The 112,587-nt window shown below is 71.7% G+C and carries 110 protein-coding genes and 1 riboswitch (2 of these 111 running past the window's edge); of the genes, 24 read left to right on the plus strand and 86 right to left on the minus strand.

Going from position 1 to position 112,587, the window contains the following annotated elements; all coding sequences use genetic code 11:
* The 9 genes from ACIQU4_RS36930 to ribD all read right to left on the minus strand — a co-directional run.
* Positions 1–611: the beginning of a hemolysin family protein gene (locus ACIQU4_RS36930; RefSeq protein ID WP_403740557.1), read on the minus strand. 859 nt of this gene lie to the left of the window's left edge; the window shows 611 of its 1,470 coding nt (coding positions 1–611); the start codon lies at positions 609–611; its stop codon lies beyond the left edge, outside the window.
* A gap of 328 nt (positions 612–939) precedes the next feature.
* Positions 940–1,404 (minus strand): PH domain-containing protein, encoded by a 465-nt coding sequence (locus tag ACIQU4_RS36935; protein ID WP_403740560.1) that lies wholly within the window; start codon positions 1,402–1,404, stop codon positions 940–942.
* A 52-nt stretch (positions 1,405–1,456) separates the two neighbouring features.
* Complete coding sequence (gene hisG / locus ACIQU4_RS36940; protein WP_030157592.1) at positions 1,457–2,305, minus strand: ATP phosphoribosyltransferase; 849 nt, start codon at positions 2,303–2,305, stop codon at positions 1,457–1,459.
* A gap of 77 nt (positions 2,306–2,382) precedes the next feature.
* A complete protein-coding gene (locus tag ACIQU4_RS36945) occupies positions 2,383–2,664 on the minus strand; it encodes a phosphoribosyl-ATP diphosphatase (RefSeq protein WP_403740563.1) in 282 nt (93 codons plus the stop codon).
* A 35-nt stretch (positions 2,665–2,699) separates the two neighbouring features.
* Entirely contained in the window at positions 2,700–3,185 is a 486-nt protein-coding gene (gene ribH / locus ACIQU4_RS36950; RefSeq protein ID WP_048475497.1) for a 6,7-dimethyl-8-ribityllumazine synthase, read from the minus strand.
* A 68-nt stretch (positions 3,186–3,253) separates the two neighbouring features.
* Positions 3,254–4,552, minus strand: a complete 1,299-nt coding sequence (locus ACIQU4_RS36955) for a bifunctional 3,4-dihydroxy-2-butanone-4-phosphate synthase/GTP cyclohydrolase II (protein ID WP_403740566.1) — start codon at positions 4,550–4,552, stop codon at positions 3,254–3,256.
* Positions 4,549–5,202 (minus strand): nicotinamide riboside transporter PnuC, encoded by a 654-nt coding sequence (locus ACIQU4_RS36960; protein WP_403740571.1) that lies wholly within the window; start codon positions 5,200–5,202, stop codon positions 4,549–4,551. Before ACIQU4_RS36960 ends, ACIQU4_RS36955 begins: the two co-directional genes overlap by 4 nt.
* Positions 5,199–5,822: a riboflavin synthase gene (locus ACIQU4_RS36965; protein ID WP_403740574.1), complete on the minus strand. Its 624-nt coding sequence runs from the start codon at positions 5,820–5,822 to the stop codon at positions 5,199–5,201. The genes ACIQU4_RS36960 and ACIQU4_RS36965 overlap by 4 nt, the downstream gene beginning before the upstream one ends.
* Positions 5,823–6,908, minus strand: a complete 1,086-nt coding sequence (gene ribD, locus ACIQU4_RS36970) for a bifunctional diaminohydroxyphosphoribosylaminopyrimidine deaminase/5-amino-6-(5-phosphoribosylamino)uracil reductase RibD (RefSeq protein ID WP_403740837.1) — start codon at positions 6,906–6,908, stop codon at positions 5,823–5,825. It lies immediately after the preceding gene.
* A 252-nt stretch (positions 6,909–7,160) separates the two neighbouring features.
* A riboswitch (FMN riboswitch) is annotated at positions 7,161–7,290 on the minus strand.
* Between the two features lie 278 nt (positions 7,291–7,568).
* Here ribD and ACIQU4_RS36975 point away from each other — a divergent pair.
* The 4 genes from ACIQU4_RS36975 to ACIQU4_RS36990 all read left to right on the plus strand — a co-directional run bounded on the left by ACIQU4_RS36975 (position 7,569) and on the right by ACIQU4_RS36990 (position 12,750).
* The gene (locus tag ACIQU4_RS36975; protein ID WP_403740577.1) at positions 7,569–9,938 is read left to right on the plus strand and encodes a chitinase C-terminal domain-containing protein; all 2,370 of its coding nucleotides are present in this window, start codon (positions 7,569–7,571) and stop codon (positions 9,936–9,938) included.
* 102 nt (positions 9,939–10,040) lie between these two features.
* Positions 10,041–10,982, plus strand: a complete 942-nt coding sequence (gene sigJ / locus ACIQU4_RS36980) for an RNA polymerase sigma factor SigJ (RefSeq protein ID WP_403740580.1) — start codon at positions 10,041–10,043, stop codon at positions 10,980–10,982.
* 29 nt (positions 10,983–11,011) lie between these two features.
* The gene (locus ACIQU4_RS36985; protein ID WP_403740582.1) at positions 11,012–11,761 is read left to right on the plus strand and encodes an SDR family oxidoreductase; all 750 of its coding nucleotides are present in this window, start codon (positions 11,012–11,014) and stop codon (positions 11,759–11,761) included.
* A gap of 17 nt (positions 11,762–11,778) precedes the next feature.
* On the plus strand, positions 11,779–12,750 hold the full coding sequence (locus ACIQU4_RS36990) for a CorA family divalent cation transporter (protein WP_403740840.1): 972 nt from the start codon (positions 11,779–11,781) through the stop codon (positions 12,748–12,750).
* A 20-nt stretch (positions 12,751–12,770) separates the two neighbouring features.
* On the opposite strand, the gene ACIQU4_RS36995 is transcribed toward ACIQU4_RS36990, so the two are convergent.
* Positions 12,771–13,928, minus strand: a complete 1,158-nt coding sequence (locus tag ACIQU4_RS36995; RefSeq protein WP_403740585.1) for an ROK family transcriptional regulator — start codon at positions 13,926–13,928, stop codon at positions 12,771–12,773.
* Positions 13,929–13,983: 55 nt separating this feature from the next.
* Between ACIQU4_RS36995 and ACIQU4_RS37000 the strand changes: the two genes are divergently transcribed.
* From ACIQU4_RS37000 to ACIQU4_RS37010, 3 genes are all read left to right on the plus strand, one after another.
* Positions 13,984–15,198, plus strand: a complete 1,215-nt coding sequence (locus ACIQU4_RS37000; RefSeq protein ID WP_403740588.1) for an MFS transporter — start codon at positions 13,984–13,986, stop codon at positions 15,196–15,198.
* 85 nt (positions 15,199–15,283) lie between these two features.
* The gene (locus ACIQU4_RS37005; protein ID WP_403740590.1) at positions 15,284–16,726 is read left to right on the plus strand and encodes a uracil-xanthine permease family protein; all 1,443 of its coding nucleotides are present in this window, start codon (positions 15,284–15,286) and stop codon (positions 16,724–16,726) included.
* A 92-nt stretch (positions 16,727–16,818) separates the two neighbouring features.
* Positions 16,819–17,460, plus strand: a complete 642-nt coding sequence (locus ACIQU4_RS37010; RefSeq protein ID WP_053693960.1) for a DUF5995 family protein — start codon at positions 16,819–16,821, stop codon at positions 17,458–17,460.
* A gap of 81 nt (positions 17,461–17,541) precedes the next feature.
* Here the strand turns inward: ACIQU4_RS37010 and ACIQU4_RS37015 are convergent, their stop codons facing one another.
* Together ACIQU4_RS37015 and ACIQU4_RS37020 are read right to left on the minus strand one after the other, a co-directional pair.
* Positions 17,542–19,254, minus strand: coding sequence for a flavin monoamine oxidase family protein (locus ACIQU4_RS37015; RefSeq protein WP_403740593.1), 1,713 nt, complete (start codon positions 19,252–19,254; stop codon positions 17,542–17,544).
* Between the two features lie 51 nt (positions 19,255–19,305).
* On the minus strand, positions 19,306–20,106 hold the full coding sequence (locus ACIQU4_RS37020) for a carbon-nitrogen hydrolase family protein (protein ID WP_403740596.1): 801 nt from the start codon (positions 20,104–20,106) through the stop codon (positions 19,306–19,308).
* Between the two features lie 289 nt (positions 20,107–20,395).
* Between ACIQU4_RS37020 and ACIQU4_RS37025 the strand changes: the two genes are divergently transcribed.
* Both ACIQU4_RS37025 and ACIQU4_RS37030 read left to right on the plus strand, forming a co-directional pair.
* Positions 20,396–21,112, plus strand: a complete 717-nt coding sequence (locus ACIQU4_RS37025; RefSeq protein WP_403740598.1) for a GNAT family N-acetyltransferase — start codon at positions 20,396–20,398, stop codon at positions 21,110–21,112.
* Positions 21,113–21,205: 93 nt separating this feature from the next.
* Positions 21,206–21,508 (plus strand): WhiB family transcriptional regulator, encoded by a 303-nt coding sequence (locus ACIQU4_RS37030; RefSeq protein ID WP_403740600.1) that lies wholly within the window; start codon positions 21,206–21,208, stop codon positions 21,506–21,508.
* A gap of 18 nt (positions 21,509–21,526) precedes the next feature.
* On the opposite strand, the gene ACIQU4_RS37035 is transcribed toward ACIQU4_RS37030, so the two are convergent.
* Both ACIQU4_RS37035 and ACIQU4_RS37040 read right to left on the minus strand, forming a co-directional pair.
* Entirely contained in the window at positions 21,527–21,982 is a 456-nt protein-coding gene (locus tag ACIQU4_RS37035; protein ID WP_007262967.1) for an Lrp/AsnC family transcriptional regulator, read from the minus strand.
* Between the two features lie 10 nt (positions 21,983–21,992).
* Positions 21,993–23,465 carry an amino acid transporter gene (locus ACIQU4_RS37040; protein WP_403740603.1) on the minus strand — a complete coding sequence of 491 codons (1,473 nt, stop codon included), beginning with the start codon at positions 23,463–23,465 and terminating at the stop codon, positions 21,993–21,995.
* Positions 23,466–23,798: 333 nt separating this feature from the next.
* Here ACIQU4_RS37040 and ACIQU4_RS37045 point away from each other — a divergent pair, with 333 nt between their 5' ends.
* The 7 genes from ACIQU4_RS37045 to ACIQU4_RS37075 all read left to right on the plus strand — a co-directional run bounded on the left by ACIQU4_RS37045 (position 23,799) and on the right by ACIQU4_RS37075 (position 33,332).
* Complete coding sequence (locus ACIQU4_RS37045) at positions 23,799–24,821, plus strand: GDSL-type esterase/lipase family protein (RefSeq protein ID WP_403740606.1); 1,023 nt, start codon at positions 23,799–23,801, stop codon at positions 24,819–24,821.
* A gap of 126 nt (positions 24,822–24,947) precedes the next feature.
* Positions 24,948–25,913: an SCO0930 family lipoprotein gene (locus ACIQU4_RS37050; protein WP_403740843.1), complete on the plus strand. Its 966-nt coding sequence runs from the start codon at positions 24,948–24,950 to the stop codon at positions 25,911–25,913.
* A gap of 122 nt (positions 25,914–26,035) precedes the next feature.
* Positions 26,036–26,893 (plus strand): LytR/AlgR family response regulator transcription factor, encoded by an 858-nt coding sequence (locus ACIQU4_RS37055; protein ID WP_403740609.1) that lies wholly within the window; start codon positions 26,036–26,038, stop codon positions 26,891–26,893.
* A 167-nt stretch (positions 26,894–27,060) separates the two neighbouring features.
* Positions 27,061–27,336 carry a hypothetical protein gene (locus tag ACIQU4_RS37060; protein WP_385582009.1) on the plus strand — a complete coding sequence of 92 codons (276 nt, stop codon included), beginning with the start codon at positions 27,061–27,063 and terminating at the stop codon, positions 27,334–27,336.
* 115 nt (positions 27,337–27,451) lie between these two features.
* Positions 27,452–29,182: a cation acetate symporter gene (locus ACIQU4_RS37065; RefSeq protein ID WP_403740612.1), complete on the plus strand. Its 1,731-nt coding sequence runs from the start codon at positions 27,452–27,454 to the stop codon at positions 29,180–29,182.
* The gene (locus ACIQU4_RS37070; RefSeq protein ID WP_403740614.1) at positions 29,179–30,414 is read left to right on the plus strand and encodes a histidine kinase; all 1,236 of its coding nucleotides are present in this window, start codon (positions 29,179–29,181) and stop codon (positions 30,412–30,414) included. Before ACIQU4_RS37065 ends, ACIQU4_RS37070 begins: the two co-directional genes overlap by 4 nt.
* A 95-nt stretch (positions 30,415–30,509) precedes the next feature.
* Complete coding sequence (locus ACIQU4_RS37075) at positions 30,510–33,332, plus strand: ATP-binding protein (RefSeq protein ID WP_403740615.1); 2,823 nt, start codon at positions 30,510–30,512, stop codon at positions 33,330–33,332.
* Here the strand turns inward: ACIQU4_RS37075 and ACIQU4_RS37080 are convergent.
* The 29 genes from ACIQU4_RS37080 to ACIQU4_RS37220 form a co-directional block, all read right to left on the minus strand.
* Positions 33,266–33,847, minus strand: coding sequence for a sigma-70 family RNA polymerase sigma factor (locus tag ACIQU4_RS37080; RefSeq protein ID WP_403740617.1), 582 nt, complete (start codon positions 33,845–33,847; stop codon positions 33,266–33,268). The two genes, ACIQU4_RS37075 and ACIQU4_RS37080, sit on opposite strands and share 67 nt — an antisense overlap.
* Positions 33,848–34,056: 209 nt before the next feature.
* A complete protein-coding gene (locus tag ACIQU4_RS37085; RefSeq protein ID WP_403740619.1) occupies positions 34,057–35,499 on the minus strand; it encodes a GuaB1 family IMP dehydrogenase-related protein in 1,443 nt (480 codons plus the stop codon).
* A gap of 166 nt (positions 35,500–35,665) precedes the next feature.
* The gene (locus ACIQU4_RS37090) at positions 35,666–36,805 is read right to left on the minus strand and encodes an XdhC family protein (protein ID WP_403740622.1); all 1,140 of its coding nucleotides are present in this window, start codon (positions 36,803–36,805) and stop codon (positions 35,666–35,668) included.
* The gene (locus tag ACIQU4_RS37095) at positions 36,805–38,130 is read right to left on the minus strand and encodes an IS701 family transposase (protein WP_403740625.1); all 1,326 of its coding nucleotides are present in this window, start codon (positions 38,128–38,130) and stop codon (positions 36,805–36,807) included. Before ACIQU4_RS37095 ends, ACIQU4_RS37090 begins: the two co-directional genes overlap by 1 nt.
* Before the next feature lie 71 nt (positions 38,131–38,201).
* A complete protein-coding gene (locus tag ACIQU4_RS37100) occupies positions 38,202–38,849 on the minus strand; it encodes a TMEM175 family protein (protein WP_403740627.1) in 648 nt (215 codons plus the stop codon).
* A 137-nt stretch (positions 38,850–38,986) separates the two neighbouring features.
* On the minus strand, positions 38,987–39,328 hold the full coding sequence (locus ACIQU4_RS37105) for a nuclear transport factor 2 family protein (protein ID WP_383512019.1): 342 nt from the start codon (positions 39,326–39,328) through the stop codon (positions 38,987–38,989).
* A gap of 15 nt (positions 39,329–39,343) precedes the next feature.
* The gene (locus ACIQU4_RS37110; protein ID WP_403740631.1) at positions 39,344–40,858 is read right to left on the minus strand and encodes an ATP-binding protein; all 1,515 of its coding nucleotides are present in this window, start codon (positions 40,856–40,858) and stop codon (positions 39,344–39,346) included.
* Entirely contained in the window at positions 40,855–42,126 is a 1,272-nt protein-coding gene (locus tag ACIQU4_RS37115) for an MFS transporter (protein ID WP_403740634.1), read from the minus strand. The genes ACIQU4_RS37110 and ACIQU4_RS37115 overlap by 4 nt, the downstream gene beginning before the upstream one ends.
* Positions 42,127–42,151: 25 nt before the next feature.
* Positions 42,152–42,976, minus strand: a complete 825-nt coding sequence (locus ACIQU4_RS37120; RefSeq protein WP_403740637.1) for an FAD binding domain-containing protein — start codon at positions 42,974–42,976, stop codon at positions 42,152–42,154.
* Positions 42,973–45,378, minus strand: coding sequence for a xanthine dehydrogenase family protein molybdopterin-binding subunit (locus ACIQU4_RS37125; RefSeq protein WP_403740639.1), 2,406 nt, complete (start codon positions 45,376–45,378; stop codon positions 42,973–42,975). The genes ACIQU4_RS37120 and ACIQU4_RS37125 overlap by 4 nt, the downstream gene beginning before the upstream one ends.
* Before the next feature lie 5 nt (positions 45,379–45,383).
* Positions 45,384–45,962, minus strand: a complete 579-nt coding sequence (locus ACIQU4_RS37130; protein ID WP_403740641.1) for a (2Fe-2S)-binding protein — start codon at positions 45,960–45,962, stop codon at positions 45,384–45,386.
* Positions 45,947–46,561 (minus strand): NADPH-dependent F420 reductase, encoded by a 615-nt coding sequence (locus ACIQU4_RS37135; RefSeq protein WP_403740644.1) that lies wholly within the window; start codon positions 46,559–46,561, stop codon positions 45,947–45,949. The genes ACIQU4_RS37130 and ACIQU4_RS37135 overlap by 16 nt, the downstream gene beginning before the upstream one ends.
* A gap of 63 nt (positions 46,562–46,624) precedes the next feature.
* Positions 46,625–48,109, minus strand: a complete 1,485-nt coding sequence (locus ACIQU4_RS37140; protein ID WP_403740645.1) for an aldehyde dehydrogenase family protein — start codon at positions 48,107–48,109, stop codon at positions 46,625–46,627.
* 34 nt (positions 48,110–48,143) lie between these two features.
* A complete protein-coding gene (locus ACIQU4_RS37145; protein WP_403740648.1) occupies positions 48,144–48,884 on the minus strand; it encodes a type 1 glutamine amidotransferase domain-containing protein in 741 nt (246 codons plus the stop codon).
* Positions 48,885–48,955: 71 nt separating this feature from the next.
* The gene (locus tag ACIQU4_RS37150) at positions 48,956–49,699 is read right to left on the minus strand and encodes a MinD/ParA family protein (RefSeq protein ID WP_403740651.1); all 744 of its coding nucleotides are present in this window, start codon (positions 49,697–49,699) and stop codon (positions 48,956–48,958) included.
* Complete coding sequence (locus ACIQU4_RS37155; protein ID WP_403740654.1) at positions 49,699–50,967, minus strand: PP2C family protein-serine/threonine phosphatase; 1,269 nt, start codon at positions 50,965–50,967, stop codon at positions 49,699–49,701. Before ACIQU4_RS37155 ends, ACIQU4_RS37150 begins: the two co-directional genes overlap by 1 nt.
* On the minus strand, positions 50,949–51,413 hold the full coding sequence (locus ACIQU4_RS37160) for an ATP-binding protein (RefSeq protein ID WP_403740656.1): 465 nt from the start codon (positions 51,411–51,413) through the stop codon (positions 50,949–50,951). The genes ACIQU4_RS37155 and ACIQU4_RS37160 overlap by 19 nt, the downstream gene beginning before the upstream one ends.
* 5 nt (positions 51,414–51,418) lie before the next feature.
* Positions 51,419–51,730: an STAS domain-containing protein gene (locus ACIQU4_RS37165; protein WP_134074624.1), complete on the minus strand. Its 312-nt coding sequence runs from the start codon at positions 51,728–51,730 to the stop codon at positions 51,419–51,421.
* Between the two features lie 59 nt (positions 51,731–51,789).
* Positions 51,790–53,925: a glycogen debranching protein GlgX gene (gene glgX, locus ACIQU4_RS37170; RefSeq protein WP_403740660.1), complete on the minus strand. Its 2,136-nt coding sequence runs from the start codon at positions 53,923–53,925 to the stop codon at positions 51,790–51,792.
* Positions 53,922–54,266, minus strand: a complete 345-nt coding sequence (locus tag ACIQU4_RS37175) for an STAS domain-containing protein (RefSeq protein ID WP_385581958.1) — start codon at positions 54,264–54,266, stop codon at positions 53,922–53,924. Before ACIQU4_RS37175 ends, glgX begins: the two co-directional genes overlap by 4 nt.
* Positions 54,267–54,304: 38 nt before the next feature.
* Complete coding sequence (locus ACIQU4_RS37180; RefSeq protein WP_403740662.1) at positions 54,305–56,134, minus strand: AGE family epimerase/isomerase; 1,830 nt, start codon at positions 56,132–56,134, stop codon at positions 54,305–54,307.
* A gap of 1 nt (position 56,135) precedes the next feature.
* Positions 56,136–56,582 carry a VOC family protein gene (locus tag ACIQU4_RS37185; RefSeq protein WP_403740665.1) on the minus strand — a complete coding sequence of 149 codons (447 nt, stop codon included), beginning with the start codon at positions 56,580–56,582 and terminating at the stop codon, positions 56,136–56,138.
* Positions 56,582–57,193, minus strand: a complete 612-nt coding sequence (locus ACIQU4_RS37190) for a DJ-1/PfpI family protein (protein WP_385581951.1) — start codon at positions 57,191–57,193, stop codon at positions 56,582–56,584. The genes ACIQU4_RS37185 and ACIQU4_RS37190 overlap by 1 nt, the downstream gene beginning before the upstream one ends.
* Complete coding sequence (locus tag ACIQU4_RS37195) at positions 57,186–58,799, minus strand: GMC family oxidoreductase (RefSeq protein WP_403740668.1); 1,614 nt, start codon at positions 58,797–58,799, stop codon at positions 57,186–57,188. The genes ACIQU4_RS37190 and ACIQU4_RS37195 overlap by 8 nt, the downstream gene beginning before the upstream one ends.
* A 12-nt stretch (positions 58,800–58,811) precedes the next feature.
* Positions 58,812–59,192 carry a nuclear transport factor 2 family protein gene (locus ACIQU4_RS37200; protein ID WP_403740671.1) on the minus strand — a complete coding sequence of 127 codons (381 nt, stop codon included), beginning with the start codon at positions 59,190–59,192 and terminating at the stop codon, positions 58,812–58,814.
* 13 nt (positions 59,193–59,205) lie between these two features.
* The gene (locus ACIQU4_RS37205) at positions 59,206–59,661 is read right to left on the minus strand and encodes a nuclear transport factor 2 family protein (RefSeq protein WP_385581942.1); all 456 of its coding nucleotides are present in this window, start codon (positions 59,659–59,661) and stop codon (positions 59,206–59,208) included.
* Positions 59,662–59,696: 35 nt separating this feature from the next.
* Complete coding sequence (locus ACIQU4_RS37210; RefSeq protein ID WP_403740674.1) at positions 59,697–60,128, minus strand: nuclear transport factor 2 family protein; 432 nt, start codon at positions 60,126–60,128, stop codon at positions 59,697–59,699.
* Positions 60,129–60,211: 83 nt separating this feature from the next.
* Positions 60,212–61,855: a thiamine pyrophosphate-binding protein gene (locus ACIQU4_RS37215; protein WP_403740676.1), complete on the minus strand. Its 1,644-nt coding sequence runs from the start codon at positions 61,853–61,855 to the stop codon at positions 60,212–60,214.
* Between the two features lie 8 nt (positions 61,856–61,863).
* Complete coding sequence (locus ACIQU4_RS37220; RefSeq protein WP_053693989.1) at positions 61,864–62,688, minus strand: type 1 glutamine amidotransferase domain-containing protein; 825 nt, start codon at positions 62,686–62,688, stop codon at positions 61,864–61,866.
* A 267-nt stretch (positions 62,689–62,955) separates the two neighbouring features.
* On the opposite strand from ACIQU4_RS37220, the gene ACIQU4_RS37225 reads away from it, so the two are divergent.
* The 5 genes from ACIQU4_RS37225 to ACIQU4_RS37245 all read left to right on the plus strand — a co-directional run bounded on the left by ACIQU4_RS37225 (position 62,956) and on the right by ACIQU4_RS37245 (position 66,414).
* Positions 62,956–63,228 carry a UBP-type zinc finger domain-containing protein gene (locus ACIQU4_RS37225; RefSeq protein WP_385581934.1) on the plus strand — a complete coding sequence of 91 codons (273 nt, stop codon included), beginning with the start codon at positions 62,956–62,958 and terminating at the stop codon, positions 63,226–63,228.
* Positions 63,225–64,946 carry an FAD-dependent oxidoreductase gene (locus tag ACIQU4_RS37230; RefSeq protein ID WP_403740679.1) on the plus strand — a complete coding sequence of 574 codons (1,722 nt, stop codon included), beginning with the start codon at positions 63,225–63,227 and terminating at the stop codon, positions 64,944–64,946. Before ACIQU4_RS37225 ends, ACIQU4_RS37230 begins: the two co-directional genes overlap by 4 nt.
* Positions 64,947–65,000: 54 nt before the next feature.
* Positions 65,001–65,519: a hypothetical protein gene (locus tag ACIQU4_RS37235; RefSeq protein ID WP_403740680.1), complete on the plus strand. Its 519-nt coding sequence runs from the start codon at positions 65,001–65,003 to the stop codon at positions 65,517–65,519.
* An 83-nt stretch (positions 65,520–65,602) separates the two neighbouring features.
* Complete coding sequence (locus ACIQU4_RS37240) at positions 65,603–65,938, plus strand: putative quinol monooxygenase (RefSeq protein WP_030157498.1); 336 nt, start codon at positions 65,603–65,605, stop codon at positions 65,936–65,938.
* A complete protein-coding gene (locus tag ACIQU4_RS37245; protein WP_403740683.1) occupies positions 65,935–66,414 on the plus strand; it encodes a group II truncated hemoglobin in 480 nt (159 codons plus the stop codon). The genes ACIQU4_RS37240 and ACIQU4_RS37245 overlap by 4 nt, the downstream gene beginning before the upstream one ends.
* A gap of 63 nt (positions 66,415–66,477) precedes the next feature.
* Here ACIQU4_RS37245 and ACIQU4_RS37250 read toward each other — a convergent pair whose 3' ends face one another.
* From ACIQU4_RS37250 to fmt, 9 genes are all read right to left on the minus strand, one after another.
* On the minus strand, positions 66,478–66,894 hold the full coding sequence (locus ACIQU4_RS37250; protein WP_403740686.1) for a barstar family protein: 417 nt from the start codon (positions 66,892–66,894) through the stop codon (positions 66,478–66,480).
* Positions 66,891–67,349: a ribonuclease domain-containing protein gene (locus tag ACIQU4_RS37255; RefSeq protein WP_403740688.1), complete on the minus strand. Its 459-nt coding sequence runs from the start codon at positions 67,347–67,349 to the stop codon at positions 66,891–66,893. The genes ACIQU4_RS37250 and ACIQU4_RS37255 overlap by 4 nt, the downstream gene beginning before the upstream one ends.
* Positions 67,350–67,419: 70 nt before the next feature.
* Positions 67,420–67,641: a CarD family transcriptional regulator gene (locus ACIQU4_RS37260; protein ID WP_030157491.1), complete on the minus strand. Its 222-nt coding sequence runs from the start codon at positions 67,639–67,641 to the stop codon at positions 67,420–67,422.
* A 158-nt stretch (positions 67,642–67,799) separates the two neighbouring features.
* Positions 67,800–68,813, minus strand: coding sequence for a sugar-binding transcriptional regulator (locus ACIQU4_RS37265; protein ID WP_385582103.1), 1,014 nt, complete (start codon positions 68,811–68,813; stop codon positions 67,800–67,802).
* A 124-nt stretch (positions 68,814–68,937) separates the two neighbouring features.
* Entirely contained in the window at positions 68,938–69,624 is a 687-nt protein-coding gene (gene rpe, locus ACIQU4_RS37270; RefSeq protein WP_387290687.1) for a ribulose-phosphate 3-epimerase, read from the minus strand.
* Positions 69,625–70,027: 403 nt separating this feature from the next.
* Complete coding sequence (locus ACIQU4_RS37275; protein ID WP_403740691.1) at positions 70,028–70,570, minus strand: hypothetical protein; 543 nt, start codon at positions 70,568–70,570, stop codon at positions 70,028–70,030.
* A complete protein-coding gene (locus ACIQU4_RS37280) occupies positions 70,567–70,968 on the minus strand; it encodes a hypothetical protein (RefSeq protein WP_403740694.1) in 402 nt (133 codons plus the stop codon). Before ACIQU4_RS37280 ends, ACIQU4_RS37275 begins: the two co-directional genes overlap by 4 nt.
* Positions 70,908–72,368, minus strand: a complete 1,461-nt coding sequence (locus ACIQU4_RS37285; RefSeq protein ID WP_403740697.1) for an RsmB/NOP family class I SAM-dependent RNA methyltransferase — start codon at positions 72,366–72,368, stop codon at positions 70,908–70,910. The genes ACIQU4_RS37280 and ACIQU4_RS37285 overlap by 61 nt, the downstream gene beginning before the upstream one ends.
* A gap of 101 nt (positions 72,369–72,469) precedes the next feature.
* Entirely contained in the window at positions 72,470–73,414 is a 945-nt protein-coding gene (gene fmt, locus ACIQU4_RS37290) for a methionyl-tRNA formyltransferase (RefSeq protein ID WP_403740700.1), read from the minus strand.
* A gap of 311 nt (positions 73,415–73,725) precedes the next feature.
* On the opposite strand from fmt, the gene ACIQU4_RS37295 reads away from it, so the two are divergent.
* The gene (locus tag ACIQU4_RS37295) at positions 73,726–74,247 is read left to right on the plus strand and encodes a hypothetical protein (protein ID WP_403740702.1); all 522 of its coding nucleotides are present in this window, start codon (positions 73,726–73,728) and stop codon (positions 74,245–74,247) included.
* 267 nt (positions 74,248–74,514) lie between these two features.
* Here ACIQU4_RS37295 and ACIQU4_RS37300 read toward each other — a convergent pair whose 3' ends face one another.
* The 14 genes from ACIQU4_RS37300 to pyrR all read right to left on the minus strand — a co-directional run bounded on the left by ACIQU4_RS37300 (position 74,515) and on the right by pyrR (position 91,188).
* Positions 74,515–76,647, minus strand: coding sequence for a primosomal protein N' (locus ACIQU4_RS37300; protein WP_403740704.1), 2,133 nt, complete (start codon positions 76,645–76,647; stop codon positions 74,515–74,517).
* A 107-nt stretch (positions 76,648–76,754) separates the two neighbouring features.
* Complete coding sequence (metK, locus tag ACIQU4_RS37305; RefSeq protein ID WP_030873691.1) at positions 76,755–77,963, minus strand: methionine adenosyltransferase; 1,209 nt, start codon at positions 77,961–77,963, stop codon at positions 76,755–76,757.
* A 197-nt stretch (positions 77,964–78,160) separates the two neighbouring features.
* Positions 78,161–79,375, minus strand: a complete 1,215-nt coding sequence (gene coaBC / locus ACIQU4_RS37310; protein WP_403740708.1) for a bifunctional phosphopantothenoylcysteine decarboxylase/phosphopantothenate--cysteine ligase CoaBC — start codon at positions 79,373–79,375, stop codon at positions 78,161–78,163.
* Between the two features lie 99 nt (positions 79,376–79,474).
* On the minus strand, positions 79,475–79,747 hold the full coding sequence (gene rpoZ / locus ACIQU4_RS37315) for a DNA-directed RNA polymerase subunit omega (RefSeq protein WP_004948662.1): 273 nt from the start codon (positions 79,745–79,747) through the stop codon (positions 79,475–79,477).
* Between the two features lie 63 nt (positions 79,748–79,810).
* The gene (gene gmk, locus ACIQU4_RS37320) at positions 79,811–80,374 is read right to left on the minus strand and encodes a guanylate kinase (protein WP_403740711.1); all 564 of its coding nucleotides are present in this window, start codon (positions 80,372–80,374) and stop codon (positions 79,811–79,813) included.
* Between the two features lie 61 nt (positions 80,375–80,435).
* The gene (locus ACIQU4_RS37325; protein ID WP_008740406.1) at positions 80,436–80,759 is read right to left on the minus strand and encodes an integration host factor; all 324 of its coding nucleotides are present in this window, start codon (positions 80,757–80,759) and stop codon (positions 80,436–80,438) included.
* 300 nt (positions 80,760–81,059) lie between these two features.
* Positions 81,060–81,908 carry an orotidine-5'-phosphate decarboxylase gene (gene pyrF / locus ACIQU4_RS37330; RefSeq protein WP_403740714.1) on the minus strand — a complete coding sequence of 283 codons (849 nt, stop codon included), beginning with the start codon at positions 81,906–81,908 and terminating at the stop codon, positions 81,060–81,062.
* Positions 81,905–83,014 (minus strand): quinone-dependent dihydroorotate dehydrogenase, encoded by a 1,110-nt coding sequence (locus ACIQU4_RS37335; RefSeq protein ID WP_403740717.1) that lies wholly within the window; start codon positions 83,012–83,014, stop codon positions 81,905–81,907. Before ACIQU4_RS37335 ends, pyrF begins: the two co-directional genes overlap by 4 nt.
* A gap of 156 nt (positions 83,015–83,170) precedes the next feature.
* Positions 83,171–86,479, minus strand: coding sequence for a carbamoyl-phosphate synthase large subunit (gene carB, locus ACIQU4_RS37340; protein WP_403740720.1), 3,309 nt, complete (start codon positions 86,477–86,479; stop codon positions 83,171–83,173).
* Positions 86,472–87,614 (minus strand): glutamine-hydrolyzing carbamoyl-phosphate synthase small subunit, encoded by a 1,143-nt coding sequence (gene carA / locus ACIQU4_RS37345; RefSeq protein WP_403740722.1) that lies wholly within the window; start codon positions 87,612–87,614, stop codon positions 86,472–86,474. The genes carB and carA overlap by 8 nt, the downstream gene beginning before the upstream one ends.
* The gene (locus ACIQU4_RS37350; RefSeq protein ID WP_403740724.1) at positions 87,611–88,192 is read right to left on the minus strand and encodes a hypothetical protein; all 582 of its coding nucleotides are present in this window, start codon (positions 88,190–88,192) and stop codon (positions 87,611–87,613) included. Before ACIQU4_RS37350 ends, carA begins: the two co-directional genes overlap by 4 nt.
* Positions 88,189–89,475 carry a dihydroorotase gene (locus ACIQU4_RS37355; protein WP_403740727.1) on the minus strand — a complete coding sequence of 429 codons (1,287 nt, stop codon included), beginning with the start codon at positions 89,473–89,475 and terminating at the stop codon, positions 88,189–88,191. The genes ACIQU4_RS37350 and ACIQU4_RS37355 overlap by 4 nt, the downstream gene beginning before the upstream one ends.
* Positions 89,476–89,477: 2 nt before the next feature.
* Positions 89,478–90,467 (minus strand): aspartate carbamoyltransferase catalytic subunit, encoded by a 990-nt coding sequence (locus tag ACIQU4_RS37360; RefSeq protein ID WP_030157459.1) that lies wholly within the window; start codon positions 90,465–90,467, stop codon positions 89,478–89,480.
* 145 nt (positions 90,468–90,612) lie between these two features.
* On the minus strand, positions 90,613–91,188 hold the full coding sequence (gene pyrR, locus ACIQU4_RS37365; protein WP_403740730.1) for a bifunctional pyr operon transcriptional regulator/uracil phosphoribosyltransferase PyrR: 576 nt from the start codon (positions 91,186–91,188) through the stop codon (positions 90,613–90,615).
* Between the two features lie 240 nt (positions 91,189–91,428).
* On the opposite strand from pyrR, the gene bldD reads away from it, so the two are divergent.
* Positions 91,429–91,929: a transcriptional regulator BldD gene (gene bldD, locus ACIQU4_RS37370; RefSeq protein ID WP_007263032.1), complete on the plus strand. Its 501-nt coding sequence runs from the start codon at positions 91,429–91,431 to the stop codon at positions 91,927–91,929.
* Positions 91,930–92,287: 358 nt separating this feature from the next.
* Here the strand turns inward: bldD and nusB are convergent, their stop codons facing one another.
* The 17 genes from nusB to rpsD form a co-directional block, all read right to left on the minus strand.
* Entirely contained in the window at positions 92,288–92,719 is a 432-nt protein-coding gene (gene nusB / locus ACIQU4_RS37375; RefSeq protein WP_403740733.1) for a transcription antitermination factor NusB, read from the minus strand.
* Between the two features lie 2 nt (positions 92,720–92,721).
* Positions 92,722–93,288 (minus strand): elongation factor P, encoded by a 567-nt coding sequence (gene efp / locus ACIQU4_RS37380; protein ID WP_403740737.1) that lies wholly within the window; start codon positions 93,286–93,288, stop codon positions 92,722–92,724.
* 59 nt (positions 93,289–93,347) lie between these two features.
* A complete protein-coding gene (locus tag ACIQU4_RS37385; RefSeq protein WP_403740740.1) occupies positions 93,348–94,457 on the minus strand; it encodes an aminopeptidase P family protein in 1,110 nt (369 codons plus the stop codon).
* Positions 94,458–94,566: 109 nt separating this feature from the next.
* On the minus strand, positions 94,567–96,954 hold the full coding sequence (locus ACIQU4_RS37390; protein ID WP_403740743.1) for an ATP-binding cassette domain-containing protein: 2,388 nt from the start codon (positions 96,952–96,954) through the stop codon (positions 94,567–94,569).
* A 61-nt stretch (positions 96,955–97,015) separates the two neighbouring features.
* On the minus strand, positions 97,016–97,372 hold the full coding sequence (locus tag ACIQU4_RS37395; protein ID WP_403740745.1) for a VOC family protein: 357 nt from the start codon (positions 97,370–97,372) through the stop codon (positions 97,016–97,018).
* An 82-nt stretch (positions 97,373–97,454) separates the two neighbouring features.
* Positions 97,455–98,234, minus strand: a complete 780-nt coding sequence (locus ACIQU4_RS37400; protein ID WP_403740747.1) for an AAA family ATPase — start codon at positions 98,232–98,234, stop codon at positions 97,455–97,457.
* A gap of 80 nt (positions 98,235–98,314) precedes the next feature.
* Complete coding sequence (aroQ, locus tag ACIQU4_RS37405; RefSeq protein ID WP_053694012.1) at positions 98,315–98,755, minus strand: type II 3-dehydroquinate dehydratase; 441 nt, start codon at positions 98,753–98,755, stop codon at positions 98,315–98,317.
* Positions 98,752–99,897, minus strand: a complete 1,146-nt coding sequence (gene aroB / locus ACIQU4_RS37410; RefSeq protein ID WP_403740750.1) for a 3-dehydroquinate synthase — start codon at positions 99,895–99,897, stop codon at positions 98,752–98,754. The genes aroQ and aroB overlap by 4 nt, the downstream gene beginning before the upstream one ends.
* Positions 99,894–100,412 (minus strand): shikimate kinase, encoded by a 519-nt coding sequence (locus ACIQU4_RS37415; RefSeq protein WP_030157436.1) that lies wholly within the window; start codon positions 100,410–100,412, stop codon positions 99,894–99,896. Before ACIQU4_RS37415 ends, aroB begins: the two co-directional genes overlap by 4 nt.
* On the minus strand, positions 100,409–101,593 hold the full coding sequence (gene aroC, locus ACIQU4_RS37420) for a chorismate synthase (protein ID WP_403740754.1): 1,185 nt from the start codon (positions 101,591–101,593) through the stop codon (positions 100,409–100,411). Before aroC ends, ACIQU4_RS37415 begins: the two co-directional genes overlap by 4 nt.
* A gap of 239 nt (positions 101,594–101,832) precedes the next feature.
* Positions 101,833–102,654 (minus strand): shikimate dehydrogenase, encoded by an 822-nt coding sequence (locus ACIQU4_RS37425; RefSeq protein WP_403740757.1) that lies wholly within the window; start codon positions 102,652–102,654, stop codon positions 101,833–101,835.
* A complete protein-coding gene (gene mltG, locus ACIQU4_RS37430) occupies positions 102,651–104,405 on the minus strand; it encodes an endolytic transglycosylase MltG (RefSeq protein ID WP_403740759.1) in 1,755 nt (584 codons plus the stop codon). The genes ACIQU4_RS37425 and mltG overlap by 4 nt, the downstream gene beginning before the upstream one ends.
* A gap of 128 nt (positions 104,406–104,533) precedes the next feature.
* Positions 104,534–105,004, minus strand: coding sequence for a Holliday junction resolvase RuvX (ruvX, locus tag ACIQU4_RS37435; protein ID WP_403740763.1), 471 nt, complete (start codon positions 105,002–105,004; stop codon positions 104,534–104,536).
* A 2-nt stretch (positions 105,005–105,006) separates the two neighbouring features.
* Entirely contained in the window at positions 105,007–107,676 is a 2,670-nt protein-coding gene (alaS, locus tag ACIQU4_RS37440) for an alanine--tRNA ligase (RefSeq protein ID WP_403740766.1), read from the minus strand.
* Positions 107,676–108,014 carry a DUF6167 family protein gene (locus ACIQU4_RS37445; protein ID WP_403740769.1) on the minus strand — a complete coding sequence of 113 codons (339 nt, stop codon included), beginning with the start codon at positions 108,012–108,014 and terminating at the stop codon, positions 107,676–107,678. Before ACIQU4_RS37445 ends, alaS begins: the two co-directional genes overlap by 1 nt.
* 8 nt (positions 108,015–108,022) lie before the next feature.
* Positions 108,023–108,454 carry a DUF948 domain-containing protein gene (locus ACIQU4_RS37450; protein WP_078622116.1) on the minus strand — a complete coding sequence of 144 codons (432 nt, stop codon included), beginning with the start codon at positions 108,452–108,454 and terminating at the stop codon, positions 108,023–108,025.
* 179 nt (positions 108,455–108,633) lie between these two features.
* On the minus strand, positions 108,634–109,245 hold the full coding sequence (rpsD, locus tag ACIQU4_RS37455; RefSeq protein WP_008740451.1) for a 30S ribosomal protein S4: 612 nt from the start codon (positions 109,243–109,245) through the stop codon (positions 108,634–108,636).
* A gap of 235 nt (positions 109,246–109,480) precedes the next feature.
* On the opposite strand from rpsD, the gene ACIQU4_RS37460 reads away from it, so the two are divergent.
* Complete coding sequence (locus ACIQU4_RS37460) at positions 109,481–110,191, plus strand: DUF2470 domain-containing protein (RefSeq protein ID WP_403740774.1); 711 nt, start codon at positions 109,481–109,483, stop codon at positions 110,189–110,191.
* Between the two features lie 21 nt (positions 110,192–110,212).
* Here the strand turns inward: ACIQU4_RS37460 and ACIQU4_RS37465 are convergent, their stop codons facing one another.
* The 3 genes from ACIQU4_RS37465 to ACIQU4_RS37475 all read right to left on the minus strand — a co-directional run.
* The gene (locus ACIQU4_RS37465; protein ID WP_403740776.1) at positions 110,213–110,932 is read right to left on the minus strand and encodes an HNH endonuclease family protein; all 720 of its coding nucleotides are present in this window, start codon (positions 110,930–110,932) and stop codon (positions 110,213–110,215) included.
* 69 nt (positions 110,933–111,001) lie between these two features.
* A complete protein-coding gene (locus ACIQU4_RS37470; protein WP_403740778.1) occupies positions 111,002–112,372 on the minus strand; it encodes a replication-associated recombination protein A in 1,371 nt (456 codons plus the stop codon).
* Between the two features lie 41 nt (positions 112,373–112,413).
* On the minus strand, positions 112,414–112,587 hold the final stretch of the coding sequence (locus ACIQU4_RS37475; RefSeq protein ID WP_385590386.1) for a vitamin K epoxide reductase family protein. 441 nt of this gene lie beyond the right edge of the window; only the last 174 of its 615 coding nucleotides appear in the window; the start codon falls outside the window, past its right edge; the stop codon is at positions 112,414–112,416.

Here is a 112,587-nt window from a genome sequence, read left to right on the forward strand (position 1 = left end):
GCGGTGTCCTGTTCGAGGGCGCCGGCCTGGGCCGAATGGCGGACCAGGGAGACCAGTTCGCCGGGGGTGCGGGCGGAGGCCATCTCCTCGGCCGGCTCCACGCCGAGCGCCCGTACGAGACGGTTGGCGACGGCGTTGAGGCCGGCGATGACCGGCCGGAAGGCGCGGGAGAAGACCTGCTGCGGGCCGGCCACGAACCGGGCCACCTGCAGCGGCCGGGAGACCGCCCAGTTCTTCGGGACGAGCTCGCCGACGACCATCTGGACGGCGGAGGCGAGCAGCATGCCGATGAAGACGGCGACGCCGGAGACGGCTCCCGCGGGCAGGCCGGTGGCCGCGAGCGGCCCGGCCAGCAGCCCGGCGAGGGCCGGTTCGGCGAGCATGCCGACCACGAGGGAGGTGATGGTGATGCCGAGCTGGGTGCCGGAGAGCTGGAAGGACAGCTCCCGCAGGGCCTCGACCACCGTGCGGGCACGGCGGTCGCCGTCGGCTGCGGCGCGTTCGGCCTCGGGCCGTTCCACGGTGACGAGGCCGAACTCGGCCGCCACGAAGAAGCCGTTGGCGAGGATCAGGGCGAATGCCGCCACGAGCAGGAGTAGCGGGATGGTCATGCCGCCGCCTCCGTGGGGAGGGCGGCGCGGGTACTACCGGACGATCCGTCCATTGCTGGAGGGAGTCACTCCTCAAGTCGCAGGTGCCCGCGGGCCTCGGGGTCCCGGGGCCGGTGGGAGGGCGTTGGGGTGCGCCCCGCCACCAGGGTAGTCACTGAGATCGCCGCCGCAATGGGACGCCGCCGTCGGCTGTGGCTCCGGTGCTTCGTCCGAGAGCCGCTCAAGGCCTGTTCGAGGCCCGTTCCACGACTGTTCGCCGAGTGTTCGAGCTCCGCTGTGCGGGCGTGCGTCCGCGGGACGTCCGTGGGACGTCCGTGCGGCGGACGGGTCAGTGGTGGTGCGGCCCGGTTCCCCGGGCCTCGGCGAGCGCGCGCAGCGCGCGGGCGTCGCCGATGGCCTGCTGCTTGGCCACGCCGGGCTGGATGCCGAGGGCGGGCAGGCTCGTACCGTCGCTCAGGTCCAGGAACACCCACGGATCGCCCGGGCGGAGGTTGACGCGCAGGATCTGCGCCCACTCCAGGCGGCGGGTGTTGGTCAGGTTCACGACGGTGACGCCCGCCTCGTCCGCGACCACCTTGGGGCGGCTGAGCAGGACGAGTACGGACGACAGCAGGACGGCGGTGAAGATGAAGCTGATCCGCTCCCCCGGGCCGAGGCTCTCCAGCAGGAGGGCGATCGCCGTGATGGTGGCGAACATGGCGAGCCCGACGCCCAGCAGGACGGCCCGGGTACGGGTCGGCCGGAAGGTGACCGGCAGGTCGGGCAGTGCGGGCTGGGCGGCGGACTCGGCCATGATGCGGGAGATGCCTTCGGGAGGGGGCGTACGGATCGGAAGGACGTACGGGTCAGAGACGGCAGGCGTGGATCGAGGTGGTGAGGATCGCGCGCGCACCGAGCTCGTACAGGTCGTCCATGATCCGCTGCGCTTCCTTGGCCGGGACCATCGCGCGGACGGCGACCCAGCCCTCGTTGTGCAGCGGGGAGATGGTCGGCGACTCCAGGCCCGGGGTGAGGGCGACGGCCCGCTCCAGGTGCTCGGCGCGGCAGTCGTAGTCCATCATCACGTAGCTGCGGGCCACCAGGACGCCCTGGAGGCGCCGCAGGAACTGCTGGGCCTGCGGGTTCTCGGCGTCGGCCCCGTTGCGGCGGATGACCACGGCCTCGGAGGTGAGGATCGGCTCGCCGATGACCTCCAGGCCGGCGTTGCGCAGGCTGGTGCCGGTCTCGACGACGTCCGCGATGATCTGGGCGACGCCGAGCTGGATGGCGGTCTCGACCGCGCCGTCCAGGTGTACGACGGAGGCGTCGATGCCCTGCTCGGCGAGGTGCTTGGCGACGATTCCCTCGTACGAGGTCGCGATCGTCATCCCCGTGAAGTCCTCGGGGCCCTTCGCGGTGCCGGGCTTGGTGGCGTAGCGGAAGGTGGAGCGGCCGAAGTTCAGCGGGAGGATCTCCTCCGCGCTGGCGCCGGAGTCGAGCAGCAGGTCACGGCCGGTGATGCCGATGTCGAGCTTGCCCGAGGCGACGTAGATCGCGATGTCCTTGGGGCGGAGGTAGAAGAACTCCACCCCGTTCTCGGGGTCGAGGACCACGAGCTCCTTGGACTCCTTGCGCTGGCGGTAGCCGGCCTCATGGAGCATCGCCGACGCCGCTCCGGAGAGTGAACCCTTGTTGGGGACGGCGATGCGCAGCATGGGTCTTCCTTCAGTGCGTGGATTGCGAAAGATGTGGGCTGATCGGCGGGCGGGGGACCCGCGGGACGGGCTCCGGCCTAGAGGTGCGCGTAGACGTCGTCGAGGGAGATCCCGCGCGCGACCATCATCACCTGGACGTGGTACAGCAGCTGGGAGATCTCCTCGGCGGCGGCTTCCTTGCCCTCGTGCTCGGCGGCCATCCAGACCTCGGCGGCCTCCTCGACGATCTTCTTGCCGATGGCATGGACGCCCTTGCCGACGAGCTCGGCGGTGCGGGAGGAGCCGGGGTCGCCGGTGGCGGCCTTGAGCTGGAGCTCGGTGAAGAGCTCTTCGAAACTCTTGGAGGGTGTGTTCGCCATGATGGTCCTCAGAATACGGGGTCCCCCGCCGCCACTCAGCGCCAGGGTTCGCTGACGGACCGCAGGGTCGCAGCAGTCGAGACGGCGGCGATGACCGCTTCGTGTCCCTTGTCCTCGTTCGACCCCTCGAGCCCGGCGCGGTCCAGCGCCTGCTCGTCGTTGTCGCAGGTCAGTACGCCGAAGCCGACGGGGACTCCGGTGTCGATCGACACCTGCACCAGGCCTTGGGTGACGCCCTGGCAGACGTATTCGAAGTGCGGGGTGCCGCCGCGGATGACGACTCCGAGGGCGACGATGGCATCGTAACCGCGACCGGCCAGTACCTTCGCCACGACCGGGAGCTCGAAGCTGCCCGGGACGCGGAGCAGGGTGGGCTCGTCGATGCCCAGTTCGTGCAGGGCGCGCAGGGCACCGTCGACGAGCCCGTCCATGACCTTCTCGTGCCACTGGGCCGCGATGACCGCGACCCGGAGGTCTCCGCAGTTCCTGACACTCAGTTCGGGTGCGCCCTTGCCGCTCACAGCTGTGCTCCTCGGTTCTTCGTGGTTCGTGGTGTGTGCTGGTGCTGGTGCTGGTGGTTCGTACGTGCTTACTGGTTGCCGCAGGCGGAGGTGGTCACGGCCTGGTCCAGCCAGGGCAGGTCGTGGCCCATCCGGTCCCGCTTCGTGCGCAGGTACCGCAGATTGTGCTCGCCCGCCTCCGTGGGCATGGCCACCCGGTCGTTGACCGCGATGCCGTGCCGTACGAGGGCGGCGGACTTGTCGGGGTTGTTGGTCAGCAGCCGGACGCTCTTGACGCCGAGGTCGGCGAGGATCTGCGCGCCGGCGCCGTAGTCGCGGGCGTCGGCCGGCAGGCCGAGTTCCAGGTTGGCGTCCAGGGTGTCGCGGCCGCGCTCCTGGAGCTCGTACGCGCGCAGCTTGGACACCAGTCCGATGCCGCGGCCCTCGTGGCCGCGCAGGTAGACGACCACGCCGCGGCCCTCGTCCTTGATGCGGGCCATGGAGGCGTGCAGCTGGGGGCCGCAGTCGCAGCGCAGGGAGTGGAAGATGTCGCCGGTCAGGCACTCGGAGTGGACTCTGACCACGATGTCCTGGCCGTCGCCGATCTCGCCGTGGACGAGGGCCACGTGCTCCACGCCGTCGGAGATGGAGCGGTATCCGTACGCCGTGAAGTCGCCGTGGGCGGTCGGCAGGGCCACCGTGGCCTCGCGGCGGACGGTCGGCTCGGCGGAGCGGCGGTAGGCGATCAGGTCCTCGATGGAGATGATCGTCAGACCGTGCTTGCGGGCGAACGGGATCAGCTCGGGCAGGCGCAGCATGACGCCGTCCTCGCCGGCGATCTCCACGATCGCGCCGACGGGGCGCAGGCCCGCGAGGCGGGCGAGGTCGACGGCGGCCTCGGTGTGGCCGTTGCGGACCAGGACGCCGCCGGGCTTGGCGCGCAGCGGGAAGACGTGGCCGGGGCGCACGAAGTCGGAGGGCTCGCAGACCCCGTCGGCGAGCATCCGCAGGGTGGTGGAGCGGTCGGCGGCCGAGATGCCGGTGGTGACGCCGTGGGCGGCACTGGCGTCGACGGAGACGGTGAAGGCGGTCTGCATCGACTCGGTGTTCTTCTGGACCATCTGGGGCAGTTCGAGCCGCTCCAGCTCGGAGCCCTCCATGGGGGCGCAGATCAGGCCGCGGCACTCGCTCATCATGAACGCGACGATCTCGGGGGTGGCCTTCTCGGCGGCGATGACGAGGTCGCCCTCGTTCTCGCGGTCCTCGTCGTCCACGACGACGACCGGCCGGCCGGCCGCGATGTCGCGGATGGCCTGCTCGACGGGGTCGAGCCGGAAGACGGCCTCGAGGACGGCGTCGATGTCGGGCACGGGCTTGAGGGTGGTCATGCCGTTGCTCCTTCCAGGGCCGGGGCGGGGGTGGTGCGCGAACGCTGGTACCAGTCGTGGGCGCCCCACAGGACGAGCGCGAAGTAGACGACGTAGACGAGGCCGGAGAAGGCCAGTCCGTTGGTGAAGGCGAGCGGGACGCCGACCAGGTCGACGAGGAGCCAGGCGAACCAGAACTCGACGAGGCCGCGGGCCTGGGCGACCATCGCGACGATCGTGCCGACGAAGATGTAGGCGTCGGCCCACGGGCTCCACGACAGGTTCGGGAAGAGCGTGAACAGGCCGCCGACGGCCAGGGTGCCGAGGGCCGCCCCGGCGAGGAGCAGCCCGCGTTCCGTCCAGGTGGCGGTGCGCACCGCGAGGGTGCCGTCCTGGGCCTGCCGGCGGCCGCGCTGCCAGGCGCGCCAGCCCCAGGCGGCCACGCCGATGACGAGGAGCTGCTTGCCGACGCCGCCGGTGAGGTGGGCGGAGGCGTACGCGGCTATGAGGATCAGGCCGGACAGGAGCTGGGCGGGCCAGGTCCAAATGGAGCGCCGCCAGCCGAGGGCGAGGGCCGCCAGGCCCATCAGGTTGCCGATCATGTCGGACCAGATGACCTTCTGGCCGAAGACCGCGAAGGCCTCCGCGTTGAGCCAGGTCAGGGCGGTCACTGCTGGTCCTCCTTGGCGGTCAGCGGGTCCACGCCCGAAGCCAGCAGGCGCTCGACGTACTTCGCGAGGACGTCGACCTCCAGGTTGACCGGGTCGCCGGGCTGCTTGAGGCCGAGGGTGGTCAGCGCGAGGGTGGTGGGGATGAGGCTGATGGTGAACCAGTCCGCGGCGGCCTCGACCACGGTCAGGCTGACGCCGTCCACCGTGATGGAGCCCTTCTCCACGACGTACCGGGACAGGTTCTCCGGGAGCGAGACCTTGACGATCTCCCAGTGCTCGGAGGGCGTCCTGGACAGGATCTCGCCGGTGCCGTCCACGTGCCCCTGGACGAGGTGTCCGCCGAGCCGTCCGCCGAGGGCCATCGGGCGCTCCAGGTTGACCCGGGAGCCCGCATGGAGGGCGCCGAGGCTGGAGCGCTTCAGGGTCTCCTGCATGACGTCCGCGGTGAACTCGCCGCCGCCGGTCTCCACGACGGTCAGGCAGACGCCGTTGACGGCGATGGAGTCGCCGTGCTTGGCGCCGTCGGTGACGACGGGTCCGCGCAGGCGGAAGCGGGAGGCCTCCGAGAGCTGCTCGACGGCGGTGACCTCGCCCAGTTCTTCGACGATTCCGGTGAACACTCAGTGCTCCTTGGGGGCGGTGGGGGTGGGGACGGCTTCGGATACGGGTACGGCGGTGATGCGGAGATCGGTGCCGACGCGGACGGCCTCGGTGATGTCGAGGCGCACCGCGCGGGCGATGTTGGTGATGCCGGCGTCGGCGAGGGCGGTGGGGCCGGAGCCGAGGAGGGCCGGGGCGAGGTAGCCGACGACACGGTCGACGGCTCCGGCTTCGAGGAAGGCGCCCGCGAGGGTGGGGCCGCCTTCCAGGAAGACGGAGCGCACACCGCGGGCGTACAGCCGGCCGAGCAGGTCGTGGACGGCGATGCGGCCGTCATGCAGGGGGAGCCGGAGCAGGTCGACGCCCGGCAGGTGCCGGGTGTCGGCGTCCTCGCCGACGACGAGCAGCGTGGGCGCGGCGTCGTCGAGGATGCGGGCGGTCGGCAGCACGCCGGCGCGGGTGTCGAGGGCGATGCGCAGGGGCTGGGTGGCGCCTTCGATGCCGCGTACGGCCAGGTGCGGGTCGTCGGCGCGCAGGGTGCCGCCGCCCACGAGGACGGCGTCGGCCTCGGCGCGCAGCCGGTGGACGTCGGCGCGGGACTCCGGGCCGGTGATCCAGCGGCTGCTGCCGTCCGCGGCGGCGCTGCGGCCGTCGAGGGTGGCGGCGTACTTCCAGGTCACGTGCGGGCGGCCCCGTCGTACGGAGGTGAGCCAGGCGGCGTTGCCGGCCGCGGCCTCGGCCTCCAGGAAACCGCCCTCGGCCTTGATCCCGGCGGCGCGCAGGGTGCTGGCGCCACCGCTGGCCTGCGGGTTCGGGTCCGGGACGGCGTAGACCACGCGGGTGACGCCGGCCTCGATGAGCGCCTGGGCGCAGGGCCCCGTACGACCGGTGTGGTTGCAGGGTTCGAGGGTGACGTACGCGGTGGCGCCGCGGGCCGCTTCGCCCGCGGCACGCAGGGCGTGGACCTCGGCGTGCGGGCCGCCGGCCCGCTCGTGCCAGCCCTCGCCGACGATGGTGCCCGCGGCGTCCGTGATGACGCAGCCGACGACCGGGTTGGGGCTGGTGGAGCCGAGACCGCGGGCGGCGAGCTCGACGGCGCGGCGCATGGCCTGCGCGTCGGCGACGGCGCCGGCGTCGACAACGGGCTCGCCGAAGGCGTCGTGCGGTGCATGCGCGGCGTGGTTCGCCACCGGGTCCTCCTGCCTCGTCGGGCACGGACTCCGGGGCCTGTCGGGATACGACAGATGAAGCGGTACAGCACACGCGGGGACGCCGAGGCCGAAAAAACGGTCCGCCCGGACGCATCCGCAGGGATACGCCGATGAACCGCCGACGGCGGCGTACCGGTGACTGGCCCGCCGCGCACTGCCTCCCATCCGGACTTTCACCGTCGGTCCAGGAATTTCACCTGATCAACCGGCCGCTGGCTGCGGACGGGTCGCGGACTATACCGCCGGTTCGGAATTACACCGACCCCGGAGTGCGCTGCTTACTGGTACTGCTGCCAGTTTGCCACGGGTGATCGGCGGCCATGCGAGTGAGGGACTGTGGCCTGGGTCACAGGGGGCCCGTCGCGCGGGAGTCCGTCAGGTTGGGTCGCGATTGGTCCAGACCTATTGACGGGGTGGTCTAGTCCTCTTAACGTTCCCTTCATCTTCCCCGGGAGTCAGCCCGTCAGATGTGCGCACGTCACGGGCCAACACGCACCACTTCTCCGCCTGTTGTGTCCTTCGTGTCCTGCCATCCTCCCCTCCCCAGGAGGCACCATGCTGTCCCCCACACGTACGAGAGCGATGCTCCTGGCATCCGGCGCGGCGATCGCCGGACTGCTGGTGGGCGGGCTCTCGGCGGGCGTTTCGCACGCGGCCGACAACGAGAGCTGTCGCCCGGACGGGCTGTACAAGACGGCCGGCGTCGACGTCCCGTACTGCTCCGTCTACGACTCCGAGGGCCGCGAGAAGATGGGCGCCGACCACCAGCGGCGCGTCATCGGATACTTCACCGGCTGGCGGACGGGCAAGGACGGCGCCCCCGCCTACCTCGCCAACAACGTCCCGTGGTCCAAGGTCACCCACCTGAACTACGCCTTCGCCCATGTCGGCTCCGACAACAAGATCTCGGTCGGCACCGACAACGCGAACAACGCCGCCACCGGGATGACCTGGCCGGGCGTGGCGGGCGCCGAGATGGACCCGGCCCTCCCGTACAAGGGCCACTTCAACCTGCTGAACAAATTCAAGAAGCAGTACCCGAACGTCAAGACGCTGATCTCGGTCGGCGGCTGGGCCGAGACCGGCGGCTACTTCGGCGACGACGGCAACCGCGTCGCGTCGGGCGGCTTCTACTCGATGGCCACCAACGCCGACGGCTCCGTCAACCAGGCCGGCATCGACACCTTCGCGGACTCCTCCGTCGAGTTCATCCGGAAGTACGGTTTCAACGGCGTCGACATCGACTACGAGTACCCGACCACCATGAAGGACGCGGGCAACCCGCTGGACTGGCAGCTCTCCAACGCCCGCCGGGCCGGCCTCGTCCAGGGCTACGCCGCCCTGATGAAGTCGCTGCGCGAGAAGCTCGACCGCGCGGGCGCCGCCGACGGCAAGCACTACCTGCTCTCCGTGGCCGCCCCCTCCTCCGGCTACCTGCTGCGGGGCATGGAGACCTTCCAGATGCAGAAGTACCTGGACTACGTCAACATCATGTCCTACGACCTGCACGGCGCCTGGAACGAGTACGTCGGCCCGAACGCCTCGCTCTTCGACGACGGAAAGGACGGCGAACTGGCCGCCGCCGGCGTCTACTCCACCTCCCAGTACGGCGGCATCGGCTACCTGAACTCCGACTGGGCCTACCACTACTTCCGCGGCTCCATGCCGGCCGGCCGCATCAACATGGGCCTGCCGTACTACACCCGCGGCTTCAAGAACGTGCAGGGCGGCACCGACGGCCTGTGGGGCAAGGCCCCGGCGACCACCTGCCCGGCCGGCGCGGGGCTGACCAAGTGCGGTGACGGCGCGGTCGGCATCGACAACCTGTGGCACGACCTGGACACCAACGGGGTCGAGTCCCCGGCGGGCTCCAACCCGATGTGGCACGCCAAGAACCTGGAGAAGGGCGTCGTCGGCGACTACGTCACCACGTACGGCTTCCCCGCGAACACCACGCTGACCGGCACCTACGTCCGCAAGTACGACTCCACGCTGGTGGCGCCGTGGCTGTGGAACGCCCAGAAGAAGGTCTTCCTGTCGACGGAGGACGAGCAGTCCGTCGCCGCCAAGGCCGACTACGTGGTGGCCAAGGGCATCGGCGGCACGATGGTCTGGGAGCTGGCGGGCGACTACGGGTACAACGCCGCCAAGGGCCAGTACGAGATGGGTGACACCCTCACCTCCCTGATGTACGAGAAGTTCAAGTCGGCCGCGCCCTACGGCGCGCGGAAGGCGGGTGCGGCCCTGCCCGCCCAGGCCGTGGACATCAAGACGGAGTTCACCGAGTTCAAGCTGGGCGACTCCAACTATCCGATCACCCCGAAGCTCAAGATCACCAACAACACGAGGACCACGCTGCCCGGCGGCACCGAGTTCCAGTTCGACTACGGGACCTCGGCCCCGAACAACGCCTCCGACCAGTCCGGCTTCGGCACGAAGGTGATCGCGAGCGGCCACACCGGCACCAACGTCGGCGGCCTGAAGGGCGACTTCCAGCGGGTCTCGCTGAAGCTCCCGGCCTGGCAGACGCTGGCTCCCGGCGCCTCGGTCGACCTGGCGTTCAACTACTACCTGCCGGTCTCCACGCCCTCCAACTGGACGGTGAACATCTCCGGCACCACCTACGCCCTCGCCGGGGACCTGGCGCGCGGCACGACGGTGACGGAGCCGGGCGGCACCACGCCCCCGACCACCCCGCCCACGACCCCGCCGACCACTCCCCCGACCACTCCCCCGACGACGCCTCCGACCACGCCTCCGGGCGGTACGTGCACCAGCCCGGCGTACGTCGCGGGCACGGTCTACAACAGCGGGAACCTCGTCTCGCACAAGGGCCACACCTGGAAGGCCCAGTGGTGGACGCAGAACGAGGAGCCCGGCACCACCGGCGAGTGGGGCGTCTGGAAGGACCAGGGCGCCTGCTGACACCGCGCAGGTGGCGCAGGTGAAGAGACGTGAGGACCCGGTGGCCCGGCGGCCACCGGGTCCTCGCACGTCCGGCCGCGGGTGTCCTCGTAGGCTGCTGCGGTGATCACACAGGACCCTGCGGCGCTCGCGGACTTCGAGGAGCACCGGCCCCGTATGTTCGGGATCGCGTACCGCATGCTCGGCTCCGCCGCGGAGGCGCAGGACATGGTCCAGGACGCCTGGCTGCGGTGGAGTTCCGCCGGGCGCGAGGGCGTCGAGCACCCCGGGGCCTGGCTCGCCAGGGCCGTCACGCACCTGTGCCTGAACCGGCTCACCTCGGCGCGGGCCCGGCGCGAGGAGTACGTCGGCCCCTGGCTCCCGGAGCCGGTGCTCACCGGCGGCGGGGCGCTGGGTCCGCTGAAGTCGGCCGAGCAGCGGGACGGCGTCTCGATTGCGCTGCTGGTGCTGCTGGAGCGGCTGACGCCGGTGGAGCGGGCGGTCTACGTGCTGCGCGAGGCCTTCGCGTACGGCCACCGGGAGATCGCCGGGCTCCTCGACCTGACCGAGCCCAACTGCCGTCAGCTCTACCGGCGGGCCGCGGGCAGGGTCGAGGCGGGCCGGGCGGAGGCGGCCCGGGCGGCCGCGCCGCGCCCCCGCTTCGAACCGGATCGGGCGCAGTGGCAGAGCCTGGTGGAGACGTTCCTGACGGCGGCGCGCGAGGGGGACATGGCCCGGCTGGAGTCCATGCTGACCGCCGACGTGCGGTACGTGGCGGACGGCGGCGGGATCGTGAGCACGGCCCGGCGGCCGATCCTGGGCCGGGACGAGGTGGCGCGGTTCCTGGCGGGCGCTCTGCGCAAGTACGGGGCCGGCCTGCCGATCTCCCTCGCGGAGGTCAACGGCGAACCCGCGCTGCTCGTCGGCGCGGCGGCGGTGGTGGTGCAGGTGGAGATCGAGGACGGTCTGGTCCGCGGGGTGCGGAGCGTGGTGAATCCGGAGAAGCTGGAATTCCTTCAGCGGCAGCTGTCACATTCCCGGGGGCTGTCCGGTCCCAGCTGGTGAACGGAACCCTGCGGGAAGGAACGGACACCATGAGCACGATTCTCGTCACCGGAGGCACCGGAAACCTCGGCCGGCCGGTCGTCACCCGGCTGCGGGCGGCGGGCCACGACGTACGGGTCCTGAGCCGCCGCGCGAAGGACTACCCGGTGGATCTGCGGGACGGCAGCGGGCTGGACGCGGCGATGGCCGGCGCGGAGGTGGTCGTGCACTGCGCGAGCACCCCGCGCGGCGGCGACGACGTGGCCGCCGGGCACCTGATCGAGGCGGCCCGGCGGGCCGGGACGGTCACGAACATCGTCTACATCTCGATCGTCGGGGTGGACGCGGTCCCGTTCGGCTACTACACGATCAAGTACGAGGTCGAGCGGATGCTGGAGGCGTCCGGGCTGGGTGTCACGATCCTGCGGACGACGCAGTTCCACGACCTGGTGACGATGCTGGTGGACGCGCTGGCGAAGGTGCCGGTGGTGCCGGTGCCGGTGCCGAAGGGGGTCCGGGTGCAGCCGATCGCCGTCGAGGAGGTCGCGGACCGGCTGGCGGAACTGGCCGTCCCGGCCCCGGCGGGCCGGGTCACGGACATGGGCGGCCCGGAGATCCACACGCTGGCGGAGCTGGGCCGGGCGTACCTGGCGGCGACGGGGCGCAGGCGCAAGGTGTTCGCGCTGCCGCTGGCGGGGAAGGCGTACGCGGCCTTTCGCCGCGGCGGCAACCTGGCCCCGTCCCACGCGGTCGGCAAGATCACCTTCTCCGAGTTCCTGACGGCCCGGGCCACGCGGTGATCGTTTCGGTGGTGTCCATGCCGGAGGGCATCGTGCGGCGCACCTCGGTGTCGGAGGCCCGTGAGCGTCTCGCGGAATCCCGTTTCCTGTTCGTGGACGCGGAGCTGCCCGAGGTGGCCCCGCCCGGGGAAGAGCCGGTCGCCCACCTGCTCGGCCTGGAGGCCGACGACCTTGCGTGGCTCGGCCGGGAGGATGAAGCCGCCCGCGCCGAGTTCCTCGGGGACGCCGCCGTGTTCGTCGTCCCCGCGATCGAGGCGGGCGAGATCACCCACCTCCACGTCTTGGCCACCGAGCGGTACCTGGTCACGGTGCACCGGGGACCGGCCGGGCTGGTGGAGAGCCTCGTCGCCCGCTTCAAGCACGAAAGGCCGCCCGACGCCGTGGCCACGCTGTTCCTGTTGCTCGGCGAGGCTCTGGAGACCTATCGGCGGTCCGCCGTCCGGGCCCTTCTGGAGGTGGAGGACCTGGAGGACGAAATGTTCCGGCAGCGGGAGGCGGAGCAGCTCTACCGCCTGGCGCGGCTGCGCCGGACCGCGGCGCTCCTGCACCAGACCCTGCTCCCCTACCGCCAGGCGGCGGAGGAGGCCATCACGCGCCGGGTGCTGAACCGCGACTTCCCGGAGGAGCGCAAGCGGCTCGCTCGTGAGTTCCAGCGCACGTCGGGGCTGGTACTCACGGACATCGAGGCACTCCAGGAGGCCGCCCGGCGGGGCTTCAGCACCTACTCCTCGCTGGTGTCCGGCGAACAGAACGGCGTGATCAACCGGCTGGCGATCGTTTCCACGATCTTTCTGCCGCTGAGCTTCGTGACGGGGTTCTTCGGCATGAACTTCACCTACCTGTCGGACGAGCTGGAGAGCCGGGCCATCTTCTGGGTGCTCGCCGTGGGCCTCCAGGTGGTCTTCCTGGCCGGCGCGCTCTACCTGCTGCACCGCACCCGCATCTGGCGCAGGCTCCGCGACGACGAACGCATCGACGACGACGGTTAGGCCGTCCGGCCCGGTGCGGTTCAGGGGGCGAAGAGGTCCGCCTGGGCGGCTTCGCGGGCGGCCAGGCGGGCGCCCGTGAGGACCGCCGGGTCGCCGAGTGCGGTGGCGCGAACCTCCATCGGCACGGGGGTCAGCTCGGCCAGCCGGCGGGCGACCGCGGCGGCCAGGCCTGCGCCGCCCGCGTGGCCGAGTTCACCCGCCAGGACCAGGCATCCCGGGTCCAGGACGGCCGCGACGGCGGCCGCGCCCAGGGCGAGCCGCTGGGCCAGGGCCTCCAGGAAGGCCTCGCCCGCGGCGCCCGCCACCGCCTCCTCGACCGGCCCTGCGTAGCCGTGCTCCGCGGCGAGCGCGGCCACGGCGTCCCTGCCGACCAGCGCGTGGAAGCCGCCGCCGCAATCCGTGGCGGAGGGCAGCCGGCCCGTGCCCGGCACCGGGAGGAAGCCGATCTCGCCCGCGCCGCCGGAGGCTCCGCGGCGCAGGCGCCCGTCCAGCACGACCGCCGCGCCGACGCCCGCGCCGAGCCACAGCAGTACGAAGGAGTCCAGGTCCCGGGCCGCGCCGACCCGCTGTTCGGCGAGGGCCGCCAGGTTGGTCTCGTTCTCCACGGCGACCGTGGCCGGCAGCCGCCGCTGGAGGGCCGTCACCAGGTCCCGGTGCCAGGCGGGCAGTCCGGCGGTGCTGTGCAGCTCCCCGGCCGGGGCCACCAGACCCGGGGCGCCGACCACCACCGTGTGCAGCCGGTCCGCGCCGGCCTCCCGGGCGAGGTCCTCCAGCCGGGTCACGGCCTCGTCGACGGCGTCCACCGGGAGCGCGGCCCGGGCCAGCGGGCGGCCGAGCAGGTCCGCGACCACCGCCGTCGCGCTGTCCGTCCGTACGTCCAGGGCCGCCAGGTACGCGCGGCGGGCGACGATCCCGTACAGCCGGGCGTTGGGACCGCGGCGCTGCTCGCCCGACTCCCCCACCACCTCGATCAGCCCGGCGTCGGTGAGCCGCTCGACGAGATCGGCGACCGAGGGGCGGGACAGGCCGGTCATGGCCTTGAGCTGAGTGGCGGTCAGCGGCCCTTCTTCCTGTAGGAGTCCCAGGGCCAGACGGTCGTTGATGGCCCGGGCCGTGCTCGGCGACGCGGGCGACGGGGCGGCGGGGGTCAGGGCCTTGGCAGGAGTCACGGCGCCCATCCTAGGTAGCTTCGGCACACTAACTATCAGGCAGGGTCCCTGATAGTTTAAATCCATGACAGGGGAAACAGACCTCAGCCCGGCGCGCCTGCGCCATGCCCGCTTCGCCATCGCCGCCGTCTTCTGCACCCACGGGGCCGTCACCGGCTCCTTCGCCACCCGTATCCCCTGGATCCAGGACCACGCCCAGCTCAGCGCGGGCACCCTGGGCCTCGCCCTCGCCTTCCCCGCCCTGGGCGCGGCGGTCGCGATGCCGCTGGCCGGCCGGATCAACCACCGCTTCGGGGCCCGCGCCGCGCTGCGCGCGCTGCTGGTGCTGTGGACCCTGTCCCTGATCCTGCCGAGCCTCGCCCCGAACCTGGCCACCCTGTGCTTCGCCCTGTTGGTCTACGGAGCGACCGCCGGGATGGCGGACGTGGCGATGAACGCGCTGGGCGTGGAGACCGAGAACCGGCTCGGCCGCTCGATAATGTCCTCGCTGCACGGCATGTGGAGCGTGGGCGCGCTGATCGGCTCGGCGGCCGGCACGGTCGCCGCGCACGCCGGGGCCGACGCCCGGCTGCACCACCTGGTCGCCGCCCTCGCCCTGACCGCGGCCGGGCTGGTCGCCGTACGAGGGGTGCTCGATCTGCACAGTGCCGCGGGGGCACAGGCCCCGCCGCACTTCGCGCTGCCCCCGAAGTCCGCGCTGCTGATCGGCGCGATCGGGTTCTGCGCGGTCTTCGCGGAGGGCGCGAGCATGGACTGGTCCGCGGTCTACCTGCGGGACGTGCTCGACACGAACGCCGGTCTCGCGGCCGCCTGCACCACCGCGTTCGCGCTCACCATGGCGCTCGCCCGGCTCGTCGGGGACCGGGTGGTGGACCGGTTCGGGGCGGTGCGCACCGTCCGGGCCGGCGGGGTGCTGGCCACCGCCGGCGGGGTGCTCGTGGTGACGGCCGGGGATCCGGCCGTGGCGATCGCGGGCTTCGGGCTGATCGGTCTCGGCATCGCGGTGGTGGTCCCGCTGGCCTTCGCGGCCGCCGCGCGCAGCGGGCCGGCCCCGGCACAGGCCATCGCGGGCGTCGCGACGATCACGTACACCTCGGGGCTGATCGCGCCGTCGGCGATCGGCGCGGTGGCGGACGCGACCTCGCTCGTGGTGTCCTTCGGGCTGGTCACGCTGCTCGCGTTCGCGCTGGTCGCGGGGGCTGCCGTACTGCGGCAGAAGCCGGTGGCGGCCGGGTCCGCGCCCGTGGATCGGGACGAACCGGCAGGCATCCGACCTTAAAATGGCGCCGGCCGCCGGGGCATGCCCCGGCGGCCGGCATGCGTGATCAATCGGTGTCGTTCGGTTCGACGGAAGTGGTGGAAACATGGGCCTCGGCGTGCGCTGGACCCTGCACGGAGACGGGCGGACCCCCGCCCCCGGCGCGGTGGTGCGGCCGGACGAGCGGCTGTCGTGGCCGAGGACCGCCGGGCTCGGTGCCCAGCACGTCGTGGCGATGTTCGGGGCGAGCTTCGTCGCGCCGGTCCTGATGGGCCTGGACCCGAACCTGGCGATCATGATGTCGGGTGTCGCGACGGCCATCTTCCTGCTGGCCACGCGCGGGCGGGTGCCCTCGTACCTGGGCTGCTCCCTCGCCTTCGTGGGCGTCGCGGCGGCGATCCGGGCGGGCGGCGGGGACAGCGCTGTCGTCACGGGCGCGGTGTTCGTGGTCGGCGTGGCGCTGTTCCTGGCGGGGCTCGCCGTGCAGCGCTTCGGGGCGCGGATCATCCACGCGGCGATGCCGCCGGTGGTGACGGGCGCGGTGGTGATGCTGATCGGCTTCAACCTGGCGCCGGTGACGGCCTCGACGTACTGGCCGCAGGACCAGTGGACGGCTCTGCTGACCATGCTGTTCACGGGGATGGCCCTGGTCTGCCTGCGGGGTTTCTGGTCGCGGATCGCGATCTTCCTCGGGCTGATCTTCGGGTACGCCATCTCCTGGGTCTTCGACCTGCTCTTCGGCAAGATCCACTCGACGGTGGGCGGGGCGGAGGCCGTCGATCACTGGCGGCTCGACCTCTCCGGGGTCGGCAAGGCGGACTGGATCGGGCTGCCGAGCTTCCACGCGCCGCAGTTCGAGTGGTGGGCGATCCTGATCGCGCTGCCGGTGGTGATCGCCCTGATCGCCGAGAACACCGGGCACATCAAGGCGGTCGGCGAGATGACCGGCGACCCGCTCGACGACCGGCTCGGCACCGCGATCGCGGCCGACGGCGCCGCGTCGATGCTGTCCACGGCGGTGGGCGGCCCGCCGAACACCACGTACTCCGAGAACATCGGCGTGATGGCGGCCACCCGCGTCTACTCGACCGCGGCCTACTGGGCGGCGGCCGGCTTCGCGCTGCTCTTCGGCCTGTGCCCGAAGTTCGGCGCGGTCGTCGCCGCGATCCCCGGCGGGGTGCTCGGCGGGATCACCGTCATCCTGTACGGGATGATCGGCCTGCTCGGCGCGCAGATCTGGATCAACGGCGGGGTGGACCTGCGCAATCCGCTGAACCTGGTGCCGGCCGCGGCGGGCATCATCATCGGCATCGGCGGGGTGAAGCTGCAGTTCACGGACAGCTTCGAGCTGGGCGGTATCGCCCTCGGCACGATCGTGGTGATCACGGGCTACCACGCGCTGCGGTACTTCGCGCCCGCGCACCTGAAGCAGCAGGGGCCGCTGCTCGACTCGGGCACGTCGGCGTACGACACCGGCGACGCGGACGCGGACCTGGACGAGGGCGAGGGCGAGGACGCGGACGACGCCGCCCGGGGCACCCGCCCCTGAGCGAGCCGGCGAACGGTCCGGGTTCGCCCGAACCGGCGAAGCACACGGCCAAGTTCCCCGGATCCGCACCGCCGGCTGCGACGCTGCCACCCATGGAAGCGGTACTCGCGCGGATGCGCGCCCTGGACGAGCGGCTCCCCGCGCAGGACGGTGTCGCCGTCTTCAACCGGGTGTACCTGACGGTGACGGAGACGCTGCACGCGCGCATCTCCCACGGGGAGTTCCCGGCGCCGCGGCGGGCGGAGGCGCTGAGCGTACGGTTCGCGGAGCGGTACCTGACGGCGGTGGAGGCGGACCGGGCCCCGGCCTGCTGGCGCCCGCTGCTCCAGTACCGCCGCCACCCCGGGGTCCGGCCGCTGCAGCACGCGCTGGCCGGGATCAACGCGCACATCGGGCACGACCTGGCGCTGGCGGTGGTGGCCACCTGCCGGGCCCTGGACTGCGAACCCCGGGCCCTGGAGGCGGACTTCGACCGGGTCGGCGACACCCTGGTCTCCCTGGAGGAGCACATCCGGGAGGACCTGATGCCCGGCCCGGACCTGCTGGAGATCGCGGACCCGCTGACCCATCTGCTCGGCTCCTGGAGCCTGGACCGCGCCCGCGGCGCCGCCTGGTCGGCGGCCCGCCTCCTGTGGACCCTGCGCCGCTCCCCGGACCTGGCCGAGGAGTTCACGGACTCCCTGGACGCCGGCGTGGGCCTGGTGGGCCGCTGCCTCCTGACCCCGACCTCCTGAGCGCGCGCATGAAGACGGGCCGCCGCCGCGCTCGTGGCGCGGGGGCGGCCCGTGGTCATGGGGCCGGAGGGACCTGGTGGGTCAGTCCTCCGGGAGTTCGACCGGGGCTATCTCGTCGTAGAGGTCGCCCGGGCCGGGGTTGATGGCGTCCGTGGAGCCGCCGAGGTGGTGCATGACGCCCCAGACCGCGTTCAGCGCCGTCTGGACCGCGCCCTCGGCCCAGCCCGCCGTCCAGGAGATGTCGTCGCCCGCGAGGAAGATGCCGCGCTTGTCCTCGGGGAGGCGGTCCTGCATGAAGTGGGTGAACAGGCGCCGCTGGTAGCGGTAGTGGCCCGGCAGGTTGGCCTTGAACGCGCCCATGAAGTAGGGCTCGTTCTCCCAGGACACGGTCACCGGGTTGCCGATGATGTGGCGGCGGATGTCGACCTTCGGGTAGATCTCGCCGAGGGACTTCAGCATGACCTCCATCCGCTCGTTCGCGGACAGCGGCAGCCACTTCAGGCTGTCGTCGCACCACGTGTACGAGAGGCAGATGACGGCCGGCTGGTCCGGGCCGTTGTCCAGGAGGTACGTACCGCGCGTCATGCGGTCCGTCAGGGTCATCGACATGACGTCGCGGCCGGTCGGGTTCCCCGCGTCGTCGACGGCCTTGTCCAGCCAGAACGGCCGGTCCACGGGGATGAAGAGCTTGCTGGACTCCATGTAGTGGGTGCGCTCGATCGCCGTCCAGTGGTCGATCGGGAAGAGCGTGTCGTCGCACTCGATCTTGGACAGGAGCATCCAGGACTGGGCGGTGAAGATCGCGGCACGGTACGTACGGATGTCGCCGGAGGCGTCGGTGACCGTGATGCGGTTGCCGGCCGTGCGGTGCAGGCGGGTCACCGCCGGGCGCGGGGCGCCCTCGTGCAGGGAGGACAGCGAGGTGCCCTGTGCCCAGTGGACGATCTTCTCGGGCTCGCGCTCCCACAGCCGCACCGGCAGCTGCTGCGAGCCGCCCACGATGCCGCGGTGGTGGTCGTCCGCCTCGGTGTAGACGACGCGCAGGATCTCCAGGATGGAGTTCGGGAAGTCGGTGTCCCAGCCGCCCGTGCCGAAGCCGACCTGGCCGAAGATCTCGCGCTTGCGGAAGGACTGGAAGGCCTCGGACTTGCAGAGGAAGCCGTAGAAGGTCTCGTCGTCGAGCTTCTCGACGAGCTTGGCCCAGATCTCGCGGATGCGCGGGACATCCCGCTCGCGCATCGCCTGGTTCATGTCGGAGAAGTCGGCGCCCTCGTCGAGGCAGGCGTTCCACGCGGCCGACACGTCGCGGTAGACCTGCGGCAGGTCGGCGATGGTCTCGGCGTAGTGGGTCTCGCCCTTGAGGTCCACGACCGTCGAGGGGGTGGACTCGGCGAGCGGGTTCGGGAAGGGCTCGGTGACCAGGCCGACCAGGTCGATGTAGTGCTGGAGCGCGGTGGAGGACGGCGGGAAGCGCATGGCGCCCATCTCCGCCGTCAGACCCTCGGTGCCGGCTCCCTCGAAGCCGACGGTGCGCAGCCGGCCGCCGATCTGGTCCGCCTCGTAGACGACGGGCTTGAGGCCCATCTTCATCAGCTCGTACGCGGAGATGATGCCCGACAGCCCGCCGCCGATGACGGCGACCTCGGTGCCGAACTCGGTCGCCGGGATCTGGCCCAGGCCCGCGGGGTGGGCGAGGAAGTCGTCGTACGCGTACGGGAAGTCCGGGCCGAACATGGTGATCGGCGGCTGTCCGTCGCTGTGCGGGACGGCGGTGGTGGGCACCGTGGACGTCATGGGGTACGGCTCCTTGCGGGGGTGGGGCAGGGGGGAGGGCGCTGGCGGGGCTCAGACGAGGGAGGCGTAGAGCCCGGGGCGGCGGTCGCGCAGGTACGGGTTGGTCTCGCGCGACGCGCGCAGCAGCTCGGGATCGGCCTCGCCGATCACCAGCTCCTCGCCGCGCCCGGCCCGGGTGCGGGTCACCCCGTCGGGGCTCGCCAGGCAGCTGAGTCCGACGAACTCGAACTCGCCTTCCGGACCGGTGCGGTTGACGTACGCGATGTACATCTGGTTCTCGAAGGCCCGTACGGGGACGAGCTGTTCGGCGACGAACTGGAACGGGTGCATCTGCGCGGTCGGCACCAGGAGGAGGTCGGTGCCGGCCAGGGCGTGGGCCCGGACGTTCTCCGGGAACTCCACGTCGTAGCAGATCATGATGCCGATGCGCAGGCCGTTCAGCTCCGCCTGGACGACGGGGGTGTCGCCGGGGGTGAAGGCGTCCTGCTCGAAGCAGCCGAAGAGGTGGGTCTTGCGGTAGTTCGCGAGCCGGACCCCGTCGGGGCCGATGAGCTGGGCCGCGTTGTAGACGGTGTCGCCCTCGCGCTCGGGGTAGCCGTACAGGACGGCGACGCCGTGGCGGCGGGCTATCTCACCGATGGCGCGGGCCGACATGCCGTCGGCGGCCTCGGCGAGGGCGGCGACGTCCTGGACCTCCAGCGCGTAGCCGGTCAGGAACATCTCCGAGGTCACGAGGAGCCCGGCACCCGCCTGTGCGGCGCGTTCCGCGGCCCCGTCGAGCGCCTTCAGGTTCTCGGCGGTGTCGCCGAGCCGTCCGGAGCTCTGGAGGAGGGCGGTGCGCAGCGGGGGCATGGGCGTACCTCTGTGGCAGGAGGGGAGTGGGTCCTATTGAAGGTACGTTCACCCGTTCGACGTCGACAAGCCATGACTGTTGCGCTCCGCGCATCGATTCGTTGCGTGTTTCACGGCTCGGACGGAGATTCGTTGCGCGGGGCCGTTCATTCCCTGTCGACGGGCGCGTAGCGATTGCCGGGGCGTGAGGGGCATAAACCCGGCCGCGCCGGATGCTGACCTTCTTGACCGTCCTCATGACCGTCGTCACCAGCAGAAGTCGTCACCAGCAGAAGGAGTCTCCCACCTCATGGCGCCCGACATCGACGCGGCCACCCCGCTCCACGTACTCGACAATCCGGTCTGGGCCGCCCTGAGCGGCCCGAGCAGCGCCTTCACCGAGACCGGGCCCCGGGGGCTCGCGGCCCGGTACGTCGCCGACACCTCGCCGTTCGTCGCGCTCGCGGACCCCGAGGACCCTGAGGCCTGGGCCGATCTGGCCGCGCTGGCCGGGCCGGGCCAGACGGTCTGGATCACCGGCCTGCCGACGCCGCCCGCGGGGTGGACGACGCAGGACTCGATACCGGGCGTACAGCTCGACGGCGGGGCGGTACGGGCAGAGGCCGCGCCCGAGGCGGTCCTGCTGGGGCCGGCCGACGTACCGGAGATGCTGGAGCTGGTCCGGCTCACGAAGCCGGGGCCGTTCGCGCGGCGCACCGTCGAGTTGGGCACGTACCTCGGGATCCGGCACGAGGGCCGGCTCGTCGCGATGGCGGGGGAACGGATGCGCCCGCCGGGCTGGTCGGAGATCAGCGCGGTGTGCACGCACCCGGACCACCGGGGCAAGGGGCTCGCGGGCCGGCTGATCCGTGCGGTGGCGGCGGCGATCGTGGAACGCGGCGACCGCCCGTTCCTGCACGCGGCGGCGGACAACACGGGAGCCATCGCCCTCTACGAGTCGATGGGCTTCACCCTGCGCCGCCGCCCGCTCTTCATGGGGGTCCGCACCCCGGACGCGACGGCCTGACGCAGGGCCTCGTACCGCCGGAGGAACCCGGTGGCGGGTTTCGCGGAGCGGAGAGCGGTCAGACGCGTCGGTAATCCATGGAAAGGAACTGCCATGACCGACGTCTCAAGGCTCCCCGGCTCCGCGCACCATCACTGGCAGTGGCAGCTGCGCGCGGCCTGCCGGAACCTGGGCCCCGGGCGCTTCTACCACCCGGCGGGTGAGCGGGGCGAGGAGCGCGAGGGCCGCGACGAGGCCGCGAAGCGGGTCTGCGCGGTCTGCCCGGTGCGTGCCGCGTGCCTGGAGCACGCGCTGCGCACCCGGGAGCCGTTCGGGGTGTGGGGCGGGCTGACGGAAGAGGAACGCCGCACCCTGCGGGGCCCCGCGCACGCCTCGGCGGCCCGCACGACAGCGTAGGACCTGTTGCCTTGCGGATCAGGCCGGGGCGCCCGAGGTGAAGCGGCGCAGGAGCGGGGAGAGGACCAGCACCGACTTGGTGCGCTCCACGAACGGTTCGCCCGCGATGCGCTCCAGTACGCGCTCGAAGTGGCGCATGTCGGAGGCGAAGACCTGGACGAGGGCGTCCGCGTCGCCGGTGACGGTCGACGCGGACACCACCTCGGGGTACCGCTCCAGCCCTCGCCGGATGTCGTCCGGCGAGGTGTTGTGGCGGCAGTAGATCTCTATGAAGCCCTCGGTCTCCCAGCCCATGGCGGCGGGGTCGACGCGGACGGTGAAGCCCGTGATGGCTCCCTCGGCCCGCAGCCGGTCCACGCGACGCTTCACGGCCGGGGCCGAGAGTCCGACCTCGGAGCCGATGTCGGCGTAGGAGCGGCGGGCGTCCTCGGCGAGGGCGTGCACGATGCGTTCGTCGAGATCGTTCAGTCGCACTGCGGGTGGATCACTTTTCTGCTGTGGCCACTTCTGCCGTGGCCAGTCGGGAGCGGCGGATGCCGTACAGGAAGTAGACCACGAGGCCGACGGCCATCCAGACACCGAAAGCGAGCCACGTCGCGGTCGGCAGGCTGTACATCATGTAGCCGCAGGCGAGGAAACCGAGGATCGGCGTGACCGGGAAGAGCGCCACCTTGAAGGTGCGCGGCATGTCCGGCTTGGTACGGCGCAGGATCACGACGGCGATGTTGACGAGCGCGAAGGCGAAGAGGGTGCCGATGCTGGTCGCGTTGGCCAGCTCACCCAGGGGGATGAACGCCGCGAGCGCGCCGCAGAAGAGGGAGACGATCACCACGTTGGCGCGGGGGGCGCCGCTCTTCTCGTCGACCTTGGCGAAGACCTTGGGGACGAGGCCGTCGCGGGACATCGCGAAGAGGATGCGGGTCTGGCCGTAGAGGACGGCGAAGACGACGGAGGCGATGGCGACGACCGCGCCGGCGGCGAGGACGACGCCCCAGAAGGAGTCACCGGTGACGTTGGTCATGATCTGCGCCAGCGCGGCCTCGGTGCCCTCGAAGTCCTGCCACGGCATGGCGCCGACGGCGACGAAGGCGACGAGGCAGTACAGGACGGTGACGATGCCGAGCGACAGCATGATCGCGCGGGGCAGGTCCTTCTTCGGGTTCTTGGCTTCCTCACCGGCGGTGGAGGCGGCGTCGAAGCCGATGTACGAGAAGAAGAGCGTGGAGGCGGCGGCGCTGATGCCGGTGACGCCGAGCGGGGCCAGCGGGGCGTAGTTGCCGGACTTGATGCCCATGACGCCGATGCCGATGAAGAGCACCAGGGTGACGATCTTCACGACGACCATGATCGTGTTGATCCGGGCGCTCTCCTTGGCGCCGCGGAGCAGGAAGACCATGGCGAGCAGGACGACGACCAGGGACGGCAGGTTGATGATGCCGCCGTCGCCCAGCGGGGCGGCGGAGAGCTTCTCGGGGAGCGTGACGCCTATGGTCCCGTCGAGGAGCTCGTTGAGGTACTGGCCCCAGCCGACGGCGACGGCCGAGACCGAGACGGCGTACTCCAGGACCAGGCACCAGCCGCAGACCCAGGCGACGAACTCGCCCATGGTGGCGTACGAGTACGAGTACGAGGAGCCGGAGACCGGCACCGATCCGGCCAGCTCCGCGTAGGAGAGGGCCGAGAAGAGGGCGGTCAGGCCCGCGATGATGAAGGAGATCGTGACGGCCGGGCCGGCCTTGGGGGCCGCCTCGCCGAGGACGACGAAGATGCCGGTGCCCAGGGTGGCGCCGATGCTGATCATGGTCAGCTGCCACATGGTGAGCGAGCGGCGCAGGTTTCCGCCCTCGCCCTGGCCGCCCTCGGCGACCATCTGCTCGACCGGCTTGCGGCGCAGCAGAGGGTTCACAGGCTTGCGGGGCTCGGAGGTGAGCGGTGGCGCCTGGCCGGTTTCGAGCACGAGGGGACTCCTTTGACACTGCGGATGGGGACTGAGGCATCGACCGCAGCGGTCCGGAGCAGGACACAGACAAGGAGCCTGGGCATGGGGGGACCGCCGAGCAGGCGGTCCGCGCCACTCCACGTACAGCGAGTGAGCCTACGAGCTGAGTGATACCGCCCGTAATGCACCATCCTTGCACATTGCCGCACGATCGTTGCGCGGATCTGTCCTGGATGGTCCTTTGTTGCGCACGGATGATCGATCAATGCGTACGCCCCCTTTGTCCCTTCCGTTGACACCTCGTCAGATCTGCCGCAGCATGCCGCCGGGACCGACGACCGGAGGCGCGCCGTGAACGCCGAGAACGCCGAGAGCACCGCCACGCACTGGCTGGACCCGGGGCCCTTCCTGCGCGGGGTCGCCTGGCTGGACAAGGGGCGCCCGGTCCGGGCCGACCCGGAGGACGGCATGCGGCTGCCGTGGGACACCGGGGAGCGGGCCACCCTGCCGATAGGGGTGCGTCTGGAGTTCATGGCGCACGCGGCGCACGCCATGGAGATCCGCTACCGGGCGACCGTGCCCGGCCCCACCGACGCGCTGCGCGACCTCGCGCACTGCTTCGCCCTGTGGGACCGGCACGGGGTGGTCCGCGAGGTCTGGACCGACCCGGCCGCGGAGGCCGTCGTACGGATCGAACTGCCCGGCGGGAGCGGCCCGTTCACCCTCCACCCGCCGGAGGGGCAGTCCCCGCTGATCCTCGGCCTGCGCGGGATCGGCGGCGCCGTGGCCCCGGCCCCGGCCGGCCCGCGCTGGGTGGTGCACGGCGATTCGATCACCGAGGGCTGGTGGTCGACCCGGCCGGCCCACGGCTGGCCCGCGGTCGCCGGGCGGGCGCTGGGCTGGGACACGGTCAACCTCGGGTACGCGGGCGCCGCCCGCGGGGAGCTCGCCACCGCCGAACAGATCGCCGGCCTGCCCGCCGATGTCCTCACCCTCGCGTTCGGCACCAACTGCTGGTCCCGCGTGCCCTTTTCGGCGCCCCTGCTGTACGAGACCACCCGCGCGTTCCTCGACCTGGTCCGCCAGGGGCATCCGCGGACCCCGCTGCTGCTGGTCTCCCCCGTACTGCGGCCCGACGCCGAGCGCACCCCGAACCGGCTCGGCGCCACCCTGGGCGCCCTGCGCGATGCGATGGAGCGGGCCGCCCGCGACCGGATCTCCGCCGGGGACGACCGCCTCGCCCTGCTGCCGGGCCGTGACCTGCTGGGACCGGAGCACCTGGCGGACGGACTGCACCCCAACGACTCCGGACACCAGGTCCTCGGCCTCGCTGTGGTCACGGCTCTGCGGCGCTCCGGGTTCGGTCCCGGGTAAGTGAAACAGCACACAGGAATCCGCTTGAACAGATCGACCCCAACAGGGCGTGTCCTGAGCACAGTTGCCGACGCACCGCAGAAACGGGCGGCGGACACGGAGACACCACACGTGGGAGAGATCAAGATGGGCATCAAGCGCGGAACCACCCTGGCCGCCGTCGCAGTCGTCGTCGCCCTGACGGCGACCGCCTGCGGCGGGGACGACAAGGCGGGCGATGCGAAGCCGGCCGGGGCCGCGTCCCAGGCTCCCGCGTCCGGCGCCGGCGACTACGGCTCCGACTACGGCGCGGGCACCGCCGCCGGTGCGGGAACCGCCGCCGGCGCGGATTCCAAGGGTGCCGGGCAGCTGGCGGTCGCCCAGAACGAGCAGCTCGGCTCCATCCTGGCCGACAGCGCCGGCTTCACCCTCTACCGCTTCGACAAGGACACCGCCAAGCCGCCGAAGTCCAACTGCGAGGGGGACTGCGCGAAGACCTGGCCCGTCGTCCCGGCCGGTGACGCCACCGCCGCCGCGGGCATGGACCCGGCACTGCTGGGCGAGGTCGTGCGCACCGACGGCAGCAAGCAGCTGACGGTGGCCGGCTGGCCGGTGTACCGGTTCAGCAAGGACACCAAGGCGGGCGAGACCAACGGACAGGGCGTCGGCGGGACCTGGTTCGCCTTCGCCCCCGACGGCAAGAAGGCCGCGAAGGCGGCCCCGGCCCCGGCGCCGGCCGGTGCGGGCCAGGCCTCGGGCGCACTGACCGTGGCCAAGGACCCCAAGCTGGGCGAGCACATCGTCGACGGCAACGGGATGACCGTCTACCGGTTCAAGAAGGACACCGCCTGGCCGATGGCCTCCAACTGCACCGGCGACTGCGTGGCCAAGTGGCCGGTCGTGCCCCCGGTGGACAAGGCCAACGCCAAGGGCATCGTGGAGAAGGGCTACTCGGTCCTGGACCGCCCCGACGGCAAGAAGCAGCAGGCCATCGACTGCTGGCCCGTCTACACCTTCACGGGTGACAAGAAGGCCGGCGACATCAACGGCCAGGGCGTCGGCGGCACCTGGTACGCGGTGTCCCCCGACGGCAAGCTGATCACCACCTCCTGATCCACCGCCCCTCCCCCGCATCCCCCCACACCCAAAACCGCGCGGCCCCCTGCCCCTCTCCCCCCGGGCAGGCGGGCCGCGCACCGTTCCGCCCTGGCGCGCTCGTCCATACACTCCACCGCATGCTGCGCGTACTGGCCGTCGACGACGAGAAGCCGCTCCTCGAGGAGCTCCTCTACCTCCTGAGCTCCGACCCCCGGGTGCTGAGCGCCGAGGGCGCCTCGGACGCCACGGAGGCCTTGCGGCGGATCACCCGGGCCCTGGAGAGCGGCCCCGAGGGCCCCGACGGCATCGACGTCGTCTTCCTCGACATCCACATGGCGGGGCTGACCGGCCTCGACATCGCCCGGCTGCTGGCCGGGTTCGCGCGGCCGCCGCTGATCGTGTTCGTCACCGCCCACGAGGGGTTCGCCGTCCAGGCCTTCGACCTCAAGGCCGTGGACTACGTGCTCAAGCCCGTCCGCCCGGAGCGGCTCGGCGAGGCCGTCCGGCGGGCCTGCGCCCAGCTGGGCCGGGCCTCCGCGCAGCCGCCCGGGCCCGTGGAACGGGCCGGGACCGCCGGTCGGTCCGGTCCGGCGGTTCCCCCCGGTCCCTCCGTCCCTCCGCAGCGCCGCCCCTCCCCCGAGCTCACCGTCGCCGACCGTACCGCGGACCAGATCGCCGTCGAGCTGGGCGGCGTCACCCGGTTCGTGGCGATCGCCGACATCGCGTACGTCGAGGCCCAGGGCGACTACGCCCGGCTGCACACCGACGAGGGCAGCCACCTGGTCCGCATCCCGCTCTCCACTCTGGAGGAGCGCTGGGCGGCCCGCGGGTTCGTCCGCATCCACCGCCGCCACCTCGTGGCCCTCGGCCGGATCGACGAGCTGCGGATGGACGCCGGCACCACCAGCGTCCGCGTCGGAGCGGCCGAGCTCCAGGTCAGCCGGCGCCACGCCCGCCAGCTGCGGGACCTGCTGATGCGCCAGGCGACCGGCTAGGCCCTGGCGGTCGCCGACCGTCCGGCGTGCCCGGGTGCCGTTCGTCGCGCCGAACGGGACGTACGGCGCCCCGCGCCCGCCGTCGGTCGCAGGGCGGCCGCCGCCGCCCGCAGCCGACCGGCCCCGGACCTATGGTGGAGCCGCCGGGAACGAGCTGGGGGGTGCGGATGGCCGAGATCCAGGCGCTGCTCGACGCGCTGGCCGTACTGCCCCGGACCCCGCCCGCCGGCCCCGCCGAGGCCGAGCTGCTGCTCGCCCGGCTGCGCAGCGCCGCCGCCCGCTGGGCCGACGTCCTGTACGAGGCCAACGAGGGCGTCCGCCAGCAGCTCCCGCCCCGCGCGGAGGCGGCGCTGACCCTGGCCTTCCGCCGCGCCGAAGACTCATACGTGGAACTGGAGATCGCCCTGCGCGACTGCGCCGAACACCGCGACCCCGCCCGCTGACACCCGTTTTCGGCCGGTGGGAGGGGGTGGGATCGGCCCGGTTCGCGCCTGTTGCGGGGTCCGGGGCCGTGCGTAGACTCCGGTACCCCCTCCCCCGGGCGATGAGGACCGAGCCTTGAACCAGACGTACGCGCTGACCGCGGTCACCGTCGTCGTCCTGGTCACGGTGCTGGTCGGCGCGCTGGGGCTGCGGATATCGCGGACCACCTCCGACTTCTACGTCGCCTCGCGGACGGTGGGGCCCCGGCTCAACGCGGCGGCGATCAGCGGGGAGTACCTCTCCGCGGCCTCCTTCCTCGGAGTGGCCGGGCTGGTGCTGCTGCAGGGGCCCGAGATGCTCTGGTACCCGGTCGGCTACACCGCCGGATACCTGGTGCTGCTGGCGCTGGTGGCGGCCCCGCTGCGGCGCTCGGGGGCGTACACGCTGCCCGACTTCGCCGAGGCCCGGCTGGAGTCGCAGGCGGTGCGCCGGGTCGCGGTCCTGTTCGTGGTGGGGGTGGGCTGGCTGTACCTGCTGCCGCAGCTCCAAGGCGCCGGGCTGACCCTGGAGATCCTGACCGGGGCCCCGCACTGGGTGGGCGGGATGGTCGTCGCGTTCGTGGTGACCGCAGCCGTCGCGGCCGGCGGGATGCGGAGCATCACCTTCGTGCAGGCCTTCCAGTACTGGCTCAAGCTCACCGCACTGCTGGTGCCCGCCTTCTTCCTGCTCGCCGCCTGGGCCGGGGACGGGGCGCCGCGCGCCTCCTTCGACGCCCCGGCGGTCTTCCGCGAGCACACTGCCGTCACGCTCGCCGAGGACGTACGGCTGTCGCTGGACGTGCCGCTGGCGGTGAAGGCCACCGGGCAGGTCGACGGGCGCGGCTACACGGCGGCCCCGCTGACGCTGGAGCCCGGGGAGCACTCCGTACGGGCCGGGGCGCGGCTGGAGTTCGCCCCGGACACCCGGGTTCCGCAGACCCGGGCGAAATCCGGGCGGGACACCGCCCGCTGGTCCGAGCCGATGGACGGGGGCCGGCCGGCGCTCGGCCTGTACGCGACGTACGGGCTGGTGCTGGCCACCTTCCTCGGCACGATGGGCCTGCCCCATGTGGCGGTGCGCTTCTACACGAGCCCGAACGGCCGCGACGCGCGGCGCACCACGCTGGTGGTGCTCGGGCTGCTCGGCTTCTTCTACCTGCTGCCGCCGGTGTACGGGGTGCTCGGCCGGACCTACGCCCCAGAACTCGCCCTCACCGGGGACGCGGACGCGGCGGTGCTGGTGCTGCCGGAGCGGGTGCTGGGCGGGGTGCTCGGCGATCTGCTGGGGGCGCTGGTGGCCGGGGGCGCGTTCGCGGCGTTCCTGTCGACGGCTTCGGGGCTGACCATGGCGGTGGCCGGGGTGCTGCACCAGGACATCCTGGCGACGCGCGGGGTGCGGACGTTCCGGCTCGCGGTGCTGGTGGCGATGCTGGTGCCGCTGGGCGGGAGCGTGCTGCTGACGGACGTGCCGGTGGCGGACGCGGTGGGGCTGGCCTTCGCGGTGTCGGCCTCGTCCTTCTGCCCGCTGCTGGTGCTGGGCATCTGGTGGCGCGGGCTGACCCCGCCGGGCGCCGTGGCCGGGCTGGTCACCGGGGGCGGGGCGGCGCTGGGCGCGGTGCTGGCGACCCGCGCGGGGCTGCCCCCGGCGGGGTGGTTGCACACGCTGATGGCGTGGCCGGCGGCGTGGTCGGTGCCGCTGGGGTTCCTGACGATGGTGCTCGTATCGCTGGCCACCCGGTCGCGGATACCGGCCGGGACGGCGGCGACGCTGGCCCGGCTGCACCTTCCGGAGAGCGTGACCGGGGCCGGTGCGGGCGGTGCTCCATGACCGGAGCGGTGCTCTCGGCCCTCGCGGTGGCGGGCGCGGCCCTGCTGCTGGGCCTGGGCTGGGCCGGCGGCCGGTGGCACGCCCGGCGCGGTGAACGGGCGACCGGCCTGGCCCTCGGCACCCCCGTGGAGCGGGCCACCTTCCACACCCTGCACACCGCCTCGCTGGCCGCTCCCCCGCTGCGCGCCGGGCTCACCGAGGACGCCGCCCGCAAGGCCGCGAAGCGGCTGCGCTCGCTGCTGGGCACGGAGGCGCTGTGCCTCACCGACCGGCAGTCCGTGCTGGCCTGGGACGGGCCGGGCGCCGACCACCACGAGCGGCGGGCGATGGCCCGGGTCGCCGTCATGCTGGACTCCGGCCGCAGCATGAGCGTACGGACGGAGTGCACCCGCCCCGACTGCCCGCTGAAGTGGGCGGTGTTCGCCCCGCTCACCGGTGAGGACGGGGTGCTCGGCGCCCTCGTGGCCTACGGTTCGCGGGAGTCGGCGGTGCTGGTGCGGGCCGCCACGGAGCTGGCCCGCTGGGTCTCCGTCCAGCTGGAGCTCTCCGAGCTGGACCGTTCGCGCACCCGCCTGATGGAGGCGGAGATCAAGGCGCTGCGCGCGCAGATCTCCCCGCACTTCATCTTCAACTCCCTCGCCGCGATCGCCTCGTTCGTCCGCACCGACCCGGAGCGGGCGCGGGACCTGCTGCTGGAGTTCGCCGACTTCACGCGCTACTCCTTCCGGCGGCACGGCGAGTTCACCACGCTCGCCGAGGAGCTGCGGTCCATCGAGCAGTACCTGGCCCTGGCCGGGGCCCGGTTCGGGGACCGGCTGAAGGTGACCCTCCAGGTGGCGCCCGAGGTGCTGCCGGTGGCGCTGCCGTTCCTGTGCCTGCAGCCGCTGGTGGAGAACGCCGTCAAACACGGGCTGGAGGACTCCACCGGGGAGTGCCTGATCACCATCGCCGCCCGGGACTCGGGCGCGGAGGCGGTGATCACCATCGAGGACAACGGGGTCGGCATGGATCCGGCCGTGCTGCGCCGGATCCTGGCCGGTGAGCGCGGCGGCCCCTCGGCGGGCATCGGGCTGACGAACGTGGACGAGCGGATCCGGCAGGTGTACGGGAACGCGTACGGCCCGGTCATCGAGACGGAGGTCGGCGCGGGCATGAAGATCTCCCTGCGGATACCCAAATACCGTGCGGGCGTGCACAGTTCGGGTCCGGGGCAGCAGCAGCCCCGGTATTGACCGGGCCCCGGGCATGCCATCGTGGCCCAGGCGCGGACCGACTGCCGGGGCTTTCCCCGGCGGCAGCCGGGGGACAGTCTGGGAGGTTCGCCGAGGTGCGGGTCGGGCGGGAACAGCAGCGCGAGGAGTTACGGGACTGGGTGCGCGGCGGTGCGCGGGGCCCCGGTGGCCGCCTGGTCGTGGAGGGCGAGCCCGGCGCGGGCCGGACGGCGCACGTGCGCGAGGCGCTGGCCGAGGCGGCCGCGCTGGGCTGCCGGGTGCGCTACGGGGCCGCCGCCCCCTTCACGGCGGAGCTGCCGCTCCGGTCCGCACTGGACTGCCTGCACCCCGAGGGCCCCGACCGGGCGGCCGTGGTCGCCCTGCTCCGGGAGGCCCGGGAGGCGGAGCAGCCCGGCGGGGCGTGGCTCGCCGCCATGGACCTGCTGGTGTCCGGGGTCGAGGGGTGGTGTGCGCGGGGCCCGCTGCTGCTGGTGCTGGACGACGTGCACTGGGCGGACCCGGCCAGCCTGCTGCTGTGGCGGCGCCTGGGCCGGGCGGCGGACCGGCTTCCGCTGCTGTTGGCGGCGACCCGAAGACCGCTGCCCCGGCGTCCCGAGGTGGAACAGCTGTGCGCCGAGCTGGGCGCGGGCCCGGGCGGGCACACCGTACGGCTGGAGCCGCTGACCGGGCCGGAGTCGGCCGAGCTCCTCCACGGGCTGCTGGGCGCACCCCCCGGCCCGCGCCTGCGCCGGGCCGCCGACCAGGCGGGCGGCAATCCCCGCCTCCTGCACGAGCTGGCGGCGCACTGGTCCCGGGCCATCGAGATCACCGCCACCACCGCCGAACTGACCGTCACGGAGGAGGAGTTGCCCGAACCGCCCGGCTCCCTTCCCCGGGGCCTCGGCCACCTCTCCCGCGCCGCCTACACCACCCTGCGGCACGCGGCGCTGCTCGGGCCCGCCTTTACCCCGCGCGAGCTGGCCCTCGTACAGGCCAGGCCCGCCCGCGAGGTGCTGGCCGAGCTGGAGGAGCCGCTGCTCGCCGGGCTGTTGGAGGACACCGGCGAGCAGCTGCGCTTCCGGCATCCCGCGCTGCGCCGGGCCCTGTACGCCGAACTGCCCCGGCCCGCCCGCTCCGCCCTGCACCAGGAGGCGGCCGTGGCCCTCGCCGAGGCCGGGCACGATCCGGCCCGGACCGCCGAACAGCTGCTGGCCGGGGGCGCCTTGGACCGCTGGGCGGTGCACTGGCTGGCGGACTCGGCGCGGGCCCTGATCGCGGCGGCGCCCGGAGCCGCCGCCGAACTGCTGGAGCGGGCCGTGGGCCAGGCCGACCGCGCGGACCGGGACGCCCTGGAGGGGAGCCTGGCGGACGCCGCCCTGATGCTGCGCCGCCCCGAGTCGGCGGAGCTGCTGACCACCCTGCACCGGCGGGCGGCGGATCCCGGGGCCCGGGCGGCGCTGGCCTTCAAGCTGGTGTCGGCGCTGATGATCGAGGGGGACATCGGCCGGGCGCTGGCCGTCACCGAGGACGCGCTGGCGCAGCCGGTCCCCTCCCCCTCGCTCCGGCTGCGGCTGGAGGCCTGCCGGGTCCTGGCCCTGGCCGAACGGGGCTGCCCGGCGCAGGCCCACGTCCTGGCCGTCCCGGTGGTCGCGGAGGCGGCCCGGCTGGGCGATCCGCTGTGCGGGGCGGAGGCCCACCACGCGATGGCCTTCGCCCTGTTCCACCTGGGCCGCGGCCGGGAGTCGCTGCGCCATGTCGCCGAGGGGATCGCCTGGGCCCGGCGGGACCCCGAGGCCAACGACATGCGGCTGCTGCTCCTGGCCAACCAGGCCGAGGGACACGGGCAGTTCGACGAGCCGGAGCCCGTCGCGGCGGCGCTGCGCGAGGCGCGGGAGCTGGCGCTGGCCACCCGCTCGACGGGGCGGCTGGTGGTGACCGAGGCGCTGCACGCCGAGTTCCACTACAGGCTCGGCGACTGGGACGCCGCGCTCGCCGGGGTGGCCCGGGCGGACGGACTGCCCGTCTCGGACGGCTGGCTTCCGGTGGTGGTGCACGGGCTGCGGGCGCTCGTGCGGGGCCACCGGGACGAGCGCGAGGCGGCGCAGGCCGAGCTCGCACTGCTCCCGCCGGCCGCGTTCGCGGCCCCGGCGGCCCGCCGCTACAGCGGGCACGTACTGCTGGCCCGGGCCCTGCTGGCGGAGCGGGCGGGCCGACCGGGCGACGCGGTGCGCGAGCTGCTGCCGGCGCTGGCGGAGGGCCCGGACGAGGCGAGGACGTACGAACGCCCCTGGATGCTGTCGGAGATCGTCCGGCTGTCCCTGGAGTGCGGGGACACGGCCACGGCCCGGGCGGCGGTGGCGGCCTGCGGGCGGACGGCGGCGGCGCTGGCCGAGTACCCGGGCCCGGCTCTGGCGCTGCTGCGCTGCGAGGGCCTGTTCGCGCAGGACCCGCAGTTGCTGGCGCGGGCGCTGGAGCGGGCGGAGCGCAGCGGTCGGCCGCTGGTGCTGGGCCACGCGTGGGAGGACCTGGCGGTGGCCCGGGCCTGGCACGGCGATCTGGCGGCGGCGCGGTCGGCGCTGACGCGTGCGGTGGCCGCGTACGAGGAGCTGGGCGCGCGGTGGGACATCGCGCGGGCCGACGCCCGGCTGCGGAGCCTGGGGGTGCGGCGCGGCAGCCGCTCGGCGCGGCGGCGGGCGGCCAGCGGGTGGGAGGCGCTGACTCCGGCGGAGCTGAAGGTGGCCCTGCTCGTCGCGCAGGGCCGCTCGAACCCGGAGATCGCGAGCGCCCTGTTCCTGTCCGCGCGGACGGTCCAGACGCACGTCTCGCACATCCTGGCGAAGCTCCAGGTCCGCTCGCGGGCGGCGGTGGCGGCTCAGGCGGCGACGCGGCGGTCGGGGCCGGGGCCGGCGCCGGGCCCGACGCCGGGGCCCGGGCCGTAGCCGGGCATGGCATCCCTCAGCGCCCGCAGGGCGTAGTACGTACGGGACTTGACGGTCCCGGCGGGGACGCCGAGCGCTTCGGCCGCCTCGCAGACCGATGCCCCGAGGAAGTAGATCTGTACGAGCACCGCGCGGTGCTCCGGGCTGAGTAATCTCAGCGCGTCGCGCACGTCGAGGACGGTGACGGCCTGTTCGGTGCCGTCGTCGGCGACGGGCGCGTGGGTGTCGAGCGCGTCCGGCCCGACCTCGGCGGGCCGTACCTGGCGGGCCCGCCGGGCGTCGATGGCGAGGCGCCGGCCGACGGTGTAGAGCCAGGGCCGCATGGAGGCGTGGTCGCTCTCCAGCACCTCGGGGTGTTTCCAGGCGCGGAAGAGGGTCTCCTGGAGGAGGTCCTCGGCGCGGTGCCGGTCGCCGAAGGTGAGACCGAGGAGGAAGCCGTAGAGGGCTTTGCCGTGTTCGCTGTGCAGTCGCGCGAGGGCGTGGGCGTCGGTGCGGCGGCAGAGGGTCGTGGTCACGGGGTGCCCCTTCCGGGTCGGATGACCTGAGCGTGACGGACCCGGCGCCCGGAGTTATCCGCCGCATGGCGTATCCGCCCGCCACCTGCGCCGACCGGTCGAACGGCTCGCCGAACGGTTCCCGCCGAACGCCGGTGGCCCCGGGCCACGTCCGCGGAGGACGGGCCCGGGGCCACCGGGAAAGCGGGGAAAGCAGGGAAAAGCGGGGACTAGCTCCAGCTGGCGTGCAGCGGCTTGCCCTCGGCGTAGCCCGCCGCCGACTGGACGCCGACCACGGACTTCTCCTCGAACTCCGCGAGGGAACCCGCGCCCGCGTAGGTGCAGGACGAGCGCACGCCCGCGATGATCGAGTCGATCAGGTCCTCGACGCCCGGGCGGGCCGGGTCCAGGAACATCCGCGAGGTCGAGATGCCCTCCTCGAACAGGCCCTTGCGGGCCCGGTCGTACGCCGACTCCTCGGAGGTGCGGTTCTGCACGGCACGCGCCGACGCCATGCCGAACGACTCCTTGTAGAAGCGCCCGTCGGCGGCCTGCTGGAGGTCGCCCGGGGACTCGTACGTCCCGGCGAACCAGGAGCCGATCATCACGTTGGACGCGCCGGCGGCCAGCGCCATCGCCACGTCGCGCGGGTGGCGGACGCCGCCGTCGGCCCACACGTGCTTGCCGTACTTCTTCGCCTCCGCCGCGCACTCCAGCACCGCGGAGAACTGCGGGCGGCCCACGCCGGTCATCATGCGGGTGGTGCACATGGCGCCGGGGCCCACACCGACCTTGATGATGTCGGCGCCGGCCTCGATGAGGTCCTTGACGCCCTCGGCGGCCACGATGTTGCCCGCCACGATCGGGACCTGCGGGTCCAGCGCGCGCACGGCCTTGATCGCGTTGATCATCGACTCCTGGTGGCCGTGGGCCGTGTCGATGACGAGCGTGTCCACGCCCGCGTCGAGCAGCTGCTTGGCCTTCTGCACGAAGTCGCCGTTGATGCCGACGGCCGCCGCGATGCGCAGCTTGCCGTTCGCGTCGGTGGCCGGGGTGTAAAGGGTCGCGCGCAGCGCGCCCTTGCGGGTGAGGAGGCCGACGAGCCTGCCGTCCTTGTCGACGGCCGGGGCCAGCTTGCGGTGGCCGGCGTCGAGCTTGTTGAAGGCCTCGCGGGGGTCGATGTCGGCGTCGATGAGCAGGAGCTCCCTCGACATGACCTCGGAGAGCTGGGTGAAGCGGTCCACGCCGGTCAGGTCGTGGTCGGTGACCACGCCGACCGGGCGGCCGTCGGCGTCGACGACGACACCGGCGCCGTGCGCCCGCTTCGGCAGCAGGGACAGCGCGTCGGCGACGGTCTGGGTGGGCGCCAGGGTGATCGGGGTGTCGAGCACGTGGTGGCGGGTCTTCACCCAGGAGATGACGTCGGTGACGACATCGATGGGGATGTCCTGCGGGATGACCACGATGCCGCCGCGGCGGGCGACCGTCTCGGCCATGCGGCGGCCCGCGATGGCGGTCATGTTCGCCACGACGAGCGGAATGGTGGTGCCGGTGCCGTCCGGCGAGGACAGGTCCACGCCCTGGCGGGAACCGACCGCGGAGCGGCTCGGCACCATGAACACATCGTCGTACGTCAGGTCGTACGGCGGCTTCTGGTCATTGAGGAAACGCACGTGCTGAACATCCCAGTCGATCGAAGGATCCGGCTGCGGCCCCGGCGGGCGGCCGAGGAAACGCACGTACTTCATTCTCCCATGGCCCGGGATTAATGCCGCCCGGGCCGATCGTCCAGGACATACCGGGCCCGGTGGTCTGTTCCTACGGGACCGTCGGCCGTTCCTACGGGACTTTGGTCCTCTCCCGGTGCACCGGACCGGGCCGGTGCGCCAGGGGCAGGATCGATCCTCCGTACCGGGCCGCCGTGAACTCGGCGGCGATCGACAGGGCCGTCTCCTCGGGCGTGGCGCCGCCGAGGTCCAGTCCGATGGGCGAGCGCAGGCGGGCGAGCGCCGACCGCGGCACCCCCTCCTCGCGCAGCCGCTGCTCGCGCGCGGCGTGGGTGCGCCGCGATCCCATGGCTCCGACGTAGCCGAGCGGCAGCCGCAGGGCGAGGGCCAGCAGGGGTACGTCGAATTTGGCGTCGTGGGTGAGGACGCAGACCGCCGTACGGGAGTCCACCCGGCCCGCCTCCCACTCCGCGGCCAGGTGCCGGTACGGCCAGTCCACGACCACCTCGTCGGCGTCGGGGAAGCGGGCCGGCGTCGCGAAGACGGGCCGGGCGTCGCAGACGGTGACCCGGTGCCCCAGGAAGGCGCCGATCCGGGCGAGGGCGGCGGCGAAGTCGATGGCACCGTAGACGATCAGCCGGGGCGGTTCGGCGGCCGATTCGACGAGCAGTGTCAGCGGCTGCCCGCACAGCCCGCCGGCGGTGCCGAGTTCGGCCGTCCCGGTGCGCCCGGCCAGCAGCAGGTCCCGTACGTGCACGGCGGCGGCCCGGTCCAGGGCCGCGCCCCCGCCCAGGCAGCCCTCGTACGATCCGTCGGGGTGGACGGCGAGCGCCCGGCCGAGCTGCGGCGGCGGGCCGGAGACCACCCGGGCCAGCGCGGCCCGGGCCCCGCCTGCGGCGGCCTCCAGCACGGAGCCGAGGACGGGCCGCACCGGATCGTGCCCGCGCACCGGGGTGACCAGCACGTCCAGGACTCCACCGCAGGTCAGGCCGACGGCGAAGGCGTCGTCGTCGCTGTATCCGAAGCGGTGCACGCCGCCTTCGCCGGAGGCGATGGCGGCGAGGCACAGCTCGTGCACGGCGGATTCCACGCAGCCGCCCGAGATGGAGCCGAGCGCGGTGCCGCCGGCGTCGACGGCGAGCGAGGCGCCCGGGCCGCGCGGCGCGCTCCCGGTCACGGCGACCACGGTGGCCAGGGCGAATTCCCGGTGCGCGGAACACCACGCGCGTAGTTCCTCGGCGATGTCGAGCATCAGCGGATGTACTCGCGTCTCGCGCTCTGGCCGGGGATCAGCGGCCGCGGCGGCAGCACCGGCGGGCCGGTCCGCGGCACGGCTCCGGGCGCCCCGGTGCGCAGCCGGGGCGCCGGCGCCCCGCCGATCGCGGGCCGGCCGGGCGGGGGGAATCCGTCGGGGACCCGGCCCCGGGCGCTGAGCAGCTTCGACGCGTGGGCGACGCTCGCGAGCGTGGCGTGGTGGTGCCAGCCACGGAAGGAGCGGCCCTCGAAATCACGGATGCCTACGGGTTCGCAGGTCTCGGTGAAATCGAGGGATACCCGGTCGGTGAGTTTGGCGAGCAGGAAGAGCTGGGCCAGCGGCCGGTCCCCGATGTTGGTGATCCAGAACTCGGAGGGCAGCAGGGCGGCTTCGGTCCAGGCGCCGACGAGCAGCAGCGGGGTGGGCGGCATCGGTACGGGGCGGTCCTCGCCGGGGGTCGCGAGGATGGCGGCCGAGGTCAGCAGGGTCACTGCCCCTTCGGCGCGGCCGTGCCGGGTCCATTCCACGACGCGCCGCTGGGAGCGCAGGGAGTCGATGAGTTCGCGGGCGGGAGCGGTGTGCGGTCCGGGCTTGTGCCGGCCGGCGCCGCCGAAGGAGACGGGCAGCGAGCCGTCGACCTTGAAGACGAAGGGGATGTCCTGCAGGGCGAAGGACTCGATGCTCTGCGGGATGTCGGTGTTGGCGACCTCCATCACCACGGGCCGGCGCTGGAGCTGCCAGGTGGCGGCCATCCGCTGGACGGCGTGTACGGCGTCCTGGGCGGGGGTGAGCGAGCGGGCGGTGTCGGGGATGCCGGCCCGCCGGCGGCGCATCAGCTCGTTCGTCCAGGGCCCCGGGAGGGTGAGGGTCCATTCGACGGGGAAGCTGGCCTCGCTGGAGGCGAGCCAGATGCCGCTGGCCTGCTGACAGTTGGCGGTGCGGCCGAGCTGGGGGACGAACTGCCGGCCGACCCCGACGGAGCGGTCGCCGGCCTTCTCTATGACCATGGGCTGGACCACCCAGGCCAGCGGGCGCTGGGCGGTGCGTTCGAGGTACTGGGCGAGGGAGCGGCGCACCGGTGTCCAGTCCCACGGCGACTTGCTGATGAACTGCTGGAGGCTCTGCTCGACGGAACTGGCCCCGGTTCCGGCGATGTTACGGATTGTTTTCTTCCCGTTGGTCCGCACGAGGCCGTTGAGATAAACGCGGGCCCAGTTTCGCTGGTCCCGCCGGGGTAAGGATTCGAAGAAAAGAGAGATCAGGACATCGATCAATTCGGAGATTTCCTTGGTGGATTCCTCCGGCAGGACTGCGCGAGCCATCTGGGCCTCCCCCGCGACCACTAGATCCAATACCCTACTTGACCGTACTGAGCGGCCGTAGGCCCCCGCGGCTACTTCCTGAGGTCGCTCGCAGATTCGAGCCGCTCTTCCTCTACCACGAGGGGGATGGGGATCTGGTTCGCCGCATAGTAGAGCGCGATCAGGAAGTGTGTGGCGAGAGTGAGGGGAGCGGAGAAGAAGGACAGGAGAACGGTCAAGGGGTAGGCCACGGCGCCGAGGCCGAAGCGCACGCGGGTGGCCCGGGCGCCTTCCTTGTCCACCCGCTCGTGGAACAGGTGGCCGACCCGCGTGACGTACCACCAGAAGGCCAGGAACGCCAGCGCGTAGGCGACGGTGACCGAACTGTAGAGGACCGCGGCGGCGTTGGCGGAGCCGCCCTCCTCGACGAGGTGCTCGGCGAGCACGGTGGTGGTGTAGGGAATCACCGATACCACCATCAGCACCAGGAGATTCAGGAACAACAGCGGCCGGTCCACCCGCTTCAGGTGACTGAAGATGGTGTGGTGATTCACCCACATCACGCCGATGATGAGGAAACTCACCACGTATGCGGCATAGTGCGGCCACTGTTCCGACACCCCGTGCCAGAAGTCCGATCCCTTTTCCTCCGGAACCTTGAGTTCCAGGACCAGAATCGTGATGACGATGGCGAATACACCGTCACTGAATGCCTCGACACGTCCGGTTTCGCGTTCCATGACCTCCCCTTTGCCATTTCACAAGCCGAGCCGAGCCGAGCCGGGCCGAGCCCGGGTCCCGGTCACCGGAAGGGCTTGTACGTGCGGGGAGGGCGCTGCCTCCGCCCTCCCCGCACACGCTACCCAGATATCGTTGGTCAGCCGCCGAAACCGGCGGTCTGGCGCCAGATCCGGCCATCGCGGACCACGAGTGTCCCGAACGCGTGCTCCGGTTCGCCGTTCAGGTTCATGATCGCGCGGTAGAAGATCGTGTCCTCGGTCTCGATGTACTCCTGGAGCTCCACCAGGGTCGGCTTCACCGTCAGGTAGCCCGTGAACGTCTCGCGCACGGCGTCGATGCCGACGGAGACCCCCTCGAAGCGCAGCAGCACCGCGTCGTCGGTGTAGTTCTTCATGACCGCCTCGATGTCCAGGGCGGCCAGCGCCTCCATCTGGCGGACGAACACCGGGTGGAGCTTGGAGATGTCGTACTTGGCCATGTCGACTCCGTTCTTTCAACTGGTGGTGGAGTGGTTGGAGCTGGCTTCATCAGGTGTTTCGGCGCAGGCGGCGGCCGCGGTGAGCGGCAGCCGGACGACCATCCGGGTCTCGCCGGGACGCGAGCGGGCGGTGATCGAGCCGTGGTGGCGCTGGGTCACGATGCGATAGCTGAGGTGCAGTCCGAGGCCCGTGCCCTTGCCCACGTCCTTGGTCGTGTAGAAGGGTTCGAAGATCCGCGGCAGGGAGCCCTCGGGGATGCCCCGCCCGGTGTCGGCGATCTCCACGACCAGGCACACGCCTTCGGCGCGCACCCGCAGGGTGAGGGTGCCGGCGCCCTCCATGGCCTCGGCGGAGTTGTCGACCAGGTTGGTCCACACCTGGTTCAACTCGCTGGGATAGCCCGTCAGTTCGGGCAGATCCGGTTCGTACTCACGCACGACGGTGATCCCGGAGAGCTTGGCACGCAGGACGACCAGCGTGTTCTCGATCCCGTCGGCCACCGCGAAGCGCTGTTCGGGCGCCCGGTCGAGATTGGCGTAATCCCGGGTGGCGGCGACGAGTTGGGAGATCCTGGGGCCGGCCGCCCGCAGCTCCGCGGCGAGCGAGCGGATCTCCAGCAGGGCCGCCAGGTGGTCGAGGGCGGCGGGCAGGGCCGGCTCCCCGACCCCTTCCAGACGCTCCAGCAGCCAGCCCAGTTCCAGTCCGAGGTCCGAGATCCCCGAGCCGAGCAGCCCGGGCCGCTCGGTGCCCGCCTCCTCGGCCCAGTCGGCGATCTCCTCCTCGGCGTCGGCCTGGGCGAACGGATCGGTGGTGACCGGCGGCGGCAGCTTGTCGAGCTCCTCGGCCAGCCGGTCGAATACGGAGCGCTCCGCGCCCGTCGCCGCGGCACCCCAGGCCTGGGCGGTCCGCGTGAGGCCCTCCAGGGCCGGCGTCAGCTCCTGCGCGGCCCGGGCCACGGCGGCCGCCGGGTTGTTCAGCTCGTGCGCGAGGCCGGCGGCAAGGGTGCCGAGCGCCTCGACGGTGGCCCGCTTGCGGGCCTGCACCTCCGAGGACTTGATCCGCCAGGCCAGCACCGGGATCAGGACGGCCGCCACCCCGTGGCAGCGGGTCAGCATCTCGAAGAACACCGGCTTCGGGTAGGCGACGACGGTGGTCGCCGGCCCGCTCGCGGCGGCGGTGGCCACGTACGCGCCGTCCGTCAGCAGCGGCAGCTCGCCGGTGAAGCGGTGCGCGGCGGAGGGCTTGCCGTCGTGCTCCTCGGCGGCGGCGCTCTCCTCCTCCGTGGAGTGCCGGGTCAGCACCTCCTCGCGGCCGTCGACGACCTTGGTGACCACCAGCCCGCCCGCGAGCAGGACGTGGAAGCCGGTGGCCTCCTCGCCGTCCCGGAACAGGACCTCCCCGTCGCCGAGGACCCGCGGCTCGGATACGGAGACCAGCCAGTCCAGCTGGTCCTCCGTGAGTCCGGCGAAGATCTCCAGCCCGAGCAGGGCCGACCGCAGCTCCGCGGTGCTCATGTCGGCAGCCTTCATGTCGTGCTCCCTTCGGCCCGGGTGCGGGCGGCCAGCCGCAGTGTGACGAACAGGGCCAGCGCGCACACCCCGGCGACGGCGGCCATGAAGCCGACCGAGGTGCGGTGCAGACCGTGGATGTTGGTGAGCATTCCGGCGAGGACCGCCGGCACGCTCATCGCGAGGTACGCGAAGACGTAGACGGCGGCGGTCAGTTCGCCGCGGTGCGCCGGGTCGGCGAGCGCGCTCAGCGCCCGGAAGGAGCCGAGGAACGCCGCGCCCCAGCCGCCGCCGAGGACGGCGGTGCCCACGAGGAACACGGGGGCCGAGCGGAGGCCCAGCGCGAGCAGGACCAGGCCCAGCCCGGCCAGCAGCCCGCACAGGCCCAGGACGGCGGTGCGCAGGGCCTCGACGCGGCCCAGCAGCAGTTGGGCCGCGGTGGCGGCGCCCGCGAGCAGGGCCACCGTGGCCCCGCCGACCAGGTAGTTGGAGCTGTCGAGCAGCGAGAGGGCCAGGTGCGGCCCGAGCGAGAGGTAGAAGCCGCCGACGGACCAGACGGCGACGATGGTCAGGACCAGGACCGCGAACCGGCCCCGTACGGCGGCCGGTACGTGGATCCGGCGGGCGCTGATCCGCACCCGGCCGCCGGAACGTGCCTCGGGAGCGCTCTCACGCATCCTGAACACCCCCACCAGCGTGACCGCGAAGGCGGCGACCAGCAGCAGGTAGCTGAGCACCGTCGGGGCGGGTGCGTACTGGACGAGCAGCCCGGCCCCGATCCCGCCGAGCCCGATCCCCACCGTCGGCCCCGCGCTGTTGACCTGGGCGCCGAGCGCCGGCCGCGAGCGCGGGGCGAGTTCGAGCAGGGCGGCGCCCATCGCCCCGGTGGCCAGGCCCACCGCGAGGCCCTGCACCGCGCGGGCGGCGAGCAGCAGCCCGAGCCCCTGCGCCCCGGCGAACAGCCCCATGGAGACGATCGCCAGGACCAGGCCGACGCCCAGCACGGGGCGCCGGCCCAGCGTGTCCGAGAGGGACCCGAACAGCAGGAGCCCGATCAGCACGGTGACGGCGTACAGGGCGAAGACCACCGTGATCATGCCGGAGGACAGGCCCCATCTCTGCTGGTAGAGCACGTAGAGGGCGGAGGGTACGGACGAGGAGAGCATCAGCAGGACGAGCACCGCCCCGACCACCCAGAAGCCGGAGCCTCTGGGGGCCGCGGCCGCCTGGGCGGCCGGACCGGCCGGTCCGGCCGGAACCCCCGTGGTCGTCCTGGACAATTCGGCCACTGCGTCAACTCCCCGTGGTGGGCGGTCAGGCGAGGGCCTGGTCTGCCCTCTGCAGCGCGCGGGCGGCGAGCACCCCCGCGAGGTGGCCGAGGTACTCGGCCGAGGTGCCGCGCCCGGGGACGAACAGCTCCCTGGGCTCGGCACGGAAGGCCGCGAGCACGGCCTCCGTCGTGTACGGGCCCCCGCGCAGCCGGTCTTCGACCCCGCGCAGCCGCAGCGGGCGGGCGGTGGCCCCGGTGACCGCGATGCGCGGCCCGTCGGGGGTGATCCGTACGGCGGTGGCGCACACCGGGTAGCGGGTGGCCCGGTCGGCGGTCTTCTCGAAGGCGGCGGCCCGCCCGGCGGCGGGCACCAGCAGTGCGGTGACCACGGCCCCGGCCGGCGCCCCGGAGACCGCGAACTCCTCGGCGGGCACGGTCCAGCGCCCGCCCGGTCCGGCCAGTTCGACCAGGGCGTCCGCGGCGATGGCCGCGACCGGCAGGTCGGTGGCGCGCCCTGCGGCGGCGAGGTTCCCGCCGGCCGTGCCGAGGTTGCGCACCTGGGGGTCCCCGTTGGCCCGGGCGGCGGCCGCCAGTTCCGGGGCCTCGGCCAGGACGGCCGCGTGGCCCGCCAGCTCGGCGAGCGTGGTCAGCGCGCCGATCCGGATCATGGCGGCGGTCCGCTCGATGCCGCGGAGCTCTTCGAGGTGGCGTACGTCGACGAGCAGCCGGGCGGTGTCCTCCCCCGTGCGCAGCCCGGGCAGCAGGCTCTGGCCGCCGGCCAGCACCCGGGCGCCCCGGGTGCCGGAGAGCAGGGTCAGGGCCTCTTCGAGGCCGACGGGCCGGACGTAGTCGAACTCGGCGAGGATCACTGGGCTTCCCCTCTCAGGCGGCGCCAGACCTTCTCGGGGGTGAGCGGCATGTCGATGTGCTGTACGCCCAGGTCGGACAGGGCGTCGACGACCGCGTTGACGACGGCCGCGGCGGGCGGCACGGTGGCGATCTCGCCGGCGCCCTTGGCGCCCAGCGGGTTGTGCGGGCTCGGCGTGGTGGTCTTGTCGAGCGTGAAGAACGGCACGTCCGCGGCGCGCGGCAGGGCGTACTTGGTCAGGTCCGAGCTGAGCAGCAGGCCCTGTTCGTCGTATACGGCGGCCTCCATCAGCGCCTGGCCCAGGCCGTGCGTGATGCTGCCCTCGATCTGCCCGAGGACGATCTTCGGGTTGCCGATGTTTCCGGCGTCGTCGACGGCGGTGTAGGCCACCACCTCGGTCTCGCCGGTGAGTTCGTCGACCTCGACGACCGCCACGTGCGTGCCGAAGGGGTAGTTGAAGTCCGGCGGGTCGAAGTGGGTGGTCTCGTCGAGGGCCGGTTCGATCTCGTGGGGCAGCCCCCAGCCGTACCACATGGCCATCGCCAGCTCGGCGAAGGTCTTGGTGTTCTCCTCGTTGCCGTCCTCGTAGACCTTGCCGCCCGCGTAGACGACCTTTTCCTCGGGGACGCCGAGGAACACGGCCCCGGCCTTGACCAGCTTGGCCTTGATCTTCCGGGCGGTGAGGGCGACGGCGGGCGCGGCCATGCTGTAGGAGCGCGAGCCGTACGTGCCCTGCCCGTACGGGGCCTTGAGCGTGTCCCCCTCGTACACCTGGACCAGGGCCGGGTCGATGCCGAGCTCGTCGGCGGCGACCTGCGCGAAGACCGTGTGGTGGCTCTGGCCGGTGGAGGCGGAGCCGACGGTGACGGTGACCTCGCCGGTCGGGTGGACGCGGATGTTCGCGCTCTCCCAGGTGCCGCCGAGCATGCCCTCCTTGGACATCCTGGTGGAGGGGCCGACCCCGCAGATGGCCACGTAGGTGGCGATGCCCACGCCGAGCCGCTTGCCGCGGGTGCGGGCCTCGGCCTTGCGGGCGGGCATGTCGGCGTAGCCCGACAGCTCCATCGCCTTGTCGAAGTTGACCTGGTAGTCCCCGGAGTCGTACGTCCAGCCGAGGCCGTTGTCGTACGGGAACTTCTCGTTCGGCACGAGGTTCTTGCGCCGGACGGCGGCCGGGTCCATACCGATCTCGGAGGCGAACCGGTCGACGAGCCGCTCCATCAGGAAGGCCGCCTCGGCGCGCCCGCTGCCGCGCTGGGCGCCGAGCGAGACGGTGTTGGTGAACGCGGCGTACACCTCGCAGAAGGCGGCCGGGATGTCGTACATGCCGCTGATGGAGCGGCCCATCAGGGCGGTGGCGACACCGGGGCCGATGGTGGAGGGGTACGCGCCGAGGTTGGCGTAGCTGGTGGCCCACAGGCCCGTCATCCGGCCGTCGCGGGTGCCGGCGAGCACCACGTGCTGGCGGTGGTCGCGGCCCTGGACGGTGGAATTCATCAGCCCGGTGCGGGTGTCCACCCATTTCACGGGCCGGCCGAGCGCCTTGGAGAGCAGGAGGACCAGCGCCATGTCGGGGTACAGGTACCCCTTGGTGCCGAAGCTGCCGCCGACGGTCGGGGCGATCACCCGGAGCTTGTTGAACGGGATGCCGAGGACCAGCGCGGCGAGCAGGAAGCGGTGGTTGTGCGGGCCCTGGGTGGAGGCGTACAGCGTGTACTCGTCGGTGGCGGCGTTGTAGTCGCCGACCGCACCGCGCGGCTCGATGGGGCTGTTGATGGTGCGCTGGTTGACCAGGTCCAGCTCCACCTTGACCTCGGCCTCGGCGAGGGCCGCTTCGGTGCGTTCCTTTTCGCCGCAGGTCCAGTACGCGTTCAGGTTGCCCGGTACGGCCTCGTGCAGCTGGGGCGCGCCCTCGGCGAGTGCCGCGTCGGCCCGGGTGACCACGGGCAGCGGTTCGTACTCGACGGCGATGGCGGCCAGGGCGGCGGTGGCCTGGCGCGGGGTCTCGGCGACGACGACGGCGATCGGGTCGCCGACGTGCCGGACGGTGTCGCCGGTCAGGACCGGGCGGGCGCCGGGAAGTCCGTACGGGTGGGGCGGGAAGTGGCTCTCGACCCCGCCGGGGATCCAGATGCAGGGCAGCGGCATCACGTCGGTGAAATCGGCCGCGGTGGCCACCTTCAGCACGCCGGGCATCTGCTCCGCGGCCTTGGTCTCGATGGAGAGGATCTTCGCGTGGGCCACCGGGCTGCCGAGGATCGCCATGTGGGCGGTGCCCGGCAGGTCGATGTCGGCCACGTACTTCGCCTCGCCGCGCAGCAGCTGCGGATCCTCGCGGGCGTCCAGCGGCTGGCCGAGCAGGCCCGATCCCTGGAGGGGTGCCTCCCCCGTCACTGCGGTCATCTCCCTCACACCTCCTTGCCGGACGCCGAGGCGGACACGGACGCCGGCTGGGGCCCGGGCTCGGCGGGCGCGGAGACGGCGGCGCCCCCGCTGATCTCCTCGGGTATCTCGGTCCGGGCGGCGGAGCAGGCGCGCTGCACGCCCCGTACGACGCTGTGGTAGCCGGTGCAGCGGCACAGGTTGCCGGTGAGCCACTCGCGGATCTCGGGCTCGGTGGGCGCCTCGCGGTCCGCGGTGTTCTCGACGAGTTCGCCGAGGGCCATCACCATGCCGGGGGTGCAGAACCCGCACTGGGTCCCGTGCTCCTGGCGCAGGGCTTCCTGGAGGCCGTTGAGTTCGCCGCCGCGCGTGGTGACGCCCTCGATGGTGGTCACCCGGGAACCGGTGGCGGACGCGGTGAGGATCAGGCAGCTCTTGACCGACCGTCCGTCGAGCTGGACGACGCAGGTGCCGCACTGGCCGGTGTCGCAGCCGACCTTGGTTCCGGTCAGCCCGAGGCCGTCGCGGAGCCGTTCCACGAGCAGTTCGTTCGGCTCGGCCGAGAACTGCTCGGGTCTTCCGTTCACGTTCAGTGAGAGATCCATGCCAGCGCCTGCGCTTCCGTGAGCGGCCGGTTGAAAAGGGGCCCGCCGGGCTGCTGGAGAATTCCTCCGGAGTGCAGCGAGCCGGTGTCGACGGGCGCGAATCCCAAATCCGCGATGATTCCCGCGACGATTTCCTTCGCCTTCTCGTCGTCGCCCGCCGTGAAATGGGCCAGGCGTTCGCCCTCAAACGTGCCGGCGACGGCGAGTGTCTCGAAATGCATGGTGTTCAGGGATTTCACGACCCGGGCTCCGGGATACCACTCGGCGACCAGTTCGCTGGATGCGCGCCCGCCCAGGTCGGCGGGGGTGCCGCCGCCGCCGAACGCGTTCGTGGCGTCCACCAGCACCTTGTCCTGTACGGCGGCGGACGGGAGGAGTCCTTGGATGCTCGCGTACGGCACCATCAGCACCAGCAGTTCGGCCTGGTCGGCGACCTCTGCGGGGTGCGCCGCCGAGGCCGCCGGGCCCAGTTCGGCCAGTAACGGGCCGATGGACCGGGGGCCGCGGGCGTTGGCCAGTAAGACCTCGTGCCCGGCCGCCACCAGGATCCGCGCGAGGGTGGAACCGATCCGCCCGGTGCCGATGATGCCTGTGCGCATTGCCGCTCCTACTCGGTCGGTCGCTCAGTCGGTCGGTCGCTCAGTCGGTCAGCGGTCGGGCGCTCAGTCCATGCCGATCCATACCGACTTGGTCTGCGTGTAGCTCTCCAGGGATTCCGGTCCGCACTCGCGCCCGTATCCGGAGGCCTTGTAGCCGCCGTACGGCACGGAGGGGTCGTACTGGTTGTAGCAATTCACCCAGACCGTGCCGGCCTTGATCTGGGAGGCCACCCGGTGGGCGCGCCGCAGGTCCTTGGTGTGGACGCCCGCGGCGAGCCCGTACGCGCTGTCGTTGGCGATCCGGATCGCGTCTTCCTCGGTGTCGAAGGGGATGATCGACAGGACCGGGCCGAAGATCTCCTCCTGCGCGATCCGCATGCTGTTGTCGACGCCGGTGAAGATCGTCGGCAGGAAGTACAGGCCCTGGCTGGAGGCCCCCTCCGGGGTCCAGCCGGTGCCGCCGGTGCGCAGGACCGCGCCTTCCTTCTCGCCGACTTCGATGTACGAGCTGACCTTCTCGAACTGGCCGCGGTGGGCCAGCGGCCCGAACAGGGTCTCCGGGTCGCGCGGGTCGCCGGGCTTGAGGGCCGCGGCCCGGCTCACCAGGCGTTCGACCAGTTCGTCGTGGATGGGGCGCTGGAGCAGCAGGCGCGAGCCGGCGGTGCAGATCTCGCCCTTGTTGTAGTAGATGCCGAAGAAGGCGAGCTCCTCGGCGGCGTCCAGGTCTGCGTCGGCGAAGACGATGTTGGCGGACTTGCCGCCGAGCTCCATCGTCACCTTCTTCAGGGTGCCGGCCGACTTGCGGATGATCGTCTGACCGACCGCGGTGGAGCCGGTGAAGGCGATCTTGTCGATGTCGGGGTGGCCGGTGAGGGTCTCGCCGAGCTCCACGCCCGGACCGGTGATCACGTTCAGCACGCCGTCCGGGATCTCCGCCTCCTGGAAGAGCTCGGCGATCTTCAGCGCGGTGAGCGGGGTGGCCGGGGAGGGCTTGTGGACGACCGTGTTGCCCGCCGCCAGCGCCGGTGCGATCTTCGTCATCGACAGCAGCAGCGGGAAGTTGAACGGGGTGATGGCGCAGACCACGCCCAGCGGCTCGCGCAGGGTGTACGCGAGCTGCCCGCCGGCCGGGGCCCGTGAGGAGCCGTCGACCCGGGTCACGGCGCCGGCGTAGTAGTGCATGAGCTGGGCGGCCATGGGGGCGTCGACCGTGCTGGAGAAGGCGAACGGCTTGCCCATGTCCACCGTCTCCAGCAGGGCGATCTCCTCCAGGTCGCGCTCGATGAGCTCGCCGACCCGGTTCAGCCGCAGCGCGCGTTCCTGGGCCGACAGTCTGCTCCAGGGACCTTCCTCGTACGCCTGGCGGGCGGCGGCCACGGCCGCGTCCGCGTCCGCGGCGGCGGCCTGGGCCACCGGTACGATCTCCTGTCCGTCCACGGGACTGATGTCCGGCTCGGTACGGCCGTCCTGGGCCGAGACCCATGTGCCGCCGATGAACAGCTTCCCGGGGTTGGCCAAGGGCTGGTCGCTGAGCGCGCGCTTGGTCATGGCTGCCTTCCGGTGTCGGATGCGGGGGCGTTCTCTATCCCTTGGCGAGCTGCTCCAGGAACGTCTCGGCAAGGGCCTTGGAGGAGTACGGGTTCTGGCCGGTGGTGAGCTTGCGGTCCACGACCACGTGCGAGTCCCAGATCTTCTCGGCCTTCTCGTAGCGCGCGCCGAGCCGGGTGAGCTCGGCCTCCAGGATCAGCGGGAGGCGGCCGGCCATATTGGTGACCATCTCCTCGCTGTGCGAGAAGGCCGTCATCCGGTAGCCCTCGAACGGCCAGCGGCCTTCGCCGTCGCGCAGCGCGAGCAGCGAGGTGTGGCCGTGGCAGACGGTGGCGAGCGGCTTGTCCTGGGCGAGGGCCCAGCGCAGGATCTGGGCGAGCTCGTCGGAGTGGGGCAGGTCTCCGATCGCGCCGTGGCCGCCGCTGACGTAGATGCCGTCGTACTCGGCCATGTCCTTCTCCCCGAGGGACTCCAGGGCGAGGGGGTTCTTGAGCTGGGGGGTGCTCTCGACGACTCTCACGTACTCGGCGGCATTGGCCGCGTCCTCGTTGGGCGAACCCTCGGGGCGGACCCACTGGAGGAACTGGGGGTCGATGCTGGTCTGGTCGACCGTGGGGGCCTGGCCCCCGATCGTCGCCACGTCCACGGTGTGGCCTGCGGCCTTGAAGAGGGTGTAGGGAACGACGAATTCCTCGGCCCAAAAACCCGAGGGGTGTTGTTCCCCGTCCAACAGGTGGAGCGTTGCCTTGGCCGTCATGACGACGAGAATCTTCATGACTGTTCTCCTTGTTCTGGAATCGCTGCCGATTCAACACGCCCCCCGCAGGGGGCGTAAGGGGGGGAGCGTCAGGCGCGCGATACTTCGTGAGGTGCGTCCAACGCGGAGATGATGGTGCGGAATTCGCCGACCAGGGGGTGGTCGGGATGGGCTTCGGCGAATATGCGTTCGCCGCACAGGGCGGCCATTTCCGGCACATAGGGAAGGATTCCGGCCAGGGGGGCGCCGTACACCTCCTCGGCACGCCGGCGGATCCGCTCCCCGTCGATGCCCTCGGGGGCCATGCTCATGACCAGAGCCCGCCGGCAGGCCAGCCGCCCGGCGAGGGCGATGGTCTCCTCGACCCCGGAGAGGTCGATCCGGTCGGCGCGAGCCATGATCATGAGTACGTCGGCGCTCGCCATGGCGGTCACCGACTCGTTGTTCAGCCCGGCGTGGGTGTCGAGCAGCAGCACGTCGAGGGCGTAGCGATCGACCAGCCGGTCGAAGCCCTCCGGCAGCAGCCCCACGTCGTAACCGCTGGTCATGAGCTCACGCAGGGCCGCCGTCCCGGTCCGTGCCGGTACGACGTACAGCCCGGGCACGCCGACCTGCTGGGCCGTGGACTCGATCTCGCAGCGCCCGAGCAGGTAGTCGGCCAGGGAGGGACCCGGGCCGAGCCGGAAGAGCAGGTCCAGGGTGGGCGACTGGATGTCCGTGTCGACCACCCCCACCCGGCGCCCCTCGCCCGCGATGAGCAGGGCGAGGTTCGCCAGTACCGAGGACTTGCCGGTGCCCCCGCGGTGCGAGTGCACCACGATGGTCCGGGCCATCAGGCCACCGCCGCACGGCCCGCTGCCGTGGTCCGGTCCGCGTGCGGCCCCCGCGCCGCACGTGGCCGGTGCAGGGCCAGCATGGTGACATCGTCGTGCTGTTCGGCCGTTCCGGTGTGCTCCCGTACCGCGGTGTCCATGAGGTCGACCACCTCCCTGCCGCTCCCCGGGGGGCCGGCGAGCAGCTCCAGCATCCGCTCGTCGCCGAGGAAGCTGCCGTTGGGACAGCGGGCCTCCGGCACTCCGTCGGTGAACGCGAACAGGGTGTCGCCGGGATTCAGCTGGGCGTAGCCGAGCGTGTACACACAGTCCGGCAGCACCCCGACGGCGGGTCCGGTGACCTCCAGGGCGAGCGGCTCGCCGCCGTCGGCGCGCAGCAGCAGCGGCGCGTTGTGGCCCCCGTTGATGTACACGAGGCTGCCGGTCACGGGGTCGAGCACGCCGAAGAACAGGGTGGCGAAGTAGCCCTGTCTCAGGTGGTTGCGGGTCAGGTAGCCGTTGGTGGCGGTGACCGCGTTGAGCAGCGGTGTCGCGCCGACCACCGGGATCCGCCGGCTGCCGCCCGCGCGCCCGGCGGCCACCAGGTGCTGGAGTCCGCTGTTCTCCGCGGTGTGCCGCAGCAGCGAGCGGATCAGCGCCATGAACAGCGCGGCGCCGACCCCCTTGTCGCAGACGTCGGCGACGACGAAGGCGAGGCGGCGACCGCGGGAGATCTCGAAGACGTCGTAGAAGTCCCCGGCGACCTGCCGGGCGGGCCGGAAGCGGACGTCGATCTCCCAGCCTTCGGGGACCGGCAGCGATTCGGGCAGGAAGCCGGCCTGGATCTCCCGGCCGATCTCCAACTCCTTCTCGTAGCCCATGAGTTCGGCGCGGGCATCGGCTTCGCGCAGAGTGCGGCCGAGTCCGGCGCGCTCCGAGCAGCTGTGCAGCCGGGCCCCTACGAGGGCGGGCAGGAAGGGCGGTACGAGGTAGTCGTGGCCGAGCCGGACGTGCTCCTCCAGGGCCGCGAACTCCGTCACCGTCCAGACGACCACGATGGGGGCCCCGGCCCAGCGGCGCAGCCGCCGTACCGCGAGGCGCACCGACTCGCCGTCGGCCTCGGCCGGGGCGAGCAGGACGTCGGCGACGGGCAGCTCGTCGAGCGGGCCGCCCCTCAGTTCCGCCAGGGTGCGGGCCACGATCTCCGCGTCCATCGAGCGCAGCGCGTCGAGCAGTTCGAGCGGAGGCGGCGGGTACTCGTCGAGGATGATCACGGTCGTGGAGGGCATGGGTCCGTCCCCTCAGCGTTCACAGTCAGCGTGCTGATGTTGCGGCCGTCCCTGCGTACGTAGCTGAATTCGTCCACGCTGGTCAGCGCCAGGTGGATGCCGAGTCCGCCGATCCTGCGCCGCTCGGGGGGAACCCCCGGGGCGGGGGGCAGGCAGCCCTCGACGGGGTCGAAAGCCGGCGCGGAGTCCGCTATGGAGATCTGCACCCGGCCGGGACCGGAGCGGCCCCGGACGGTGATCCGCCCGCCGCCGCCCCGGTACCCGTGCATCACGATGTTCGTGGCCAGTTCGTCCACGGCCAGCCGGATCCGGTACGCGGGCCCCTTGCCCAGGCCCGCCCGGCCGGCCAGCCGCAGGACGAACGAGGCGATGTCGCCCAGTGCCCCCAGCGTGGCGGGCACCTCCAGTTCGGCGGGCGTCCTCGCCAGTTCGACCATGTCACTCATGCGATTCACTCATCGGAGAGCACGATGCTGCGGTCCAGCCCGGCCGTCCGGATGGTCCGGGACACGGGCTCGATCGCACCGACCACCTTGATGGTCACGTGGTTCGCGACCTTCTGCTGGGCGAAGACCAGGGAGCGCAGTCCGGCACTGGCCATGTAGCCGACACCGGCCATCCTGATCTCGACCGTGCCGGTGCCGTGCCCGGCGGCCTTCTCGATGGTCTGGTGGAAGTCCGGCGCGGTCTTGGCGTCCAGCTCGCCCGTCAGCTCGATCACGGTGGTGTCGCCCTCGATGCTCAGGGACACGGAAAGCGGCATGTCAGGTCTCCTTCGGCCGTACGGTTGGAGCGTTCGGTGGGATCAGGGAGCGGGCGCGGCTAGAGCTCGGGATCGGGCGTCCGCCCGACCAGGATCACGACCGAGCGCGGACCGATCAGGTACTTCCCGGCGTTCTCCAGCTCGGGCTCGCCGCCCGGGGTGCGGATGTCGTGCGGGGCCTCGGCCCCCGTGTCCGCGAACAGGTGCCAGCTGCGCCCGTGCGGCAGCGCGGGCAGCTCCAGGTCGTGCGCCTCCCAGTGCGAGTTCATGGCCACGTACACCACGTCGTCGTCCCCGGTGCCACAGCGGGCCACCGCCAGCAGCCGGCTCTCCGCCGACCAGTCCGGCTGCCAGGCCCGCTCGCCGTGCCAGCTGATGTCCGGCAGGCCGAGGCTCTCGCGGACCTGGCCGGTGGGGTGGGAGGTGGAGCGCAGTTCGCGGTGGTGCCCGCGGAAGGCGATCATCTCCCGGGTGAACCGCAGCAGTTCGGCGTTCTCGTCGACCTGGTCCCAGTCGAACCAGGACAGCTCGTTGTCCTGGCAGTACGTGTTGTTGTTGCCCTGCTGGGTGCGGGCGACCTCGTCGCCCGACAGGAGCATCGGGATGCCCTGGCTGGTCATGAGGATGGCGATCGCGTTCTTCATCTGGCGCGTGCGCAGTCGGGTGACCTCGGGGTCGTCGGTCGGTCCCTCGGCCCCGCAGTTCCAGCTGGCGTTGTCGTTGCCGCCGTCGTTGTTGCCCTCGCCGTTCGCCTCGTTGTGCTTGTCGTTGTACGAGACGAGGTCGGCCAGGGTGAAACCGTCGTGAGCGGTGAGGAAGTTGACCGAGGCGGAGGTGCCGCGGCTGGAGTACAGGTCGGGCGAGCCGGCGATCCGGGTGGCCAGCTCCCCGGTCACCCCGGGGTCGCCCTTGAGGAAGCTGCGCACGGTGTCGCGGTACTTCCCGTTCCACTCGGCCCAGCGCCCGTACGCCGGGAAGTTGCCGACCTCGTAGAGGCCGCCCGCGTCCCAGGCCTCGGCGATGAGCTTGGTGTGCCGCAGGACGGGGTCGTAGGCGAGCAGCTCCAGCAGCGGCGGGTTGGGCAGCGGGGTGCCGTCCAGGGCCCGGCCGAGGATGGCCGCGAGGTCGAAGCGGAAGCCGTCGATGTGGTAGTCGGCGACCCAGTGGCGCAGGCAGTCGAGCACGAAGTTGCGCACGACGGGGTGGTTGCAGTTGACCGTGTTGCCCGTGCCGCTGAAGTTGAAGTAGTACCCCTCCGGCGTGAGCATGTAGTACGTGGCGTTGTCGAGCCCCTTGAAGGAGATCGTCGGTCCCTGCTCGTTGCCCTCGGCGGTGTGGTTGAAGACGACGTCGAGGATGACCTCGATGCCGGCCGCGTGCAGGTCCTTGATCAGGGTGCGGAACTCGTCGCCCTGCATCCCGTAGCGTCCGGTGGCCGCGTAGCCGGCCTTCGGCGCGAAGAACGAGACGGTGTTGTAGCCCCAGTAGTCGAAGAGGTGCTCGCCCGTCTCCGGGTTGGAGCGCATGTTGTCGCTCTCGTCGAACTCGAACACCGGGAGCAGCTCGATGCAGTTGACCCCGAGCTCCTTCAGGTACGGGATCTTCTCGCGCAGCCCCGCGAACGTGCCGGGGGCGGTGACCTGCGAGGAGGGGTGCCGGGTGAAGCCGCGCACGTGGGTCTCGTACACGACGAGGTCCTCGGCGGGGAGCCGCAGCGGTGTGTCGTCCCCCCAGTCGAAGTCCTGGAGGCAGACCCGCGAGCGGTACTGGTAGCCGCGGCTGCGGTCCGGCTCCACGCCCCACACGTCGCGGCCGGAGATCAGCCGGGCGTAGGGGTCGGAGAGGACCTGGCGGGCGTCGAAGCGGTGCCCGGAGACCGGGTCGTAGGGGCCGTCGGCCCGGTACCCGTACTCGATGTTCTCGTGGTCGAGACCGAAGACCGTCATGGCGAAGACGCTGCCGGTGCGGAACTCCTCGGGGAATTCCAGCTCGGCCATCGGCTCGGGCTCTCCGCGCTTGAAGATGACCAGGGTCATGGAGGTCGCCTGGTCGGAGAAGACGGAGAAACTGACCCCGCCGGGGACCACGTTGGCCCCGAAGGGGAACGGCTTGCCGGCGCGGACGCGGTACCCGCCCACTTCGTGGGTCGGGTACGCGTCGACGCGCAGCACCTGCTCGGACTGGGCCTCGGTCATCGCGCGGCCTTGGCCTTGGCGCTCGCCGCGACGGCCTCGCCGGTCTCGAAGAAGTCGAGGAAGCCGGTGGCCGACATGACGAACCGGACTTCCTCGCTCACCCCGTACAGGGTGACGGCGACACCGGCGTGCTGGGCCTCGCGGTAGACGACGAGCAGGGTGCGCAGGCCCGCGCTGGACACGTACGTGACGGCCGTGAGGTCGATCCGCAACGGCCGGCCCTCGCGGACCAGCGGCAGCAGGGTCTGCAGCAGCTGTCCGGAGGTCTCACTGTTGATCTCGCCGGTGGCGACGAGGACGGTACCGCCCTTGTTACGGCGTTCCTTGACGTTCAGAGACATTGCTTTCCCCTCTAGTCGGGGCGCCCCCCGTTGAGCGCTTATGAAGTCACCGGGCGCAGCCGGACCTTGACCTTGACCCGCCCCTGGACGTCCGGCAGCCGGACGGTCAGGCCGTCGGCGTCGAAGTCCCGGTACGGCTTCTCGTCGATCTCGACGGACGCGATCTGCACGGAGCCGGCGGGCAGCAGGTCGGGAGAGACGCGCAGCACGCGGTCGGGCAGGTTGGTCGGGTCGGGCTTGAAGTGGAAGTCCATTTCCCGCTTGTTGATCAGCAGGTTGTTGTAGACGGCGGACAGGTAGCAGAGCTCCGCCGAGTGGTACATGGACATCGAGTGGCTGCCCTTGAGCCGCTCCGTGCCGAGCAGGTACGGCGTACCGCTGGCGAGCACGTTGAAGTAGACGGCTCCCTCGTCGTGGTCGAGGAAGAACGTGTTGTAGAAGGCCTCCGCCTGCCGGGCCTCGCGCAGGAAGGCGTCGCCGCCGACCGTGCCGTTCAGGATGAGGTAGGCGAGGATCGCCTGCTCCTGCTGCCACCAGGCCTTGCGGTCGTGCCAGGCGAAACGATACGTCTCCTGGCCGTCCTTGCTGACGGACTTGACCCGCTCGACGACGTCGTACCAGCCGCCGCGCTGCACGTCGCTGCCGGCCGCCGGCATGATCTCGCCGATCTTCCTGGCGAGGTCCTCGTACGCCGGCTTGGCCTTCAGCGAGTTCATCCGCATCAGGTTCCAGGCGATCTTCAGGTTGTGCCCGACGACCGCGCGGTTCTGCTGCCAGCTGTGCGCGGTGTCGTGCGACCAGTCGCGGAAGAAGCGCTCCTGGACGAAGGGGCTGTTCTTGTAGTCCGGGAACTTGTCCGCGATGGTGTCGAAGGTGTACTCCAGGAAGTCGGCGTACTTCTGGTCGCCGGTCGCCAGGTACAGGTTGATCAGGTACGCGGGCGCGTGGTCGCCGACCGAGTTCCAGTTCTTGCGCTCGGCGTTCTCGCCGAGGGACTCGTGGTCCGCGCTGAACAGGATCGGGTCGATGTGCGAGTAGTAGCCGCCCTGCTCCGGGTCGAAGAAGAACTTGTCGAACAGCCGGATGGTGGCGTCCGCGTCGTTCTTGATCCGTATGTCACCGGTGACCCGGTAGGTCTGGATCGGGCCGGCCAGCGCGTAGATCTGCTCGTACATCGGGATCGCGTCGTAGTCGTCGGAGAATTCCGAGGTGAACAGCTTGCGCTCGCTGTCCCCGTCGACGCTGATGCCGTGGTACCAGAAGACCACGTCCTCCTCGCTGTCCACGACCCGCATGTGCTTGCGCAGGTACTCGGTGCCGCGCTCGGCGACCTCCAGGTACTCGTCCTTGCCGGTCAGCAGGTAGGCCGAGGCCATGCCGTAGACCAGGCGGGAGATCGTGTCGGTCTCCTGGACGTGGCTGGCGGTCTTGTCACCGCCGAGCCGGACCTCGGTGCGGTACTCGGTGAAGTCCACCGGCCCGTCGCCGAACTGCGCCCGCTTGTAGAAGTCGGCCAGCGACTCGATCTGCTTGACCCACCAGCTGGGCTCCTCGAACCGGTAGTCCTCGGCGCCGCGGCCCAGGAACACCAGGCGCTTGGCGTCGAAACGCCCGCCGCGCTCCGGGTAGTGGACGCCGTAGACGAAGAGGAACCGGCCCGGGGAGAGCATCTCGTCGATGTGCCCGGAGGCGTCGATGTACGGCTCGTCCAGGTTGCGGACCAGCTCGGCACTCGGGTCCCCGGCCAGGGAGACGTCGAACTCGCGCCCGTCCGAGGTCTTCAGCCGCAGCACGCGGGACTCGGAGTCGAAGCGGCCGACGTAGCCCGCGATGGTGTCGGAGAAGGAGAAGCTCACGGCGTCCGCCATGTCATGCACCGTCCTTGTCGTGTGAGCGGTCGTCCTCGAATCCCTGGCTGACCTCGACGATCACCCCGTCGGGATCGCGGACCCACACGGTCCGCCAGCCGCAGATGAAGTCGTCGAAGTCCAGCGGCCCCAGGGTCACTTCGGCCGCGTCACCCAGCTCGGCCAGGAACGCGTCCACGCTGTCGGTCTGGAAGGCCAGGTGGCGCATCCGGCCCGGGGCCTGCGGCCCGTCGTCCTGCGCCGGCCGGGCCGCAGGGGCGGCGGCCGCGAAGAGCTCCAGGTACGCGTCCCCCTTGCGCAGGAACACGATCCGCGCCTCCCCGAGGTCGACCACCCGGGCCCGGGTGAAGCCGAAGTACCGGGTGTAGAACTCCTCGGTCGTCTTCTGGTCCGTGCAGTTCAGGCCCACGTGCGACCAGACCGTCACGCGTTCCCCGGCGCCGGGCATCAGGCGCTCCCCCGGCCCCGCCCCGCCGCGATCAGCTCGATGATCCGGCGGGCGAAGAGGTGGTGGTGGGCGCCGGTGCGGCCGGTGACCAGGTCACCGTCGACCACCACGTCCTCGTTGACGTACTCGGCGCCCATGTTCCGGACGTCGCCGATGAGGTTGTTGTGGCAGACCACCTTGCGGCCCTGGATCTTGTCCGGGATCGAGGCGGCCAGCCACATGCCGTGGCAGATGATCCCCTTGAGGACCGTCGGCTCCTCGAAGGCCCGGCGCAGCAGCTCCGTGGCCGGAGCCAGCACGTCCACGTCCTCGGTGTAGCGCAGCCGGTCGGCCACCATGCCCGAGGGCACGATGATCGCCGCGTACCGGCGCAGCTCCTCGTCGCTCAGCCCCTCCAGGGACTTGTCGGCGGTGAACGGCGCCCGGTACTCGTGCCCGGAGAAGGTGATGGAGTCGTTGCCCCACAGCCGGGTCAGGAAGTCGACCTCGGCGCCCTCCTCGGCGAACCGGTGCTGGTAGTAGAAGATCTCCGGCTCGTAGAAGTCGCTCTCGACCAGGACCGCGATCCGGGTCCCGCTCAGCGCACCCTCGCGCAGTACGGCGTCAGGCACGGGAGGTCCCCCTCAGGAAGTCGGCCGCGCGCTCGGCGATCATCGCGATGGCGGTGTGGCAGTTGCCCGACGGGACGGCGGGCATCACGCTGGCGTCGACGACGCGCAGGTTACGTACGCCGTGCACCCGCAGCTCGGGGTCGACGACGGCGAGGTCGTCGATGCCCATGCGGCAGGAGCCGGCCTGGTGGTGGTAGCTCTCCGACTTCTGCTTCGCGAAGGTCCGCAGGTCCTCGTCGGAGACGTAGCCGGGACCGGGCTGGAGCTCCTGCTTGTACCAGGGCGAGAAGGCCGAGGTCGCGAAGATCTCCCGGGCCAGCTTGATGCCCTGCACCATCCGCTCCAGGTCCCATCGGTCGCCCAGGTAGTTCGGGTTGATCAGCGGGTGGGCCAGCGGATCGGCGCTCGCGAGCCGGATCCAGCCGCGCGAGGCGGGGCGTACGACACCGGGAAGGATGCTCACCGTGTTCGGGTGGTCCTTGCCGACGATCACGTCGAACGGCACGTGGACGAAGGCGATCTGCAGGTCGGGCGCGGGAAGACCGGGCCGGGACGAGAGGAACAGAGCGCTCTCCGACAGGTTCTGCGCCGGGGGCGGGAGTTCCTGGGTGACCTCGGCCATCAGCCCCGTCAGGACGTGGTTGTGGAAGTTCTCGCCGACCCCGGGCAGCGCCGCGACCGTCCCGATGCCGTGCTCGCGCAGCTGCTCGGGGCTGCCGATGCCGGAGAGCAGCAGCAGCTTGGGGGACTCGATCGCCCCGGCGGCCACGATCACCTCGCGGCGGGCCCGTACGGAGTGCGTACCGGGTGCGGCGGCCGCACTGTGGCTGTCGCGGACGGTCCTGCCGGGGATCTCTGCGGGCGGTGCGAGCTGCGTGTACTCGACGCCCGTGCAGGTGTCGCCGTCGAAGAGCAGCCGGGTGCTCTGGGCGCTGGTGCGCAGCGTCAGGTTGGAGCGGTCCAGCGCCGGCTCCAGGTAGGCGGCGAGGGTGCCCTGGCGGCGCCCTTCGGCCACGTCGATGTGGTGCCAGCCGGTGCCGAAGAGCCCGCGCCGGGGCCCGTCGGTGTTGAAGTCGGCGATCTCCTGGTGGCCGAGCTCGACGGCCGCGTCGATGAAGGCGCGGGAGACCGGATTGGGGCCGTGCTGCCCGGCGTTGGTGATGCGCTGCGGGCCGCGGGTGCCGGTGGTGGGCGCGGTGGCGTCCTCCTGGCCCTCCAGGAGGGCGAAGTACGGCAGGACGTCCTCGTACCCCCAGCCGGCGGCGCCCTGGTAGGCCCAGTTGTCGAAGTCCGAGGCGTGGCCCCGTATGTGCATCATGATGTAGAGGTTGCTGCTGCCGCCGGGGGCCTTGCCGCGCGGTTCGTACGTACGGCGGCCGTCGAGCCCGGGCTGCGGGACGCTGGTGTAGCCCCAGTCGACGGGCCCGCCGAGCAGCTTGTACCAGGAGGACGGGTCGTCCACCTCGGGCGGGATCCGGTTGCCGCCCGCCTCCAGGACCAGGACGGAGACGTCCGGGTCCTCGGAGAGCCGGTTCGCGAGGACGCTGCCCGCGGTGCCGGATCCCACGATGACGTAGTCGTACTCTTCTCTCTCGGCGATCGCCACGAGTCGGCCCCCTCAGCCCTGGTTCAGCACCTGGAAGGGGACGGTGTCGTGGTAGTTCGCCATGTAGGCGATCTTTCCGTCCACGATCCGGAAGAAGTTCATGACCTCGGCCTCGATCGCCTCGCCGGAGGCGCCGACGGCGCTGAGGTGGGAGACGGCCGCGGCCTTCTCCCCGTCGACGAGGAAGTGCACGGGCTTGTTCTGGAAGACGCGGTACATCGTCCCCATGCCCTTCATCATCGAGCGCAGGAGCTCCAGGCCCTCGATGTGTCCGGCGAGCTGCTCGTCCATGACCTGGTCGTCGGCGAACAGGTCGCACCAGCGGTCCCAGTCGCCCGCGTTGGCGTACTCGTAGTACTTCTCAAGGATCTGTCGTGCGTCCACAGCGCTCATCGCGCTCCTCCCCCTATCGGTCCCGGCGGGTTCCGTCGGGCGCGAACGGCGCCCAGAACTGGCTGAAGGCGGTCGCCGAGTCCCCGAAGAGCCCGTCGCGGCCCTCGATGATCCGGCCGTCCCGCCACCGCATGAAGTGGAAGACGGGGTAGTCCATGCGCTCGTACGGGGACTGGCTCGCCGGGTCCGCGCCGTCGCGCACGGCGACGTTGCGGCAGACGTCGGCGCTGCAGTCCTCGCCGACGAGGACCGCCTGGATGTCCATCCGGAAGGTGCCGCCGGTGAGCTTGTGGGTCTGCCCCATCAGCTCCAGGAAGGCGTCCAGGCTCTCGTACCAGCCGGCCAGCGGGTGGCTGCCCGGCACCAGCCAGCGCAGGTCCTCGGAGTAGTACTCCAGGATGCGGGCCCGGTCGCCGGAGCCGAGGGCCGCGTACGCCGCCTCGACCCGCTCCCGTGTCACTTCGGTCATCGTCGCTTCTCCTTCGCCTGAGCCTGCGCCCGCGCTCAGAGCGAGCCGGAACCGGGCATCGGGGCCAGGTCGTTGACGGTGTACTGCTTGATCAGCGGTCCGTCGGGACCGGCCACGACCGTCCAGGTCTGGTCGGCGTCGAAGCCGAGCCACTCGCTGCGGGCGGTCGGCGGGTCCCAGATCTTGGCCTGCCAGTTGACCAGGACCCGGACGATGGCCCGGTCGCCCTCGATGACGGGCTCCACCTTCGTGACGGTGTGGACCTCGTCGAAGAAGCGGTTCGTGACCGCCTCGTACCAGCGGCCGAAGCCCTGGTGTCCGAGGAAGGTGTCCTCGGGGACCTTGAACTCCAGGTCCCCCGTGATGAGGGGGAGCACCTGGTCCAGCGGAAGGTGCTGGTCCAGGGCCACGTACCAGTTCTCCGCGAAGGTGCGGATCGCGTCCTCGGTCAGCCGCTCGGCGGGCATGCGGTCTCCTCCTGTCCGTGGTGGTTGCTGTGCGGTGGGTGGCGGCGGTGCGGTGCGGTGCGGCGGTGCGGTGCGGCGGTGCGTCAGATCTGTACGTCGACGAGGAACGGTCCGGGGTGGTCGAGCATCCGGGCCACGGCGGCGACCGCCTCGTCCGGCTTCTCCACCCGCATCCCCTCGGCGCCGAGCGCCCGCGCCAGCCCGGCGAAGTCGATCTCGGGGTGGGAGAGGTCGAAGGAGCCCGGGAACCCGTGCTCCGGGATGTCCCGCTCCCGCCAGTACTGGGCGATGTTGTCGTCCAGCAGCCGGTACTTGCGGTTGTTGCAGACCACGAACTTGGCGTCGATGCCGTGCCGGACCGCGGTCCACAGCGCCTGGTACGTGTACATCGACCCGCCGTCGCCCGCGAAGCCGACGACCAGGCGGTCCGGACGGGCCAGCTTGGCGCCGACCGCCCCCGGGAAGCCCACCCCGAGCGATCCGCCCCGGGTGAGGTGGTAGTCGCCGGGGCGCTCCGCCGGCAGGTACCGGGTGACCAGCGGCGAGGTGGTCAGCGCCTCGTCGAAGACGATCAGGTCCCCGCCGGTGCGCTCGGCCAGGGTCCGCAGGAAGACGGCCATCGGCGTGCCGTCCTGCTCGGTGTCCCCGCCCCTGGCGGACAGCGCCCGCTCGCGGGTGCGGGCGTCGAGCCGGGCGGCCGCGGCCGCCCGCCGCTGCGGGCTCAGCCGGCGCTCCAGTACGCCCGCCAGCGCGTGCAGGGCCTGTTTCGGGTCGGCGGCCAGGCCCAGGTCCACCGGGTGGTTCTTGGCGATCTCGTACGCGTTCAGGTCGATGTGGACGACCTTGGCGCCGGCCCGGAAGGGGTTCTCCAGCTCGGGGAACACCTCCGGGAAGACATAGGTGCCGACGATCAGCACCCCGTCCGCGCCGGCCACGAGCTCCTTGCTGTGCGGGCCGAACATGTGGCCGCTCTGGCCGCGGCGCAGCGGGTGGGAGGCCGCGATGTTCACCTCGGAGGAGTCGACCTCGTACACGTCGGCGCCCAGCAGCTCGGCGACGGCGGCGAGTTCGCGCTGGGCCCCGGAGAGCGAGACCCCGTCCCCGACGAGGATCACTGGCCGCTCCGCGGAGGCGAGCAGCTCGGCCGCCCGCCCCACCGAGGCCGGCGAGGGCGCCACGTCCGTGAGCGGCACCGCGGCGGGCAGGACGGGCTCGGAGTTCAGCTCGTCCAGCACGTCCATCGGCAGCGCCACGAAGACCGGGCCGCGCGGCGGGGTCAGGGCGATCTTGACCGCCCGCCGGATGGTGCGCAGTACGGAGTGCCGGTCGGTGACCCGGGTCGCGTACTTCGTCACCGGCTTCGCCATCGCCACCAGGTCGGAGGCCATCTGCGCGTCCATGGCGTCGTAGCGGACCCCGGCGTCGCCGGCGACCACGACGAGCGGGGTGTGGCCGCGCAGCGACTGGTAGAGCATCCCGATGCCGTTGCCCAGCCCCACCCCGGAGTGCAGCTGGAGCAGGGCCGCGCCGCCGGTGGCCCGGGCGTAGCCGTCGGCGATCCCGGCGGCCACGGTCTCCTGGAGGGCGAGGACGTAGTGGAAGTCCTCCGCCGCGTCCACCGCGTCGAGGAACCCCTGTTCCACCGTCCCCGGATTTCCGAACATCACATTCAGGCCGTCGGCCTTGAACTGCTCGATCAGCCTTTCCCGTCCGGGAGTGGCTTCCATGATTCCCCCTACCACCCGTAACGGGTGAGACCGTCCTCCAGGACTTCCACGATCTTCTGCCCCGTCAGATATGAATCAGGGGTGGAACGGCCGGTCACGAACGGGTAGTCGACGATCACCGAAAGCGGGTGGCCGAAATTCCCGTGATAGGCGCCGCGCGGCCCGGTGGCATCGCGCAGGATGTACTCCAGCGGGTACGGCGGCGGGCCCATGTTGAAGTCGGTACCGAGGAATCCGGTGCCGTCCTTGTAGTCGTACTCCTTGCAGTGGCCGGTCACGTGCTTGCCCCAGATGATGCTCTTGCGGTCGCCCCAGTCGCGGGCGAAGGCCAGGCAGGCCACGCCGTAGCACTCGGCGGCCACGACCTTGCCGGCGTTCTTGAAGGCCAGGATCAGCGCGTGGACGCGCTCGTTGTTGGCGAGGTCGACGATGGGGCCGCTGCCGCCGACGATGAGGAGCGCGTCGTAGCCGGCGATGTCGGCCTCAAGCTTCTCCAGATCGCGGTGGTACTGCTCCAGCTTGCGCAGGTAGCCCTCGTCGCTCGTGTACGGGCGCTCGGGTGCCCACGCCTCGATGTCGAGCGGCGTGTCCAGCCGGCTCGACTGCTCGAACTCCCGCCCCAGCCGGGCGTTCTCCTCGGTGGTGACCGAGCGTCCCAGTGGAGGGTCGATGAAGTTCGCGTCGAGGCTCGGCGGAAGAGCGTGCGGACGCTTTCCGGTCGGCGTGGCGAATACGACTTCGTAGCCCCGCTCGTCGAACTTCGAAACGGGGCCTATCAGTTCTTCGGCCCAGTAACCGTGTTCGGAGACAATGACCAGAATCTTTCTGCTCACGGATTCCTCCAGGCGCCGCCTGTTGTCGTTGGCCTGACCCACACTGCTTGTGCCCGAGGGCTGCGTCAAAGCGCCCGTATGCGACTTCATGAGGTGGGAGGGCAGGTCGCAGGGGCACCTCAGGTAGTCGCTTCCGGACGTCATGAAGTAGCCGCAGGACTTCATGACCTCGGCCGAATCACTGAACCATTACGGGGGCACCGCCCTATGGTCTGGACGCGCCGTGAATCAAGGGTGCGCGAAGGATCGAGGAGAGGGACGGGGACGATGACGACGGACCTGTTGTGCACACACATCGATCAGATACGTCCGGTGGAACCAGGCACCGAGGGCTGCGAGGAGTGCCTCGCCCTCGGCGACAGCTGGGTGCACCTGAGGATGTGCCTCAGCTGCGGGCACGTCGGATGCTGCGACTCCTCCAAGAACCGCCACGCCACCAAGCACTACCGCACCAGCGAGCACCCCATCGCCGCCTCGCACGAGCCCGGCGAGGCGTGGGCCTGGTGCTACGCCGACAAGCTGATGCTGGACGCGGCGTGAGCGCGGCCCCGGAGAGCGCCACCGCCCCCGCCACGGCGGCCGCGGCCGAGCGCGCCGAGAGCAGGAAGCCCGTCATCCTGGCCGTGGACGACGATCCGCAGGTGCTGCGGGCCGTCCGCCGCGACCTGCGCAGCGCGTACGGCGACCGCTACCGGGTGCTCGGCGCCTCCTCCGCCGCCGACGCCCTCAAGATCCTGGACTCCCTCGACGAGCGCGGCCACGACCCGGCGCTGTTCCTCGTGGACCAGCGGATGCCCGACGTGACCGGCGTCGAGTTCCTCCTGGAGGCCGTCAGCCGCTTCCCGGACGCCCGCCGCGTGCTGCTCACGGCGTACGCGGAGACGGACGCGGCGATCACCGCCATCAACCGGGTGCGGCTCGATTACTACCTGCTCAAGCCGTGGGACCCGCCGCACGAGCGGCTCTTCCCGGTCCTGGACGACCTGCTCTCCGACTGGCTGGCCACCTACCGCCCCGCGTACGACGGCATCATCGTCGCCGGGCACCTCGTCTCCCCCGGCACGCACGCCGTCCGGGACTTCTTCACCCGCAACGGCCAGCCGTTCCGCTTCCTGAACGTGGAGCGGGATCCCGAGGCGCTGACCCTGATCGCCGCCCAGCCCGACGCGGCGCTGCCCCTCGTACGGTTCCCGGACGGGGCGGTGCTCTCCGCGCCCTCCGACACCGAACTCGCCCAGCGCCTCGGGCTGGCCACCACCGCCTCGCGCCCGCACTACGAGTGCGTCATCGTCGGCGCGGGCCCCGCGGGCCTGGCGGCCGGGGTCTACTCGGCCTCGGAGGGCCTCTCGACGCTGATGCTGGACTCCCGCGCCCCGGGCGGCCAGGCCGGCACCTCCAGCCTGATCGAGAACTACCTGGGCTTCCCCTCGGGCCTCTCCGGCGGCGACCTGACACGCCGGGCCACCATCCAGGCCTCCCGCTTCGGCGCCGAGATCCTGCACCCGGTGGAGGTGGTCTCGCTGACCCGGGACGACCCGGCGAAGATCCTGACCCTGGCCGACGGTACGGAGATCAGCGCCGAGACGGTGCTGCTGGCCACCGGGGTCTCGTACAACCGTCTGGAGGCCCCCGGCGCCGACCGCTTCGAGGGTGCGGGGCTCTACTACGGCGCGGCGACGACGGAGAGCTCGGCGTGCATCTCGCAGCACGTGTTCATCGTGGGCGGTGCGAACTCGGCCGGCCAGGCGGCGGTGCACTTCGCCAAGTACGCGGCCAAGGTGACCATCCTGGTCCGCGCCGAATCCCTGGACGCGAGCATGTCCCGCTACCTGATCGACGAGATCGACCGCACCCCGAACGTCGAGGTCAAGGTCCGTACGACGGTGGTCCGGCTGGACGGCGACGAGCACTTGGAGCAGCTGACCCTCCACGACTCGACCACGGGCGCGGACACGCAGGTCCCGGCCCGGTTCATGTTCACCTTCATCGGCGCCCGCCCGCACACGGACTGGCTGTCGGGCGTGGTCGAGCGCGACGAGTACGGCTTCGTGCTCACCGGGTCCGACCTGATCGCGAACGGCGGGGAGCTCCCGGCGGAGTGGAGCCTGGAGCGCGCCCCGTACCCGCTGGAGACGAGCGTCCCCGGCGTCTTCGCGGCCGGTGACGTCCGGGCCCACTCGGTCAAGCGCGTGGCCTCGGGCGTGGGCGAGGGGGCGATGGCGGTCTCGCTGATCCACCGGTACCGCTCGATGGGCTGAGAGCGAACACGAATCGCTTGCGATCAAGCGAGTGTCGGATGCAACGTTAATTACATGATTACATCCGAGCAGAGCGAGCAGCTTCGCACGTGGTTCGCGGACCGCCTTCCGGTGGACGTGTACGAGTCCCTGGTCGACGTGGCGGTCGACCGCGAGGAGATCACGGTCGTCGGCACCATCCCGGCGACCGAGTCCGTCAAGGAGTTCCGCGAGCGCACCCGGGAACAGCGCATCGAGGTCGCCCGGGAGGCGGAGGAGCTCTACCGCCGCAAGGTCGCCTGGGCCGTCCAGTCCGGCGACGACCGCGTCCTGTTCACGCACCTGGCGGTCCCGGTGATGACGCGCCTGCGCCAGCCGGAGCGCAAGGTCCTCGACACCCTGGTGGCGGGCGGCGTCGCCCGCAGCCGGGCCGACGCCCTCGCCTGGTGCGTCCGCCTCGTCGGCCGCAACACGGACGAGTGGCTGACCGAGCTCCGCGACTCGCTGGCCAAGGTCCAGCAGGTCCGCGCGGCCGGCCCCGACGTGGCGGAGGCCTCCGAGGCCGCGGACTCCAAGAAGTCTGAGTCGGAATGACGAAAGTCCTCCCCACCGGGGCATGATCACGCAAGTCTGACAGCGAGCCGACCGGCACCCGATCACAGGGAGAGGCACGCCCCATGACCACCACCGTCGAATACATCCGCTACCGGATCGCATTGGACGACCAGCAGGCCTTCGAGGACTCGTACCGGCAGGCCGCGGAGGCCCTGGCCGCGTCACCCGAGTGCATCGACTACGAGCTGGCCCGCTGCGAGGAGGAGAACGACCGGGAGCGCTACATCCTCCGCATCCGCTGGACGTCGGTCGACGCCCACCTCAACGGATTCCGCAAGGGGGAGCACTTCCCGGCGTTCTTCAGCGCGATCCGCCCGTACGTGAAGGCCATCGAGGAGATGCAGCACTACCGCGTCACCGACGTGGCCGGCCCCGGAAAGGCCGCGCCCCAGTCATGAGCACCACACCCGGCACCACTCCCACCATCTACGAGTGGATGGGCGGGGCGGAGGCGATGAACCGCCTCACCGACGCCTTCTACGCGCACGCCCTGCAGGACGAGATCCTGGCCCCGGTCTTCGCGGGCATGGACTCGGAGCACCCCCAGCACGTCGCCGTCTGGCTGTCGGAGGTCTTCGGCGGCCCGGCGGAGTACACGGCCCACCACGGCGGCCACCAGCACATGGCCACCAAGCACCTGGGCCGCGGCATCACCGAGAAGCAGCGCCGCCGCTGGGTGGACCTGCTGATGGACACGGCGGACGAGGTCGGCCTCCCGGCGGACCCCGAATTCCGCGCGGTGTTCGCGTACTACATCGAGTGGGGCACCCGCATGGCCCTGATCTACTCGGGCCCCGAACCCCCACCGGTGGACGCGGCCAAGATCCCGGTCTGGTCCTGGGGCCAAACACCCCCGTGGATCCCGAAGAGCTAGTCCCCTGTGGGGGGGCGGGGGCGAGGTCCCCGCCCCCCACGGCCATGTCCGTCCCGCTGCGGCTCAGCGTCCGGACGGCTCGTGCACGGTCCCCTCGGGCGGCCCGCCCGGAGCCTCGGCGAGCAGCACGGTCAACTCGCCGTCGGCGCCGTCGGCGCCCTCGCGCCAGAACTCGACGGCCTGCTCCAGGATCTCCTGCAAAGTCTCCCAGTCCCCCGGCCGGACCTGCGCGTACGACCGCCAGGACGTCACCGCCACCAACCGCCCCGGGGCCCGCGGCAACCACGACAGGTCGATCAGCGCATCGGCCAACGCGTCCCAGTTCCCGCCGAACCAGGACGGCACCCGGAGCGCCGCCCCCCACCGCCGCATCAGCTCGGTCTTGCTGCGTACGCCGGCCAGGTCCACCCGGAGCGTCGTCCAGCCCGCTTCCTCGGCGGCGGCCAGCGCCGGCCCGAGCGGCCGCGGATCCAGGGTCATCGCAGGACCGCCTTGAAGGTGTCGTAGTGGTCGTCCGTGTAGTAGAACTCCCCACCCTCACCGGTCACGATCCGCCGCGCCCCGCGGTCGCGCTCCCCCGGCGTCTTCACCGTGAACTCGTGGTAGTACCCGCTCTTCTGCTTCGGCAGGGCCTTCTCGAAGTTCCCGAACACGGTCCCGTCCTGCCGGTACGGATACGGCCCGCCCTTGTCGATGAGCACGAGCAGGTCCCGCGCCTGCGACGGCAGCGCGTCCGCCCGTACGGTCGCCATCCCCTTGGCCCAAGCGGGCGGCCCGGAAACAGCGGAACCCGGTACGGAAGCCGACGCCGAGGCGGCGGCGGACGGCGCGGCCTTCTCCCCACCACACCCCGCCACGCCGACCAGCGCAGCGCACAGGAACACCGCCCCCACGACCAGACGCAGCAACGACCGGGGCACGTCCCTGAAGATCATGCACCGATCGTGCCAAATATCCGATTCGCTCGCGAATCGCGCGGTGACGGTAACCGCGGCGGCGACAGCCTCAGAGCGCGGACATCTTGGTGTAGGGACTCAGGATTCTCTTCTGGACCGATCCGAAGTCGACCAGGACAGCGATCCCCTCCTCGATACCGACGACACGGCCGAGGCCGTGCTCATCGTGAGAGACCCGGTCGCCGACGCTGAACTGCCGGAGCGGCGGTTCCACGGGGGCCTTGAACGGGCTGGACGGCAAATGGCGGCGAGGTACTGCTGACTTTGTCATTGAGACCAGTATGCGCCCCACAGCCCCCCGCAGAGGCCGCCGTTCGGATCTCAATTGCGGCACCATCCACCCGGGGGCCCGCCCCGGGGCCCGCGCCGGGCCCGGGCAGGGCGGCGGCGCGGGGGTGCCGCACACGATCCGCAAAAGAACCCGAGGACTCAGTCGTCCGGGTCGGCCCGCTCCAGCGCCGGCCGCAGTCCCGGCTCCGACTCGGTGAGCAGGTAGTCCGCCACCGCCGTGTCGGTGACCAGGCTGGTCACCAGCCCGGACCGCAGCACCGCCCCGATCGCGGAGGCCTTGCGCAGCCCGCCCGCGATGGCCACGACCTCGGGGATCCGCCGCAGCCGGTCCGCCTCGACGGTGATGCACCGCTCGCCCAGGTCCCGCCCGACGCGCCGCCCCTCGGAGTCGAACAGGTGGGCGGACATTTCGGCCGCGACACCGAGCGAGGCGTAGTGCGCCCGCTCCTCGTCGGTGAGCATGTCGTGGACGGTCGAGATGCCCGGCTCCCACGACCCGATCGAGACCGCGGCGACCGTCACCTTGTCGAAGTACTCGAAGGCCCGGGCGATCCCCGTCTGGCTGCGCAGCGCGGCCGCGGTCGCCGGATCGGGGAGCAGCATCGGCGCGTAGATCGGGTGCGCGTCGCCGCCCGAGACCTGGGCGGCCCGCCGTACAGCCTCCACGGACCCGCGCTCGGCCGTACCGGCGTCGTACACGCCCGTCAGCTGCACCACAGTGCACGGCGGCAGCCGGTGCAGGGAGGCGGCCATGTGGATGGTCGAGCGCCCCCACGCCAGGCCCAGTACGTCGCCCTCGTTGACGAGCTCGCCGAGCAGGTCGGCGGCGACCGCGCCCAGGTTCTCCGGATCCGGCGCGTCCTCGGTCGCGTCGGCCGGGGATTCGACCACCACCGCGTGCCGGAGCCCGTACCGGGCCCGCAGCGCGTCGGACCGCTCCGCGTCGAGCTCGGCCGGCACCCGGATCTCGATCCGTACGAGGTCGCGCTCAAGGGCGGTCTCCAGGACCCGGGCCACCTTGAAGCGGCTCACGCCGAACTCCTCGGCGATCTGGATCTTGGACTTGCCCTCCAGGTAGAAGCGGCGGGCCATGGCCGCCGCCTGCACCAGCTCCGCGGGTCCCATCCGCAGGGCTGACCGTCCCGCCGACATTGCAGACACCGCGTTCTCCTCACTGCTGTTCACACTCTCGACTCGCCGTTCATCCTGTCAGATCCGGCGGCCGTTGATCAGCCTGGACAGCTCCCGTTCACCGAGCTGTTCACCAACTCTCGTTTCAGTGGTCGCAAGCCCAGGGCGCCGCGGCGATCGCGACGTCCGCCTGCTCCCGCAGCGTACGTACGGCCGCGGCCGGGTCGACGGCCCCGTAGACCGCGCTCCCCGCGACGAACACGTCGGCGCCGGCCTCCGCGCACCGCTCGATCGTCGTGGCCGAGACCCCGCCGTCGACCTGGAGCCACAGCTCGAGGCCGTGCTTGGCGATGAGCTCCCGGGTACGGCGGATCTTGGGGAGCATGATGTCGAGAAAGGGCTGGCCGCCGAAGCCGGGCTCGACCGTCATGATCAGCAGCATGTCCAGCTCGGGGAGGATGTCCTCGTACTGCTCGATCGGCGTGGCGGGCTTGAGCGCCATGGACGCCCGCGCCCCCTTGGCCCGGATCTCCCGTGCGAGGCGCACGGGCGCGGCGGCGGCCTCGGCGTGGAAGGTGACCGATCCGGCGCCGGCCTCGACGTACTGCGGGGCCCAGCGGTCCGGGTCCTCGATCATGAGATGCAGGTCCAGCGGGATGTCCGTGGCACGGCTCAGGGACTCCACGACGGGCACGCCGAGGGTGAGGTTCGGGACGAAATGGTTGTCCATGACATCGACATGCAGCCAGTCGGCCCCCTCGACGGCCTTCGCCTCCTCGGCGAGTCGGGCGAAGTCGGCGGACAGGATGCTGGGATAAATCTGAGCGGCCATGCCCCCAAGCCTGCCATGCCGTGGCACAGTTCCGGCCACGACCCCGGAAGTCGGGGCCTGCGTAGCCAGACTTAAGTGATCATGGAGAACAGTTAACGCACCCTTCGAGATCGGGGGGGGGCGTCAACCGTTCCATCCCGCGCTCTGGAAGTACGCCTGCGCGCGGGCCACGGCCCGCACCCTCTCGTCCTCCGGCAGCGGCGGGGTCGACCAGGTGTGGTGGACCGGGGTCCCGGACTCGTCCCGGACCGTGCTGAGGCCTTCCCCGGGCTGCGTGGGCGCCGACCCGACCCCCAGCGCGTCGTAGATCCGGCTGGAGTGGCCGACGGCGTGGTCCCGCCCGGGCTCGTCGATCCGCGGGGCCTCCAGCTCGGCGGGATCGGCCGCGGTCGCCGCCGAGGCCTTACCCGGCGGGCGGGAGGAAGCAGGGCGATGTCACCTTGACGGAGGCGACGCCCTCGCCCTTGGCGCGGTCCATGACGCCGGTCACGGCGTCCATCCAGAAGTCGTCGGGCTCCGTACGCATGTAGACCGTCGGAAAGGGGCTGGCCCAGTCGACCTCGCCCGAGGTGTTGTACTTGTAGCCCTGCTTCAGCCAGGCGTCCCGTGCCTGCCGCACGAGGTTCTGGGCCTCGGACCCCGGAACGCCGGTCAGTTTGTAGACGAGGGTGACCTGCACGCGGTCGTCTGGGCCGTGGTCGTCCCTGGCGATGCAGGCGCCGACGGGCGCGTTGCCCATGCGCTCCAGCGTCGGCTGGGGGGACATGCCGTCCACCGCCTGGTGAATGATTTCTTCTGCCCGGTCGATCGCCTGTTGCTCGTTCATCGTGACCTGCTTCGGTGCCTTGCCGCCGGTTTTCTGTCCGTCCCCCTGCGCCCCGCACGCGGTCACCATGATCGTCATGGCCAGCAGTGCGGCAGCCGGGACTGCTTTGCGTAGCTTCACGGTCGTCCTCCGGTAACGATCTTCGCCAGGCTGCCGAGGGGCTTTTCGTCCCAGTACTGGGAGTGCGCGGGCATCACGTCCCAGTTCGCGCCCGGAGGCTTCCCGGCGGGGACGTCGAAGACCACGCCGCCGAAGTCGTCGGACGTCGGGTCCGTCCCGTGGACGATCGTGTGGTCGTCGAAAAGATCCCAGTACGACTTCGGGCCGAGCGGGGCCCGGGCCGGGGGCGGGGCGACGTTGATGAGGTCGTTCTGGGCCGTGGCCGCGAAGACGTGGTCGGAGGTCCGACTCGCGCGGGACGCACCGTGCGTCTCCCCGAACTCCCCGGCCCCGCCCCCTACCCCGTGCGGCGGATCAGTGCCAGGTACATCGCGTCCGTCCCGTGCAGGTGCGGCCACAGCTGTACGTCCGGGCCGTCGCCCAGGGCCGGGACGCCCCCCATGTACGGCCTGGCGTCGATCAGTTCGGCGTCCACCGGCGAGGCGCCCGCGCCGCGGCCGCGCAGGACGTCCTCCACGACGACCCGGGTCTCGGCCAGGTGCGGCGAACAGGTCGCGTAGCCCACGATGCCACCCACCCGGACCGCCGACAGCGCCTCGCGCAGCAGCGCGCGCTGGAGCGGGGCGAAGCCCTCCAGGTCCTCCGGGCGTCGCCGCCACCTGGCCTCCGGGCGGCGGCGCAGCGCGCCCAGCCCGGTGCAGGGGACGTCCATCAGGACCCGGTCGAAGGAGCCAGGCCGCCACGGCGGGCGGGTGCCGTCCGCCGCGATGACCTGGTACGGACCGGGATTGCCGGCCAGGGAACGCTCCACGAGCCGCGCCCGGTGCGGCTGCTTCTCGGAGGCCAGCAGGAACGCCCCGCGCTGCGCCGCCAGCGCGCCCAGCAGGGCCGCCTTGCCACCGGGTCCCGCGCAGCCGTCCAGCCAGCGCTCGTCGCGCCCCTCGACCGGCGCGGCCGCGAGGGCCATCGCCACCAGCTGGCTGCCCTCGTCCTGGACGCCCGCACGCCCGTCGCGGACCGCCTCCAGCGCGCCCGGTTCGCCGCCCTCGGCCATGCGCACGGCATACGGCGACCAGCGCCCCGGCAGCGCCGAGTCCTCGCCGACCGCCGCCAGCAGCTCCTCGGACGTGGACCGCCCGGGCCGCGCCACCAAGGTGACCTCGGGCCGCTCGTTGTCGGCTTCGAGGAGGTCCTCGATACCGGCCCGGCCGCCGCCGAGGGCGTCCCACAGGGCGCTGACGACCCACCTCGGGTGCGAGTGGTACACCGCGAGGTGCTCCTCGGCGTCCTCCTCGTACGGCGGGGCCACCCGCTCCAGCCAGCCGTCCAGGTCGTGCGCGGCGATCTTGCGCAGCACGGCGTTCACGAACTTGGCGCGCCCGTCCCCGAGCACCACCCGGGCCAGCTCCACGCTGGCCGACACCGCCGCGTGCGTCGGGATCCGGGTCCCCAGCAGCTGGTGGGCGCCGAGCGAGAGCACGTCCAGCACCGGCGGGTCCACCTCGCGCAGCGGCCGGTCGATGCAGGCCTTGATGACCGCGTCGTACGTGCCCTGGCGGCGCAGCGTCCCGTAGACGAGCTCGGTGGCCAGCGCCGCGTCCCGCGCCTCGAAGCCCTCCGTCTGGCGGGCCTTGCGCAGCAGCGGGGGCAGGACGAGGTTCGCGTACGCGTCGCGCTCGCCCACCGCCCGCAGGGCCTCGAAGGCCAGCAGCCGGACGGGGTCCTTCTTGGGGCGGCGGTACGGCTTGGCCTGCCGCTGGCCTGCGGCGCTGCGCGGGGGACGGGACTGATCGCTCACGTGAAAGGTGCTCCGGGTTTACGGGGTCTACGAGGTGGCGCCGACGTACGGGGTGCCGCCGGCGGCGGCGGGCCGGTGTCCGACGGGGACACCGGTACGGATCAGCCTACGTCCGCGGCGCCGAGGCGCTCGCCGGCAGCGATCCGCACCCCGCGGGCCCAGTCGGCGCCGCGCATCGGCTTCTTGCCCTGGGGCTGCACCCAGAGCAGCTCCACGGCGTGCGAGCCGGTGCCGACGTACACGTTGTTCTTGCCCGGGGAGAGCTCTCCGGGCGCCAGGTCCGTGCGGTCGGTGACCAGGCCGACGGAGATCAGCTTGAGCCGCTCCCCGCGGAAGACGGTCCACGCGCCGGGCGCGGGCGTGCAGCCGCGCACCAGGCGGTCGGCGCGCATCGCCGGGGCGTTCCAGTCGATGCGGGCGTCCTCGACGGTGATCTTGGGTGCGAGCGAGATGCCGTCGGCGGGCTGCCCGACGGCGCGCAGGGTGCCGTCCTCGATGCCGTCCATGGTGGCGGCCAGCAGGCCGGAGCCGGCGAAGGCGAGGCGGGTGAGCAGGTCGCCGCTGGTGTCGGTGGGGCGGATCTCCTCGGTCAGGTGCCCGTAGACGGGCCCGGAGTCCAGGCCCTCCTCGATGAGGAAGGTGGAGGCGCCGGTGACCTGGTCCCCCGCCATGATCGAGTGCTGTACGGGCGCGGCCCCGCGCCACGCGGGCAGCAGCGAGAAGTGCAGGTTGACCCAGCCGTGCCGGGGGATCTCGATGGCGCTCTTGGGGATCAGCGCCCCGTACGCGACGACCGGGCAGCAGTCCGGGCCGATCTCGCGCAGCCGGGCCTGGAACTCCGGGTCGCGGGGCCGGGCGGGCTTGAGGATCTCGATGCCGGCCTCTTCGGCGCGCTCGGCGACCGGGCTGGCGACGAGCCGGCGGCCGCGGCCGGCCGGTGCGTCGGGCCGGGTGACGACGGCGGCGACCTCGTGCCGCCCGGAGGCGATGAGGGCGTCCAGGGCGGGCACGGCGACCTCGGGGGTGCCTGCGAAGACGAGCTTCACTGGGGTCCTACCTCGCTATCTCGGCTGTCAGCAGCACACCAGTCTATGTTCCCGGCGCCGTTGGGGGCGCCCGGCCCGTGGGCGGGCACCTCAGGGGCCCGCCCCAGGGCCCGCCCCAGGGGTCCCGGACGGCCCGTCAGGGGGCGTACGCACACACGCGCGCCTCTCGCATATGCCGACACGCCCCCGGTGCGTGACTTCAGTGCCGTTTGGCGCGTTGGTCAAGAGAGATTGACCGAAACCGGGCCGCGCGATGAGATCGGTGTCTGCGGCCCGATCCGCTCTTCAGCACCGGTTCGAGAGGCTTCTTCATGGCCGACCACGCCACCCACGACGCCCAAGCACGGGCCAGCCTGCATCTCCTGGTGCGGGACATCGAGCGGGTTCGCCGGCAGGTGGATGCTCTGCGTACGCTCACCGCCCAGCTCGGCAATGTGTACCGCCCGCGCCGCTCCGGTCCCTCCACGGGCTTCGTCGTCTATGGCAGGGCCCCCGCGCCCACCGTCCGCCTCGCGCAGGAGCTGCGGGACAGCGTCGAGACGCTGGTGACCGCAGCGGTGGACTTCGACCGCTCGCTCGGCTTCTCGTGGGACGCGGTGGGTTCCGCGCTCGGCGTCACCAAGCAGGCCGTGCACCGGCGGTACGGGGCCCGGCGGGCCCAGACCGCGGAGTCCGCGGAGCAGCCGGCCGAGGGCACGACCACGCGGACCCTCGGGCCGCTGCCCACGGTCCCGGCGGCCCGCTCGGTGCCGCCGCAGCCGCTGCGCGAGGAGTCCCAGGCCGCGGCCCCGTCCCGCTCCGCGGCCGCCTTCCCGGGCCCCCGCAACGGCTGATCCGCCGCCGGGCGTCGGGACGCCGACCTCCGACGGCCGGCCCGCCGACCACCGCCCCCGGCGGGACACCCCGTCCCGGCGGGGGCGTCCGGCTGCACCGGGCCGGGGCAGCCGCCCCCTGACGGCCCCGGCGCCGGGGGCGGCGGCCCTGCGGGGCATGTCCCCTACCGCCCTTCCACCGTTGCCCCGGGACGGTGCCCCGGGCCCCCGTACGGGCGCTCCGCGCCCGTCGCCTCGAAACGCCGGCGGGGCTGACTCCAGCACCCCTCAGCCGATGTCCGGCGGGTCGATCCGCACGCGGACCGACTCCGCCGCCGGGACTCCGCGGGCCAGCCGGGCCGCCTGGGCCGACTTCAGGGCGGCCGCCAGCGCCGCCCCGCTGCCGGGCGGGACGCGGACCAGGGCCCGATCCCCCGGCGAGGGTTCCCCGCGCCGCCCCGGCACCGGCACCGGGCCCAGCACCTCCGCGTCCGGCGGCAGCCCCGCTCCGGCCAGGAAGGCCTCCACCGCCTCGCCCCGACCGGCCACGGCCGCCATCCGGGACACCGGCGGGAACCCGAGCTGGGCCCGCTCCGCGAGCTCCCGTACGGCATGGCCCACCGGGTCCCACCGCACGAGGGCCTGGACCGGCCGCAGCGTCGGCTCCGCGACCACGACGACCTGCCCCTCCCCGCGGACCAGCGAGGCGGCCGCGATCCACCGGCGCAGCGCGTCCTCCCCGGCCCGCAGGTCGGGCCGGGTCAGCATCGCCCAGCCGTCCAGCAGCAGCGCCGCCGCGTACCCGGCGCCGGCCGCGACCGGCTCGGCTCCCGGGGTGCACACCACCAGCGCGGGCCGGTCCGGCACCTCGTCCAGGATGTGGTCGCGCCCCGAAGTCCGTACGGGCACGGCCGGGAAGGCCCGCCCGAGCTCCTCGGCCGTCCGCCGGGCGCCCACCACCTGGGCGCGCAGCCGGAACGACCCGCACTCCTCGCAGTGCCAGGCGCTCTCCTGCCGTCCGCACCAGCCGCAGTGCAGCTCCCGCGCGTCGGGGGCCTCCAGCGGCCCCGCGCAGACCTTGCAGCGGGCGGGGGCGCGGCAGCGCTCGCACGCCAGCCGCGGCGCATAGCCGCGCCGGGGCACCTGTACGAGCACGGGCCCGGACTTCAGTCCCTCCCGTACGGTCTCCCAGGCCAGGCTCGGCAGCCGGGCGGCGCGGGCCGCCTCGTCCCGGGCCAGGAGTTCGTCGCCCACGGTCCGGATCCGGGGCGCGCAGGCCCGTACCGTCTCGCGGTCGGCGGCGAGCGGCCGCGCCCAGCCCGTTTCGACCAGCTGGGCGGCCTCCACGGTGCAGCTGGTGCTCCCGGCCAGGAATCCGCAGCCGTCGCCGACGGCGCGCAGCTCCAGGACCTCCCGTACGTGCGGGAACGGCGCGTGGTCGTCGCTGTGGCTGGAGTCGCCGTCGTCCCAGACGGCGACCAGCCCGAGGTCCCGTACGGGCGCGAACATCGCGGCCCGGGTGCCGATGACGGCCCGCACCGAGCCCCGGTGCACGGCGAGCCACTGGCGGTAGCGCTTCTCGGGACCGGACTCGGCGGTCAGCAGCGCGTGCCGCCCCTCGCCGAGCAGGGCGGTCAGCGCCGCGTCGACCCGGGCCGCGGTGCGCCCGTCGGGCAGGACGGCGAGGGCGCCGCGGCCGGAGGCGAGCGTGGCGGCCATGGCCCGGGCCAGCTCGTCGGCCCAGCCGGGGCCGGGCAGGGCGGTCCATACGGCGCGCGGCGCACCGCCCGTGGCCAGCGCCCGCAGGAAGGCGGGGCCGGAGCCGTACCGCGCCCAGCCGCCCGGTTCGGGCGCGGCGGGCGGGGGCAGCGGCTCGGGTGAGGGCTTGGCCTCGGCGCGGGCACTGCGCGCGGGCAGGGCGAGCTGGAGTACGTCGGCCAGGCTGCCGGCGTACCGGTCGGCGACGGCCCGGGCCAGGGCCAGCATGCCGGGGGTGAGCACGACCTCGGGCGAGACGACGTGGGCGAGGGCGGCCAGGACGCCGTTGTAGTCGGATTCGGCGCGGCGCTCGACGATGAACCCGTCGATGAGGCCGCCGCCCTCGCGGCGGCCGCCGTGCACCTGGTGGGAGCCGGCGCCGAAGCGGACCCGGACGCGGACGCCCGGCCGGGCGGCCTCGGAGAGCTCCTCGGGAACGGCGTAGTCCCAGAGCTGATCGAGGTGGAGCACGCCCTTGTTGACCAGGATCCGGGCGACCGGCAGCTCCTTGGCGAGGGCGGCGCCGCGCCAGGTGCGCGGTTTGGCCTTGGGGGCCTTGGCCTTCGCCTCGGCGACCATCTCCCGCATCAGCGCGAGCTGCTCCGGCGGACCGCCGGGACTCTCGTCCCCGCTCCGCTGCCCGGATTCGTTCGTGCTGCTCACACCCGCATTCTTACCAAACCCCACCGACAACGGACGGCCCCGGACCACAGGGGTCCGGGGCCGTCCGTACAGCGGGGCTTGCCCGTTACCGCAGGTCCTGCGTGTTCCTACAGGCCGGCGGCCGCGCGCAGCGCGTCCACGCGGTCGGTGCGCTCCCAGGTGAAGTCCGGCAGCTCGCGGCCGAAGTGGCCGTACGCGGCGGTCTGGGCGTAGATCGGGCGCAGCAGGTCGAGGTCGCGGATGATCGCGGCCGGGCGGAGGTCGAAGACCTGGCCGATCGCGTCCTCGATCTTCTGGACCTCCACCTTGGCGGTGCCGAAGGTCTCGACGAAGAGGCCGACGGGCTCGGCCTTGCCGATGGCGTACGCGACCTGGACCTCGCAGCGCGAGGCGAGGCCGGCGGCGACCACGTTCTTGGCGACCCAGCGCATGGCGTACGCGGCGGAGCGGTCGACCTTGGACGGGTCCTTGCCCGAGAAGGCGCCGCCGCCGTGGCGGGCCATGCCGCCGTAGGTGTCGATGATGATCTTGCGGCCGGTGAGGCCGGCGTCGCCCATCGGGCCGCCGATCTCGAAGCGGCCGGTCGGGTTGACCAGCAGGCGGTAGCCCTCGGTGTCGAGCTTGATGCCGTCCTCGACGAGCTGGGCGAGCACGTGCTCGACGACGAACTCGCGGATGTCCGGGGCGAGCAGCGAGTCCAGGTCGATGTCCGAGGCATGCTGCGAGGACACGACGACGGTGTCGAGGCGGACGGCCTTGTCCCCGTCGTACTCGATGGTGACCTGGGTCTTGCCGTCGGGGCGCAGGTACGGGATGGTCCCGTTCTTGCGGACCTCGGACAGGCGGCGCGAGAGCCGGTGCGCGATGTGGATCGGGAGCGGCATGAGCTCGGGGGTCTCGTCGCACGCGTAGCCGAACATCAGGCCCTGGTCGCCGGCGCCCTGCTTGTCGAGCTCGTCCTCGTCGCCCTCGACCCGCTTCTCGTACGCGGTGTCGACGCCCTGCGCGATGTCCGGGGACTGCGCGCCGATGGACACCGACACGCCGCAGGAGGCGCCGTCGAAGCCCTTCTTCGAGGAGTCGTAGCCGATCTCGAGGATCTTGTCGCGGACGAGCTGCGCGATCGGCGCGTACGCCTTCGTCGTCACCTCACCGGCGATGTGGACGAGACCGGTGGTGATGAGGGTCTCCACGGCCACACGCGAGGTCGGGTCCTCGGTGAGAAGTGCGTCGAGGATCGTGTCGCTGATCTGGTCAGCGATCTTGTCGGGGTGACCCTCGGTGACGGACTCCGAGGTGAACAGGCGACGGGACACAACGCTCCCTGGGGTTGCAGCGGCTGCTGGCTGATCATTTGGCGGAACCACACCGGGGGCTGCGCCCGATCACGTTCCGAGTGTGCAGTTTATCGGTCGCCACCGTTTACCGGACCACCTGTCTCGCCCAATGGGAGCCATGTGACCTGCGGCACTCCATTCTGGCTCATGGAATCGGCTACGAGAAGAGTCGTCGCTCAGGCGCGTCGGGGGGCGAGTCGCGGAGAGACCCGATCCCAAATCGCCTCCGCCAGGGCCTCCTTCGGACCGTAGGGAACCGGGGCCTCCGTCCCATCGGAGGACAGGATGACCGCCTCGTTCTCCTCGGAACCGAAGGTCTTGGCTTCGCCGACCTCGTTCACGACGAGAAGATCACACCCCTTGCGGAGCAGTTTGGCGCGCCCGTTCGCGAGCACGTCGTCCGTTTCGGCGGCGAAACCGACCACGACCTGGCCTTCCCGGGCCCGGTCGGCCGAGATCTCCGCGAGGACGTCGGGGTTGCGCACCAGCTCCACCGGGGCCGGATCCTGCCCGTCCTTCTTCTTGATCTTGCCGCTCGCGTAGGCGGCCGGCCGGAAGTCGGCCACGGCCGCGGCCATCACCACGGCGTCGGCGTCCGCCGCCGCCTTGAGCACGGCCTCACGCAGCTGTACGGCCGTCCCGACCCGTACGACGTCCACCCCGGCCGGGTCGGCCAGGGCGGTGTTGGCCGCGACGAGAGTGACCCGGGCCCCACGGGCGACGGCGGTGCGGGCCAGGGCGTAGCCCTGCTTGCCGGAGGAGCGGTTGCCCAGGAAGCGGACCGGGTCGAGCGGCTCCCGCGTGCCGCCCGCGCTGATCACCACGTGCCGGCCGGCCAGGTCGGGCTCGGCCACCCCGCGCGCCAGGACCCCGCGGCACACCTCGAAGATCTCCTCGGGGTCGGGCAGCCGCCCCTTGCCGGTGTCCTTGCCGGTGAGCCGGCCGACGGCGGGTTCGATGACGACGGCGCCGCGGCGGCGCAGCGTGGCCACGTTCTCCTGGGTGGCGGGGTGCTCCCACATCTCGGTGTGCATGGCGGGGGCGAACACCACCGGGCAGCGCGCGGTGAGCAGCGTATTGGTGAGCAGGTCGTCGGCGAGGCCGTGGGCGGCCTTGGCGAGCATGTCGGCGGTGGCGGGGGCGACGACGACGAGGTCGGCGCTCTGCCCGATGCGGACGTGCGGGACCTCGTGGACGGTCTCCCAGACCTCGGTGCCCGCCGGGTTCCCGGAGAGCGCGGCCCAGGTGGCCTCGCCCACGAAGTTCAGGGACGCCGCCGTGGGGACGACCCGCACCTCGTGCCCGGACTCGGTGAGCCGGCGCAGCAGCTCGCACGCCTTGTACGCGGCGATCCCGCCGCTGACTCCGAGCACGACCTTCGGCTTACCCACCACACACGCCCCTATCGCTGATCGTCGTACGTGTCTATGACACACCACAGGCCCGGCAGATGTTCTGCCGGGCCTGTGGTGAAAGGAATTCTCGGTGCCTTACTGGGCCGGGGCCTCGATGGCCTCGGAGGTCAGCAGACCCGCGTTGATCTCGCGCAGCGCGATCGAAAGCGGCTTCTCGTGGACGTGGGTGTCCACCAGCGGGCCGACGTACTCGAGCAGGCCCTCACCGAGCTGCGAGTAGTACGCGTTGATCTGACGCGCGCGCTTGGCCGCGTAGATCACGAGGCTGTACTTCGAGTCCGTGGCCTCGAGCAGCTCGTCGATCGGCGGGTTGATGATGCCCTCGGGCGCAGTGATGGAAGAGGACACGCTCTACCTTCCGAAGAATGGGTGAATGATCAAGCATTGATCGAAATGAACATCGATCAACGATCAGACAACTTCCATCAAGGCTAGCAGCTCGCGCGCCACGTCCTCGACGGAGGTGTTGACCAGGGTGGTGTCGAACTCGGACTCGGCAGCCAGCTCGACCTTGGCGGTCTCCAGCCTGCGCTGGATGACCTCGGCCGATTCGGTGCCGCGGCCGGTGAGCCGGCGGACCAGCTCGTCCCAGCTCGGCGGCGCGAGGAAGACGAGCTGGGCCTCGGCCATGGACTCGCGGACGAGTCGCGCGCCCTGGAGGTCGATCTCCAGGAGAACGGGCTCGCCGTTCTCCAGTCGTTCCACCACCGCGCCGCGCGGTGTGCCGTAGCGGTTGCCCGCGAATTCGGCCCACTCCAGCAGCTCGCCGTTGGCGATCAGCTTGTCGAACTCGTCGTCGTTGACGAAGAAGTAATGGACTCCGTGTCGCTCACCGGGCCGCGGCTTGCGGGTGGTGGCCGACACCGAGAGCCATACCTCGGGGTGGACCTTGCGCATATGCGCGACGACCGTGCTCTTGCCGACCCCCGAGGGGCCGGAGAGCACGGTCAGCCGCGGACGAACCTCTGCTGCCATAGAGCGATTATCCAGCTTCTCGGGACTGCCTGAGAACGCCGGGAGAACTTCAGGCAACGCGTCAGCCGGCAGGAGTGCCGAACTCACGCTCCAGAGACGCGATCTGGTTGGAACCGAGACCTCGGACACGCCGGGACTCGGAGATGCCGAGGCGCTCCATGATCTGCTTGGCGCGGACCTTGCCCACGCCAGGCAGCGACTCCAGCAGGGCGGAGACCTTCATCTTGCCGATGACGTCGTTCTCCTGGCCCGTCTTGATGACCTCTTGGAGCGAGGCGCCGGAGTGCTTGAGTCGATTCTTCACCTCGGCCCGCTCCCGGCGAGCCGCGGCGGCCTTTTCGAGCGCGGCTGCGCGCTGTTCAGGGGTAAGGGGCGGAAGAGCCACGCCTACGTCACCTCGGATGTCGAACTGTCGGATACGGACCGGCGGGGAGCCCTAGGGCGCCACACCAGGCGAATGCCCGAACAGCGGTGGAACTCGTTCGCTGCTCGTCACTCTGATCGGAGACTAGCGGCCATCACCGCTCCAGTCAGCGAGAACGGACGAAAAGTCCTGGTCAGCCTCCACTGAACCGTACATCACGGACAAACTACCCCGGTTTTGTCCGAGGAAAGACGTTCGATTTTCGTCAGGCCGTACGACGTTCGGTGCGGCCGGACCTCCCGGCGGCGCTCCCGAACGGGCTCAGGCGGAGACCGCGTCGCGGATTTCGTCCGCGAACCGGGTGGCCGAGGCGCGCAGGGCGGCGGCGTCCGGACCGTGCTTCAGCACGCCCCGCGAGACGTTCGGGACCACATTGCGGACGGCCGCGCCGAAGACCGCCGGGAGGTCGGCCGCCGTCGCGCCCTGCGCACCGATGCCGGGGGCCAGCAGCGGACCGTTGATGTCCAGGTCGAAGGAGGACAGGTCGCCGAGCGTGGCGCCGACCACCGCCCCGAAGGAGCCCATCGGGGAAGCACCCGCGTTCTCCGCCGCGAGGTGCCCGAGCATCGTCGCGCCGATCGTGCGGCCGTCCTCGCGCACCGCGCGCTGGACCTCGGCGCCCTCCGGGTTCGAGGTGAGGGCGAGTACGAACAGACCCGTGCCCGAGCGGCGGGCCAGCTCCACCGCCGGCTCCAGCGAGCCGTAGCCCAGGTACGGAGAGACCGTCAGGGCGTCGGAGAACAGCGGGGAGGACGGCGACAGGAAGGTCTCCGCGTACGCGGCCATCGTCGAGCCGATGTCCCCGCGCTTGGCGTCCATCACGACCAGCGTGCCGGCGGCCCGCGCGTCGGCCACGGTCCGCTCCAGCACCGCGATGCCCTTCGAGCCGAAGCGCTCGAAGAACGCCGCCTGCGGCTTGAAGACGGCCACCGAGTCGGCCAGCGCCTCGACGACCGTGCGGGAGAACTTCTCCAGGCCCGCGATGTCGTCGTTCAGGCCCCACGACGAGAGGAGGGCCGCGTGCGGGTCGATGCCCACGCACAGCGGGCCGCGCGCGTCCATCGCCGCGCGCAGGCGGGTGCCGAAGGGGGTCACGGGGGTCTCGGTCACTGCATGGCCTTCCGGGTTTCGGCGCCGACGGCCTCGGCGAGGGTCTCGTACGGGCTGACGGCCAGGCGCGCCGCCAGGCCCTTGTGGATCGCGCGGGCGTAGAACGGGCCCTCGTAGATGAACGCGCTGTACCCCTGGATCAGGGTGGCGCCGGCCAGGATCCGCTGCCAGGCGTCCTCGGCGTTCTCGATGCCCCCGACGCCCACCAGCACCAGGCGGTCGCCCACGCGCGCGTACAGGCGGCGCAGGACCTCCAGGGAGCGCTCCTTGACCGGGGCGCCGGACAGGCCGCCGGTCTCCTTCACCAGGTCCGGGGCGGACTTCAGACCCAGCCCCTCGCGCGCGATGGTGGTGTTGGTCGCGATGATGCCGTCCAGGCCGAGCTCCAGCGCCAGGTCGGCGACCGCGTCCACGTCCGCGTCCGCGAGGTCCGGGGCGATCTTGACGAGCAGCGGGACCCGGCGGTCGGTCACCGTGCGGTCCGCCGCCTCCCGTACGGCCGTCAGGAGCGGGCGCAGGGACTCGGTGGCCTGGAGGTTGCGCAGGCCCGGCGTGTTCGGCGAGGAGACGTTCACGACCAGGTAGTCCGCGTGGCGGGCCAGGCGCTCGGTGGAGGCGACGTAGTCCGCCACCGCCCCCTCCTCCGGCACGACCTTGGTCTTGCCGATGTTGACGCCCACGACGGTGTCGAAGACCGGCACCCGGGCCGCCAGGCGGGCCGCCACGGCCCCCGAGCCCTCGTTGTTGAACCCCATGCGGTTGATCAGCGCGCGGTCCGGCACGAGCCGGAACAGCCGCTTCTTGGGGTTGCCCGGCTGCGCCTGCGCCGTGACCGTGCCGATCTCGATGTGGTCGAAGCCGAGCATCGACATGCCGTCGATGGCGACGGCGTTCTTGTCGAAGCCCGCCGCGAGGCCGAAGGGGCCGTGCATGCGCAGCCCGAGCGCCTCGGTGCGCAGTTCCTTGTACCGCGGGGCCAGGGCCGCGGCGACGAAGGTGCGCAGCACCGGGGTGCGGGCCGCGAGCCGGATCCAGCGGAAGGCCAGGTAGTGGGCCTGCTCCGGGTCCATCCGCTTGAAGACCAGGTTGAAGAAGAGCTTGTACATGTCGAGAAGATCCCTTGTGCGCTCATGACGAGGGGGACACCGATGCGCGTCGCGCATCCGTGTCCCCCTCCTCGTACGGGCTGGCAGGGGGTGTCCGGCGGATCATGGCCGGGCCCGGGGCGCCTGGCGATCCGACCCTGATCCGCCGGACGCCCCCTACTCGCGGGCCGCGGTCAGGTGCTCCGCGTGCTCCTGGAGCGAGCGCACGCCCACGTCGCCGTGGTTGAGCGCGTCGATGCCCTGGACGGCCGCGGCGAGCGCCTGGACCGTGGTCAGGCACGGGACGCCGCGGGCCACGGCCGCCGTGCGGATCTCGTAGCCGTCGAGGCGGCCGCCGGTGCCGTACGGGGTGTTGACGATCAGGTCGACCTGGCCGTCGTGGATGAGCTGGACGATGGTCTTCTCGCCGCCCGGGCCCTCGCCCTCGCTGAGCTTGCGCACGATGGTGGCGTTGATGCCGTTGCGGCGCAGCACCTCGGCGGTGCCGGAGGTGGCCATCAGCTCGAAGCCGTGGGCGACGAGCTCGCGCGCCGGGAAGATCATCGAGCGCTTGTCGCGGTTGGCGACGGAGATGAACGCGCGGCCCTTGGTGGGCAGCGGGCCGTAGGCGCCGGCCTGCGACTTGGCGTACGCCGTGCCGAAGACGGAGTCGATGCCCATGACCTCGCCGGTGGAGCGCATCTCCGGGCCGAGGACGGTGTCGACGCCGCGGCCGTGGATGTCGCGGAAGCGCGACCACGGCATGACGGCCTCCTTGACGGAGATCGGCGCGTCGAGCGGCAGGGTGCCGCCGTCGCCGGTCTTCGGGAGCATGCCCTCTTCGCGCAGTTCGGCGATGGTGGCGCCGAGCGAGATGCGGGCGGCGGCCTTGGCGAGCGGGACCGCGGTCGCCTTCGAGGTGAAGGGGACGGTGCGGGAGGCCCGCGGGTTGGCCTCCAGGACGTAGAGGATGTCACCGGCCATCGCGAACTGGATGTTGATCAGGCCGCGTACGCCGACGCCCTTGGCGATGGCCTCGGTGGAGGCGCGCAGGCGCTTGATGTCGAAGCCGCCGAGGGTGATCGGGGGCAGGGCGCAGGCCGAGTCGCCGGAGTGGATGCCGGCTTCCTCGATGTGCTCCATGACGCCGCCGAGGTAGAGCTCGGTGCCGTCGTACAGGGCGTCGACGTCGATCTCGATGGCGTCGTCGAGGAAGCGGTCGACGAGGACGGGGCGGGTCGGCGAGATCTCGGTGGATTCCGCGATGTACGAGGACAGCCGGTCCTCGTCGTAGACGATCTCCATGCCGCGGCCGCCGAGCACGTACGAGGGGCGTACGAGGACCGGGTAGCCGATCTCGTCGGCGATGGCCTTCGCGCCCGCGAACGTGGTGGCGGTGCCGTGCTTGGGGGCCGGCAGGCCGGCCTCGGCGAGGACCTGGCCGAACGCGCCGCGGTCCTCGGCGGCGTGGATGGCCTCCGGCGGGGTGCCGACGACCGGGACGCCGTTGTCCTTGAGCGCCTGGGCGAGGCCGAGGGGGGTCTGGCCGCCGAGCTGGACGATGACGCCGGCGATGGGGCCGGCCAGCGACTCGGCGTGGACGATCTCCAGCACGTCTTCGAGCGTGAGCGGCTCGAAGTACAGGCGGTCGGAGGTGTCGTAGTCCGTCGAGACGGTCTCCGGGTTGCAGTTGACCATCACGGTCTCGTAGCCGGCGTCGCTGAGGGCGAAGGAGGCGTGGACGCAGGAGTAGTCGAACTCGATGCCCTGGCCGATGCGGTTCGGGCCGGAGCCCAGGATGATCACCGCGGGCTTCTCGCGGGGCGCGACCTCGCTCTCCTCGTCGTACGAGGAGTAGAAGTACGGGGTCTTCGCGGCGAACTCGGCGGCGCAGGTGTCGACCGTCTTGTAGACCGGGCGGACGCCCAGCGCGTGGCGGACCTCGCGGACGACGTCCTCGCGCAGGCCGCGGATCTCGGCGATCTGGGCGTCGGAGAAGCCGTGGCGCTTGGCCTCGGCGAGCAGCTCGGGGTGGAGCTTCTCGGCGGCGGCCAGCTCGTCGGCGATCTCCTTGATCAGGAAGAGCTGGTCGACGAACCAGGGGTCGATCTTCGTGGACTCGAAGACCTCTTCCTGGGTGGCGCCGGCGCGGATGGCCTGCATGACGGTGTTGATGCGGCCGTCGGTGGGGCGGACGGCGGTGGCGAGGAGTTCTTCCTTGTCGCCGACCGGGCCGACGAAGGTGAACTGCGAGCCCTTCTTCTCCAGGGAGCGCAGGGCCTTCTGGAGGGCCTCGGTGAAGTTGCGGCCGATGGCCATGGCCTCGCCCACCGACTTCATGGTGGTGGTGAGGGTGGCGTCGGCGAGCGGGAACTTCTCGAAGGCGAAGCGCGGGGCCTTGACCACGACGTAGTCGAGGGACGGCTCGAAGGAGGCCGGCGTCTTCTCGGTGATGTCGTTGGGTACCTCGTCGAGGGTGTACCCGATGGCCAGCTTGGCGGCGATCTTGGCGATCGGGAAGCCGGTGGCCTTCGACGCGAGCGCCGAGGAGCGCGAGACGCGCGGGTTCATCTCGATGACGATGACGCGGCCGTCGACCGGGTCGATCGCGAACTGGATGTTGCAGCCGCCGGTGTCGACGCCGACCTCGCGGATGATCGCGATGCCGATGTCGCGCAGCCGCTGGTACTCGCGGTCGGTCAGGGTCATGGCCGGGGCGACGGTGATGGAGTCGCCGGTGTGGACGCCCATCGGGTCGAAGTTCTCGATGGAGCAGACGACGACCACGTTGTCCTTGGTGTCGCGCATCAGCTCCAGCTCGTACTCCTTCCAGCCGAGGATGGACTCCTCCAGGAGCACCTCGGTGGTCGGGGAGAGCATGAGGCCCTGGCCGGCGATGCGGCGCAGCTCTTCCTCGTCGTGGGCGAAGCCGGAGCCGGCGCCGCCCATGGTGAAGGAGGGGCGGACGACGACGGGGTAGCCGCCGAGCGTCTCGACGCCCGCCAGGATGTCGTCCATGGAGTGGCAGATGACCGAGCGGGCGGACTCGCCGTAGCCGATCTTGGCCTTCACGGCCTCGACGACGCCCTTGAAGAGGTCGCGGTCCTCGCCCTTGTTGATGGCCTCGACGTTGGCGCCGATGAGCTCGACGCCGTACTTCTCCAGCACACCCTGCTCGTGCATGGAGATGGCGGTGTTGAGCGCGGTCTGGCCGCCGAGGGTCGGGAGCAGCGCGTCGGGGCGCTCCTTCGCGATGATCTTCTCGACGAACTCGGGGGTGATCGGCTCGACGTACGTGGCGTCGGCGATCTCCGGGTCGGTCATGATCGTCGCGGGGTTGGAGTTCACCAGGATGACCCGCAGGCCCTCGGCCTTGAGGATGCGGCAGGCCTGGGTGCCGGAGTAGTCGAACTCGGCGGCCTGTCCGATGACGATCGGGCCGGAGCCGATGACCAGGACGGACTGGATGTCGGTGCGCTTAGGCACGCTCGGCCTCCATCAGAGATACGAAGCGGTCGAAGAGGTACGCGGCGTCGTGCGGGCCGGCGGCCGCTTCGGGGTGGTACTGGACGGAGAAGGCCGGCTGGTCGAGCAGCCGGAGGCCTTCCACGACGTTGTCGTTGAGGCAGACGTGCGAGACCTCGGCGCGGCCGTAGGGGGTCTCGGACACCTTGTCGAGGGGCGCGTCCACGGCGAAGCCGTGGTTGTGCGCGGTGACCTCGACCTTGCCGGTGGTGCGGTCCTGCACCGGCTGGTTGATGCCGCGGTGGCCGTACTTCAGCTTGTACGTGCCGAAGCCCAGCGCGCGGCCCAGGATCTGGTTGCCGAAGCAGATGCCGAAGAGCGGGGTCTTGCGCTCCAGGACGCTCTGCATGACGGCGACGGGGCCGTCGGCGGTGGCCGGGTCGCCCGGGCCGTTGGAGAAGAACACGCCGTCCGGGTCGACCGCGTACACGTCCTCGACGGTGGCGGTGGCGGGCAGCACGTGCACCTCGATGCCGCGCTCGGCCATCCGGTGCGGGGTCATGCCCTTGATGCCGAGGTCCACGGCGGCGACGGTGAACTTCTTCTCACCGATGGCGGGGACGACGTACGTCTCCTTGGTGGCGACCTCGGCGGAGAGGTCGGCGCCCTTCATCTGCGGCGCGGCCTGGACCTTGGCCAGCAGGTCCGCGTCGGCGGCGATGCTCTCGCCGGAGAAGATGCCGACGCGCATGGCGCCGCGCTCGCGCAGGTGGCGGGTCAGCGCGCGGGTGTCGATGCCGCAGATGCCGACGACGCCCTGCTTGACCAGCTCCTCGTCCAGCGAGCGCTGCGAGCGCCAGTTGGACGGGACGCGGGCGGGGTCGCGTACGACGTACCCGGCGACCCAGATGCGGGAGGACTCGGGGTCCTCGTCGTTGACGCCGGTGTTGCCCACGTGCGGGGCGGTCATCACGACGACCTGCCGGTGGTACGACGGGTCGGTGAGGGTCTCCTGGTAGCCGGTCATGCCGGTGGAGAACACGGCCTCGCCGAAGGTCTCCCCCACAGCGCCGTAGGCGCGGCCGCGGAAGATCCGACCGTCCTCCAGGACGAGTACGGCGGGAGCTTTGGCTGCTCCCCTGGTGGAGGTCGTCATCGTTCGGCGCCTTCCGTCGTGATGGATTGGTTCATGAGATTGATGGCTTCGACCCAGGCGGCGTGTTCGGCCGCGCGGTCGGAGCGGAATCCGGAGTCGATCAGCTTGTCGCCGTGCGCCCACGTGACGACGAGGAGACCGCCCTCGGTGAGTACCTTGCCCGCGATTCCCTTGTCGAGGCGGGCGCCGCGCAGCTGCGCGGCCGGTACGTAGAAATCGGTGGCACCCGGACGGACCACGTCGAGGCCCGCGTCGGTGAGCGTGAGCTCGACCCGGCTGCGCACCCCCAGGCCGTGGGCGACGATCCGGTCGAGCCACTGCCCGGCGGTGGTGGACCCGTGGTACCGGCCGGTCAGGGCCATCCGGTGCTCGGGGAGGCCGCCGGGGGCGGCGGGCAGCTCCGGCAGATCGCTCTGCAGGGCGCCGCGCCATTTCCAGCCCTGCCGCATCAGCCAGTACACGAACGCGATGAAGACGAGCAGACCGACCACCCACGCGATGCGTGCGCCCCAGTCCGTCACCTCCGCCGACCGTCGCTCGGCAGCCTCTGCGGCCAGTTGGATTACTGCAGGTGTCACGCCAGATTCCCGTCCACGACCGTTGCCCGGCCCCGCAGGAAGGTGTGAGTGACGCGTCCCGGCAGCTCACGGCCCTCGTAAGGCGTGTTGCGGCTGCGGGAGGCGAAGTGTGCGGGGTCCACGGCACCACGGTACGAGGTATCGACCAAGGTCAGGTTCGCGGGTTCACCTGCCGAGACGGGGCGGCCGTGGTTGTCCAGGCTGCCGATCCGCGCCGGGGCGAAGGACATGCGCTCGGCGACGCCCGCCCAGTCGAGCAGTCCGGTCTCCACCATCGTCTGCTGGACGACGGAGAGCGCGGTCTCCAGGCCGACCATGCCCATGGCGGCGGCGGCCCACTCGCAGTCCTTGTCCTCGTGCGGGTGCGGGGCGTGGTCGGTGGCGACGATGTCGATCGTGCCGTCGGCGAGCGCCTCGCGCAGGGCCATGACGTCGCGCTCGGTGCGCAGCGGCGGGTTGACCTTGTAGACCGCGTTGTACGAGCGGACCAGCTCCTCGGTGAGGAGCAGGTGGTGCGGGGTGACCTCGGCGGTGACGTCGATGCCGCGGGACTTGGCCCAGCGGACGATCTCGACGGAGCCGGCCGTGGAGAGGTGGCAGATGTGCACGCGGGAGCCGACGTGCTCGGCGAGGAGGACGTCGCGGGCGATGATCGACTCCTCGGCGACGGCCGGCCAGCCGCCGAGGCCCAGCTCGGCGGAGACGACGCCCTCGTTCATCTGGGCGCCCTCGGTCAGGCGGGGCTCCTGGGCGTGCTGGGCGACGACGCCGCCGAAGGCCTTCACGTACTCCAGGGCGCGGCGCATGATCACGGCGTCGTCGACGCACTTGCCGTCGTCGGAGAAGACGGTGACGCGGGCGGCGGAGTCGTGCATGGCGCCCAGCTCGGAGAGCTGCTTGCCCTCCAGGCCGACGGTGACGGCGCCGATGGGCTGCACGTCGCAGTAGCCGGACTCCTTGCCGAGGCGCCAGACCTGCTCGACGACGCCGGCGGTGTCGGCGACGGGGAAGGTGTTCGCCATGGCGAAGACGGCGGTGTAGCCGCCGGAGGCGGCGGCGCGGGTGCCGGTCAGGACGGTCTCGGAGTCCTCGCGGCCGGGCTCGCGCAGGTGGGTGTGCAGGTCGACGAGGCCGGGGAGGAGGACCTGGCCCTCGGCCTCGATGACGGTCGCGCCCTCGGCGGACAGGTTCTGTCCGACCTCGGCGATGGTCTCGCCGTCGATCAGGACGTCCTGCGCCTCGCCACCGAGTACCTTCGCCCCACGGATCAGGATCTTGCTCATCTTTACTTGCTCTCCTCGATACGGGGCGTGCTGGTGGTGGTGACGGCCGGCTCGGAGCCTCCGAGCAGCAGGTACAGGACGGCCATCCGGGTGGAGACGCCGTTGGCGACCTGCTCGACGGCCGTGCAGCGGTCGGAGTCGGCGACCTCGGCGGTGATCTCCATGCCCCGGTTCATCGGGCCGGGGTGCATGACGATGGCGTGCTCGGGCATCTTGGCCATGCGGTCGCCGTCGAGCCCGTACCGGCGGGAGTACTCGCGCTCGGTCGGGAAGAAGGCGGCGTTCATGCGTTCGCGCTGCACACGCAGCATCATGACCGCGTCGGACTTCGGCAGCACGTCGTCGAGGCTGTACGAGACCTCGCAGGGCCAGCTCTCGACGCCGATCGGGACCAGGGTGGGCGGGGCCACCACGGTGACCTCGGCGCCGAGCGTGTGCAGCAGCTGCACGTTGGAGCGGGCCACGCGGCTGTGCAGGACGTCGCCGACGATGGTGATGCGGCGGCCGTTCAGGTCCTTGCCGAGGCCGGCGTCGCGGCCGACCAGGCGGCGGCGCATGGTGAAGGCGTCCAGCAGGGCCTGGGTGGGGTGCTCGTGGGTGCCGTCGCCGGCGTTGACGACGGCGGAGTCGATCCAGCCGGAGGTCGCGAGCCGGTAGGGGGCGCCGGAGGCGTGGTGGCGGATGACGACGGCGTCGGCGCCCATGGCCTCCAGGGTCAGCGCGGTGTCCTTGAGGGATTCGCCCTTGGAGACCGAGGAGCCCTTGGCGGAGAAGTTGATGACGTCGGCGGACAGTCGCTTGGCGGCCGCTTCGAAGGAGATCCGGGTGCGGGTCGAGTCCTCGAAGAAGAGGTTGACGACGGTGAGGCCGCGCAGGGTGGGCAGCTTCTTGATCGGCCGGTCCGCGACGCGTGCCATCTCCTCGGCGGTGTCGAGGATGAGGACGGCGTCGTCGCGCGTGAGATCGGCGGCCGAGATGAGGTGGCGCTTCATCAGGGTGCTCCGTTTGTCGATGAGGTCAGAGCGGCGGGGAGGGCAGGGCGGGCGGGGAGGCCCGGGCCGCGGACGGGGTGGGAGTGCGGCCCGGCGGGCAGGCTCGCGCACGGGCCCCCGCGTTCGGGGCCCTCACTCGTACGGGCTACTGCCCGGCTCCGGCGGCCGTGTCGGTCCGCTGGCCGAGCAGCACGGCGTCTCGGCCGTCCTCCTCCTGGAGCTGGACCTTGACGGTCTCCCGCAGCGACGTGGGGAGGTTCTTGCCGACGTAGTCGGCGCGGATCGGCAGCTCGCGGTGGCCGCGGTCGACGAGGACCGCGAGCTGCACGGCGCGGGGGCGGCCGAGGTCGCCCAGCGCGTCGAGGGCGGCTCTGATGGTGCGGCCGGAGAAGAGCACGTCGTCGACGAGGACGACGAGGCGTCCGTCGATGTCGTCGCCGGGGATCTCGGTGCGGCCGATCGTGCGGGCGGGCTTCAGCCGCAGATCGTCGCGGTACATGGTGATGTCGAGGGATCCGACCGGGATCTTCGTGCCGGTGATCTCTTCGAGCTTGGCGGCCAGCCGGCGGGCGAGGTACACACCGCGGGTGGGAATGCCGAGGAGCACCACATCGTCGGCGCCCTTGGCGCGTTCGACGATCTCGTGGGCGATGCGGGTCAGTACCCGCGCGATGTCCTGCGCCTCCAGAACGGGGCGCGCATCGCTCTGCTGAGCGTCCATGAAAGGACCTCCTTCTCCGCCTCACGGGACGGTTCTTAAAGGACGTCTGGCTGTACGGCCTCCACGGTACCAGGGGCCCGGCCCCACACCCGCACCGGGCTCGGAGCAGGCCGCTCGAAGAGGGGCCGCCAAGACCATTCGGCTTGACGCATCCAAGTAACGCTGCGTAACCTCACAGTGAGTTACCAGCCGCGCGGCGGTGCCGCACGTGGTCATGTCGTCACAGCGTCCGGGAGCGTTATGTCCAGCGAATACGCCAAACAGCTCGGGGCCAAGCTCCGCGCCATCCGCACCCAGCAGGGCCTCTCCCTCCATGGTGTCGAGGAGAAGTCCCAGGGCCGGTGGAAGGCCGTGGTGGTCGGGTCGTACGAGCGCGGGGACCGCGCCGTGACCGTCCAGCGCCTCGCCGAGCTGGCGGACTTCTACGGGGTTCCGGTGCAGGAGCTGCTGCCGGGCACGACTCCGGGCGGGGCCGCCGAGCCGCCGCCGAAGCTGCGCCTCGACCTGGAGCGCCTCGCGGGCGTGCCCGCCGAGAAGGCCGGCCCGCTGCAGCGGTACGCCGCCACCATCCAGAGCCAGCGCGGGGACTACAACGGCAAGGTGCTGTCGATCCGCCAGGACGACCTGCGCACCCTGGCCGTCATCTACGACCAGTCCCCCTCGGTCCTGACCGAGCAGCTGATCAGCTGGGGCGTGCTCGACGCGGATGCGCGTCGCGCCGTGGCGCACGAGGACATCTAGTCCCCGCGCCCAGGACCAGCAGAAACGTTACCGGCGTGGGGGGGGGGGGGGGGGGGGGGGGGGGCCGCCCGCCCCCGGGGGGGGGGGGGGGGGGGGGGGGGGGGGGGCCGGGGCCGGCGCCCCCCCCCCCCCCGGGCCCCGGGGCGGCCGCCGCGGCCCCCCCCCCCCGCCCCCCCCCCCCCCCCCCCCCCCCCCCCCCCGGGCGGGGGGGGGGGGGGGCGGGGGGGGCCCCCCCCCCCCCACGCCGGTTTTCGCGACCGGTGCTTTCGCGTACCGGTACGCGGCGGCTCCCCGGAACGGACGGAGGGCCCGCAGCGCGTGCGCTGCGGGCCCTGCCGTTCTCGCCGAACCACGTGGGCTACTCGCCCCGGCGCAGACTCGGCTTCAGGTCCTTGAAGCGGGCCAGCAGCCCGTTCACGAACGAGGGGGACTCGTCCGTCGAGAACTCCTTGGCCAGCTGGACAGCCTCGTCGATGGCCACGGCGTCCGGGGTGTCGTCCACCCAGATCAGCTCGTAGGCACCGAGCCGCAGGATGTTCCGGTCGGCGACCGGCATGCGGTCGAGGTCCCAGTCCACGGAGTAGGTGACGATCAGGTCGTCGATGCGGTTCACCTTGTCGGCGTATCCCTCGACGAGATCCATCGTGAAGGCGCTGACGGGCGGCTGCCGGTCGTCGGACCGCGCGTGGCGGATCCAGTCCGCGAGGACCTCGCGCACGGGCACCCCGCGCTGGTCGGCCTCGAACAGGATCTGGAAGGCGCGCTTGCGTGCGTTGCTGCGGGCAGCCACGGTTAGCTGTTCACCCGGCCGAGGTAGTCGGAGGTACGGGTGTCGACCTTGACCTTCTCGCCGGTGGTGACGAAGAGCGGGACCTGGATCTCGTAACCGGTCTCCAGCTTGGCGGGCTTGGTGCCACCGGTGGAGCGGTCGCCCTGGACGCCCGGGTCGGTGTGCTCGATGACCAGCTCGACGGCGGCCGGGAGCTCGACGTAGAGCACCTCGCCGTCGTGCTGGGCGACCGAGGCGGTGAAGCCCTCGATGAGGAAGTTGGCGGCGTCGCCGACCGCCTTCTTGTCGACCATCAGCTGGTCGAAGGTGCCCATGTCCATGAAGACGAAGTAGTCGCCGTCCATGTACGAGAACTGCATGTCGCGGCGGTCGATGGTGGCCGTCTCGACCTTCGTGCCGGCGTTGAACGTCTTGTCGACGACCTTGCCGGAGAGCACGTGCTTGAGCTTGGTGCGCACGAAGGCCGGGCCCTTGCCGGGCTTGACGTGCTGGAACTCGACGACGGACCAGAGCTGGCCGCCGTCGAGCTTGAGCACCATGCCGTTCTTGAGGTCGTTCGTGGAAGCCACGGTTGCGGAATCTCCTGCACTGGAAGACCACGGGTGCGCGCACAGTCCGCCGCGGCGGACTAGAGCGCGAGCAGCTCCTTGGTCGTAATGGTGAGTAGCTCGGGACCGCCGTCCGCCTCGGGGCGCACGACGAGCGTGTCATCGATCCGGACACCTCCCCGGCCCGGGAGGTGAACCCCCGGTTCGACGGTGACCGGCACGCAAGCGTCCAGTTTACCCATTGCCGTAGGTGCAAGCTGCGGGTCCTCGTCGATTTCGAGGCCGACGCCGTGTCCGGTCGACGGAGCGATGGCCTCACCATGGCCCGCGGAGTCCAGTACGGAGCGCGCCGCGCGGTCGACTTCGCGGTACGCGGCACCGGGCAGGAGCGCCTCCCGGCCCGCCCGCTGAGCCGCGAAAACAAGATCGTAGAGCTCGATCTGCCAGTCGGCCGGGCTGGTGCCGATCACGAAGGTCCGGCCGATCTCGCAGCGGTAGCCGCGGTAGTTGGCTCCGAGGCAGACGGAGAGGAAGTCTCCCTCCTCCACCCTGCGGTCGGAGGGCCGGTGCCGGGAGCGGCCGGAGTTCGGCCCGGTGCCGACGGAGGTCTGGAACGCGGGCCCGTCGGCGCCGTGGTCCACGAGACGGCGCTCCAGCTCCAGGGCGAGGTGGCGCTCGGTCCGGCCCACCAGGATCGACTCCAGCAGCTCACCGAGGGCCTGGTCGGCGATCTCCGCGGCGATCCGCAGGCAGGCGATCTCCTCCTCGTCCTTCACGAGGCGCTGCAGCTCCACGGTGGTCCCCAGGTCCACGAGCCGCAGCTTGGGCGCGACCGAGCGCAGGGCGCGGTGGCGGGCGACGGTGAGGTGGTGCTCCTCGACGGCCAGCGACTCGACGCGCAGCGAACCGGCCATGTCCCCGGCCGCGACGGCCGCGTCACTGCCGGGGCCGGCCAGTACGGAGAGCCTGAGCCGCTCGTCGAGGCGCCCCTCGTCGGCTTCGCCGGTGGGCGGGCCGACGGTGAACAGCATGTCCTCGCCGTCCGGCCCGACGAGCAGCACGGCGGACGGCGGGGACGCCCCGGTGAGGTAGCGGACGTTCGCCGGACGCGTGATCAGTGCGGCGGCGTTCCCCGCGGCGGCACAGCGGTCGCGAAGCAGGCCCCGGCGGGCCGCGTACACGTCTGACATGTCTTCGAGCGTACGAGCGCCCCGCGCATCCGGCCTGGCGAGCACACCCGTACGGGGCCCGGTCCGGCGGCGGCTGCGGCCGCCGGGCCCGGGCCGGGCCGCGCCCGCGTCAGCCGCCCACGTACGCCGCGAGGTGCTCGCCGGTGAGGGTGGCGCGCTTGGCGACGAGCTCGGCGGGGGTGCCCTCGAAGACGATCCGGCCGCCGTCGTGGCCCGCGCCGGGCCCGAGGTCGATGATCCAGTCGGCGTGCGCCATGACCGCCTGGTGGTGCTCGACGACGATCACCGACTTTCCGGAGTCGACGAGCCGGTCGAGCAGGCCCAGCAGGTGTTCGACGTCGGCGAGGTGCAGGCCGGCCGTCGGCTCGTCGAGGACGTAGACCCCGCCCTTCTCGGCCATGTGGGTCGCCAGCTTCAGCCGCTGGCGCTCGCCGCCGGAGAGGGTCGTGAGCGGCTGGCCGATGGCGAGGTACCCGAGGCCGACGTCGGCGAGGCGCGCGACGATGCGGTGCGCGGCGGGGAGGTGCCCGTCCCCCGACCCGAAGAACGCCTCGGCCTCGGTCACCGACATCGCGAGGACCTCGCTGATGTCACGGCCGCCGAAGTGGTAATCGAGGACCGAGGAGTCGAACCGCCTGCCCTCGCACTCCTCGCAGGTGGTGGCGACCCCGGCCATCATCGCCAGGTCGGTGTAGATGACCCCGGCGCCGTTGCAGGTCGGGCAGGCGCCCTCGGAGTTGGCGCTGAACAGGGCCGGCTTCACGTCGTTGGCCTTGGCGAACGCCTTGCGGATCGGGTCGAGCAGTCCGGTGTACGTCGCCGGGTTGCTGCGCCGGGACCCCTTGATGGCGCCCTGGTCGACCGACACCACGCCCTCGCCCGCGGCCCCCGGCTTTCGGGGCAGTGAGCCGTGCACGAGCGAGCTCTTGCCGGAGCCCGCGACACCCGTGACGACGGTGAGCACTCCGAGCGGGATGTCCACGTCGACGTCGCGGAGGTTGTGGGTACTGGCCCCGCGGATCTCCAGCGTGCCGGTGGGCCTGCGCACGCCGTCCTTGACGGAGGCCCGGTCGTCGAAGTGCCGGCCGGTGATGGTGCCGCCGGTCCGCAGCCCCTCGACGGTGCCCTCGAAGCAGACGGTGCCACCGCCCGAACCGGCGCCGGGGCCGAGGTCGACGACGTGGTCGGCGATCGCGATCGTCTCCGGCTTGTGCTCCACGACGAGCACCGTGTTGCCCTTGTCCCGCAGCCGCAGCAGGAGGCTGTTCATCCGCTGGATGTCGTGCGGGTGCAGGCCGGTGGTGGGCTCGTCGAAGACGTACGTGACGTCGGTGAGCGAGGAGCCGAGGTGGCGGATCATCTTGACGCGCTGCGCCTCGCCGCCCGACAGCGTGCCCGACGCGCGGTCGAGCGAGAGGTAGCCGAGACCGATCTCGACGAACGAGTCGAGGGTCTCCAGCAGCGTCGCGAGCAGCGGCGCCACCGAGGGCTCGTCCAGGTCCCGGACCCATTCGGCCAGGTCCCGGATCTCCATCGCGCACAGGTCGGCGATGTTCTTCCGCTTGATCTTCGAGGAGCGCGCGCCCTCGTTCAGGCGGGTGCCCGCGCAGTCGGGGCAGGTGGTGAAGGTGACCGCCCGCTCCACGAACGCCCGGATGTGCGGCTGCATGGACTCCGTGTCCTTGGACAGCATCGACTTCTGGACGCGCGGGATCAGGCCCTCGTACGTCATGTTGATGCCCGCGATCTTCATGCGGGTCGGCTCGCGGTGCAGGAGGTCCTGCAGTTCCTTCTTGGTGTACTTGCTGATCGGCTTGTCCGGGTCGAAGAAGCCCGACTCGGTGTAGAGGCGGGAGTTCCAGCCGCCCCCGGTGTACCCGGGGATCGTGAACGCGCCCTCGTTCAGCGACTTGGTGTCGTCGTAGAGCTGCGTGAGGTCGATGTCGGTGACCGCGCCGCGGCCCTCGCAGCGCGGGCACATGCCGCCGGTGATGCTGAAGCTGCGCTTCTCCTTGACCTCCTGCCCGCCGCGCCGGACGGTGACCGCGCCGGCCCCGCTGATCGAGGCGACGTTGAAGGAGAACGCCTTGGCCGAGCCGATGTGCGGCGTGCCGAGCCGGCTGAAGAGGATGCGCAGCATGGCGTTGACATCGGTGGCGGTGCCCACCGTGGAGCGCGGGTCACCGCCCATCCGCCGCTGGTCGACGGTGATCGCGGTGGTCAGACCGTCGAGTACGTCGACCTCGGGCCGGGCCAGCGTCGGCATGAACCCCTGGACGAAGGCGCTGTACGTCTCGTTGATCAGCCGCTGCGACTCGGCGGCGATCGTGTCGAACACCAGCGAGCTCTTGCCCGAGCCGGAGACACCGGTGAACACCGTCAGGCGGCGCTTGGGGATCTCGATGCTGACGTCCTTGAGGTTGTTCACCCGCGCGCCGTGCACGCGGATCAGGTCGTGGCTGTCGGCATCGTGCAGCGCGGGCCTGGCCATGCTCATCGTGTCTCCGTCTGTCGGGTCGGGCAGCCTGGCTCGATCTAACCAGCTGTGCGGGGCGCGCTCACCGGTCCTGGAGCAGCCCGAGGACGTTGCCGTCGGGGTCGGTGAAGGTGGCCACGAGGCGGCCGCCGCCGACGTCGCGCACGGGGTCCTTGAGCTTGCCCCCGGCGGCGGTCACCTCGGCGAGCTTGGCCTCGATGTCCGGCACGTGCCAGTGGGCCACGGGCCCGGCCATGCCCTGCGCCGCGCCGCCGGGCACGAGCCCGATCTGCTGGCCGGCGACCTCGTAGCCCACGTAGTACGGCTCGTCGGCCGTCGGCGCGACGCCGAGCAGCGCGGTGTACACGTCCTTGGCGGCGGCCAGGTCGGAGACGGGGTGCAGGACGGTCTTGATTCCCTGGGTGGGAGAGGTGGTCATGATCACTCCTGAAGCGGTGGGGTCGGCGTGGAATTCACGCTAGCCGCGGCGCGCGGCCCCACGCTTCTCCAAAGCTGACCGCTTAGAAACCAGGGGTGGCCAGGGCCCGGGCCAGGGCCTCGTCGAGGGCCCGCGAGGTGGCCTCCACGTCCAGGTCCGAGTTGTCGATGATCGGCAGGCCGGAGCCGTACCAGCCCGCCATGCGGCCGTGGATGCGGGCGACCTCCTCGTCCGAGAGGCGCCGGTTGCCCGAGCGGGCGGCATTGCGCTCCAGGACGATCTCCAGGCCGGGCAGGAGGACGACCGGCAGCAGGGCGGGACCCACGTGCCGCTTCCAGCCGCCCAGGCCCACCACGGGCCGGTCCGGGAACACGGCGTCGTCGAGGATGCAGGAGATCCCGTTGGCCAGGAAGTTGCGGGCGGCGAAGCCGCAGGTGCGGCGGGCCAGCCGGTACTGGGCCTCGGAGTGGTCGTTCCAGCCCGCCTGCGGGTCCGCGAAGCCCGAGCACACCCACTCCCGGACGTCGTCCAGGCTCACGTGCGCGGTCGGCACCGGCCGGGTGCTCGCCCAGTGCCGGGCCACGGTGGTCTTGCCCGCGCCCGCCGGGCCGATCAGCAGCACGGCCAGCGTGGCCCCTCCGGTCCCGGCCACCGCGGGCGGGAGCGGAATGTGCCCCGTGGCCTCAGCACCGGGCGGCGGTGAATACGGCGGCGCGTGCGGAGCCTGCGCCTGCGGGGGCGCGGACGGCGGCCCCGGCACCGGCCACCCCTGGGCAGGGGGTATCGGCGGCTGCGGGGGCACGGCCGCATGATGTCCCGGCTGCCCCCAGCCCGCCCCGCCGCCCCCCACTCCTTGCTGCATCCGCTGCCACTCCGTCTCGTTCCACCGACTGATGCGAGAACGTTATATGACCAATGGGGCGGAGCCGCCCACCAGCACCGTCAGAGCGCGACTTCGTCCGCCAGTGCGCGCAGCGCCAGCCGGTACGAGCCGATGCCGAAGCCCGCCACCGTGCCGGTCGCCACCGAGGCGATGACCGACGTGTGCCGGAACTCCTCGCGGGCGTACGGGTTGGAGATGTGCACCTCGATCAGCGGCGCGGTGCGCTGCGCCGCCGCGTCCCGCATCGCGTACGAGTAGTGCGTGAAGGCACCCGGGTTGATCACGACCGGGATCTTGCCGTCCGCCGCCTCGTGCAGCCAGCGCACTATGGCGCCCTCGTCGTTGGTCTCGCGGACCTCGACGTCGAAGCCGAGCTCCTCGCCCAGCGCGCGGCAGCTCTCGACGAGCCCGGCGTACGAGGTGGCCCCGTACACATCGGGCTCGCGCGACCCGAGCCGGCCCAGGTTCGGCCCGTTCAGCACGAGCACCTTGCGGCTCACGCCGACACCTCGCCGTACGCCGCGATCAGGTGCGCCGGGTCGGGGCCCTCCAGGACGGTGGGCTTGGCCAGGCCGTCGAGGACGATGAAGCGCAGCAGGTTGCCGCGGGACTTCTTGTCGACCTGCATGGTCTGGAGCAGCTTGGGCCACTGGTCGCCGCGGTAGGTCAGCGGCAGCCCGACCGCGGCCAGGATCTCCCGGTGCCGGTCGGCCGTGGCGTCGTCGAGCCGGCCCGCGAGCCGGCCGAGCTCGGCCGCGAAGACCATGCCGACCGACACGGCCGCGCCGTGCCGCCACTTGTAGCGCTCGTTCTTCTCGATGGCGTGCGCGAGCGTGTGCCCGTAGTTGAGGATCTCCCGCAGCCCCGATTCCTTCAGATCGCTGGAGACGACGTCCGCCTTGACCCGGATCGAGCGCACGATGAGCTCCGCGGTGTGCGGGCCGTCGGGCGTGCGGGCCGCGGCCGGGTCCGCCTCGATCAGGTCGAGGATCACCGGGTCGGAGATGAACCCGGCCTTGATGACCTCGGCGAGGCCGCTCACGTAGTCGTTGACCGGCAGCGAGTCCAGCGCCGCCAGGTCGCACAGCACGCCGGCGGGCGGGTGGAAGGCTCCCACCAGGTTCTTGCCCTCGGCGGTGTTGATGCCGGTCTTGCCGCCGACGGCCGCGTCCACCATCGCCAGGACGGTGGTCGGTACGGCGATCCAGCGCACCCCGCGCAGCCAGGAGGCCGCGACGAAGCCCGCGAGGTCCGTGGTGGCCCCGCCGCCGACGCCGACGATCACGTCGGTGCGGGTGAACCCGGACTGGCCGAGCGCCTTCCAGCAGTAGGCCGCGACCTCGATGGTCTTGGCCTCCTCGGCGTTCGGCACCTGGATGGCGACCGCCTCGTAGCCCTGCTCGGCCAGGTCGTCGCGCAGTGCCTCACCGGTCGAGGCCAGCGCCTCGGGGTGGATCACGGCGACCCTCTGAACATCGGTGTGGCGCGTAGCGCCTCGTTTGAGGGTGGTGGTGGGCGACGGGTGGGCCTTCGTACCGATCAGGCCGCCCAGCTCGCCGAGCAGCTGCCGGCCCACCAGCACGTCGTACGCGTCGTGTCCGGCGCTGGCGCCGACCTGGATGCGCGTCACCTGGTCTGTCATACGTCCTTCAACTCCAGAGCGTCGAGGACCGCCTGGGCGACCTCTTCGGGGGTGCGGTCGTCGGTGGCCACCACGACGCGCGCGACTTCGGTGTACAGGGGGCGGCGGGCCTCCATCAGCTCGCGCCACTGGCGGCGCGGGTTGACGGCGAGCAGCGGGCGGGCGGCGCCCAGCCCGACGCGCCGGACGGCTTCCTCGACGTCCATCGATAGATAGGCGACGGGCAGGCCGGCCAGCAGCTCCCGGGTGCCCGCGTCGAGGACGGCGCCGCCGCCGAGGGCGAGGACTCCCGTGTGCTCGGCGACCGCGGCGGCGACCGCCCGGCGCTCCAGCTCACGGAAGTACGGCTCGCCCTCGTCGACGAAGAGGTCCGAGATCTCGCGGCCCTGGGCCGCGACGATGTCGGCGTCGGTGTCCCGGTAGGGGACGCCGAGCCGCTCGGCGAGCAGCGCCCCCACGGTGGACTTGCCGGACCCCATGGGCCCGACGAGGACGACCAGTGGTCCGCCCGTCACCGGATCTGCAGGTTGTCGAGGTACGACTGGACGTTGCGCCGCGTCTCGGGCACCGAGTCGCCGCCGAACTTCTCCACGACCGCGTCCGCGAGGACGAGGGCGACCATCGCCTCGGCGACGATGCCCGCCGCGGGGACGGCGCAGACGTCGGAGCGCTGGTGGTGGGCGGCGGCGGCCTCGCCGGTGGCCACGTCGATCGTGGCGAGCGCCTTCGGGACCGTCGCGATCGGCTTCATGGCCGCCCGTACGCGCAGCAGCTCACCCGTGGTCAGACCGCCCTCGGTGCCGCCGGAGCGGCCGGAGGTGCGCTTGATGCCCTCGGGGGTGGCCACGATCTCGTCGTGCGCCTGCGAGCCGGGTACGCGGGCCAGGCCGAAGCCGTCGCCGACCTCGACGCCCTTGATCGCCTGGATGCCCATCAGCGCGGCCGCGAGGCGCGCGTCCAGGCGGCGGTCCCAGTGCACGTGCGAGCCGAGGCCGACCGGGACCCCGTACGCGAGGACCTCGACGACGCCGCCGAGGGTGTCGCCGTCCTTGTGGGCCTGGTCGATCTCCGCGACCATCGCCTTCGACGCGTCCGCGTCCAGGCAGCGCACCGGGTCCGCGTCCAGCTTCTCGACGTCGGCCGGGGTCGGGTACACGCCGTACGGGGCCTTGGCCGTGGCCAGCTCCACCACGTGCGAGACGATCTCGATGCCCGCGACCTCCTTGATGAAGGAGCGGGCGACGGCGCCGAGGGCGACGCGGGCGGCGGTCTCACGGGCGCTCGCGCGCTCCAGGATCGGCCGGGCCTCGTCGAAGCCGTACTTCTGCATGCCCGCCAGGTCGGCGTGGCCCGGGCGCGGGCGGGTCAGCGGCGCGTTGCGGCCGGTGTCCTTGAGCAGCGACGGGTCGACCGGGTCGGCCGACATGACGGTCTCCCACTTGGGCCACTCGGTGTTGCCGATCATGACGGCGATCGGGGAGCCCTGGGACAGGCCGTGGCGGACGCCGCCGAGGAAGGTGATCTCGTCCTGCTCGAACTTCATCCGGGCACCGCGGCCATAGCCGAGCCGGCGCCGGGCCAGGTGGTCGGCCACCAGCTCGGTGGTGACCGGAACGCCGGCGGGAAGGCCCTCCAGCGTCGCGACCAGTGCCGGTCCGTGCGACTCTCCTGCGGTCAGCCAACGCAACCTGCTCAACGATGCTCCTCATGCTCGCGCCTGGTACTGCGGCGGCGCGGCCGGGTGCTCGGCCCGGACCCGCCATACCCGATCCTCCCATGTCCGGGCCGGTGCACCGCCCTCCGGTCCAGCTGGCGGACGGCCGTGCACCCGGGCTCACCCTGGCGAGTGCGGCCGTACGCGGGCAAGATCGGCCCGCGCAGTGCATCAGGTGCGGCGGCAGCGGGTGCGACGGCGGGTGCGGCAGCGGCGGCCGGTCAGTGGCGGGCTCGCAGCGCGGCCTCGCCCGCGGCCCGCATGGCGGCCAGCGGCGCGGTGTGCCGGCCGGTCATCTGCTCGACCTGGAGCACCGCCTGGTGGACGAGGAGGTCCAGGCCGCCGAGGAGCCGGCCGCCGCGCTGCGACCAGGACGCCGCGAGCGCGGTCGGCCAGGGGTCGTACAGGACGTCGAAGAGGGTCCCCGCACCGGCCGGTACGTGGGCGGCCAGCCAGTCCGTGGCCCGTGCCGGGGTCGTCGCGATGACCAGCGGCGCGCCCAGCCCGTCGGCGGCGTCCGCCCAGTCGGCCGTACGGACGGCCACGTCCAGGCGCTCGCCCCACTCCTGCATCTCGTCGGCGCGGGCCCGGGAGCGCACGTACACCGTGACCTCGCCGGAGCAGATCCGGGCGAGCGCGGCCAGGGCCGAGGAGGCGGTGGCCCCGGCGCCGAGGATGGTGGCGCGCTCCACCTTGTCGACGCCGTTCTCGTGGAGCGCGGAAACGATCCCCGGGATGTCGGTGTTGTCGCCGAGGCGCCGGCCGTCCCGGGTCAGGACGACCGTGTTGACCGCCTCGACCGAGGCGGCGGTGTCGCTGATGCCGTCGAGCAGCGGGATGACCGCGCGCTTGAGCGGCATCGTCAGCGACAGCCCGGCCCACTCGGGGCCCAGGCCGGCGACGAACTGCGGGAGCGCGTCCTCGTCCATCTCGAAGCGGTCGTACGACCAGTCGTCGAGGCCGAGCTCCTGGTACGCGGCGCGGTGCAGCACCGGTGAAAGGGAGTGCTCGATCGGTGAACCGAGCACGGCTGCGCGTATCACTGCCCTTCCTTCTTCCTCTCCTCTTCGTACTTCTGGCGGTTCCTGTTGTGCTCGGCGTTCGTCGCGGCGAACAGCGTCTCGTTCTCGTTCACCGACACGAAGTAATACCAGGGACCGGTGGCCGGGTTGATCGCCGACTTGAGCGCGTCGGGGCCCGGGCTGCCGATCGGTCCGGGCGGCAGGCCCTTGATCTTGTACGTGTTGTACGGGTCGTCGATCTGGCGGAGGTCGTTGACGGACCCCACGTCCAGGGTGCTCTGGCCCCTCACGTAGTTGACCGTGGAGTCGAAGTCGAGCAGGCCGTAGGTCTCCGTGTTGCCCGGCTTGAGCCGGTTGTAGACGACCCGGGAGATCTTGTCGAAGTCGTGCTGGTACTTGCCCTCGGCCTGGACGAGGCTCGCCACGGTGACGAGCTGCAGCGGGCTGGAGAGGCCCAGCTTGGAGGCCTGGCCCTTGACGTCCGCGCTCGCGTAGGCCTCGTTGGACTTGGCGATCATCTGCTTGAGCATGGACTGGGGGGTCGCGTCCTTGCTCAGGTCGTAGCGGGCCGGGTAGAGGAAGCCCTCCAGCGGGTCCTTGAGGTCCTTGCTGTTGGCCCAGTCGGGCAGACCGAGGTCCTTCGCCTCCTTGGTGGCGATGTCCTTGGTCGTGCCCTCCTTGAGCTTGAGGCGCTCGTCGATGGCCTTGTAGACCTGGCTGGTCTTCCAGCCGGGGATGACGTCCAGCGCGTTGACGCCGGCGCCGCCCACCATCAGGTCGACGGCCGCCTTGCCCGACATGTGCTCCTTCATCGTGTAGGAGCCTGCCTGGATGGCGCCGCCCTTGGGGTTGGCCTTGGCGGCGGCGACGAACGCGTCGGCGCTCTTGACGACGCCTTGCGCCTTCAGGATGCGGCCCATCTCCCCCATGCCGGTGCCCTTGGGGATGTCGATGGTGACGGAGCCCTCGCCCTCGCCGGCGTAGTCCTCGCCGGTGCTGAACTTGGACTTGAGGTAGTCCAGGCCGTAGTAACCGCCACCGCCGAGGACGCCCACGATCACGACGGCGGCGATCAGGCACGCCGCGCCGTTGCGGCCCTTGGGCTTCTTGTCCTTCGAGCGGCCGCGGCGTCCGCCGCCGCCCGGGGTGTCGGAGTCGCCGTCCTCGCCGGGCGCCTCCGTGGAACCCTCGTCGGCCGTCTCATCGGCGTACTCGGATTCCGGCTCCTGGTCCTGCTCCTGCTCGGTGACCAGGTGGCGCCGGCCCGGGGGCTGCGGCGGCGGGTAGGCCTCGGGCGTGCCGTAGAGGTCGGGGGCCTCACCCGGGTAGCCGCCGACGGGCTGCTGGGCGTACGGGTCGGCGCCGAGGTACGGGTCGGCCTGCGGGACGGAGGCGTACTGGGCCTGCGCCTGGACCTGGACCTGGCCGGTGTCCCAGCCCTGGCCCTGGCCCTGGCCGTCGTACATCGGCTGCTGCGGCTGCTGGTACAGCTGCTCGTGGGCCTGGTGGGGCTGCTGCGGGGCATAGCCCTGCTGCTGATCCGGATACTGGCCCTGCTCCACGTACTGCTGCTGGTACTGCGGATCCTGCTGGTACTGCGGGAACTGGGGATCCTGCTGGTACTGCGGCTCCTGCGGGTACTGCTGCTGGGGGCCACCGGAGTAGGGCACCTGAGCCTGCTGGGCCTCGTGCCCGGTCCACCCCTGGTCCCCGTACAGGGGGTCCTCCGGGTGCCACGGTTCGGGGCCACGGCCCCGGCCATACTCAGTCATCGGTCCCCTAGAGCCGCGAGACGGAGGCAACGGCCCTGTCCGCCGCGGCACCCGGTTCCGCCTCTGAAGTGGTGGGCGACGACTTGTTCGAATGCCGCCGCATCGCGCGGAACGTTACCGTACCGCGATCAGACAACCACTTCGACGCACTCACCGGGAGGATTACCTGATACCCGTTCGGTCTCAAGAGCGTTCTGAAGGATCACCACCGCGGCCGCCTGGTCGATCACCGAGCGGCCCTTCTTGGCGTTCCGTCCCGAGGCCCGCAGCCCCTGGGCGGCGGTGATCGTGGTCATCCGCTCGTCCACCAGACGGACCGTCACCGGCTTGATGCCCTTGGCCAGTTCCATGGCGAAGGCGCGCACCTTGGCCGCGGCCGGCCCCTCCCGCCCGCTGAGCGAGCGGGGCAGGCCGACCACGACTTCGAGGGGCTCGTACTCCTCGACGAGCTGCCGCAGCCGCCGGTGGGCGAAGGGGATGTCCCGCCCCGGAACGGTTTCCACCGGTGTGGCGAGGACCCCATCGGGGTCGCACGAGGCGACCCCGATCCGGGCGTCCCCGACGTCGATGGCGAGACGGCGGCCACGGCGCAGTGTCATGGTCAGGCCGTCTCGACGACGAGACGCTCGACCGCGGCGATGGCCTCGGGGATGGCGGCCGGGTTCTGCCCGCCCCCCTGGGCCACGTCCGGCTTGCCGCCACCGCCGCCGCCGAGGGTCTTGGCGGCGGTGCGGACCAGGTCGCCGGCCTTGAGGCCGCGCTCGCGGGCCGCCTCGTTGGTGGCGATGACCGTCAGCGGGCGGCCGCCCGCCGTGGTGAACAGGGCCACGACGGCCGGGCGGTCGCCCTGGATGCGGCCTCGGACGTCGAGGACCAGCTTGCGCAGGTCGTCGGCGCCGGTGCCGTCCGGGACGGTGCCGACGACGAGGGCGACGCCGTGGATGTCCTGGGCGTTCGCGGCGAGACCGGCGGCGGCCTGGAGGACCTTCTCCGCGCGGAACTTCTCGATCTCCTTCTCGGCGTCCTTCAGCTTGCCGAGCATGGAGGCGATCTTCTCCGGCAGCTCCTCCGGACGGCCCTTGACCAGCTCCTGGAGCTGGGCGACGACCGTGTGCTCCTTGGCGAGGAAGTTGTACGCGTCCACGCCGACGAGGGCCTCGACACGGCGCACGCCGGAGCCGATGGAGGACTCGCCGAGCAGCTTCACCAGACCCAGCTGGGCGGTGTTGGCGACGTGGGTTCCGCCGCACAGCTCCTTGGAGAAGTCGCCGATGGTCACGACGCGCACGCGCTCGCCGTACTTCTCGCCGAACTCGGCGATGGCGCCCTGCTTCTTCGCCTCGTCGATGCTCATGATCTCGGCGGTGACGTCGAGCTCGCGGGAGAGCACGTCGTTGATCTTCTGCTCGACGTCGGTGAGGACCGTGCCGGGGACGGCGTTCGGCGAGCCGAAGTCGAAGCGGAAGCGGCCGGGCGAGTTCTCGGAACCGGCCTGGGCGGCCGTCGGGCCCAGCGCGTCGCGCAGCGCCTGGTGGGTCAGGTGCGTGGCCGAGTGGGCGCGGGCGATGGCCCGGCGGCGGTTGATGTCGATGGCGGCGTACGCGGAGGCGCCCACCGTCACCTCGCCGACCTGCACGGAGCCCTTGTGCACGGAGACGCCCGGAACCGGCTGCTGGACGTCGCGGACGACGATGACGGCGCCCGAGTCGAGCTTGATCCGGCCCTGGTCGGCGAGCTGGCCGCCGCCCTCGGCGTAGAAGGGGGTGCGGTCGAGAACGACCTCGACCTCGTCGCCCTCGGAGGCGGCGGGCGCGGAGACGCCGTTGACCAGGAGGCCGACGATGGTGGACTCGCCCTGGGTGGTGGCGTAGCCGGTGAACTCGGTGGCGCCGGAGCCGTCGGCGATCTCCCGGTAGGCGGACATGTCCGCGTGGCCGGTCTTCTTGGCCTTGGCGTCGGCCTTGGCCCGGTCGCGCTGCTCCTGCATCAGGCGGCGGAAGCCGGGCTCGTCCACGGAGAGGCCCTGCTCGGCGGCCATCTCCAGGGTGAGGTCGATCGGGAAGCCCCAGGTGTCGTGGAGCAGGAACGCCTTGTCGCCGGAGAGGACCGTGCCGCCGGCGGCCTTGGTATCGGTCACGGCGGTGTCGAGGATGTTCGTGCCGCCCTTGACGGCCTTGAGGAAGGCGGCCTCTTCGGCGAGCGCGACGGTCTCGATGCGCTTGCGGTCGGTGACCAGCTCCGGGTACTGCTGGCCCATCGTGTTGATCACGACGTCGACCAGGTCCTGGACGACCGGGCCGGTGGCGCCCATGAGGCGCATGTTGCGGATGGCGCGGCGCATGATGCGGCGCAGCACGTAGCCGCGGCCCTCGTTGCCGGGGGTGACGCCGTCGCCGATGAGCATGACGGAGGTGCGGATGTGGTCGGCGACCACGCGCATCGAGACGTCGGTGTTCCGGGCGGCGCCGTACTGCACGCCGGTCAGCTCGGTGGCCTTGTCCATGACCACGCGCAGGGTGTCGGTCTCGTACATGTTCTGCACGCCCTGCAGGATCATCGCGAGGCGTTCGAGGCCGAGACCGGTGTCGATGTTCTTCGACGGCAGGTCGCCGAGGATCGGGAAGTCTTCCTTCCCGTCGCCGGCGCCGCGCTCGTACTGCATGAAGACCAGGTTCCAGATCTCCACGTAGCGCTCGTCGTTGACGGCCGGGCCGCCCTCGACGCCGAACTCGGGGCCGCGGTCGTAGTTGATCTCCGAGCACGGGCCGCAGGGACCAGGGACGCCCATGGACCAGAAGTTGTCCTTCTTGCCCAGGCGCTGGATGCGCTCGGCGGGGACGCCGATCTTCTCGCGCCAGATCTGCTCGGCCTCGTCGTCGTCGAGGTAGACGGTGATCCAGAGCTTCTCCGGCTCCAGGCCGTAGCCGCCGTCCGCCACGGAGCCGGTGAGCAGCTCCCAGGCGTACTTGATGGCGCCTTCCTTGAAGTAGTCGCCGAAGGAGAAGTTGCCGCACATCTGGAAGAACGTGCCGTGGCGGGTGGTCTTGCCGACCTCTTCGATGTCCGGCGTACGGACGCACTTCTGCACGCTGGTGGCCCGCGGGGCCGGCGGCTTGGTCTCACCGAGGAAGTACGGCTTGAACGGGACCATGCCCGCGTTGACCAGCAGCAGAGTCGGGTCGTCCGCGATGAGCGACGCCGAAGGGACGACGGCATGACCGCGCTCCTCGAAGAAGCTCAGCCAGCGGCGGCGGATTTCAGCCGACTCCATCAGTGGTCCTCATTCCGGTTGTACGAAAGGTTCGAGTGGGTGGTCTTGTCGTTCTGGATGGCCCGCAGCCGCGGCCCGGGGAGGGCGGTGACGTTGTCCGGCCGGTCGGGATCCTGGTGCAGTCCCAGTGCGTCGTTCAGCTCGTCCTCGCGCTGGGACATTCCCGCCTTGACGTCGAGGGCGAAGTCCTTGAGGCGGTGACCCGCCTCCACGGCCTTGTCGGCGGCCTGGGCGGCGAGGCTCTCCGGTGTCAGCTTCTTGAGCTGGCGGTTGACCTTGGTGGTGGCCCATACGCCGGCGGCTGCGCCGGCGGTGAACCAGAAGGCTCGGCGGAACATCGGAGGTTTCAGCCCTTCTGCTTCCGGCGCCGGGCCGCCGGCACCGTACGGCCAACGATCACGGTACGTCGGGACGCCCGCTGCGGCGCGGCTTCCGTGGATTTGCCCAGTGCCTTGCGGACGCCGTAGCCGAAGGCCGCGACCTTGACCAGCGGCCCGCCGAAGGTGGAGGCCACGGTGGAGGACAGCGCGGAGGCGTTCGAGGTGACTTCCTGGACGTCGCTCGCGATCGCGTCGACCCGGTCGAGCTGGGTGCGCGCGGAGCGGACGGTGGTGGAGGCGTCCGCGAGCAGCGGGACGGCCTGCTCGGTCACGTCGGCCACCAGCTTGGTGGTCGCCTTGAGCACCTGGGCCAGCCTCACCAGCACCACGGCGAGGAAGGAGACCAGAATGGCCCAGAAGACGGCCACGAGGATCCCGGCCACCTCTCCACCGGACACGTTGCACCGCTCTCTGCAGGTCTCTGCATGTGATCACTGGACAAGTCTTTCTCCGAGCCTATCGCGCCGGAGATCCACCGCCGTACCGGAATTCGGGGTCCGCCGAAAACAGGAAGCCCGCCGGCTCCCCCAGAGGGGAACCGGCGGGCTGACCAGCCTGTGAGGCTACGGCCGCTGGATCAGCGGGCGTAGTACTCGACGACGAGCTGCTCGTCGCAGATGACCGGGATTTCCTTGCGGTTCGGGTCGCGGTCCAGGCGGAAGGCCAGGGCCTTCAGGTTGACCTGCAGGTAACGGGGGGTCTCGCCCTCGCCTGCGTAGCCACCCTCACGGGCAACCTGGAACGGAACCTTCTCGCGGCTGCGCTCGCGCACCGTGATGACGTCGTCCGGGCGGACACGGAACGACGGCTTGTCGACCTTGTCACCGTTGACCTCGATGTGGCCGTGAACGACCATCTGGCGGGCCTGGTAGATGGTGCGGGCGATGCCCGAACGCAGGACCAGGGCGTCGAGGCGACGCTCGAGCTCGACGACAAGCGCCTCGCCCGTCTTGCCTTCGGCCTTCTTGGCGCGGTCGTACGCGCGGGCCATCTGACGCTCAGAGATGTCGTACTGAGCGCGCAGACGCTGCTTCTCCAGCAGACGAACCTTGTAGTCCGAGTTCTGCTTGCGGCCACGGCCGTGCTCGCCCGGCGGGTAGGGGCGGGCCTCGAAGTACTTGACGGCCTTCGGGGTCAGCGCAATGCCGAGGGCACGCGACTTCTTGACCTTGGGTCGCTTCTGGTTCACGTGGAACCTACCTCCATGTAAGTTAGGTGAGGCTTACCTTATCGAGGAGGACGTAATGTCTCGACCACATGGGATCCCCCTGCCCAGTGCGCAACGCAGTTCGGATTCAGACGAAACAGAATCCGCTTGCGCCGACGATAAGCAAGGTCAGCCGCGTCCCAGGGAAGGCGTTCGGCAGCTCACCGGAGCCGAACGCGTACGAACCCTCGTAGAGTCCAACGCCTCAGTATCCCTCATGCTGCCGGGTGCTTTCGACCAGGTGCGATCGCTTGACCAGGCAGAGTTCGGGGCAGGGATGCCGGCCGCGCGGACCGTCACCCCGGACGGGGACGTGATTCTCCTGGTGTCAGGGGAATCCGCGGCTGCCAGAGCGGCCGCTTACGCCCAGGACGACGACCTCACCGCCGTGATCGAGATCACGGATGTGGCGCCGGTGTCCGTTCCACATCGTATCCGAGGCCGCGCGCGGCTCGCCGGGTGGCTGACCCAGGTGCGCGGGGACGACCGCGCGGCCTGCGCCGCACTGCTGGCGGAGCGCCGGCCGGTGGGCGAGCTCCTCGGGCTGCACGGCCGGCCGTCCTTCGTGATGCTGCGCCTGGAGGTCGGTGAGATCTCGGTGGACGACCTGTGGGGCGCCGAGCACGTGGACCCCGAGGAGCTGGCCGCGGCGGAGCCCGACCCGATGGTGAACCACGAGACGGAGCTCCTCCAGCACCTGGCCGCCGCGCACCGCGACCGGATCGCGGACCTGTGCGCGCTGCTGGGCCCGCGGGAGAGCGCCGGCACGACCGCGGTGCCGCTCGCCCTGGACCGGCTGGGCCTGCGGGTCCGCTTCACGGGCGACGGCTCCCCCTTCGACGCCCGCTTCGACTTCCCGGCGCCGGTACGCGACGTCTGCGAGCTGCGCCGGGCGATGCACACCCTGTTCGCGGCGGCGGGCGGCTGACCGGCGTCCAGGGGACACCCCCTAGCCGGCGGCGGCCGGGCAGGTCGCGAGCATGTCCTGCAGGGCGGTCTTCTCCGGCGGGGTCACGGACAGCCCGTACCTGGCCTTGATCCCGACGTAGCGGCGGGCGTACTCGCAGCGGTACGCCGCGCGGGGCGGCTGCCATTTGTCGGCGGTCCTGCTGCCCTTGTCCTGGTTGGTCTGCTTGTCCACGGCGAGCAGGACGTCCAGGTCGTTCGCGTACGCGAGCCTGCGCTGCGGCGTCCAGGCGTACGCACCGCCCCGCCAGGCGGCGCCGAGCGCGACCACGTGGTCGGTCTGGATCTGCGAGGCCTTGCGGTAGGAGTACGGGAGGGTCTTGCCGGTGTACGGATCGTGCAGCACTCCGGAGACCACGACGCAGGGGTTGCGGTCGCCCTCGCGCAGCTCGCTCAGGTCGCGGCGCAGGACGTCGTCCCGGGTGTCGCAGCCGTTGCGGCCGCCGACGGCGTCGGTGTCGTCGGACCAGTACCTGCCGAACTTCTCCCGCTCGTACGTCTCCCAGTTCTTGCCCCACTCGACGGTGAGCCGGGCCAGCTGATCCTTGGCCGTGGCCGCGCCCGGCGGGAACCCGGGGTCGACGAGCGGCACCCGCCCCACCAGCCCGGCGGCGCTGGCCCGCGCCGTCTCACCGGCGCTGTGGTGGCACCCGCCGAGCAGCAGCACCGCAGCCAGCGCCGGCAGCGAAGCGCGAAGTCTCATGCCCCGGAGCGTAGGGTCCGGCCGCATCCGCCGCATGCCGTGACCGCCGCGCGGAGCCCTCCCCCGCCCTCAAGCTCCGGCCGGGCCGCAATTGCCGCCGCGGAGGCGTTCGCGGACCTTTTCGACCACGTCCGCGTAGCGGGCCTCGGCCCCGTAGCGGGTCGGTTCGTAGTACCGCTTCCCGTGCACCGTGTCGGGGGCGTACTGCTGCGCCGCGATCGCGCCCGGGACGTCGTGCGGGTACACGTACCCCACCGCGTGGCCCAGCTTGGCCGCGCCCTTGTAGTGGCCGTCCCGCAGATGCGTCGGCACCGGGCCCGCCAGGCCCGCCCGGACGTCCGCCAGGGCCGCTCCGATCGCGGTCGTCGCGGTGTTCGACTTCGGGGCCAGGGCCAGGGCGATCGTCGCGTGCGAGAGGGTCAGCGCCGCCTCCGGGAAGCCGATCATCGCCACCGCCTGCGCCGCCGCCACCGCGAGGGGCAGTGCCGTGGGGTCCGCCAGCCCGATGTCCTCGCTCGCCGAGATCATCAGGCGGCGCGCGATGAACCGCGGGTCCTCCCCGGCCTCGATCATCCGCGCCAGGTAGTGCAGCGCGGCGTCCACGTCCGAGCCGCGGATCGACTTGATCAGCGCGCTCGCCACGTCGTAGTGCTGGTCGCCGTCCCGGTCGTACTTCACCGCCGCCCGGTCGACCGCCTCCTCCACCGTCTGGAGGCTGATCTCGGACTCCCCCTTGGCGATCGCCGACCCGGCACCCGCCTCCAGCGCCGTCAGCGCCCGCCGGGCGTCGCCGCCCGCGATCCGCAGCAGGTGCGCCTCCGCGTCCGCCGGCAGGGTCACCGCCCCGCCCAGCCCGCGCTCCTCCGTCAGCGCGCGCCGCATCAGCGCGCTGAGGTCCTCGTCCGTGAGCGGCTCCAGCGTGAGCAGCAGCGACCGCGACAGCAGCGGGGAGATGATCGAGAAGTACGGGTTCTCCGTGGTCGCGGCGATCAGCGTCACCCAGCGGTTCTCGACGGCGGGGAGCAGCGAGTCCTGCTGGGCCTTGCTGAAGCGGTGGATCTCGTCGAGGAAGAGGACCGTGTCCTTGCCGTACCCGCCGGCCGCCCGCTTGGCGCCCTCGATGACGGCGCGCACTTCCTTCACGCCCGCCGTGATGGCCGACAGCTCCACGAACCGCTTCTGCGTCGCCTGGCTCACCACGTACGCGAGGGTGGTCTTGCCGATGCCCGGCGGGCCCCACAGGATCACCGACGAGGCTCCGGCCGGACCGCCCGCCCCGTCCCCGACCAGGCGTCGCAGCGGTGATCCGGGCTTCAGCAGGTGCTGCTGGCCGACGACCTCGTCCAGGGTGCGCGGGCGCATCCGGACGGCGAGCGGGGAGCTCGCCGGATCCTTCTCCCGGCGGTCTTCGGCAGCGGCGGTGAACAGGTCTGGTTCCACACAGGAAGCCTAAGCGAGCCCGCCGACAGCGGGCCGCGCCCTCAGGAGGTCCAGAAGTCCCACCAGCGCGTCAGGATCAGCATGCCGATGATCCCGACGTGCAGCACCGGCAGCACCCAGGTGAACTCGTCGAGGAAGGCCCGCAGCCAGCCCGGGGCGGGCAGCAGCCGCTCGCGCACGTTGAACGCCGTGACGTACCAGAACATGAAGATCGT

This window comes from Streptomyces sp. NPDC090741 (assembly GCF_044769045.1).
Classification (GTDB): Bacteria; Actinomycetota; Actinomycetes; order Streptomycetales; family Streptomycetaceae; genus Streptomyces.

Bases quoted from the DNA above. Each gene is read 5' to 3' on its own strand.
- ACIQU4_RS36935 (WP_403740560.1), bottom strand. From the start codon at position 1,404: ATGGCCGAGTCCGCCGCCCAGCCCGCACTGCCCGACCTGCCGGTCACC.
- hisG (WP_030157592.1), bottom strand. From the start codon at position 2,305: ATGCTGCGCATCGCCGTCCCCAACAAGGGTTCACTCTCCGGAGCGGCG.
- ACIQU4_RS36945 (WP_403740563.1), bottom strand. From the start codon at position 2,664: ATGGCGAACACACCCTCCAAGAGTTTCGAAGAGCTCTTCACCGAGCTC.
- ACIQU4_RS36955 (WP_403740566.1), bottom strand. From the start codon at position 4,552: ATGACCACCCTCAAGCCCGTGCCCGACATCGACGCCGTCCTCGAGGCC.
- ribD (WP_403740837.1), bottom strand. From the start codon at position 6,908: ATGCGCCGCGCCGTCGAGCTCGCCGCCCGCGGTCTCGGCTCCACCAGC.
- ACIQU4_RS36975 (WP_403740577.1), top strand. From the start codon at position 7,569: ATGCTGTCCCCCACACGTACGAGAGCGATGCTCCTGGCATCCGGCGCG.
- ACIQU4_RS36985 (WP_403740582.1), top strand. From the start codon at position 11,012: ATGAGCACGATTCTCGTCACCGGAGGCACCGGAAACCTCGGCCGGCCG.
- ACIQU4_RS36990 (WP_403740840.1), top strand. From the start codon at position 11,779: ATGCCGGAGGGCATCGTGCGGCGCACCTCGGTGTCGGAGGCCCGTGAG.
- ACIQU4_RS36995 (WP_403740585.1), bottom strand. From the start codon at position 13,928: ATGGGCGCCGTGACTCCTGCCAAGGCCCTGACCCCCGCCGCCCCGTCG.
- ACIQU4_RS37000 (WP_403740588.1), top strand. From the start codon at position 13,984: ATGACAGGGGAAACAGACCTCAGCCCGGCGCGCCTGCGCCATGCCCGC.
- ACIQU4_RS37005 (WP_403740590.1), top strand. From the start codon at position 15,284: ATGGGCCTCGGCGTGCGCTGGACCCTGCACGGAGACGGGCGGACCCCC.
- ACIQU4_RS37010 (WP_053693960.1), top strand. From the start codon at position 16,819: ATGGAAGCGGTACTCGCGCGGATGCGCGCCCTGGACGAGCGGCTCCCC.
- ACIQU4_RS37015 (WP_403740593.1), bottom strand. From the start codon at position 19,254: ATGACGTCCACGGTGCCCACCACCGCCGTCCCGCACAGCGACGGACAG.
- ACIQU4_RS37020 (WP_403740596.1), bottom strand. From the start codon at position 20,106: ATGCCCCCGCTGCGCACCGCCCTCCTCCAGAGCTCCGGACGGCTCGGC.
- ACIQU4_RS37025 (WP_403740598.1), top strand. From the start codon at position 20,396: ATGGCGCCCGACATCGACGCGGCCACCCCGCTCCACGTACTCGACAAT.
- ACIQU4_RS37030 (WP_403740600.1), top strand. From the start codon at position 21,206: ATGACCGACGTCTCAAGGCTCCCCGGCTCCGCGCACCATCACTGGCAG.
- ACIQU4_RS37050 (WP_403740843.1), top strand. From the start codon at position 24,948: ATGGGCATCAAGCGCGGAACCACCCTGGCCGCCGTCGCAGTCGTCGTC.
- ACIQU4_RS37055 (WP_403740609.1), top strand. From the start codon at position 26,036: ATGCTGCGCGTACTGGCCGTCGACGACGAGAAGCCGCTCCTCGAGGAG.
- ACIQU4_RS37060 (WP_385582009.1), top strand. From the start codon at position 27,061: ATGGCCGAGATCCAGGCGCTGCTCGACGCGCTGGCCGTACTGCCCCGG.
- ACIQU4_RS37070 (WP_403740614.1), top strand. From the start codon at position 29,179: ATGACCGGAGCGGTGCTCTCGGCCCTCGCGGTGGCGGGCGCGGCCCTG.
- ACIQU4_RS37090 (WP_403740622.1), bottom strand. From the start codon at position 36,805: ATGCTCGACATCGCCGAGGAACTACGCGCGTGGTGTTCCGCGCACCGG.
- ACIQU4_RS37095 (WP_403740625.1), bottom strand. From the start codon at position 38,130: ATGGCTCGCGCAGTCCTGCCGGAGGAATCCACCAAGGAAATCTCCGAA.
- ACIQU4_RS37100 (WP_403740627.1), bottom strand. From the start codon at position 38,849: ATGGAACGCGAAACCGGACGTGTCGAGGCATTCAGTGACGGTGTATTC.
- ACIQU4_RS37105 (WP_383512019.1), bottom strand. From the start codon at position 39,328: ATGGCCAAGTACGACATCTCCAAGCTCCACCCGGTGTTCGTCCGCCAG.
- ACIQU4_RS37110 (WP_403740631.1), bottom strand. From the start codon at position 40,858: ATGAAGGCTGCCGACATGAGCACCGCGGAGCTGCGGTCGGCCCTGCTC.
- ACIQU4_RS37125 (WP_403740639.1), bottom strand. From the start codon at position 45,378: ATGACCGCAGTGACGGGGGAGGCACCCCTCCAGGGATCGGGCCTGCTC.
- ACIQU4_RS37130 (WP_403740641.1), bottom strand. From the start codon at position 45,962: ATGGATCTCTCACTGAACGTGAACGGAAGACCCGAGCAGTTCTCGGCC.
- ACIQU4_RS37135 (WP_403740644.1), bottom strand. From the start codon at position 46,561: ATGCGCACAGGCATCATCGGCACCGGGCGGATCGGTTCCACCCTCGCG.
- ACIQU4_RS37140 (WP_403740645.1), bottom strand. From the start codon at position 48,109: ATGACCAAGCGCGCGCTCAGCGACCAGCCCTTGGCCAACCCCGGGAAG.
- ACIQU4_RS37145 (WP_403740648.1), bottom strand. From the start codon at position 48,884: ATGAAGATTCTCGTCGTCATGACGGCCAAGGCAACGCTCCACCTGTTG.
- ACIQU4_RS37150 (WP_403740651.1), bottom strand. From the start codon at position 49,699: ATGGCCCGGACCATCGTGGTGCACTCGCACCGCGGGGGCACCGGCAAG.
- ACIQU4_RS37155 (WP_403740654.1), bottom strand. From the start codon at position 50,967: ATGCCCTCCACGACCGTGATCATCCTCGACGAGTACCCGCCGCCTCCG.
- ACIQU4_RS37160 (WP_403740656.1), bottom strand. From the start codon at position 51,413: ATGAGTGACATGGTCGAACTGGCGAGGACGCCCGCCGAACTGGAGGTG.
- ACIQU4_RS37165 (WP_134074624.1), bottom strand. From the start codon at position 51,730: ATGCCGCTTTCCGTGTCCCTGAGCATCGAGGGCGACACCACCGTGATC.
- glgX (WP_403740660.1), bottom strand. From the start codon at position 53,925: ATGACCGAGGCCCAGTCCGAGCAGGTGCTGCGCGTCGACGCGTACCCG.
- ACIQU4_RS37175 (WP_385581958.1), bottom strand. From the start codon at position 54,266: ATGTCTCTGAACGTCAAGGAACGCCGTAACAAGGGCGGTACCGTCCTC.
- ACIQU4_RS37180 (WP_403740662.1), bottom strand. From the start codon at position 56,134: ATGGCGGACGCCGTGAGCTTCTCCTTCTCCGACACCATCGCGGGCTAC.
- ACIQU4_RS37185 (WP_403740665.1), bottom strand. From the start codon at position 56,582: ATGCCCGGCGCCGGGGAACGCGTGACGGTCTGGTCGCACGTGGGCCTG.
- ACIQU4_RS37200 (WP_403740671.1), bottom strand. From the start codon at position 59,192: ATGAGCGCTGTGGACGCACGACAGATCCTTGAGAAGTACTACGAGTAC.
- ACIQU4_RS37205 (WP_385581942.1), bottom strand. From the start codon at position 59,661: ATGACCGAAGTGACACGGGAGCGGGTCGAGGCGGCGTACGCGGCCCTC.
- ACIQU4_RS37210 (WP_403740674.1), bottom strand. From the start codon at position 60,128: ATGCCCGCCGAGCGGCTGACCGAGGACGCGATCCGCACCTTCGCGGAG.
- ACIQU4_RS37215 (WP_403740676.1), bottom strand. From the start codon at position 61,855: ATGGAAGCCACTCCCGGACGGGAAAGGCTGATCGAGCAGTTCAAGGCC.
- ACIQU4_RS37225 (WP_385581934.1), top strand. From the start codon at position 62,956: ATGACGACGGACCTGTTGTGCACACACATCGATCAGATACGTCCGGTG.
- ACIQU4_RS37235 (WP_403740680.1), top strand. From the start codon at position 65,001: ATGATTACATCCGAGCAGAGCGAGCAGCTTCGCACGTGGTTCGCGGAC.
- ACIQU4_RS37240 (WP_030157498.1), top strand. From the start codon at position 65,603: ATGACCACCACCGTCGAATACATCCGCTACCGGATCGCATTGGACGAC.
- ACIQU4_RS37245 (WP_403740683.1), top strand. From the start codon at position 65,935: ATGAGCACCACACCCGGCACCACTCCCACCATCTACGAGTGGATGGGC.
- ACIQU4_RS37250 (WP_403740686.1), bottom strand. From the start codon at position 66,894: ATGACCCTGGATCCGCGGCCGCTCGGGCCGGCGCTGGCCGCCGCCGAG.
- ACIQU4_RS37255 (WP_403740688.1), bottom strand. From the start codon at position 67,349: ATGATCTTCAGGGACGTGCCCCGGTCGTTGCTGCGTCTGGTCGTGGGG.
- ACIQU4_RS37260 (WP_030157491.1), bottom strand. From the start codon at position 67,641: ATGACAAAGTCAGCAGTACCTCGCCGCCATTTGCCGTCCAGCCCGTTC.
- ACIQU4_RS37265 (WP_385582103.1), bottom strand. From the start codon at position 68,813: ATGTCGGCGGGACGGTCAGCCCTGCGGATGGGACCCGCGGAGCTGGTG.
- rpe (WP_387290687.1), bottom strand. From the start codon at position 69,624: ATGGCCGCTCAGATTTATCCCAGCATCCTGTCCGCCGACTTCGCCCGA.
- ACIQU4_RS37295 (WP_403740702.1), top strand. From the start codon at position 73,726: ATGGCCGACCACGCCACCCACGACGCCCAAGCACGGGCCAGCCTGCAT.
- gmk (WP_403740711.1), bottom strand. From the start codon at position 80,374: ATGGCAGCAGAGGTTCGTCCGCGGCTGACCGTGCTCTCCGGCCCCTCG.
- ACIQU4_RS37335 (WP_403740717.1), bottom strand. From the start codon at position 83,014: ATGTACAAGCTCTTCTTCAACCTGGTCTTCAAGCGGATGGACCCGGAG.
- carA (WP_403740722.1), bottom strand. From the start codon at position 87,614: ATGACGACCTCCACCAGGGGAGCAGCCAAAGCTCCCGCCGTACTCGTC.
- ACIQU4_RS37355 (WP_403740727.1), bottom strand. From the start codon at position 89,475: ATGAGCAAGATCCTGATCCGTGGGGCGAAGGTACTCGGTGGCGAGGCG.
- ACIQU4_RS37360 (WP_030157459.1), bottom strand. From the start codon at position 90,467: ATGAAGCGCCACCTCATCTCGGCCGCCGATCTCACGCGCGACGACGCC.
- pyrR (WP_403740730.1), bottom strand. From the start codon at position 91,188: ATGGACGCTCAGCAGAGCGATGCGCGCCCCGTTCTGGAGGCGCAGGAC.
- bldD (WP_007263032.1), top strand. From the start codon at position 91,429: ATGTCCAGCGAATACGCCAAACAGCTCGGGGCCAAGCTCCGCGCCATC.
- ACIQU4_RS37385 (WP_403740740.1), bottom strand. From the start codon at position 94,457: ATGTCAGACGTGTACGCGGCCCGCCGGGGCCTGCTTCGCGACCGCTGT.
- ACIQU4_RS37390 (WP_403740743.1), bottom strand. From the start codon at position 96,954: ATGAGCATGGCCAGGCCCGCGCTGCACGATGCCGACAGCCACGACCTG.
- ACIQU4_RS37395 (WP_403740745.1), bottom strand. From the start codon at position 97,372: ATGACCACCTCTCCCACCCAGGGAATCAAGACCGTCCTGCACCCCGTC.
- ACIQU4_RS37400 (WP_403740747.1), bottom strand. From the start codon at position 98,234: ATGCAGCAAGGAGTGGGGGGCGGCGGGGCGGGCTGGGGGCAGCCGGGA.
- aroB (WP_403740750.1), bottom strand. From the start codon at position 99,897: ATGACAGACCAGGTGACGCGCATCCAGGTCGGCGCCAGCGCCGGACAC.
- mltG (WP_403740759.1), bottom strand. From the start codon at position 104,405: ATGACTGAGTATGGCCGGGGCCGTGGCCCCGAACCGTGGCACCCGGAG.
- ruvX (WP_403740763.1), bottom strand. From the start codon at position 105,004: ATGACACTGCGCCGTGGCCGCCGTCTCGCCATCGACGTCGGGGACGCC.
- alaS (WP_403740766.1), bottom strand. From the start codon at position 107,676: ATGGAGTCGGCTGAAATCCGCCGCCGCTGGCTGAGCTTCTTCGAGGAG.
- ACIQU4_RS37445 (WP_403740769.1), bottom strand. From the start codon at position 108,014: ATGTTCCGCCGAGCCTTCTGGTTCACCGCCGGCGCAGCCGCCGGCGTA.
- ACIQU4_RS37460 (WP_403740774.1), top strand. From the start codon at position 109,481: ATGCTGCCGGGTGCTTTCGACCAGGTGCGATCGCTTGACCAGGCAGAG.
- ACIQU4_RS37465 (WP_403740776.1), bottom strand. From the start codon at position 110,932: ATGAGACTTCGCGCTTCGCTGCCGGCGCTGGCTGCGGTGCTGCTGCTC.